This is a genomic window from Brucella haematophila, from assembly GCF_005938105.1.
GTDB lineage: Bacteria > Pseudomonadota > Alphaproteobacteria > Rhizobiales > Rhizobiaceae > Brucella > Brucella haematophila.
This window is the reverse complement of sequence record NZ_VCPE01000009.1, coordinates 1-115343: the sequence shown is the minus strand read 5'-3', so window position 1 is coordinate 115343 and position 115343 is coordinate 1. Positions and strand designations below refer to the sequence as shown.

Here is a 115343-nt window from a genome sequence, read left to right as displayed (position 1 = left end):
TCAGCATCGCATCGCGGGACAGACGCGCGAACAGGCGCTCATTACCGGTGGCGTGAAACACACCATCATCCGCCCGTCCATAGACAGCCTTGTTGGCATTCCCGTGGTTGAAGCGGGCGAGCGACACATGGGCAGCGGCATCGCTACCGTCTTTCTTATCAACCAGCAATTCCAGATTGTCGCCGGGCAGCAATTCAGTACGGGCCAGTGCTTCTTCAAGCCTTTGACTGTCTTCAGCCGCAATACCGGCTGCTTGCAGAAGCGCTTCTATGCGTTCGCGTGATTGCGGCGCGACGATAATTTCGTGCACATCTGCCTTTTCATGAGCGGCGGGCTTGGCAAGGCTGACATTGACCGGAACGCCTCGCTCCAGCTCGGAAAGCGACTGCGCGGGTTCGCCCACAGCAGTAGATTTCGCCGCCAGTGTCGTCCCATCCATCGCATCGTCGATGGCAGGTCGTCTGGTATCGCGGCCTTTCACGTCCAGCACCACATGCTGGTAGGTGTAAAGGCGTGGATCACCATCCTCGACGCCTTCTGCGATATCGATGCGGCGCGACACACGATGGCTCATATCGTTGTTCACAGCAGGTACAAGCCGCGCATCTTTGGCGGCGGCATGTTGCTGACGGACCAATGCTGTCGGACTGGCAAAAGCCGGTTGCGCGGCATGGCCGTGGCGCACAAGCCCGCCGGTCACCAGCAACAATCCGCCACCAGCAATGACGGTGGCAGAAGCCAGCGCCAGACAGAACCGCAGATGCGTACGCAAGGAAAAACGAACCCAGCGCACCGGCCCAAGGCTACGGTGCGAGAGTGGTTCCGTCTTCAAATTTGCGCCGGCGGATGCGAAACTTGACCCAGATGGGGCCGTTGCCACAACCGCACGCTTGCGATGGGAGTATCCTGCCCTGGGGGCCATTCCGACAATTCTCTAGGTTCTTCATAAATATTGGCGGAAGTGATGCTGACACAGCGGCTAAAATAAGACCTCCGGCGGGTTATCCACCGGAGGTGAATCACAAATTATTTACGATTTACCTATCAGGCACGTGCCCGATTGCGACGATGCTGCGAAAATGTCGACCAGCTATAGAGCGCGAGCCCTGCCCAAATCAGCACGAAAGCGGCAAGCTGTACGGTCGAAAACGGCTCGTTGAAGATGAAAATCGCAAAGAAAAACAACATGGTGGGCGTCATATACTGCATCAGCCCGAGCGTTGTGTAGCGCAGCAGCTTAGCGCCGCCCGCGTAGAGGATCAGCGGGATGGCGGTGAACGGCCCGGCAAGCATCAGAAGCCAGATATTCGAAACCGGTCCGGCAAAGAAATGACCCTGCCCTTGCGAACTCAGGAAGGCCAGATAAGCGAGCGCCGGAACGCACAGGATCAGCACTTCAAGCGTGAAGCCCTGCAAAGGCGGCATCGGCAGTGACTTGCGGAAGAACCCGTAGAGACCGAAGGATACCGGCAGAGCCAGCGACACCCATGGCAATCCACCGGCATTGAAGGTGAGCAGCAGGACGGCAGCCGCCGCAAAGCCGACGGCAACATACTGGACCTTGCTCAGCCGTTCGCCGAGGAACAGGCCGCCGAGCACCACATTGAACAGCGGATTGATATAATAGCCGAGTGCCGCGCCCATGACCTGATCATGCGCGACTGCCCAGACATAGATTGTCCAGTTGATCGTGATCAGCGCAGCAGTCAAACCCGCCATCGCAAGCATGCGCGGTTGACGGACAGCATTCAAAATATCCTTGAACTGCCCCAGCGCCACCAGCAGCAGCAGGGCCACCGGCACCGACCAGATGACGCGGTGAGACACGACTTCCATGGCTGGAATATGGGCTACTGCTTTCAGATAAAACGGCAAAGCGCCCCAAAGCGCATAAGCGCCGAACGCCATGAGAAAACCTTTGGCCCCATCCGAAAGACGGGCATCGGACAAGGTCTGGTCGGTCATTGTCTCTCTCCGCTCGAAAATACAGCAGCTTTTGAGTAAATCGCATAGCAAATGGCTTGATCAGCCACTGCTATGCGCCTCTCAACTCATAAAATCCATTCAATTAAAATGATTGAAGCATCAATTCTGGTGAATAATGAGCACTATTCCGCAGCGGCAAGCCCCGCCATGGAGCGGTTTTTCATGAGCTTGAAATTCACGGAATCCATCAAAGCCTGAAACGATGCATCAATGATATTGTCCGAAACCCCGACCGTGCGCCAGCGGGCACCGGTCACATCGCCGGATTCGATCAGCACGCGGGTGATGGCCGCCGTACCGCCATTGAGGATACGCACCTTGAAGTCCACCAGTTCAAGGTCTTCGATTTCCGCCTGAAAGCGCCCGAGATCCTTGCGCAGTGCAATATCAAGCGCGTTGACAGGGCCGTGGCCTTCGGCGACGGACATGCGCACTTCGCCATCGACTTCCACCTTGACCACCGCTTCCGACACCGTCTTCAGCATGCCGTTGGCATCGAACCGGCGTTCAACGAGACACCGGAACGAGTCGACCTTGAAGAATTCCGGCTGCGGATTGAGCATGTTGCGCGCCAGAAGCTCGAAACTCGCATCCGCGCCCTCATAGGCATAGCCCTCGGCTTCCCGCTCCTTCACCAGCGTAATCAACGTATCGAGGCGTACATCATCCTTGGCGACACGAATGCCGCGGCGCTCCAGCTCGGCGATGAAATTCGACTTGCCGCCCTGATCCGAAACCATGACGCGACGGCTGTTGCCAACCGTTTCCGGCGGCACATGTTCATAGGTCTGCGGTTCCTTGAGCAAGGCCGAAGCGTGAATGCCCGCTTTCGTGGCAAAAGCCGATGTACCGGTATAAGGTGCCTGCTCGGTCGGCGGACGGTTCAAAATGTCGTCGAAGGCGCGTGAGATGCGGGTGATTGCCTTCAGCGAGGCTGGCTTGATGCCCAGTTCGAAACGCTCGGACCAATAGGGCTTGAGCAGCAGCGTCGGGATCAGCGAAACCAGATTGGCATTGCCGCAGCGTTCGCCAATGCCGTTCAGTGTGCCCTGCACATGTCGCACACCGGCATCGATGGCGGCGAGTGAAACCGCAACAGCCTGTTCGGTATCGTTATGGGCGTGGATGCCGAGGCTCTCGCCGGGCACCAACGCCTTCACCGCATTGACGATTTCCGCAATTTCATGCGGCTGCGTGCCGCCATTGGTGTCGCACAGCACGACCCAGCGTGCGCCCGCGGTGTAAGCCGCCTTGGCGCATTCCAGTGCATAATCGGGATTTGCCTTGTAGCCGTCGAAGAAATGTTCGCAATCGACCAGCGCTTCACGACCGGCCATGCGCGCAGCCGTCACCGACGCGGTGATCGATTCCAGATTTTCCTCATTGGTGCAGCCAAGGGCCAGACGCACATGATAATCCCAGCTTTTGGCCACGAAACAGACGGCATCGGCTGAAGCCTGCAACAGGCTCGACAGGCCCGGATCGTTCGACGCGGAAATACCGGCGCGTTTCGTCATGCCGAAGGCGGTGAACTTGGACCGCGACGTCTGACGGCGCTTGAAGAAAGTCGTATCGGTCGGATTTGCGCCTGGATAACCACCTTCGACATAATCGACGCCCAATTCTTCAAGCAGCGCGACAATCGACTTCTTGTCTTCGACAGAAAAATCAATGCCGGGGGTTTGTTGTCCGTCCCGCAAGGTCGTGTCGTAGATGTAGATGCGTTCGCGTGCCATAAGTGCCTGCCTGTCGGTGGGTCTGCTGTTGGTCCAACGTTACCGTTGCGGCCAATTATCTGTGTCGTAGTCTGGATGCTGATAGGAAATCATCGTTCTGACGAATTCGATGCTCTCCGGATCGCGTTCGGTTGCATAGCCGGGAAGATCTGCAAGTCCGCTCACATAGGGAAGCTGCTTCTCGATCCCCCATTGAACCGTCGGCTCCACTTCCTCCGGCGCGTCGAACGCACCGATGGCGAGCGCAACGCCATCGGGCGCTTCATAGGTCAGCGGGGTTCCGCATTCCGGGCAGAACCCGCGCTGGACATGGTTGGAGGAGCGAAATCGCTTCGGCTCGCCACGCGTCCATTCCAGTTTCGCCTCGTCGACGGAAACCAGCGGCGCATAGAAATTGCCGAAGGCCTTCTGGCACATGCGACAATGACAGATGGAAGCCGAGCCCAACGCACCGTCAATGCGGAAGCGCACCGCGCCGCATTGGCAGCCACCGGTATAAATCGGCTTGTTATCGAGCGTCATGCCGTCCTCCCTTATCAACGACCGCTGCTTAAATCGTCGTCAGCCTACCACATCCCACGTCGTCATGCGCTCGCCGGTGGCAGGATCCTTGCCGTCCTTGAGCTGCACGCCTTCCGCAAGAAGCGCATCACGGATGCGATCGGCTTCCGCAAAGTTCTTCTCCTTGATGAAGCGCAGGCGTTCCGCAATACGGGCCTCGATGGCATCCGTATCGACATTCGCCTTGGCAAAGACCGGCACATCCTCAGCCGTCACGAAGTAAGGATCGAGCAGGCCCATCAGCGCCATGCCCTCGCCCAGCGTCGCAATATCCTTGTTCTTGAAAGCCTTGCGCAACGCGGTAATCGCAACCCAGCTGTTCAGATCGTCGGACAGGGCTTCCGTCACTTCACCGATTGCCGACAGCTTTTCCGGCACGACGAACTTGGCGTCGCGCAGCAGACCATACCAGCGGCGCAGTTCGTCAGACGATTCCGCCAGACGTTGTGCCGTCCAGTTGATCGGCTCGCGATAATGGGTTTGCAGCATCGACAGACGCGCAGCCAGACCGACCCAGCGGTCACGGGCTGCGTTGTCGTCCCATTCACCCAACTGCGGCAGGCCCTCATTCAGCACGTCACGAATGGTGATGAAATTGCCGAGCGATTTCGACATTTTCTGCCCTTCGACTTGCAGGAAGCCGTTATGCATCCAGATATTGGCCATCCGCTCGGTGCCGAATGCGCAGCAGGACTGCGCGATTTCGTTCTCGTGGTGCGGGAAGACCAGATCGATACCGCCGCCGTGAATATCGAAGCGGTTCTTTTCCGGATCATCGCATTTCAGTCCGCCACCAAACGGCTCCAGAAGCTTGGCCATAGACATGGCCGAGCATTCGATGTGCCAGCCCGGACGGCCAAGCGTCTCGATGCCTGACGGCGACGGCCAGCCCGGCTCACCTTCCTTCGAAGGCTTCCACAGCACGAAATCCATCTCGTCGCGCTTGTAGGAGGCAACGTCGACACGCGCACCCGCCAGCATTTCATCGAGCGAACGGCGCGCCAGCGCGCCATAGCGCGGGCCGCCAAATGTCTTGACGCGTTCGTTCATAGCCGAGGGCGAAAACAGCACATGATCTTCGGCAACATAGGCAACGCCGATGGCGACCAGACGGTCGATCATCGCACGCATTTCGTCCAAATGCTCGGTCGCACGCGGCTGAAAGCTCGGCGCCAGATTGCCCAGCGCCGTCACATCGGCCTGAAACTGCGCGTTGGTGCTTTCCGTCACGCGGCGGATGGCCTCATTGAAGGCCAGATCCGGATAATCGCGCACGGCGCGCGCATTGATCTTGTCGTCAACGTCGGTGATGTTGCGCGCATAGGTGACGTGGTCGGCACCGTAAACCTGGCGCAAAAGCCGGAACAGAATGTCGAAAACTATGACCGGGCGTGCATTGCCGATATGGGCAAAATCATAGACGGTGGGTCCGCAGACATACATGCGCACATTGTCGGCATCGATGGGGGAAAAATCCTCCTTCGTGCGGGTCAGCGTATTGTAAAGACGCAATTGCGGCGCATCAGCCATTGTAACCATTCCCCAAAATAACATTCCAGAAAGACGGCGAAATCCAAGTGAATTCAATGCACGACGGATCGCAGCCATCTGGCCGGGGCGTTATCATCCTGTTTTATGGAAGGGAGACGAAAACGGCCGGGCCAGCAGGCTGCTAGCCAATAATGATCGCACAAATACAAATGTTCGTGGTCGGCGTTTTCATGGTTGCACTTATCCCTATCCCGTGAACCACAGTCAAGCGCTTTTGCTTGTTACCGATTATTTTGCCGGGAGGGCGCACAACTCCGCCGAGCGCCATTTTGTGGGTCTTGAGCGCGAACCGGAAGTTTGGTCATATCATGATGGTAGTGAGGTTTAGCTTCACCACAAGCAACCAGCGGAGCGGACCCTATGAAATGCCTGCGCATCTATGCCTCTGCGGATGGAGAATCGCATTTCGATGAAATCGAATTGCCGACGACGAAAAGGGCGGTGCATCCCGACGCCGTGCCATTCGACGTAACGGCCAGCTATCCAGCATCACGCGTCCGCCTCACCCATATCCCGGCAGGAATGCGGCCCGTGGCGTGGCATACCGTGCCTGAGCCAGTATTGACCGTCAGGCTGGACGGTTCGGTGGAATATGAAACGAGCGATGGAGAAATCCGCCGTGTTCCGGCTGGCAGCTTTGTGCTGGTTGCGGATACGCACGGCAAAGGTCACCTGTCGCGTCACTCCCCCGAAGCGCAAACCGTCATCTGGATTTCCCTGCCGAACGGCTTCGAACTGCCGTCTACCTAGGTCTCACTTCATAGCATCTGCCGAAATGTTGCATTTCTGCAACCCGGACAATCCTTGACGGGCATTAACCGGAATACCGCAAAACCGGCCCCAAACAGCCTTCATTCGGTCTCAATCCATCACAAAATAGTGAGTATGGATTGCTTAGGCGTAACCGCAGATCGGTTGGTTTCGAAAGCATTCGAAACTGGACGCTTCGGGGAAAGGAAGTAAAAATGTCTAAGAGTGAACTGCAACCACGTCAGGACCGTCTGGTCGACAAATATCGTGAAATTGGCCCCGCAGCGCTCGTCGCCGCCTTGATGACGGCCGCAAAGCGCAGCAGCGCAGGCCGCAACGACAATCGTCGTCATTCGATTCTGGCCGCCAAAAAATTCGCCAAGTAAGCGGCATCAACCGGTATAAATCGCGCATGCGGTCAGAACATTGAAAGCTGACCGCCAGAACTGTCATCCGGTTCGGTTTTACCCTTGCGCTTTTGTGGCGTTTTCTGCGTTTCGGTCGTTTCTTCGACGCGCAATTGCAGGTCTGGCGTTGCGTTACTCACCTTGTTGACCTTGTCCGAGACGGGTATCGCCTCAAAAAAATCCTCCTGCACTGGCCGCATGATATCGGCCACTTCGCGCGGCAAGTAACGCTTGCAGTTCAGCCAGCGCGCAAAGTCCTTCGGCTGTACCACCACCGGCATACGCTCGTGGATAGGACGCAGCAGCGCATTGGCGCTTGTCGTCAATATGCCGCCCGTATCGATCTGCGATCCGTCAGAACTGCTCCAGGTTTCAATCAGTGCGCCAAAGGCCACCACACCGCCATTGCGCGGGCGCACCCAATAGGCTTGCGCCTTGTTCTTCCCCTCGCGACGCCATTCGTAAAAACCGGAAGCCGGAACAAGCGCGCGTCGATGGTTCAGCGCAGCGCGAAACGAGTTCTTTTCGGCAGCTGTTTCCGAGCGGATGTTGAACATCATGGGCCAGTCATTCGGGTCTTTCACCCAGGATGGCACGAAACCCCAGCGCACCAGTGTACCTACCCGATCCGGGCGGTTACTGCCTACAGGCGGTGTTTCGCCCGCCACAATGGTGAGGATCGGCTGGGTCGGGGCAATGTTATAGCGAGGAGGAAAGTCCTCCGTAATCATGGCAGCCAGAAAGGTCTCGAGTTCTTCCCGGCTTGCCGTCAATGAAAAGCGTCCGCACATGGCGGCCATGTTCAGGTTTTTGTGCGGGCGGTCAAGACCGGTTTGCGATTGCCAAATCGCTGCAAGCCGATCATAGCTATTCCATGCCTACGATCCCCGTCATTCCCGTTCCGCTTCATGTTCACGGCGTTTCGCTGATCTGCCGCCGCGAAAGCCGCTTTCTGCTGGTTGAGCGCGGCAAGGAGCCATGGAAAGGCTGGCTGGCGTTTCCAGGCGGGGGCATCGAAGCAGGTGAAACGCCGGAACAGGCTGCCATTCGCGAGCTGAAGGAAGAAACCGCGCTGGACGTCAGCGCCCTCTCCCATGTCATCACCGTGGATTTGGCGCTGGAAGGCAAGGCTTATGAAAAGAGCTATTTCCTCTCCGTCTTTCGCGCGCTGAATATTTCAGGCTGCGAGCAGCCCGGCGATGACGCTGCGGCGATCCACTGGCTGACGATTGAGGAAATGGTGCAAGCGCGTGTGACGGACAGCACGCTCGACGTGGCCCGCTCTGTCGCGCAACGTGAAGATGGCTTGGGATATTAAACCTATTGGCGATTAAACCTATTTGACAATCTGCCTTGAAGCAGCCCCTATTTCACGCAACAAGTGCATTTCATGTGAGAGGGTTTCCGATTGAAAGGCATGAAACTGTTCCGGTTCGCATTGTTCATGTGGGCAGGCGCAGCCAATCCGGCTTTTGCGCAGGATGCGCCTTATGAGGGCAAGATGTTGCGGCTTGCCGAGGTTCTCGGGTCGCTGCACTATCTGCGCAATCTATGCGGAGAAGCAGGCAGCGAATGGCGCGACCGCATGGATGCGATTATCGCCGCCGAGAAGCCATCGGAAGGCGAAAGGGTGAGGATCGTTTCGAGCTTCAACCACGGATATCGTGTCTTCAGCGACAATTATACCCGCTGCACTCCTTCCGCCCTTGCGGCGATAGACCGCTACATGAAGGAAGGTGAAGGCTTGTCGAACGAGATCATCTCGCGCTATGGAAATTAACCAATCATTCACTCTTGTGCGGATTGCGGACAATAGTCTCGTTCAAATCCGTTATAATCTGTTAACACTGTCTTAAGAAGGCAGGCAGGCCGCAAATGGATCGAGCTCCCGGAACACGGTGAGACATCCGCAAAACGGCAGAAAGGCGAAAGCCAGGATGAAGTCTATGGAACATGCACCGACCGATCTGGACGAGATGATCGCACGCGAGAAGAAACTCGTGGCAATCGAATATCAGAACGAGGCCTGGGCGGACGGTATTTCCGAAGGCATCGAGCCTGAAATTCTCGCAGAAGCCGCGTTCACAACTGCGCTGACGGAACTTATCCGTGAGGCAGGCGACGATTGCGCGCTCGAACTGCTCGAAAAGATGCGCGAGCAGATCGAAGCTGGCGCCTTCCTTCCTGCACGTATTCTGCAATAGCCGAACCATAACGTCGCCGGTCGCGGGGCAAGAACCGGCCGTTCCCACCAGTCGTCCTCCGACAACACCGATGCATCCTGCAATCTGGAATTCCGTCCGACCGCTCGCGCTCGTCGCGGGCATGATGCTCGCCTCGCTGCCCGCCTTTGCGGCAGCGGACCAATTGGCGCTTGTGGATCGCTCCGAATTCCTGACCTTGCCGGCCTATCGCACCGCACCGCATGAACACCCGGTGTCGTCGCCTATCCCGCTTCCCAATGCGTTGCCGCATCGGGTGCCATCTGCAACGCCGCAAAATCCGCCGACCGGCACGCCTGCGCCCGCTTCCAAGCCGATGCCGGAGGTGCTGCGCGATTTCGACAAGCTGCCGCAGCCTGTCCGGCAAATGCGCGAGAAAATGCTCGCTGCTGCACAATCCGGCGACATTGAGCAATTGCGCCCGCTTTTGGGCGAAGCCGACAACAGCACGCAGCTTTCGCTCGAAGACCATGAAGAAGATGTCATCGAGTTTCTGAAATCGCTCGCTGGCGATGTGGAAGGCCGCGAAATCCTCGCCATCATCGCCGACCTGCTCGGTACAGGCTATGTGCATATGAATGCCGGAACAGATGACGAGGTCTATGTCTGGCCCTACTTCTACGCCATGCCGCTCGACAGGCTGACGCCATCGCAGACCGTTGAACTGTTCCAGATCGTCACCGCCAGCGACTTTGAGGATATGAAAAAGGCAGGCGGTTATATTTTCTACAGCATCGGCATTGCACCCGATGGCAGCTGGCGTTTTTTCACCGCCGGAGAGTAATCACCCAACGGCCCCACGCGCGTGGCTTGGCGGCTGATCATAGATGCGCTGCCAGGCACGGCGAAACTGCCGCGCCGAGGCGAAGCCCGATCTTTCGGCCACATTCTCGATATCGAGACCCGAATTAAGCAGCATTTCGCGAGCCAGACCGACTTTCAGCCGGTTGACATAATCGGTCACGCTCATGCCTGCATGTTCATTGAACAAGCGCGAGAGATTGCGCGGGCTTGCCCCGCTGACATCGGCCAGCTTTTCGACAGGCCACGCTCCGGCGGGGTCTGCCGCAATGGCATCCTGCGCGCGATGCACGACGGGGTTCATATGATTGCGCCCTTCCAGCCAGGGCGAAAGCTGCGGATCACCGCCGCTGCGCCTCAGATAAACAACCAGATAGCGCGCCACCGACAAGGCGACCGCGTGACCGATAATATCGGCCACGATTTGCAGCATCAGGTCTATCCCGGCGGTAATACCCGCACTGGTCAGCCGTTCGCCATCTTCGACGAAAAGCCGGTTTTGCAGCACTTTTGCGGTGGGAGCAGACTTTTCCAGTTCTGCGATGGCCAGATGATGCGTCGTGCACACATAGCCGTCGAGCAGTCCCGCTCGCGCCGCCAGCAAGGCGCCGGAGCAGATCGTGACCAGCCGGACACCGGGGCAGACGACGCGCTTCAGCCAGTTGATAATCTCATGCTCAAAGACGGCGTCTTCATCCCGGCTGGCGACCGGCCCGCCAAGCGGCACATCCGTGGAACCGGAGACAATCACCAGCGATCCCTGCGGCACCGCGTCCGGCAATGGCTCAACACCCGTCACCGCCAGACCGATGGAACTGTGAACCGTGCCAAGCGGCCCAACATAATGCACCGCAAACTCGACCTTGTCCTGATCGAGATTTGCCTTGCGCAACACTTCAAGCGGCCCCGCCACGTCCAGCAACAGCAGACGTGGCGGAACGATGACATAGACGGGAATGATTTGCTTGCCGTCTGTCGGTTGGGTCATGCGGCCTTCCGTTCTGCTTGGCCCGCCAGTGCTTCTTCCACCGTGGCGATACGGGCAAAACGATTGGCCAGCACAAGTTCCGTGCGCGCCCGAATTTCTGCAGCGCTCCATTCGCGACCCGTCGCGTCTGTCATCGGGAAGGTCAGGGTCGCCTCGCCGACGAAATCAACCGCATAGCCGAGATCCGACGCCTGACGTGTGGTGGTTTCGCAGCACTGTTCCGTGCGAATGCCGGAGACAATCACATGGCGAATACCGTTTGCCACCAGCCAGACATCGAGACCGGTGCCGACCAGCGCGCTGTGACGGCGCTTGCGAAATACGGCGTCTGGCGTGAAGGAAAGCGGTGCGAGCGTGCGGACATAGCCTGACGCTTCAGCGAAGTTGCCGCTATCCGCCGTATGGAAAATCTGCACAACCGGAATGCCCGCCTGCTTTGCGCCATCAATCAGCTTTTGCTGGCGTTCGACATACGCGGCCACATCCGCCTCGCGATAGTAAGGCTGGTGCCGGAATGATTCCTGCGCATCGACGACAAGCAGAACGGTATCTTGAGCGGACATTTTTGTTCTCCTACAGTGTGAATATAGGAGAGAATTTACGCCTTACAAACCGGATCGAAAGGTAGATGCCGGACAAAGATAGGACAGATCACGCCATTCGCAGGAATGGCGTGAAAAACCTTTATCCGCGCGGCAGAGCCTCGATGAATTCGACCGGCTCACCCTGATGCGGGTTCACGATTTCGGCGTCCCACATCACCTTGATACCGCGAACGATCGTCCCGATCGGCCAGCCGGTGACAGTCTTGCCATGGTAAGGTGTCCAGCCGGCCTTCGAGCCAGCCTGTTCATGCGTGATGGTTTCGCGGCGCTTCATGTCCACAATGGTCAGATCGGCATCGTAGCCGACAGCGATGCGCCCCTTGCGCGACATGCCGAAAATGCGGTTCGGACCGTGGCTCGACAGATCGACGAAACGCTCCAGCGACAGTTTACCTGCATTCACATGGTCGAGCATGATCGGTACCAGTGTCTGCACGCCAGTCATACCGGATGGCGAAGCCGGGTAAGGCTTCTGCTTTTCTTCCAACGTATGTGGCGCATGATCGGAGCCGAGCACATCGACGATGCCCTGATCGATACCCTTCCAGACACCGTCGCGGTGGCGCTTGTCACGCACTGGCGGGTTCATCTGGATGAGATTGCCCAGCGTCTTGTAGTCGTCGGCGGAAAGCGTCAGGTGATGCGGCGTCGCTTCGCAGGTCGCAACGTCCTTGTGCGCTTGCAGAAAGTCGATTTCTTCAGCCGTAGAGATGTGCAGCACATGAATGCGCGCGCCGGTTTCATGTGCAATGCGCACCAGACGTTCCGTACATTGCAGTGCGGCAACCTCGTCGCGCCAGACCGGGTGGCTGGACGGATCGCCCTGCACGCGCAAACCTTCACGCTGCTTGAGGCGGAATTCGTCTTCCGAATGGAAGGCAGCGCGGCGGCGCGTGTTCTTCAGAATGGAGCGAACGCCATCATCATCTTCAACCAGCAGATCACCGGTCGAGGAGCCCATGAACACCTTGATACCAGCGGCGCCCGGAAGGCGTTCCAACTCGCCAACGTCTTTCGCATTGTCACGCGTGCCGCCGACCCAGAAGGCGAAATCGCAATGCATGCGATGACGACCGCGACGGATCTTGTCTTCCAGCGTTTCGACAGTCGTCGTCAGCGGCTTGGTGTTCGGCATTTCGAAGACTGACGTCACGCCGCCCAGCACGGCAGCGCGGGAACCTGTTTCCAGATCTTCCTTATGCTCAAGGCCCGGTTCGCGGAAATGAACCTGACTGTCCACAACGCCCGGCAGGATATGCAGGCCGGTGCAGTCGATCACTTCGCCCGCCGAAGCCTGCCCCAGAGAGCCGATAGCAGCGATGCGCCCGTTGCGGATACCGATATCGCGCTGCCCGGTGCCGTCATGATTGACGATGGTTGCGCCTTTCAGAATCGTGTCGAACGTCTCGGCCATTATGGTCTCCTTGGATTGGGATGGGACTTGCGAGCCTTTCCAATGGGGATTACGTAACGAAGGCGCGAAACGCAAGGAAGAAGCGATGACAACGGCAGCCGAAACGGTAAATCTTTCCAACAGAGCACTGGTCCACATCACTGGCGAAGACGCGGAAAAGTTTTTGCAGGCGGTGATCACGACCAATCTCGACAAGCTCGGCGCAGATGAAGCCAAGCCGGGTGCGCTGCTGACGCCTCAGGGAAAAATCCTGTTCGACTTCCTTGTTTCGCGTATCGAAAACGGCCTGCGCTTCGACATGCCCGCAAGCATTGCAGCTGATTTTTGCAAACGCATCACGCTTTACCGGCTGCGCGCCAAAGCGGAAATTACACAATTGCCGGAATCACTTGTCAGCGTTTCCTGGCAAACTGATTCCGCTCCTTCACAAGATGATTCAACAAAGCTCGATTCCCGTTTTCCAGCTGAGTTGAACGTGATCCGCACCTATGGTCAGGCCGGTGAAAATGCCGATGCATCGGCTTGGACGAAGCTGCGTGCCGAATATGGCATCGCGGAAGGCGAAGCCGATTTTGCCTATAGCGATGTGTTTCCGCATGACGTCAATTTCGACCAGATCGGCGGCGTCACCTTCCCGAAGGGTTGCTTCATCGGGCAGGAAGTCGTCTCCCGCATGCAGCATCGCGGCACGCCGCGACGCCGTGTTCTGGTCGCCAGAGCGGAAGGCAATCTGCCGACGCTCGGCACACCCATCACGGCAGACGGACGCGAGGTCGGCAATCTTGGCAGTTCTGCGAACGGCATCGGTATCGCGCTTGTACGCATCGACCGCGTCAAGGATGCGATGGATGCAGGTACGCCCCTTCTCGCTGGCGAAACACCGCTTGAGCTGAGCCTCCCGCCGCATGTCCGGTTTGGTTTCCCTGAAGCCGAAGCAGGCAACGCCTGATGGCGGCTGCGGATAAATCATCCGGCAAGGCTCGTGCCTGGCAACGCATGTTGTCGGGTCGCAGGCTGGACCTGCTCGACCCCTCGCCGCTTGATGTGGAGATTGAGGATATCGCGCATGGCCTTGCCCGCGTGGCGCGTTGGAACGGCCAGACCATTGGCGAGCATGCTTTTTCCGTTGCCCAGCATTCGCTGCTGGTGGAAGAGATTTTCAACCGCCTTCAGCCGGATGCAAGCGCCGAATGGCAAATCCTGACGTTGCTGCATGACGCGCCTGAATATGTGATCGGCGACATGATCTCGCCGTTCAAGGCTGTGATGGGCGGCAATTACAAGCTGATCGAAACACGGCTGCAAACCGCTATTCACCACCGCTTTTCCCTACCGGCAACATTGTCGGCAAAGCTCAAACCACTCGTAAAACGCGCTGACCAGATCGCGGCCTATTTTGAGGCCACGCGGCTGGCCGGTTTCAGCGAAGGCGAAGCCATCAAATATTTTGGCCGTCCGCGCGATTTCGATCCCGCCGAACTGGATTTGACCCCGCGCCCGACGCAAAGCGTACAAAGTGACTTTCTGGCGCGCTTTGCTTTGCTGGAAGAAAAACGCAAGAGCGCCTCGTGACACTGATCGTCGTCAGCCCCCTCTCCCAGCTGGCTGCACAGTTTGAGCGCCACAGGCCAAGCCATGTGGTGACACTGACCAGCGGTGAAGTTCCCGCCCTGCCTGACAGCTGCACCACGCAGCGTCTGGTGCAGACATTCAACGACATCGTCGAACCGCGTGAAGGCATGGTCGCGCCCGATGCAGACCACGTGCGAGCCTTGCTCGATTTTGTGCGCGGCTGGCAACAGGACGCACCACTGCTCATCCATTGCTATGCGGGCATTTCCCGTTCAACCGCAGCCGCCTATATCGCGGCCATAGCGCTCAATCCGCAAAGCGACGAAGCAGGGCTGGCAAACGAATTGCGGAAGCGGTCGCCTTCCGCCACGCCGAATATCCGCCTGATCGAGATTGCAGATGAGATTCTGGGACGTAATGGCCGGATGGCTGCTGCGATCAAATTGATCGGTCGTGGTGCAGAAGCGTTTGAAGGCGAGGTTTTCAGCCTGCCTGTCCGCGTTTGAGCGCGTTCAAAAAGCCGCCACGAGAATCGGGCGGCGTCTGCGCGCGTGGTTCCCAGACATGGCGCAGGAAGAAATAGCCCGTCATCTTGAACGCATGGTCGATGTCCTCATAAGACGACGCACGCACGGCCGTGTCGTTGACGAAAGCAGGCAAGGCCAGAAGCTTGTCGGCCCATGGTGCGCCTGCCTCACGGCAGACGGCCCGCCCGGATTTTGGCGAAACATAGATCAGCTCTTCGCGGCGGCCTGTCGCGGCACATTCCTTGAGATCGAGACCGAAGCCCAGCTCTTCCAGCATCATGACTTCGAACCGCAGCAGCAATTCGCCGGATGCGAGCGGATCGTCAAAATGTTCTATGATAAGCCGCAGCGTTTCATAAAGGCCGCGATGCGCATCGCGTTCCGGCAATAGCCGCAAATGCGAGGCCGCAAGCTGGATACCGTAAAGCGCGACCGGCGTTTCAATGAGCCGTGCTGCGGCAAAGCCCAGCGGCTCGATGGTGAAACTGCCCATATGCTCGTCCAGCCGCGCCCACCAGCCGATATCGACATGGTTGCCGGGCTGGAGCAACGGCTGCATGCGGCGGGATCGCCCGCCGCGCACCATACCCAGATGTCGGCCATGTTCACGGGTCATCACTTCGACAATGGCGCTGGTTTCACCATGACGACGTGTGCCGAGAATTATGCCTTCATCATGCCATTCCATAGACGTCAGTTTTGACTGCTAGGTGGGAAAATCAAGTCCCATTTCGCGATAGCGCTCGGGATCGTTGCCCCAGTTTTCGCGCACTTTCACGAACAGGAACAGATGAACCGTCTGTTCAAGAATTTCCGAGATTTCCTTGCGCGCCGACTGGCCGATAGCCTTCACCGTCTCGCCCTTGTGGCCGAGAACGATCTTCTTCTGGCTTTCGCGCTCGACATAGATGACCTGTTCTATGCGAACCGAACCGTCCTTGCGCTCTTCCCAACGTTCCGTTTCCACCGTCGATGCGTAAGGCAGCTCTTCATGCAGGCGCAGATAAAGCTTCTCGCGGGTGATTTCGGCTGCGAGCTGGCGCATCGGCATGTCGGAAATCTGGTCTTCCGGATAATACCACGGACCGTTCGGCACGTTTTCAGCCAGATACTTCGCCAGATCCTTGCAGCCCGAACCGTTGAGCGCCGAGATCATGAATGTCTGGTCGAAGGTCACGAGTTCATTGGCCTTCTGGGCCAGTGTCAGCAGCACCGGCGGATCGACGCGGTCGACCTTGTTCAGCACCAGCACCTTCTTCTGACGCACATTCTTCATGCTTTCCAGCAGCGCTTCGGCGTTCTCGTTGAGACCGCCCTGCGCATCCAGCAGAACCAGAATGATATCCGCATCCTTAGCGCCGCCCCAGGCCGTGGTGACCATGGCGCGGTCGAGCCTGCGCTTCGGGCGGAAAATACCGGGGGTGTCGATCAGAACGATCTGCGCCGGACCCTCGATGAAAATGCCGCGCACGAGCGCGCGCGTCGTCTGCACCTTGTGCGTGACAATCGATACTTTCGTGCCCACGAGCTGGTTAACCAGTGTGGATTTCCCCGCATTTGGCGCGCCGATCAACGCAACGAAGCCCGAGCGGGTCTGCCCGGTTTCCGTTTCGCTTTCTGTCGGTGTCGTCCGATTATTCATTGTCCATCCTTCCAGACGATATTTTGTATAGAGCGTGGTCCCCTTGGCACGCCCATTCCCCCCGGTGCGACAGCGTCGTCATTACAACGAAATTTGTCGCAATTGATCGATTATAACCGATCTCGATTGAAAAAACGTGAGTTCTTGCGTCATACAGTTTCGTCGCGCTTCCACACGCCTTCGCGGTAGAGCATGGCTTCTGCGGCGCTCTGTTCGGCGATGCGCTTTGAGCGTCCTTCGCCATTTTCCGGCGCGAAACCCTGTACCTGAACTTCGACCACGAAGAGCGGGTCATGGTCCGGGCCGCTGCGGCTTAACACGGAATAGGACGGGTGCACATTGCCCTGCTGATGTGCCCATTCCTGCAGCTCTGTCTTGGCATCGCGGCGTCCTGCGCCGGTTTCAAGCGACCTTTTCTTCCAGTAACGCTTGATGAACGAGCGGGCCGCTTCAAGGCCACCGTCGAGATAGATCGTGGCGATCAACGCTTCCACGACATCGGCGCGCACATTCATGAGGCGCTTGTCGTTCAGCGATTTGATGTCGGAGCCGGTATGAATGAAGTTGGCGAGACCGATTTCGTCGGCAATGGCCGCGCAGGTTTCGGCATTGACCAGCGCATTAAGACGCACCGACAATTCGCCTTCGGAAGCCTCGGGAAATGCTTCAAACAGCATTTCTGCGACAGCGAGACCAAGCACACGGTCGCCGAGAAACTCCAGCCGCTCATAATTCGCCCGCGAAGGGGCCTGCACACTTGAATGCGTGAGCGCACGTTCCAGCCGTTTCAAATTCAGAAAACGGTGTCCGGTGCGCTCCTCGAGAATTGATGCTGCCTGGCCTGCGGATACCATCTCAGTTTCCGGTGACGGCAGTGTGCGGCGCAGCATTCACAGAAGTGAACAGACGGCTGAAACGCACATCGGTCGGCCATTTCCAGATTTCGAGCGGGCTGGCTTTGTCCGCAATCGAGAAGAAAATGATGTTGGCACGACCGACAAGATTTTCGAAAGGCACATAGCCAACGCCAAAACGGCTATCGAGCGAGTTGTCGCGATTGTCGCCCATCATGAAGTAATGACCGGCGGGCACTTCGAAGACGCGGGTATCATCGCCGATGGAATTGGGCGCCAGATCAAGCGTGTCATAGGTCACGCCATCCGGCAACGTCTCGCGATAAACCTCGACCGGACGGTTTTCTTCCGTCACATCGGGATTGTCGATGGTGCCGATGCGATCGCGCTTGACCGCCTGATCGTTGATATAGAGCACGCCGCCGCGCATCTGTACACGGTCGCCCGGCAGGCCGATCACCCGCTTGATGTAATCAACGGACGTGTCGCTCGGCAGCTTGAAAACCACCACATCGCCGCGCTTCGGTTCCGCGCTCCAGATACGGCCCGAAAACAGGTCGAGACCGAAAGGCAGCGAAAAACGCGAATAGCCATAGGCATATTTCGACACGAACAGATAATCGCCTTCCAGCAAGGTCGGGCGCATCGAGCCCGAAGGAATGCTGAATGGCTGGAAAAGAATGGTGCGAATGACCAGCGCCAGCAGCAGCGCCTGCACGATAACGCTGATGGTTTCGCCTAGGCCGCCGGACTTCTTGGTTTCACTCTTGCTGGACACGCTCATTGTCTCTCCGCTTGCGATAACGCGATCATTTGCTTTCACGCATTATCCGACGCAAAACCGCTTCGCACTTTTGCTGGAAATGCTCTATTAACGGCTTGGATTGCGTGAGGCAATCCGCGCACTGCTTTCTCGCACGATTATGAGCAGGTGTTTACCTGTCACAACCCCAACTACTTCTGTCAGGACCGATCAATTTTACCTGATCCCGCTCAGGAGCCTATTTCGGCCCGCTTGAATCTGGCAGCGCCTCGATGATTACGAAGGCCTGCGCGAGAGGAAAATCATCGGTAATTGTCAGATGTATGGCAGCGCGTGTTCCCGGCGGCAGAAGTCTCTGCAACTGTTTGGCCGCACCATCTGTCAGGTGCATGGTGGGCTTGCCGGAAGGCGCATTGACCACGCCCATATCGCGCCAGAACACGCCGCGCGCAATGCCGGTGCCGAGCGCCTTGGCGCAGGCTTCCTTGGCAGCAAAGCGCTTGGCATAGGACGCCGCGCGCTGCTGGCGTCCGTCCGATTTCTTCTGTTCGATCTCGGTAAAGACCCGATTGCGGAAACGGTCGCCGTGCCGCTCCAGAGCTTTTTCGATACGCCGGATATCGATAAGGTCACTGCCTATGCCGACGATCATATTTGCTGAAGCCCCCGTTCGCCATGCAGCTTGTGCTTTTCAGCCAGTCGCTCCAGACGGCGACGGCGAAACACCGACACGGCATAGCGCGTCACGAAATAGACCAGCACCGCACAGGCCGCGCCCAGAATGGTCGAACCAAACAGCATCGGCTTCAGGAGTGGCGTCCAGATCTCGTCGAAATGCATTGTTTCGAGAGCACGGCCAAGATGCACGGGGGGCGCCGAGTCCACGCTGCCATTCATGATGAAGCGACCCAACTCGAAGGTACTTCCCCAAATGAAAGGCAAAGTGAGCGGGTTGGCCAGCGTGGTGCCGATTGCTGCCGCCGCAATATTGCCGGCCAGAAAATAGGCCAGCACAATCGCGATGATCAGATGAAAGCCGAAGAACGGCGTGAATGCCGAGAAAACGCCAACGGCCAGCCCCGCTGCCACCGCATGCGGCGACGCGGTAATACGCAGAATCCGCTTACCCCCGTATTTGAACGAACGGGAAAAAGAACGGCGCGGCCAGACCATAAGTCTCAGGCGCTCCCGTCGGGTCAGTGGATGTCGGCGTTGGAATAACATGGGCCCTTAATACTGCTCTCCACGGCTGGAAACAATTGCTATTATTAGATCATCCTACCGATCATGCATCGCGGTATTCCGTTGGCGCGAGGTCCGGTCTTGGCTGATAATGACGAGGCGATACGCCCAGCATGCGGCGAAACATTGTCGTAAAGGCTGAAACGCTGTCATAACCGAGATCGAGCGCCACACTGGTCACGGCTTCCCCCTCGGAAAGCCTGGGAACGGCAGCGAAAAGACAGGCCTGTTGCCGCCATACCGAAAGGCTCACCCCCGTCTCGCGCTGGAAATGCCTCGTGAATGAGCGCCTGCTCATGGCGAGCTTGTCCGCCCAATCATCGATGGTGACGCGCGAGGACGGATTTTTCACGAAATCGCGGCAGAGTTTTTGCAGGCGCGGATCGTTCGGAATGGGCAGCCCAAGCGACCTTTGCGGCAGGGTGTGCAGATCTCGCAGGATCAACTCGATAACCAGCGCATCGCGGCTGCCCGCCTCCGGTATGCTGTCGACCGTCGTCGCATCAATGATGAGGCAGCGCATCAGATCGGTCAGCCCCACCACATGCAGATGGTCGGGCACGCCCGAAACGGCATCTGTGCTGATATAGATCGAGCGCATATAGACATCACCCACGATCTCGACCGAATGCTCGATACCAGCCGGTATCCACATGGCGTGATCACCCGGGATCATCCAGCGCCCGGCATTCGTCGTGACCAGAACCACACCTTGCGAAGCACACAAGAGCTGCGCGCGCGAATGGCTGTGACGGGGCACGAAATAGCCATCCGGATACTTCGTCGGAAGCGCCACAACCGGTCCGGTCATGGTCTCCAGCATCGCCACGCGGTCTTCGTGGAAGCGTTGCAGTTCCTCGCTTTCGGGTAAGAAAAGACGTGATGGCGATGGCGGTTTCATCTCAAACTCGATCTCAATCGGCTCAGCTTGGCCCACTCAAACAAGTAATGGACCAAATCACGAAAGCGGGCGACGCGCAATACGCTTATGAGGAGAGAACCGGAGAGTACGCTCGACGAAATCTCCGTTTCAAAACATCCAAACGCTATCTTTTCTTTCCGACAACCGAGAAGATTGTAGCGGCAGACCGAGACTTCTTTGTATGCGTTTCAATCTGCTTAAATCAGATCGGCGCTCTGGACGTTTATTTTAACGCACATCCTATCCGAAAACCGTTTCACTTTTCGGGATGTGCTCAAGGAGTAGCATTATGAGCATGAGTGCTGCGCAGCAGCCGTCCAACAGCGGTGCGGACAATACGGTCCTCACCATCATATTGGCCACAAGCATGGGCCATTTCCTGAACGACATGATGCAGTCGCTCCTTCCGGCCATCTATCCGATGCTGAAGGAGAATTACAGCCTGTCGTTCTGGCAGATTGGTCTTCTCACCTTCACTTTCCAGATGACGGCATCCATCTTGCAGCCGCTCGTCGGTATTTATACCGACCGCAAGCCGATGCCCTATTCGCTGTCCTTCGGCATGGGCTGCACCCTTGTCGGACTTATATTGCTGGCCACGGCGCATCATTATTCGGTGCTGCTGATGGGCGCGGCCTGCGTCGGCTTTGGTTCGTCCGTCTTCCACCCGGAAGCGTCACGCGTTGCGCGACTGGCATCGGGCGGCAAGCACGGCTTCGCGCAATCGCTGTTTCAGGTCGGTGGCAATTTCGGTTCGTCCATCGGACCGCTGCTTGCAGCTTTCGTTGTGCTGCCATTCGGCCAGATCAGCGTTTCATGGTTCTCGGTCGCCGCTTTGGCTGGCATGTTGCTGCTCTGGTATGTTGGCAACTGGTACAATCGCTACCGGCTGGCCAATGCTCGTAGGGCGCAGCCTGACAAGACGCTGCCGCTGCCACGTAACCGGGTGATTGCCACCGTGGCTGTGCTCGCGCTGCTGATCTTCACCAAATACATCTACATGGCCAGCCTGACGAGCTACTACACCTTCTACACAATCCATCATTTTGGCGTGTCGGTGCAGACCTCGCAGATCCTGCTGTTCCTCTTCCTCGGTGCTGTTGCTGCGGGAACGATCTTTGGTGGCCCGATCGGTGATCGCATCGGAACGCGCAAGGTGATCTGGGTATCGATCCTCGGCGTACTGCCATTCACTCTGGCTTTGCCCTATGCAAATCTTGAGATGACGGCTGTGCTGACGGTAATCATCGGCTTCATCCTGGCCTCGGCCTTCCCTGCCATCGTGGTGTTTGCACAGGAATTACTTCCGGGACGCGTGGGCATGGTGTCCGGCCTGTTCTTCGGCTTTGCCTTTGGCATGGCTGGTATTGCAGCCGCAGTTCTCGGCATCGTCGCTGACCGCAAGGGCATCGAGTTCGTCTACACGATCTGCTCGTATCTGCCATTGCTCGGCCTTTTGACCGTCTTCCTGCCAAAGCTGGAAAAGAACCGCAAAGCAAAGGCCTGAATCTGAAAAGGTTCCCCCGAAAGGGGGAGCGCCGCACGTCCCCCAACGGCGGCGCTCCCATGCCACTGACCTTCTTGACGGCCCGGTACAGCGGCATTTCTGAAACGGTTCTTCTGGAACCGCCCGATCAGGCTATTTGTTTTGCGCATTATCCTACGCAAAACCGCTACGCACTTTTGCTGGAAGTGCTCTAGGCGCAGGATCACACGGCGAAGCTGAAGCCCTGCACCGTTTCCCTGCGGAATTCATCAAAGGCAGCCGCCACGAGGCGTATCAGCGGCTTTCCGTCTTCGGTAGCGCGGATGACGCTCCCCTTCACATCGACCAGACCATCGGCCACCAGCGGGCGCAGCAGGGCGAGTTCGTCGGAGAACTCCATACCCGGCGCTGCTTCGTCCAGATCAACCTGAAAATTGCACATCAGATCGGTAATGATTGCCGAACGCAGGCGGTCGCTTTCGCGCATCGTATAGCCGCGCATCGTGGCAAGTTCGCCCGCATCGACCTTCTTGCGATACTGCCCGATATCCGGAATATTCTGCGCATAACCGCCCGGAAATTGTGAAATGGATGACGGGCCAAAGCCGATCAGCGTCTGGCTTCTATCGGTCGTGTAACCCTGAAAATTGCGGTGTAGCAGACCCTTACGGGCAGCAACGGCCAGCGTGTCCTGCGGCAGAGCGTAGTGATCGATACCCACCGGCTCGTAACCGAGACCGGAAAAACATTCGGCGACAACACGCGACTGCGCAAAGCGTTCTTCCGCATCGGGCAGCAGGCTGGCATCAATCAGACGCTGATTGGCGCGTCGCTGCGGCAGATGTGCATAACCATAGCAGGCAACACGGTCCGGACGGAGCGAGGCGACTGTTGCGCAGGTGCGGCGCAAACTATCCACCGTCTGCATCGGCAAACCGTAGATGAGATCGAAATTGATCTTTTCGATCCCTTCGCCACGCAGAAGCCATGTGGCTTCCGACACGGTTTCCATCATCTGCACGCGGCCAATGGCCTTCTGCACGCGAATATCGATATCCTGAATGCCAAGGCTGGCCCGGTTGACACCCATGAAAGCCAGCGTGCGGACAAGTTCCGGCGTGACCGTGCGCGGATCAAGCTCAATGGCATGTTCCATCGTCGGCGAGAACTCGAACACCGAGCGCAAGGCGGTGATGATTTCAAAGAATTGAGAAGAACTCAGAATGGATGGCGTTCCGCCACCCCAGTGCAGATGGGTGACGCGCGGGCGGCTGGTCAGCACATGACCCACCGTCTCGATTTCATTCAAAAGCGGATGATAGAAGCTCTCGACGACATCGTCGCGAATGGCAACCTTGGCGTGGCAGCCGCAATAATAGCAAAGCTGCTTGCAGTAAGGCACGTGGATATAAAGTGATATGCCCTCGCCCGGACCGATCTGACGCAGCCAGCGTTGCGTGGTATCAGGCTCGAAGGGAACGAAATCGGCTGCCGTCGGAAAGGACGTGTAGCGCGGAACGGCCAGTGCTGCGTAACGCTTTATCGTTTCTTCATGCATGGCGCATCCACCTCGCGCGGCGCGCGGACTGGCGAAGCTCTGCCAGAGCGAATGGAGAAGCTGATGCCGGAACCCGAATTGCAGCCTGCGGCACTGGACGGCATGAGGCGGCAAGGCACCCCGCATGAATGACAGCCAACGTTGCAGTGACCAGACACAAGAGCACCCGTCTTTCTCCCCATTCACCGCGCGACCGTCCCTTTGTAGCCGCATCAATCTTTACGGTAAAAATTACAGGGCAAAGCGGCACGCCGCATTGATTTGAATCAACGGGCGACGATGAATGGGCAGAGGATTGGGAGTGAGAGCGTTTCCAGCAGCAATACGTAGTCTACGCGGGGAAATCAGTCCGCTCGACTGATTTCTGCTCCCGCTTCGATGTGTAGGATAATGTGGAAAAACAAATAGATAGAGTGGTTCCGCGATTCCGTTTAACCGAAACCGCTCCAGCTTAAAATGCGTCCAGATCCATGCCCGCAACAGCTGCGAGCGAACGGCGCGACATGATTTCGACCGTGTTGGCGTCGATGAGCTGGATCAGTCCCTGGCTCTTGAGCTTGGTGAAGCTGCGGCTTACCGTTTCAATGGTGAGACCGAGATAATCCGCAATATCCGTGCGGTTCATCGAAAGATGCACGGGATTGGCAGTTTCGCCGCGCTTTTCAGCGCGTGCTGAGAGAACCAGCAGAAAGCTCGCAAGCTTCTCCACCGGCGCAAGGCGACCGAGAACAAGCTGGTTGTCACGTGCTGTGCGCAGTGCGGCGCGGGTCATCTGGTGCAGCCTTTCCTTGAGCTTTGGAAAGCGCTCCATCAGATTGTCCATTTCCTTCGTGGAAAAGGCGCAGAGCACCGAAGGCACGACCGCTTCCGCTGACTGCGAATACACATCGTCATCGGCAAGGCCGAGATAATCTCCTGGGAACAGGAAGCCCGCGATCTGGCGTCGTCCGTCCGGCAGAGAGGTATAGATGCGCAACATGCCGGAGGTCAGGCTGTAGACCCGGGCCTTGGGCTCACCCTCCTCCACGAGCATCTCGTTCGCATCCAGCTTTCTGGACGTCATGATCGCTTCCAGCGCGCCGAGATCACCGTCGTCAAGCGCAGCGCAAACCGCCATACGACGCACATCGCAGTCGACACAAATGCCGCACGGCGCGCGAAATGGTGATTTCGGATCGAAAACTACAGACGTTACAGCCACGATGGATTTTCCTGTCGGCGAGAACTGAACGAATTCTCTCGTTAACAGCGGAGATTACGTAAACCTAAGGTCATTCGTAAAGAGAAATTTCGCCGCAGAGCTGTAATAGCTCTGCGGCATCAACTTTTACATTATATCCCGCCAGAAAGTCTTTTAAGATACGCAGATGCTAATGCACTTTCTGGCAACAACGAATGGTCAGATGTTGCGGCTGCCCGGTTTGATCGCCGGGATGGCGGCCAGTTCCGGCGGCAAATTGTCAGCCGGATAAGCAGGCACTTCATATTCCGCAAGCGCGATCAGCTTCGTGCCGACATCCGCCTTGCCAGCAGAGCGATCAACGATACAGGCCGCAGCCACAACTTCGATGCCGAGTTCCTTCATGCATTCGATGGTTTCGCGGATCGACAGGCCGGTCGTGACAATGTCTTCCACGATGACGACACGCGCGCCCTTGGGCACATCGAAGCGACGCAGGCGAAACACGCCATTTTCGCGCTCGACCCAGACCGAAGGTACGCCAAGGTGACGCGACGTTTCGTAAGACGGGATCAGACCGCCGATGGCCGGACCGACGACATAGTCGATGGGGCCAAGATTTGCCGCCTTGATCTTCTCAGCCAGTGGCTTGCAGAGCTTTTCCGTCTTGTCGGCATGCATGAACACGCGCGCCTTTTGCAGAAAAATGGGGCTGCGAAGGCCGGAAGTGAGAATGAAATGGCCTTCGAGGATCGCTCCCGCTTCGCGGAAGACGGCAAGCACGCCTTCGGTGTTCATCTTGGTCCTATCCGTTCACGCGCTTTGCGCCGCTGACGCTCGCGCTTTCTTTCAATTGGGAAATGATGCGGTTGAGGTGCTTCAGATCCCACACTTCAACGTCGATGATCATTTCGGTAAAGTCCGGCGCTGTGCGCACCATCGAGAGATTGTGAATATTGGCGTCATTGGCCGCAACAATCTGGGCAATCTCCGCCAGCGAACCGGGGGAATTGATCGCAGAAACGCTCACACGGGCCGGGAAACGCTCATGCATCGTTTCATCGATATCCCAGCGCACATCGATCCAGCGTTCCGGCTGATCGTCATAGGCGGTCAGCGCCGGTGACTGGATCGGATAGATGGTGATACCGGCGCCCGGCTGGAGAATGCCCACGATGCGGTCGCCCGGAACAGCGCCTTCCGGCGCAAACCGTACCGGCAGATCGGAATTGGTACCGCGGATCGGCAAGGCGCGCTTGCCCGGCTTCGGCGCAGTTTCCTGATCCTTGTCCTTGCCGCCTTCCGGACCCTCGCTGCCTTCAGGCACCTTGAAGATCATGCCAGCGGCGTTCTGGATGTTGAACCAGCCCTTTTCGCCGGTCTTGGCGGGGCTGTTCTGCGAAGTGACGCGGGTATCCTGATAGTCGGGATAAACGGCTTTCACGACATCGGTGGACGGCAGTTCGCCGCGCCCAACCGCGGCCAGCACATCCTCTACATCCTTGCGCGCCAGTCGCGGCAGGCCGGGTTTAAGAATATCCTTGCTGAACGGCTTTCCGGCGCGTTCGAAGGCGCGTTCCAGAATGCGCATGCCAAGGCCGGAATATTGCTTGCGCACGGCGGAGCGCGTCGCGCGACGGATGGCGGCACGCGCCTTACCGGTTGCGACCAGAGATTCCCATGCTGCCGGCGGCACCTGCGCCTTGGAGCGGATGATATCCACCTCGTCGCCGTTCTTCAGCTCGGTCATCAGCGGCATGATGCGGCCATTGACCTTTGCGCCGACACAGCTGTCGCCAATATCGGTGTGAACTGCATAGGCGAAATCGATCGGCGTCGCACCGCGCGGCAGTGCAATCAGGCGGCCTTTCGGCGTAAAACAGAAGACCTGATCCTGAAACAGCTCCAGCTTGGTGTGTTCCAGAAACTCTTCCGGATTGTCACCTTCGGAAAGCTGTTCGATGGTCTGGCGCAGCCAGGCATATGCATTGGTTTCGGTCGAAATGGCATGCGGATTGTTACCGCTGCCGCGATCCTTGTAGATCGAATGCGCAGCCACACCGAATTCGGCGATTTCATCCATCGCACGGGTGCGGATCTGCAGTTCGATACGCTGACGCGACGGCCCGATGATGGTCGTGTGTACCGAGCGATAATCGTTCTGCTTCGGCGTCGAGATATAATCCTTGAAACGCCCCGGCACCATCGACCATGTCGTATGGATCAACCCCAGCGCCCGGTAGCAGTCCTGCACCGTATCGACCATGACGCGGAAGCCAAAAATGTCGGAGAGCTGCTCAAAGGACAGGCCCTTGGTTTCCATCTTGCGGAACACCGACCAGGCCTTCTTCTGGCGGCTTTTGACGCTGGCCTTGATGCCGTTCTTCTCGAATATCTCGGATAGATCCTTTTCGATCTTCTGCAGAAGACCACGGTTCTTTTCCAGAAGTTCGGCCAGACGGTCCGTGACCGCACGCCATGCATCGGGATTGATATAACGGAAAGCCAGCTCTTCCAGCTCTTCGCGCATGTCCTGCATACCCATGCGGCCAGCAAGCGGCGCATAGATATCCATGGTCTCTTCGGCAATGCGCAGGCGCTTGTCCTCGCGCATCACGCCGAGCGTGCGCATATTGTGCAGACGGTCGGCGAGCTTCACCAGCAGCACGCGCACATCTTCGGAAATGGCGAGAAGCAGTTTGCGCAGATTTTCCGCCTGCACCGCCTTCTTGGAAACCAGATCGAGCTTTTTGAGCTTGGTCAGACCTTCGACGAGCTTGCCGATTTCCGGCCCGAACAACTGGTCGATCTCCTGACGGGTCGCGGTCGTGTCTTCGATAGTATCGTGCAGAAGCGCGATGGCAATCGTCGCCTCATCGAGATGCATATCGGTGAGGATGGCCGCGACTTCGAGAGGATGGGAGAAATAAGGGTCGCCGGAAGCACGTTTCTGGCTGCCATGTTTCTGCATGGCATAGACATATGCCTTGTTGAGAAGCGCCTCGTTTACATCCGGCTTGTATCGCTGCACACGCTCCACAAGCTCATACTGGCGCATCATCTACAACAACTCCTCAAACCAATGTTGGGCGATCAGCGGCGATACCGCAACACCTAAACACCCCTATCGAGCACAACTTCGCAAATTATCGAGTGTTTTGCGAGCTTTAGCACCGATTATCTGCCAACAGGATTAATTTCAGACAGAAATTCACTTCCTGCAAGCCGCCGCAGCGATCATTTTATGTTCACGCGCGTAAAAATACGCGCCGCAGCCAGATGAGCCGCAGCGCGTATAAAATGGATAACCCGAACGAAACTTAGAAGTCGTCGTTCTTTTCCGGGGCAACCAGACCTTCGATACCGGCCAGAAGCTCTTCTTCCGACATGCGGTCGAAAGACACAACATCTTCCTCGGCAGCTTCGGCAATGCCTTCAACCAGCTCGTCGGACGACGAGGTGATCTGGGCCGGAGCAGCAGCTTCCGGTTCGTCCACTTCCACATGCTTCTGCAGCGAGTGGATCAGATCTTCCTTCAGATCGTCCGGCGAAAGCGTTTCATCGGCGATTTCGCGCAATGCAACGACCGGGTTCTTATCATTGTCGCGGTCGACAGTGATCGAAGCGCCCTGGGAAATCTGGCGGGCGCGATGACCGGCGAGCAGAACCAGCTCGAATCGGTTCTCGACTTTGTCTACGCAGTCCTCAACGGTGACGCGGGCCATACGCGGTCCCTTTCATTTTCGAACTTTAACGGATTTTTTCTGCACATAACGCCTGTTGGGCGAAATTACAAGCTAAAGCGGGATTATAGGCGTCAAATAGCCCTTATCCGCTCTTATGTCCTCGATTTTAAACGATATACCGCATATTATCTCATTGCGGTTCAGAATGGAACAATATTAACTAGACCAAAACTCGTTCACATATCTGAATTGCTACACAAGGTAAATTAGCTCACTAAAATAACAACCTATGGTTGCTTGTTTTTCTATAATATGTCCTTAGAAACGCTATAAACGCTATTGGTAGAAATATTTCGCCAGCCGTCGTTTGTGAAACAAATCTGAATACGCGGCCGACGGTCCACACTCCCGTTAGGCTGTAGAGTGGATATATTGCACGATGTTCGATTCTCGTGAAAAAATTGCGCTTTTTATTGATGGCGCCAATTTATATGCAGCATCCAAGACCCTGGGCTTTGACATCGATTACCGCAAGCTTCTGAAGGCATTTCAGAAGCGCGGTTATCTGCTGCGCGCATATTACTATACTGCGCTTGTTGAAGATCAGGAATATTCGTCGATCCGTCCACTGATCGACTGGCTGGATTACAACGGCTACAAGGTAGTCACCAAGGCCGCCAAGGAATTCACCGATTCGACCGGTCGCCGCAAGGTGAAGGGCAATATGGACATCGAACTCACCGTCGATGCCATGCAGCTGACCGACACGGTTGACCATTTCGTCATCTTCTCCGGCGACGGCGATTTCCGTTCGCTCGCAGAAGCCCTGCAGCGCAAGGGCCGCAAGGTTTCCGTCGTTTCGACACTGACCACCCAGCCCGCGATGATTTCCGATGAACTGCGCCGTCAGGCCGATCATTTCATCGATCTCGTTTCGCTGAAGGCTGAGATCGGTCGCGACCCCTCTGAGCGCGCACCGCGCCGCCAGGACGACGATCTCGACGAAGGCTATTGATATCAGTCAGGGCTCGGAACCGAGCCCTTTTCGAACTGCGCAACATTTGCGGTTCGGTTGTTAAGAATATCCACTCTTCCGCATGAATCAAAAGAGCGCCTCACGGCGCTCTTTTTCGTTGGAATAAGGTCAGCCCCGGTCGCGAAGCAAGCGGGCCTTCTCGCGACCCCAGTCGCGTTTCTTTTCAGTCTCGCGCTTGTCGTGGTTCTTCTTGCCGCGTGCCACGGCCAGTTCCAGCTTCGCGCGTCCACGATCATTAAAGTATAGTTTCAGCGGAACGACAGTCATACCGTCGCGCGAGACCGAGTTGAACAGACGCGACGCTTCGCGGCGGTTGACCAGAAGCTTGCGCAAACGGCGCGGCTCGTGGTTGAACCGATTGCCCTGCGTATATTCCGGAATATAGGAATTGATCAGCCAGAATTCGCCGTTCTCGAAGCTGGCATAGCTTTCGGCGATGTTCGACTGATTGGCGCGCAGAGACTTCACCTCGGTGCCAGTCAAAACCAGACCAGCCTCAAGCGTGTCCAAAATCTCGAAATTGAAGCGCGCCTTGCGGTTTTCCGCGATGATCTTGCGCGCAGGGGAATTCTTCGGCTTGTTCATAACTGCACTATATAATGCGTTGCATTTAAAATGAAAACGCTCCCGCGACGGCGGGAGCGTAAAAATCACCAGCTTGCCATGTCTTCAACTATCAGCGCGACAATTACCGGATCAGTTGATGAGGCCTGCATGCTTCATGGCCTGATCAATCTTTTCAGCGGTCGAAGCTTCGACCTGCACCATTGGCGAGCGCAAGCTGTTTTCAACGCGTCCAAGGCGCGACAGCGCATATTTCGGGCCAGACGGATTTGGCTCGATGAACAGCGCCTTATGCAACGGCATCAGGCGATCCTGCAATTCCAGAGCCTTGGCGAAATCGCCAGCCTGGCAGGCTTCCTGAAACTCGGCGCACAGGCGCGGCGCGATGTTCGACGTCACTGAAATGCACCCTACCCCGCCATGCGCATTGAAGCCGAGCGCCGTCGCATCTTCGCCCGAAAGCTGGATGAAATCCTTGCCACAGGTGCCGCGCTGCTCGGAAACACGCTCGATCTTGCCAGTCGCATCCTTCACACCGATGATGTTCTTGTGATCGCGCACGAGAGCACCCATCGTTTCAGGCGTCATGTCGATGACCGAACGGCCCGGAATGTTGTAAATGATGAGCGGGATCGAGATCGAGCGGGCAACTCGCGAGAAATGCTCGTAGAGGCCACGCTGGTTCGGCTTATTATAATAAGGCGTAACCACCAGCACGGCATCCGCGCCAGCCTTTTCCGCATGTTGGGCGAGTTCAATCGCTTCGACCGTATTGTTCGAGCCTGCGCCGGCGATGACGGGCACGCGACCGGCGGCGACTTCGATGCAAACCTCGATGACGCGCTTGTGCTCATCATGGGAAAGCGTCGGCGTTTCGCCGGTGGTGCCAACGGGCACGAGACCTTTGGTGCCTTCTTTTATCTGCCAGTCAACAAATGCACGAAAAGCTTTCTCATCGAACGCTCCTTCACGATCGAATGGCGTGACAAGCGCGGTAATTGAGCCCTTCAGCATCAGTAACTCCTGAAAAAGATAGACAGAACCTCAAACCTCAAGGGGCACTCGACCTGCGTTGCGGTTTGCGGAGGCGTTGAACAATAGTCTTGCAGCAAGAATGGAGCAAGCACATTGCAAGCGGAAAACAGGGGTAATACGGCAGATTTGCGACGAAAATCCCGGCTTTATTTTAGCATCTACCTCGCTGGTCCCGACAGTTGCCCGGGATGGGTATGTCCAACAGCCGTTTCGGCATCTGCGGGGCTATATTATAAAGCTTTTGTTAATCATAGTTTCATTCCTGAGACTTATCATGGAAGACAAAATGTGGGAGCGAAAATGAAGGCTAACAAAAGCCGGATTTTGCTAACATATTTTACAGCAACCAGTGTCCCGGATGGCCGGATTTTTGTTTCAGAGTGTGGATGTCTAAAGAAGTCGTAGCGATCAGTATCAGACGAAAGGCCCTGCTTGCAGGATGCCTTATTGCGGTTGCCGTGCAGCCGTCGGCTTCGTTTGCGCAATCGTCACTGCCGACCGAAGTGCCGACACCGCTTGCGCGACCCTTTGCGCCTGCCGCAGCGCAGTCTCCCGCTTCGCCGATGAATCTGGTGACGCCGACGCCGCGTCCCACGCCGCCCGATCCGGTTATCACCTCATCATTCAGCCGTGTTGAAAACCCGGCTGCCATTGGCGGCACGCTGAAAAGCGGCCTCGATGCGCTTTATTCCAACAATGTGACAAGTGCGGTTGCCTTTCGTAACGGCATGCCGCGAGGTTCGCTTGACCGGCAGATTCTGACCTGGGCGATTGCGACCTCGGGTATTGACGGCGTTTCAAGCGGCGAAATTGCTGCTGCAACCGCCGAACTGCCCGGCTGGCCCGGCATTTCCACGCTTCAGCGCAATTCGGAACGGGCTCTGTTCAAGGAAAACCCGCCTGCTGGAACGGTCATGGCGGCTTTTGGCAGCCGTCGCCCGGTAACCACCGAAGGCATGATTGTGCTGGCCCGCGCCTATGTCAGCATTGGTAATCCCGCAAAAGCGCGTGAACTCCTGTCGCCCTGGTGGGCAACGCAGCGTCTCTCGCCGGATGACGAGCAGAAAGTGCTGAAGGAATTCAACGGTGTCCTGACGCGGGAAGACCACCAGCGACGTTTTCTGCGCGCGATCTATAATGACCGCTCACAGTCAGCCAAACTGCTTGCCGGTCCCGCACAGGCCCAGTCGCTTTACAATGCCTTTGCAGCCGTCGCCCAGAAGTCGCCCAATGCAGCCGCGACGATTGCTGCGGTCGATCGTTCCTGGCAGTCCAACGCGGCCTATCAGTTTCTGCGGATTCGCTATCTCCGTCGCGCTGAGCGCTATGATGACGCCACCGATCTGATGTTGAAGGCACCGCGTCAGGCCGCCATGCTGGTCGATCCCGACGCCTGGTGGACCGAACGGCGGATTCTGTCACGCGAGCTGCTCGACCTCGGCAAGCCACAGCTTGCCTATAAGGTGGTCGCGGCCCATGCCGCCGAATCGCCAACCGTTGCAGCTGAAGCGGAATTTCACGCCGGTTGGTATGCATTGCGCGCGCTCAAGCAGCCAAAGACGGCGGCACCGCATTTCGCCAGAATTGCTGAAATTTCTGCCCGGCCGATTTCCGCATCGCGCGCCTATTATTGGCTTGGACGCGCTGCGGATGCGGGAAGCGGCGGCAATGCGCGCGATTATTATCGCCGCTCTGCCCATTTCGGCACGACCTTCTATGGCCAGCTCTCGGCAGCCAAGCTGGATGAGAAAGCCCCGGAACTGATCTATCCGCGACCAAGTGATACGGATCGCACCCGCTTTGCCAACCGGAACGCAGTGCAGGCGATCAAACGTCTGGAACAGATCGGTTATGCCACCAAGGCGACATCCATCTATACCCAGCTTTCGCAGGAACTCGACAGCGTCGGCGAACTCGCCTTGCTGGCCGTCATGGCTGAGCGTAATGAGAACCACTATCTGGCGCTGCGGGTCGGCAAAACTGCGGCGATGCGCGGGCTCGATGTGGGTGCGCTGTCGCATCCGCTCGGCGCCATTCCGGCCAGTGCCAATATCAGCGGGTCGGGTAAAGCCCTCGCCTATGCGATTGCGCGTCAGGAAAGCGAATTCAATGTCGGTGCCGTTTCCAAGGCTGGCGCACGCGGTCTGTTGCAGCTGATGCCAGCGACCGCCAAAAGCGTTGCGACACGCAACGGTATGGCTTTCTCCGCGCCGCGACTGACGAGCGACGCAGGCTATAATGCCACGCTCGGCGCGCATTTCCTTGGCGAACAGCTTGACCGTTTCAACGGTTCCTATGTGCTGACCTTTGCCGGATATAATGCCGGGCCGCGCCGTGCTTCGGAATGGGTCGAGAAATATGGCGATCCGCGCGGTCAGTCGATCGAAGAGATCGTCGACTGGATCGAGCGCATTCCCTATTCGGAAACGCGCAATTATGTGCAGCGCGTGATGGAAAATTACGAGGTCTATAAAGCGCGTTTGACCGGCTCAGCCGATATTGAAACCGATCTGGTTTACGGGCGCCGATAGACAGCTTCAAATTCTGCGGGATGCGCTACAAAACATCATCCCATAACTCCATCAAGCGTCAGTTTTCTTGGCAGGCTTGGCCTTCGGCTTCGCAGGAGCCTTCTTGGCTCTGGCCGGGCGTTTGGCTGCTGGCTTGCTTGTGGCTTCGGCAAGCTTCGCCGCCTGACCGATCCAGCTTTCGCGTGCGATTCGGCGCGGGAAGCCGATGTGACGTTCGATCCACGCCGATTCTTCGTCCGACCAGCCTGCGATCTGGTCATAATGATAAACGCCAAGCTTGTTCAGCATCGCCTGAATGGCTTTGCCGATACCGCTGATCACAGTCAGATCATCCGCCTTGCCGTCACGGGGCGCATCGACAAGTTCGGGACGGCCCGGATCTTCCGGCTTGCTCTGTTCTTCCGGCTGGGGAGCCGGAACCGGCAGTGGTCCGCCAACGACTTCCGCGTCCGGCACAGGTGCCTTCTTCGGCGCACTGACTTTTTGTGGCTTCTTGTCCTTCGGGAGCGACGCTGTTTCTACCGGAGCAGCGACGGGCTGAACAGGTTCAGGCTTCTCGTCCACGGCAGGAGGCGTCGAAAGCGCGGCCGCGACGATTATACGTTCATCGTCGGTCATGACCTTGCCTTTGCCCCGGAACAATTTGCCCAGAACACATCCGACGATAAACGCCACCGCAACAAGGATCGCCAGTTGAATGATCAGCAACGGCATATCGGTTTCCCTCGCACTCTATACTACACGCGCCATAACCTGTTGATTGAGCGCATCTTATCCTTTGCAGGCCGAGCCAGTTCGGCAGCTGCCTTATTTACGACCGCCCAGCCATCCGATGACGATCCCGATCAATACCGCCGCGAGAAGAACGGGCCAGAATGTTTCAGCAAGATAAAGCATTAAAACCTGCACTGGGTTTCATGGGTCAGTTCCCATTCATCAGTCATAATAAGAAAGCAAAATTTGAAACAGCGAAACTGTCAACTTCGAACAGGAAAGTCATCCGAACCCCTGCCCTAGCGTAAGCTTAATTCCACAGAATCACGGCTGGGCCACATCAGATGCTGCCAGTTTCAAATCGAATGGCAGCGGCTTGGCCAATATATCGGTCATTGCCTGATATTGCTCGGCGCTTGCCGCCTTCCCTTTGATCGAAAGCGACCCGTCGGTAATCGTTACCTCGCCATCCACAAGCGTTTTGGTCAAAGTGAGAGCGAACAGAACACTGTCGGAAAATTGTGGCCAGCTTCCGCGCGCCAAGGCCATTTCGTCATCAAGCGACAAGCCGGGTGCGACACCTTCTGCGGCTTCCATGATCTGGTCACGAAGCGCATTTTCGGGAATGGAGCCTGAAAAGACCAGGCCGTCATTGCTCTTTTCAATCTTGAAAACATAAGGCGACGTGGCAGGCAGAACAGATGTGAGGTCTGTGATGTCGTTGATTCCCCACACAGCACGCAAAGCCGTGCGTGCCGCTTCCTGCTCTGCGGGATCAGGCGCAATGCCCTTCACTGTAATGTCGCGGCCTTCAATATCGAAGCCAGTCCAGACATAGGGCGCAAGAGCTTCAGACGTACGCGTTGAAATATCGGTCTGAACCCGATCCACCCCGAACCACAGCGCCAGTGCCGTCAGTGTTGCGGTCCACGTTACACCCGGCCAGAACCAGCTTTTCATGTCGCCTCACCTTCCGTGTCTGTGATCCGCTTCTTCGAAGCAGCGCATTTCGATAGCTCGTTCGTACAAAGACAGGACATTTCACAAATGCAAGAGCCGTTCGAATCAGAGAACAACAAAAAACCCGGCAGCTGAGCTGCCGGGTTTCCTGTATCAAATCCGGAAAGGATTAGAACGAACGCTGGAAGCGGATCGTTGCGCCGAAGGCGTCCTTGTCGGAGATCGTGCGGAGCGAGCTTACGCCAGCTTCGTGATCGCGCCATTCGTTGCTGAAACGGGTCCAGTTAACTTCCGGCGTGATGGTGAAGCCAGGAACCAGCTCGTATGCAACGTTAGCTGCAACTGCGGTCTTGCCCCAATCGTCATGTGCGCCCTGAAGGTTGAAGACAGCCTTGTCGGTTGCCTTGAACTTCAGACCACCCCAGACAGCCCAATCGCCGCCCCACTGGCCGTACATCTGGTCCGGAGAAGCTTCCGAAGAGTATGCACCCTGCAACCAGAGCGAGAAACGGTCGGTGATGTTGACGTCGCCGCGAACCTTGGCAGCCCATTCTTCGATAACCGAGTCGTAAGCTACGACGCCAGCGATCGAACCCCAGCCGCCAGCATACTTCAGGCCGCCAACAACGTGCGGCATGTAGCCGTCGATTGCGTAGTCAGAAGTACCGGTGTAGCCGCCGTCGTTGTCGCCACCCTGTTCAAGAGCGATTACAGCCGAGAAGCCGTTGCCGCCAGTGAAGGTGTACGAGATCTTACCCGTGCGGTATGCGCCAGCCGAGACCACGTCATCGTTGATGATGTCGCCGAGGTAACCGGTGAAGGTGTGGAATTCCGACTCATCGATACCGACCTTGAGGCCGCCGAGTTCGATATAGGCGAACTGCATCGTAACGTCAGAACCGGTCGTGCCGTAGACGCCGTCATCACGCGAGTTAGCCGCAGCATAGTTGAAGCGGGTTTCGGTGAAGGTCTTCAGCGTGCCGTATTCGGTTTCCGAAGCGGTCGAGGTGCGAAGTGCGAAACGAGCGCCCTTGTCCCAGCCCTTACGGTCCTGGCCGGAATAGACGTTGTCGCCGCCCTTTACGTCGTAACGGACGTAGCCATGGATGCGCAGGCAGGTTTCGGTGCCCGGGATGTAGAAGTAGCCAGCGCCGTATGCGTCGCAAACGCGAACATATTCAACGGCTTCGGGCTCTGGCGCGACGATTGCGTCGGCAGCCTGAGCGCCGGAAGCTGCAACCAGAGCTGCAGCGGAGCCGAGAAGAAGGCTCTTGATGTTCATTTCTGACCTCCAGTCAAAGTTAAAAACGGGTCTGGGCATTTTGATTTGGCTGAAGGACAACCTGTCCCCATCCCCTTGTGAAAAAGTCGCCCCGAAGCGCTCCTTCTTCTGGATGTGAAGATACTCGCCCGCTCTTTCGTTTCAACACCGAATACGGCTTACCTGCCTTAGCAAGGCCTCTATGCAGAATGGTTGTTGCAGAAAAGACACGAAATTGTCAGCTTTGAGTGGGGTTCTTTAGTCTTTATTAACATTAGTAAATTGAAATTAATCGATCTTAACGATTGAAAACGTGTGTTTTTTCAGTTTGGACGCTTAACCCGGCTCGAGATTCCCTTGTTTACGGCCTGGGGATTGGAAAGTGTCCGCCAGATGGCAAGGAACGAGCGATTCTTCTTTAAAGAGTCCGAATCTCTTTCATTTCTAATGGCATTATTATGCGACAGGGCAATGAAGGACTCGCCGTTGAAATGCCGCAAATCGGGCCTGCACCATGATTGCCTTATATATAAAGGGTGTAATTCTCAGGAAATTTTACCAGCTACTGCGTAAATCGCTTGAAATGCCGCCACGTACCGGCTATCTCGCCCTTACCGGAGAGGTGGCCGAGCGGTCGAAGGCGCTCCCCTGCTAAGGGAGTAGACCTCATAAGGGTCTCGTGGGTTCGAATCCCATCCTCTCCGCCACTGCGCTGCCAGCGCGCACCAATCCCCTTACCAAGATTATCGCCGATATTGCCGCATGACGCCGATTCTCGCGCTGTCTGTCGACTGCGTGTCGATCTTTTTTTTTGACAAGCTGAATCGTCAAATTCCATAAGTGTTTGATTTAAAATATCTTTCTGACCTGACGTCGATTCTTGACTGGAGGTCAGAAATGAACATCAAGAGCCTTCTTCTCGGCTCCGCTGCAGCTCTGGTTGCAGCTTCCGGCGCTCAGGCTGCCGACGCAATCGTCGCGCCAGAGCCCGAAGCCGTTGAATATGTTCGCGTTTGCGACGCATACGGCGCTGGCTACTTCTACATCCCGGGCACCGAAACCTGCCTGCGCATCCATGGCTACGTCCGTTACGACGTAAAGGGCGGCGATGACGTCTACACCGGTTTCGACCGTAAGGGCTGGGACAAGGGCGCTCGTTTCGCGCTTCGCACCTCGACCGCTTCGGAAACCGAATACGGCACGCTGAAGACCTACACCGAAACCCGCTTCAACTACGGCGCAGCTAACTCGCGTCATGATGGCGACTACGGCTTCACCGGTTCTGACGTTGCTCTGCAGTTCGCCTATATCGAACTCGGCGGCCTCAAGGTCGGTATCGATGAGTCGGAATTCCAGACCTTCACCGGTTACCTCGGCGATGTCATCAACGATGACGTGGTCGCAGTTGGCGGCTACCGCACCGGCAAGATCTCGTACACCTTCACTGGCGGCAACGGCTTCTCGGCTGTAGTTGCTCTTGAACAGGGTGACGACGGCTTCACCATCGACGGCTACATGCCGCACGTTGTTGGCGGCCTGAAGTATGCTGGCGGCTGGGGTTCGATCGCTGGCGTCGTGGCTTACGACTCGGTTATCGAAGAATGGGCTGCCAAGGTTCGTGGCGACATCAACATCACCGACCGCTTCTCGGTTTGGTTGCAGGGTGGCTACGCTTCGGAAGGCTCCCCGGACCAGATGTACGGCATGTGGGGCGGCGATTGGGCTGTCTGGGGTGGCGCGAAGTTCAAGGCAACCGACAAGGCTGTCATCAACATTCAGGGCGCACACGACGACTGGGGCAAGACCGCAGTTACGGCTAACGTCGCTTACGAGCTGGTTCCTGGCTTCACCATCACGCCAGAAGTTTCGTACACCCGCTTCGGTGGCGAATGGCGCGACTACGCTGGCGACAAGGATGCCCTCGGCGGCATGGTTCGCTTCCAGCGTTCGTTCTAATCAGACCAACGTCTGAATCAAAGACGCCAGCGGGAAACCGCTGGCGTCTGCAATCATAGAATCAGTGTTCACAGAGCTGTGAAGTCACCCGCTTCAAAATGGGGATTTTGAACGGGCGGCGACAAGGGGAGTTATCGAGAAACTGGAAATTGGGGACAAACGGGGGGCCTGAAACAAGGATCGCACCATGTCTCTGCATAAAGTTAGCCTACTTATCTTGTGCTTCTTTAATTATTCCATTAGTTGTGCAACCCGCAGAATGCCGGGGGGCACAAAATGATAACTATTGGGGAAACGGTAGTTGGTACTGGTGACAAATATGCGCCGATCATCGACTACAATCTGAATTACGCATCCGACAGAAGCCAAAACCACAGGCTCGTAGAGAAATTCTCTATCGCTGAGCTGACGGGAAAATATATAAATATTCTGTGGGATGACGGCTCGCACAAATATAATGTTAGGTCGTTTCTCGGCGAGATCGACGAAATTTTGAAGGGCGAACGCTTTTCAGGTTTCGATCAGGAAATGCTTGATTCCCTTATTGGCACGCTTCGTGAGCGCGGCAACAGCAATGCAACCATCAACAGAAAGATGGCTGCGCTGAGCAAGCTGCTGCGAAAGGCGCATAAAATGGGGGATATCTACAGTCTGCCGGAGTTTGTCCGACAGAAAGAACGGGTGGGCCGCATCCGCTTTCTCGAATATGAGGAAGAAAAGCGTCTGTTCGCGGCGATCAAATCGCGCTGCGAAGACAGCTTCCGGCTTGCAGTGTTCCTTGTCGATTCAGGCTGCCGTCTTGGTGAGGCCATTGGACTGACGTGGAATGATCTGCAGGACCATCGCGTCACCTTCTGGCTCACCAAATCCAACAGAAGCCGAACAGTCCCCCTCACCCGCCGCGCGGGAAAGGCGACGAAGATTCCGCATGAGCGGCTCAAAGGGCCATTTGCGATGCTCAATCAAGTCCGGTTTCGCCAGATCTGGAATGACGCCAAGATGGAAGTCGGTCTGGGCACCGACGATCAGGTCGTACCGCATATTCTGCGTCACACCTGTGCTTCCCGCCTTGTTCGCGGCGGTATCGATATTCGCCGTGTGCAGATGTGGCTTGGCCACCAGACACTGCAAATGACCATGCGATACGCGCATCTGGCTACCCATGATCTCGATTCATGCGTGAAAGTGCTGGAAATCCACTAGAGGGTTTCCAGCAGCAGTACAGCGCGCCACCGCAGCGACAACAATTCGCTGTGCTGTGCAGCCCTGCTTGTATGGTTCAGAGAAGATGAAATTCAGTGTTTTAATTACTATTGCGCCTGACGAATTGGCGCGCTTAGCCTTGTTCGATTGCCCTTAAACGGCACTACCGTCTCAGGTTGATAGCGGCATTTCCTCGCTTGATTCCAGCACCATGCCGCAAGCGAACTTCAAGCCCATAGCACCTGGTATTTCCATTGCTGCATCGCAGGCTGGAAAGGTTGACGCATGTGCCGTCATGGAATGGCTCCCCTCCAATCATTCAAGATTCTGAGTTTCCTGCCGTTTCCACGCAGTGCCTCGCGCATATTGATCGCTTGACACGGGAGAGCGGCTAACACGGCAAGTGCGGTCTGTCACGCCTGCACTGGCCAAACTATCAAACGTGTTCAGGCAAAGCGCCGGACTTACCGACCCAATCCTGATTATGGTTTCGAATCAACAATATCGACACTTGATCGGAACGCCTTCAACTGCAATGAAACAGACGAATTCGACCGCGGCAGATGTTCAGCACGACCAATATTCAACGCATTCGTTGGTCAGCTTGTTGATAGACGATTGGGGGCGGTGAAGCGCCATCTCCCGAACAGCCCACGGGCACAGTTCCCACCGTTCGATTGGCCATAGCCAGCAAACAAACTGCCGCATATCCCGCTCGCGCTTTTCTCACCATTCTGGTGGAACCGACGGGCACGACTTGCTATGCCTTTCAATCGGGAGGACGAACGGCCACGTGGTAACTGCTGCGGACCATTTCGCCCAACCAAGCCGCCTTCATTGCCTGACTGAAAGCTGACTGGATATCGCCATGGGATCACCCCGCCTCACGCCTCTTGTCGAAAAGCTGCCTTCAACCGTGCCGTTTATCGGCCCAGAAACGCTGGAATTGCAGCGAGGCAAGCCTTTCAAAGCCCGCATCGGCGCGAATGAGAGCAGCTTTGGCCCGGCACCATCGGTGATTGAGGCAATGCAGCGCGAAGCCGCAGAGGTCTGGAAATATGGCGACCCCGAGAACTACGAACTGCGCCACGCCATCGCCGCACATCATGGTGTGAAAGCGGAAAACATCATGCCCGGCGCGGGTGTTGATGCTCTGCTTGGGCTGGTCGTTCGGCAGTATGTTCGCGAAGGCGATAAGGTCATCAACTCGCTTGGCGGTTACCCGACCTTCAATTACCACGTTGCAGGTTACGGCGGCGCATTGGTCACCGTCCCTTATCGCACTGATAAATCCGATCTGGACGGTCTGCTCGCCGCTGCAAAGCGCGAGAACGCCGCCATCGTCTATGTCGCCAACCCCGACAACCCAATGGGGACCTGGCATGAAGGGGATGATATTCAGTCCTTCATCGAGGGCATTCCTGAAACGACGATGCTCATTCTAGACGAAGCCTATTGCGAGACAGGACCTGATTCGGCATTCCCGTCTTTTGAAACAGATCGCCCTAATATCCTCCGCATGCGCACCTTCTCAAAAGCCTATGGGTTGGCTGGCATTCGCTGTGGTTATGTTGTCGGTTGCGCCGAAGCGATCCGCTCCTTCGACAAGATTCGTGACCATTTTGCCGTGAACCGCGTTGCTCAGGCGGCAGCGATCGCAGCGCTTAAAGATCAGGCCTATCTTAAGGATGTCGTCGGAAAGATCCATGCCGGTCGCGACCGCATCGCTGCTATTGCGGCAGCCAACGGTTTGAGCGCTATTCCGTCGGCAACCAATTTCGTGGCTATCGATTGCGGACGCGACGCGGCATTCGCCACGGCGATAATGAATGGACTGATCGCGCGCGATGTTTTCGTGCGCAAGCCGGGCGCGCCGGTTCTTGACCGCTGCATTCGCGTGAGTGTCGGGGTTGAAGAGCAGCTCGACGTTTTCGAAGCCGCCCTGCCCGGCGCATTGGAAGACGCCCGTCAGTCCATCAAAAACACCGAAACTGTTTGAATAGTGAGCCATCATGCCCAGCTTATCGAATGGCAGACCCTATAATGTTCTTTTCAGCACGCTTGGCGGATTGTGCGGCGCGCTCGCAATCGCAGCCTATGCCGGGGCAGCCCATGGCGGCGAAAATCATCTCGGCAGCATAGCACCTTTGCTGCTGGGCCATGCACCGGCCTTGCTTGTACTGGCTCTGTTTGCACCCGCCAGCCGTGCAGCCACTATCGGCGGTGCGCTTCTGGTCGTCGGCCTGGCGCTCTTCTGCGGCGATCTTTTCATGCGCGATATCACCGGCAACCGACTCTTCCCGCTTGCTGCACCAACCGGCGGAAGCCTGATGATCCTCGGCTGGCTGAGTGTCGCACTGACCGGATGGTTCTCGAAGCAAAAATAAAGGGGCCTCGCGGCCCCTCTTTTTCTCAGCGAGATCGATCGATCAGGAATTGCCCTTAAGGCGTGCATTGCAAAGGCTGTAATAGCCGCCGCCCTTCTGCACCCACTTCAGGCCGCCAAGTGCATTGGCATCCTTCAACGCATGATACTGCTCAAGGCAGGTGTGCATGCGTGCCTTGCCAGCCGATTCGCTTGAATATTTCGCGGAAACGGCAGTTGGGAACTTCATGCCTTTCGGAGCAGCAGCGGTTGGTGCTGCAGGTTCCGAATTGCCATCGGTGCTCAGTGCAACCGGATCGGCACCCGCACCGCACTCGGCCTTACGGAAATCATTCCACTTCACGCCATTATCCGTGCCTGCATCCTTTGCAGCCTGATATTTGGTGCTGCACTGCTTCATCGTCAGGCCCTTGGCGCTGTCATCAGCCGCAGGAGCTGCCGTCTTTGCAGTTTTGGCTGCTGGCGCTGCCGCGGCAGGCGCGGCCGGAGCAGCAGCCGGTGCGGCTGCGGCATCGTCACCGCACTGGGCTTTGCGGAAGTCGTTCCACTTCAGATTGCCGAGCGTTCCGGCGTCTTTGGCGGCCTGATACTTGGTGCTACATTCCTTCATCGTCAGCGCACTTGCGGGCGATGAAAAAGTGAAAGCCGCTGCACCCATGATAATGGCGGTGCCTGCCAAAGCTGTGATGGTTCGAATGGACATTGCGTCACTCCCTATCGAATACGGCCCTTGGATCGTAAGGCACCGGATTGATGCTTCACGACCAATCTCATTTGCATATGTCGGAAATTTCATCTTTCTCCGCATATGCCGGAATTAAGAAGAAATCAGGCTCAACCTGTTGCTCCCGTTCATTCCTTTTCCGCGCCAACATTGCTCCTGGCGAAATTGACTGTCAATCGTTTGCTTAATATTACAGGTGCGGGCAATACAAATTTTCTAACGGTCATTTTCGGCCCGTTATGGTTACCCCCTTCATAGTAACGACATAGTAACGTCATCAAATTGACCGTTTTGTATTTAAGCGGAAACTGCATTAAGGACGATGTGGGATGATACAGCGGATCATGATCATCGGCGGTGCCGGTTCGGGAAAATCGACGCTGGCACGAGAGCTGGGCCAGATGCTGGGCCTGCCCGTCATTCACATCGACACCATCTACTGGCAGCCCGGATGGGTCATGCGTTCACTTGATGAAATTGCCCGTCTGACAAAGGAAGCAGCGGATGGCGATTGCTGGGTCTTCGAAGGCAATCACAGCCATACCATGCCCTATCGTGCTTCACGCGCAGACATGCTCATCTTCCTCGACATTTCGACCGGACGACGTCTTGTGCGGGTAGTCCGCCGCATCCTGAAATATCATGGCCGCACGCGACCGGATATGGGCGATGGCTGCCCGGAGCGTTTCGACTGGGATTTCATCAAATGGGTGGTCGATTATCGCAAAAATGGGCGGATTCGCGCACTCAAATTCGTGGAACAGGCCCCAAATCACCTGATAAAGCGTGTTTTACGCAGCCCCCGTGAAGTAGACACATTTCTCGGCGGCATTCGTCACGAAACAAAACAAAAGCAAAGCACCCCGAAATTGTAGGGAGCCGATAAAGACCAGCTTAAAATAGCAATTTTGCAAATGATGCCAACGCGCTTTCACGCTGCTATATTGTTGATGTCTCCCAAGACTTGACGCTCGTGTGCGATCATCGAAGCAACGACACCTCCGCACAGCGCAAAGATCAGTTGAAATAAGCGCCGGATTCAAATCCGGCTTTTGACTTTTTTGAGCCGGCCGCCCGGCTCTCGCTGTTGGAGTCTAAACGTGGCCGATATCGCAGATAGCGCCGCTCCGCTTGCTGGCGCGCCCAGTGTCGCAAGCCTCGACCGTCATCGCTTGTACGAAGACGCCATGGCCATGCTGATTGGCACGTCTTTCATCGCGCTTGGCATCAATCTTTATAGCCATGCAACTTTGATGACCGGCAGCACGGCTGGCATCGCCCTTCTCATTCAATATGCGACAGGGACGAATTTCGGGCTGCTTTATTTCCTGATCAACCTGCCCTTCTACTATTTCGCCGTACGGCGCATGGGATGGGCATTCACGATCCGCACTTTCGTGGCGGTCGGCATGTTGTCAGGTTTCGCATGGCTGATACCGCAAAGCATCGACTTCAGTACCGTCAATCCGCTGTTTGCCGCGCTGATGGGCGGCACTTTGATGGGAATGGGTGTGCTGTCGCTTTTCCGGCACCGCTCCGGCGTCGGCGGCGTCAATATTCTGGCGCTCTATCTTCAGGATGCATACGGAATTCGAGCGGGTTGGTTCCAGCTCGGCCTTGATCTGGTGATCATGCTGGCGTCGCTCTTTTTCATTCCATGGCAGAATATGACGCTTTCGCTGCTCGGCGCCGTGGCGATGAATCTGATCGTTGCAATCAATCACAAGCCGGGCCGCTATCTCGGCATGAGCTGACGCACAAAAGCCGCCTTTGAGGGCGGCTTTTTGTTTCGGTCATGCGTTTCGCAGTTTCAGTGCGTGGTCATCCATTCGCGGGCATCGCGAAGGGCTGCGGCCAGTTCAGTCTTGCTCATGGTGGCGGCAACCTGATTGCGCATCCGGGCGGCCCTTTCATTGCCGCGAATGGCGGCGATGTTGAGCCACTTATGGGCTGCGATCACATCGATCTCGCAATCGCGACCAATCGCATATTTCATGCCCATTTCCAGAAGAATGCGGTCCTGCGATGCGATCTTTTGCTGCTGCGTAAAGCTCTGAAACTGTGCCATTTTTCTTTGTCCCTGTTAAATCCCGAGAACCGTACGGTCTTTCTTTCGTGGCGATTATTATCGCCTTGAAACTGCCGTCTCTGTCGTTCCGTTCATGATGTAGAGAATAGGCATCAGGGCTGAAATGCGCGTTAAACCAGATGCTTAACGTCTGACCAACAAAATCCCAACAAGGTGTAAACTTGGGATTTTGTTAAACATCCAAGTCTCGCGGATTGCTGGATTTTCCCGAAAAGTCGATTCAAATCCGTTCGATGCATGGAAACCGGATGATAACCATAGGACAATCGGGGTCGGCAGGATTGGTGCATTGCGGCGTTTACAAACAGCAAGAAATCCCCTCGCCCGACACCCTCACGAGTGCGAAAATTCCGCTTCCGCTCTCGCGAAATCTCGTTTACGTTTACGTTTGCGTAAATCGTGACGATATGGGGAGAACACTGTCGTCATGGTGAGTGGCGCGATCTGGGGGGCCGGTGATCAAACGGCAATCCCGGTTACGGCGACCACGGCAAATGAATGAAGCGGCTTGCGCCACCGCCCGATGGAGGGACTGGCGCGCATCGGGAGGAATGAATGATCCGCACTCTTATTCTTGGAATGACACTTGCAGCCAGCGTTGCCGCGCCCGCTCTTGCTGACGAAGCAATCGTGGGCAGCTGGAAACGTCCGAACGGCACGATCATCAGCTATGCGTCCTGCGGCGGCAACAAGTTCTGCGGCACGGTCATGACCGGCGAATATAAGGGCAAGTCCATCGGTACCATGTCTGGCACGGATGGCAGCTACAAGGGCGAAGTGAACAAGCTTGACGAAGGCAAGACCTATACGGGCAAGGCATCCGTCAAGGGCAACACGCTCTCCTTGTCGGGCTGTGTGCTCGGCGGCCTGATTTGCAAGAGCGAAAGCCTGACGCGCCAGTAATCGCCGACAACAATTTTCAAACGAAAAGGGCGGCCTGAACAGCCGCCCTTTTCTTTTATCTCCTGCCTAGCGCGCCTTCTGACCGAAGAGAATTTTCTGCGCTTCCTTGTCGTTGGCCAGATTGGATTTTTCCCGCTCTTCCTTGCCGACAACCAGACCGCGCGCGACGGCAGGACGCGCATTCATGGTGTCGTGCCAGCGCTTCAGATTCGGGAATTCGTCAAGATTCTGCTCGTAGTTTTTGAAAGCATTCACCCAGCCGATGCTGGCCATGTCGGCGATGGAATATTCGCCTGCAATATAATCCTTGCCTTCGAGCTGACGATTGAGCACGCCATAGAGACGATTGACCTCGTTGGTATAACGGTCGATGCCATACTGCACCTTTTCCGGCGCATAGAGACGGAAGTGCCCTGCCTGACCGGACATCGGACCCAGCCCGCCCATCTGCCACATCAGCCATTCGTCAACAGCCACGCGCTTGCGCTCGTCCGTCGGGTAGAACTTGCCGAATTTGCGTCCGAGATATTGGAGAATGGCGCCGGATTCGAAAACCGAGATCGGCTCGCCGCCCGGACCTTCGGGATCGATGATCGCCGGCATGCGATTGTTCGGGGCAATCTTCAGGAAGTCCGGTTTGAACTGGTCGCCCTTGCCGATATTGACGTATTTGACCTCATAGGGAACGCCAAGTTCCTCCAGCATGATGCTGATTTTGACGCCGTTCGGCGTTGGCCAATAATACAGCTCGATGGGCTTTGTCTGTTCAACCATGGCTTTCTCCAACTCGTTCGAGAGTGTGCGGCGGATTTGGGCGGGATCCTTCCCGCATTCCAATGATGGGAAACATAAGACCCATTTCGACAGGCACAAGGCCAATGCGGCGCATTTAACGGAACATCAATATTTTTGAACCGCGCATGAACGGCAGCCTCAGATGTGGTTCAGGCGCACTCGCTAAACTGGGCAACAACAAGGACGGATTTCAACCTTTTGGGGGCTTTCATGTTGCTGAGACGCTTGACGATTGTATGGCTACTGATCGCCGGGCTGGCGATTGTCGCTGGTGTATTCGCCGACAGGAAACACGACACCTATCGTGACCAGACGGTGTTTGGTCCGCTGGCTTCCGCCCAGGTCAAGCCGGGGGCACGTCCATGATCGCCAACATCCGCTCGACTGCGGGCATCGCCCTGCGGGTATTCCTCTTCACAGCAATTTTTACCGGCCCGGCCGCCACCTTCGCCTATACGCAAATCGGCCAGCACAGCAAGATGAGCGGCATTGGCCTTGTGCTTTATGTCAGCCTGCAACGAACCGCATAACTGCGTCATTCCATCGTCGTGAACTCTGCTATACTGAGCCATGACACAGCGAATCGAACAGCCATTTCTCAACGAAATCAAAACACCAGCGCCAATCGAGCCAGAGGTGTTTACCGATGCGAGTGCGGCGGTTGCCGCCCTGCAAAAGCTTTATGATCGCAATACGGGTTTTCTGCGCGATGCTTTCGAGAAGGTCGCGCGCGGCGAAATTCCGGCACAGCGCTATCGCGCCTTCTACCCCGAGATTTGCCTTTCCACATCGAGTTTCGCGCATGTGGATTCGCGTCTGGCCTATGGCCATGTTTCAACGCCGGGCGACTATTCCGCGACCATTACCCGTCCCGATCTGTTCGATCATTATCTGAATGAACAGATCCGCCTGCTGATGCGCAATCACGGCGTGACGGTGACGGTGCGTGAGTCTTCCACGCCGATCCCGATCCATTTCGCGTTCATGGAAGGCACCTATGTGGAGGCCTCCGTCGCCAGCGCCTTCCAGCATCCGCTGCGCGATCTTTTCGACGTGCCGGATCTGGCTGCGACAGACGACAAAATCGTCAATGCCGATTTTGAACCAGCACCCGGCGAACCGATGCCGCTAGCGCCTTTCACGGCCCAGCGCATCGACTATTCGCTGCACCGGTTGGCGCATTATACGGCAACGAGCCCGGCCCATTTCCAGAACTTCGTGCTCTTCACCAATTATCAGTTCTACATGGACGAGTTCTGCGCCTATGCCCGCGATCTGATGGCGCAGGGCGGCGGCGGTTACGAACAATTCGTGGAACCGGGCAATCTGATTACCCGTGCAGGCGAAACCGCGCCGAGCGAGGGCACCCCTTTGGCGCGCCTGCCGCAGATGCCTGCCTATCATTTGCAGCGCTCCGACCATTCCGGCATCACCATGGTCAATATTGGCGTCGGGCCTTCCAACGCCAAGACAATCACCGACCATATCGCCGTGCTGCGTCCGCATGCATGGCTGATGCTCGGCCATTGCGCTGGCCTGCGCAACAGCCAGCAGCTCGGCGATTATGTGCTGGCCCACGCTTATATGCGTGAGGACCACGTGCTGGACGACGACCTGCCGGTCTGGGTTCCCCTGCCCGCGCTGGCGGAAATTCAGGTCGCACTGGAAGAAGCGGTCGAAGAAATCACCGGCCTCGAAGGCTACGACCTCAAGCGCATCATGCGCACCGGTACCGTTGCCACCATCGACAATCGCAACTGGGAGCTGCGCGACCAGCGCGGCCCTGTGCAGCGCCTTTCGCAGGCGCGCGCGGTTGCACTCGACATGGAATCGGCCACCATCGCCGCCAACGGCTTCCGTTTCCGCGTGCCCTACGGCACCTTGCTCTGCGTATCGGACAAGCCGCTGCACGGCGAACTGAAGCTGCCGGGCATGGCCACCGAATTCTACAAGCGGCAGGTGGCGCAGCATCTGCGGATCGGCATTCGTGCGGTGGAAAAAATCGCTGCCATGCCGGACGAAAGGCTGCATTCACGCAAGCTCAGAAGCTTCTACGAAACGGCGTTCCAGTAGATCGAAGGCAATAGGGCAGTAAGGCAGTAGGGCAATATGTTGGTTGGCGACAACTAGCGCCCTTAACATACTGCCTTATTGCCCTACTGCCTTACTGCCTTCCTTCCATCATCGCGCCGTAATCCATCCCTAAAGGCATCTCATGTCGAAAAGCCGTGAGAACATCCCCTTCCTGTTGCTGCTTGCCGCTGTGGCGGTGTCCATCCCGCTTGTGCTGGGATTTCTCGGCGCGGTTCATCCCGCGCTTGATACATTTTCGCATTTCCGCGCGCATCTTGCCGTCCTGATGATCGTGCTGGCCCTGCCGCTGCTCTTCACCAAGATGCGGCGCGAAGGCGCGATGCTGCTCCTGTTCGCTATCATGGCGCTCAGCACCACGCTCGGTATGGCGCGTGATTTTCTCAGCGGTTCGGCAGGCGCGACCACAGCCGAAACTACGGGGCCGCGCTACAGCCTTGTTCAGATCAATCTGCGCGAGGACAATCCGGAGCCAAAGCGCATCTTGCAGATGATCGCCCGCGAAAAGCCGGATATCATCGCCTATCAGGAAGCCAGCGAGCAGTGGACAAAGTGGCTGGATATTCTTCAGGCCACCTATCCCTATCGTCTCAGCTGCCGTGAAGATTCGCGAACCTGGGGCGTCGGCATTCTGTCCCGCCGCCCCTTTGTTGAAGGCGGTCAGCCCGTATGCATCGGTGACGGATTGCTCGCCATCGCTCCCGTTGATCTCGGCGGCACGCACATCAATGTCGCTTCTCTGCATTTTTCATGGCCATGGCCGCGCTGGCAGCCCTATCAGCTTGGCTATATCGAACCGGGCCTGAACCAATTAGCAGGGCCAACGATCATCGCAGGTGATCTGAACGCCGTGCCGTGGAGCAATGCCGTTCGCCGGGTCGAGGCCGCATCCAAAACCACGCATATGACCGGCATTGGCGGAACATGGTTCCCGTCCTTCCTGCCGGTGTCACTGGCGCCTTATCTCGGCCTGCCTATCGATCAGATTTTCACCAGCGCGGATGTTGTTTCGCCCAAGGTTTCAGCCCGCGAAGACGCCGGTTCGGATCACCTGCCGGTGCGGCTGGACTTCTCCGTTCCAGCCCCGGTGCGCCCGGACGAAGACGAACCGGAAACGCAGTCCGTTATGCTTCAATAACGAGCAGTTCACGGCCCGGACCTTGACTAAAATGCGGAATTCAAGTGGATGCTGCTGCTGAACTTTACGGGCGACGGCAGCACCACCCACAGCAAGGAGCTTTCCGCATGCAGATGTATCAGGTCGATGCATTCACTGATCAAGTCTTCGCAGGAAACCCAGCTGCTGTCCTCATCCTTGAAGACTGGCTGCCGGATGGGCAAATGCTGGCAATTGCGCAGGAGAATAATCTCGCCGAAACCGCCTTTGTCAAAGCCCGCCCCGATGGCGCATGGGATTTGCGCTGGTTCGCCCCGGCGCTTGAGGTTGATTTCTGTGGTCACGCCACCCTCGCAACAGCGCATGTCCTGTTCACCACGGGAAAGGCCGATACATCGCTGGTCTTTCACACGCGGGTTGGTGAACTGAGCGTATCGCGAGAGACGAACGGATACAGTCTCGACATTCCCCGTCTGTCGCCAGAACCTATCGATGCGCTGCCACACGAAATTGCGGATATTTTCGTTGAACCGCCGGTTCGCATCTTTCGCAATTTTGAGAATTTCTTTGCCGATCTGGGCAGCGCCGATGCCGTGCGCAAATTCGTTCCAGACCTGGCGGCAATCGCCCTTCTCGGCTCCGTCGGTCTTGTCGTGACAGGTCAGGATGAGGCAGATGCAAAAGCGCACTTTGTGTCGCGCTATTTTGTTCCGGGGGCGGGAATTCCGGAAGATCCGGTGACAGGTTCCATCCATGCCACGCTTGTGCCCTACTGGGCTTCGCGATTGCAGCGCGACACGCTGACAGCCTATCAGGCGTCGGCACGTGGAGGATGGCTCGACTGCGAATTGGTCGGGGACCGCGTTATTCTGCGCGGCAACGCCGTGACATTCATGGAAGCCACGATCTTCCTGCCGGAAGCTACCTAGCAGTTGCTCGACTGCTAGGTAGCATATCTGGCAGAAACAGACGCCTCATGTGGACATTTACATGTTCACGTAGACTGGTCCTTCGCCGACATTCTTACAGCGGCGGACGAGACGGACACGGTCTCGAATGTGAACCATTACATGTTCACATAGACCGGTCCTTCGCCGCCTTGTGGCGGCACCCAGTTGATGTTCTGGTTCGGGTCCTTGATGTCGCACGTCTTGCAATGCACGCAGTTCTGCGCGTTGATGACGAAACGAACATCCTTGGCGCTTGGATCAGCAGCCGAGTTGCCGTCCTTGTCCACCCATTCATAGACGCCTGCCGGGCAATAGCGCGTCGACGGGCCAGCGAAGACATCGTGTTCCGACGACGTCTGCAACTGCATGTCGCGGACTTGCAGATGGATCGGTTCATTCTCGTCATGATTGGTGTTCGATAGAAACACCGACGACAGACGATCAAAGGTCAGAACACCATCCGGCTTCGGATAGTCGATCTTTTTGTGCTTTGCCGCCGGTTCGAGCGACTGCGCGTCGTTCTTGCCGTGCTTGAGCGTACCGAAGAACGAGAAGCCGAACAGCTGGTTGGTCCACATATCGAGGCCGCCCAGAGCGACGCCGATCACCGTGCCGAACTTCGACCACAGCGGCTTGACGTTGCGAACCTTCTTCAGGTCTTTGCCGATCAGGCTTGAACGCCAGCTGTTCTCAATCTCGACCGGCTCGTCATTGGCGCGACCGGCAGCAATGGCTTCCGCCAGCTTGTCAGCGGCGAGAATGCCGGACAGAACCGCATTGTGGCTGCCCTTGATACGCGGCACGTTCACAAAACCAGCCGAGCAACCGATCAGCGCACCGCCCGGGAAGGACAGTTTCGGCACCGACTGGAAGCCGCCTTCGGTAATGGCGCGTGCGCCATAGGACAGACGCTTACCACCTTCGAAGACATCCTTGATGGCCGGATGCGTCTTGAAACGCTGGAATTCTTCAAACGGCGACAGATACGGGTTCTTATAGTTGAGATGCAGCACGAAGCCGACCGCAACCATATTGTCTTCGAGATGATAGAGGAACGAACCGCCGCCGGTCTTCATGTCGAGCGGCCAGCCAAACGAGTGCTGTACCAGACCCGGCTTGTGCTTGGACGGATCGACCTGCCACAATTCCTTGAGGCCGATGCCGAACTTGCCCGGCTCGCGGCCTTCATCCAGCTTGAACTTCGAGATCAATTGCTTGGCCAGCGAACCGCGTGCGCCTTCGCCGATCAGCGTATACTTGCCGAGCAGCGCCATGCCCCGCGTATAGTTCGGCCCATGCGTGCCGTCGCGCTCAACGCCCATGTCGCCTGTGGCCACACCGATGACAGCGCCTTCGTCATTGTAGAGAACTTCGGTCGCAGCAAAGCCCGGATAGATTTCGACGCCAAGCTCTTCGGCCTTCGTGCCAAGCCAACGACAGACATTGCCGAGCGACACGATGTAATTACCGTGATTGTTCATCAAAGGCGGCATGGCGAAGTTCGGCAAACGCACTGAACCCGCAGGCCCCAGCAACAGGAAATGATCGTCCGTCACCGGCGTCTTGAAAGGATGCCCCTCATCGTCGCGCCAGTCCGGCAAAAGCTGGTCGATACCCACCGGATCGACAACAGCGCCAGACAGGATATGCGCACCAACTTCCCCGCCTTTTTCAAGGACCACGACTGAAAGCTCTGGATTGACCTGCTTCAGGCGGATCGCCGCGGCAAGACCCGCGGGGCCCGCGCCGACGATCACAACGTCAAATTCCATGCTCTCGCGTTCGGGAAGCTCCTGGTTCGCATGTTCTGGGGCTTCGGACATTCATCCCTCCGTTCGGTATGACATCACCGTTTCACTACGATAGTGTGGATGATGCATCCAATTGTTTTTACGCATAATCCCATTGCGAATACCCATCAACCGGCTGTTTGGCCAGCGCTGGGCAGCATGCAATAGGATTTGCCTGTTCCCGTCATTCGCCTTTATCCTCTTACAGAGTTAGCAACTGTCGCAAATGCGTCGAATTGTCCAAAATCGGCGTCTGAGTGCGTTTAATGATATTTACTTTGACGTAAACGTCAATTTCAATTGTTTGAAAATGGCGTGTCGGGATTTTTTGTCGCGACCTGTGGAGATTGGCAAGATTTCTTGCGCCCAGTGTAAGCTTCTGGTGGTTAGTCCGTGGTTTGATCGTGAAAAGCGCGACGCGCTCTTGCATTCACCGCCAAAATTCGCCACCTCATCTGTTGAGGTACAAAGATGACTGATGGCCGCGAGACACTGGATATGGAAGGCCTGCTTCGCTTCTATGCGGAAGCGGGCGTCGACATGCCGCTCTCCGACACGCCTATCGACCGCTTTGCCGAACCGCAGCGTGCACCTGCCGCACCGCGACAGGACATGCAGGCAGCCGAGCGCCCTCGCCCACAGCAGCAGCAAAATCAGCCAAGCCGTGCGCAAAACTGGCAGCAACCCTCAGCCGCCGCAACACCTTCGCCCGAAAGCAGACCTGTCCAGGCCGCAGCCGACGTGCCCGATACGGCCCAGATTGCTCTGGCCCGTGAGGCAGCAGCACAAGCTGCAACACTGGATGAACTGCGCGAGAAGCTTGCGGCCTTTGACGGCTGCAATCTGAAATTCACCGCGAAGAATCTGTGCTTTGCCGATGGTGACCCCTCATCCGATATCATGTTCATTGGTGAAGCGCCGGGACGGGATGAGGATATGGAAGGACTGCCTTTTGTCGGCAAATCCGGCCAGCTCCTGAACCGCATGATCGAATCCATCGGCCTCAGGCGTGAGAGCGTCTATATCGCCAACACGATCCCCTGGCGTCCGCCGGGCAATCGCACACCAACCCCATTGGAAACTGAGCTTTGCCGCCCGTTCATCGAGCGGCAGATCGAGCTTGCCGCGCCGAAAATACTGGTCGCGCTCGGCGGCCCCGCAGGCAAGGCGCTGACAGGGGCAACCGAAGGCATATTGCGGCTTCGGGGCAACTGGAAAATTCATCGCACGCCGTCCGGAATGGAAATTCCGGTTCTGCCGACATTGCATCCGGCCTATCTTCTGCGCACACCGGCACAGAAGCGTTTTGCCTGGCGTGACTTTCTGTCCGTAAAGTTGAAATTAGACGAAATACGCAATTGATATTCCGGCCTTTCGGTGGCATCGGCTCGTTCATCAGAACAATGCTTGTCACCAACATGCCGCAAACTTGTTCTATTTCGCCGCTTGCCAAAGCGCCAGACGGCGACAAGTAGTTTTAGAGCCTGAATCAAAAAGTGGCTTGTGTGTGCGAAAATGGTGATTTTCGAGTACCGGAGTGGAGCGTACTAAAGGTACGTGAGCACCGGAATGTAGAAAATCGACATTTGCAGCCACACAGGACGACTTTTGGAACAGGCTCTTAGATTCCGAATTCATCTCATTGGAGTACCTCATGGCTGGCCAGCTGCTGCCCATCGCCGCCCTGCTTGCAAGCACGTTCCTGATGCTGCTCGCCGGTGGCCTCGCGGGTATTCTCCTGCCATTGCGCGGCGGAATGGAGGGCTGGTCCACCACAACCATCGGCTGGATGGGCACGAGCTATTCGCTGGCATTCACCATCGGCTGTATCGTGGTGCCACATCTGGTGCGGCGTGTCGGCCATGTGCGCGTGTTTTCCGCTCTGCTGACCCTGCTGTCGATGGCGCTGTTGTTTCATGCGCTCGTGGTCAGCCCGGTGGCCTGGATGATCTTTCGCGGCGTCGCGGGCTTTTCGCTCGCGGGCGCTTACATGATCATCGAAAGCTGGCTGAACGAGCGCGTGACCAATGAATCGCGCGGGCGCATTTTCTCGATCTATATGATCATCACCATGCTCGGCCTGATGTGCGGACAGTATATTCTGCCCTTCGGCGATGCGATGACCCAGACGCTGTTTATCATCTGCGCGATCATCTATGCCAGCGCCCTGCTGCCGACCGCCCTGTCCAGCGCCCAGTCTCCAAACCCGCTGACGCAGGTTTCGCTGGATCTCAAGGGCCTCTACCGCCGCTCGCCCGCCGCAGCCGTTGGCTCGCTGATCGCCGGTATCGTTGCTGGTACATGGAACTTTCTTGCCGCCATCTATGGCGAAATGAATGGGCTTTCAACCCTCGGCATCGCGACCATGCTGGCCTCCGCCATGATCGGCGGCGCAATCTTCCAGTATCCGCTTGGCCGCGCATCCGACTTCGTGGACCGGCGCTATGTCATGGTGCTGGCAGGCCTCATCGGCTTTGCCCTGTCACTGGTCATGGTGCTGTTTCACCCGAGCACACCCTATGCGATTTACGCAATGATGTTCCTGTTCGGCTCGGTAATCTATCCGATCTATAGCCTCAACGTCGCCCACGCCAACGACTATGCCGATGCCAGCGAATTCGTCAAAATCTCCGGCGGGCTGCTGATCATCTATGGCGCGGGCAGCGTGGTGGGACCAGCACTTTCCGGTCCGCTGATGGATGCCATCGGCCCTTCCGGCTTCTTCGTGACCATGGCCATCGCCTTTGGCGTTTACGGCCTGCATGCCTTCTGGCGCATTCGCAGGCTGCAACGTCCAGCAATCAGCGAACAGAAGACCGAATACAAGTTCCACACGCCGGACGGTCAGTCCACGCCGGAGACCATGCAGCTTGATCCACGCTCGGAAGGACCGCAGGAAACGACGGGCTAGCTATTTTTTTACGCATTATCCGACGCAAAACCGCTTCGCACTTTTGCTGGAAATGCTCTAATTACTGGCCTTGCGGCGCGTTGACCTTGTGCGGTTCGAGCGCAAGCTTGTGTTCGCGATAGATGATGAAGCCACCAGCCGCCATGACGATGACGCTGCCGACGAGCATTTCCAGCGTCGGCACATCGCCAAACAGCAGAAAGCCGATCAACAGGCCTAGCAGCATTGACGTATATTCAAATGGCGCAATGGTAGACATCGGCGCATGACGGTAGCACTCGGTCAGCAGAATCTGGGCGATGCCACCCGCAAATCCGGCACCGATGAGCAGCGCCAATTGCGTCCAGCTGGGCATGACCCAGCCAAAAGGCAGGCTGACCAGCGCAATGACGCTGGCCGATAGCGAGAAATAAATCACGATGGTTGCCGTGCGCTCGGTCTGCACAAGCCGCCGCACCAGAAGCATTGCGATAGCCGACATAAAGGCTGCCCCCAGCGCAGACAGCGCACCGATAGCCTCATTCTGCCCGACATTGCCTTCGGAAAACAGCGTCAGGCGCGGCCAGATAATGACCAGCACACCGAAGAGCCCGACCAGAACCGCGCTCCAGCGATAAAACCGCACCACTTCGTGCAGAATGACAGCACCGAGAATCACAGTGATCAGCGGCGAAGCATAATTGATGGCGATCGCTTCCGGCAGCGGCAGTTTCATCAGCGCAAAGAAGCTCATCGTCATGGCGCAGACGCCAACCAGTCCACGCCAGAAATGGCTGAAACCGTGTTGCGTCAGAAACGCGCCCGAGAGTTGCCCACGCCATTGCAAATAGAGCAGAACAGCGATGACTGCGAAAAAGGATCGGAAGAAAATAAGCTGCCCAAGCGGCACGCCATCGGCAGCTTTGAGCATCGTGGACATGCCGACAAAGACGGCAACGGAAGCAATCTTGAGACCGATACCAAGCATCGGATTTGAATCTAGCCCTGCCGCCTCAACAGCTGCGCTCGCACGAGCGTTCACGATGCAATTCCCCACATATACCGCGTAAAACTTGCGGCCAAATAGTATGACCACAGTGTTTTCTTATGCCTGTTTGCCACGAACTGCCAGCCATAGCGTTGTGTCCGGCAAATTTATTTGCCGGCGCTCATTTCTTGTCGTTTGGGCAAAAGCCGGTTACGAATCCAGCACAAGATTTCACAGAAAGAGTTCCGCGATGCGTACAGAAACCGGCCAGACATTTCGTCTCGAAGATTACCGCCCGACACCTTACGCGATACCGGAAACAAAGCTCGACTTCACGCTCGAGCCGGAGAAAACCATTGTCCGTGCCGAGCTGACAATCGAGCGCCGTCCGGGCACTGCGCCCGGCACGCCACTGGTCCTCGACGGCGATGAACTCAAGCTCGTCAGCATCGCCATCAATGGCACCCCGCTTGCCGATAATAGTTATGTCGCAACGCCCGATCTCCTGACCATCAGCGATTTGCCGGAAGGCGAGCGCTTTACGCTGGAAATTGTCACCGCCGTCAATCCGACGACTAACCGGCAGCTTTCAGGGCTTTATCGCTCCAGCAGCGTCTATTGCACGCAATGCGAGGCAGAAGGCTTCCGTCGCATCACCTATTATTATGACCGCCCTGACGTGCTTTCCGTCTATACGGTGCGTGTCGAAGCCGACCGTGATGCCGCGCCGGTCCTGCTTTCCAATGGCAATCCGGTGGAAAACGGCTCGACTGAAAACAATGCTGATCGGCATTTTGCGGTGTGGCACGATCCGCATCCGAAGCCGTCCTATCTCTTCGCGCTTGTTGCCGGTTCGCTCGGCGTTGTGAAGGATCATTTCACCACGGCGTCCGGTCGCCCGGTCGATCTCGCCATCTATGTCGAACATGGCAAGGAGCAGCGCGCGCTTTACGCCATGGATGCGCTGAAGCGCTCTATGCGTTGGGATGAGGAGAAGTTCGGGCGCGAATATGATCTCGATGTCTTCAACATCGTCGCCGTGTCGGATTTCAACATGGGCGCGATGGAGAACAAGGGCCTCAATGTCTTCAACGACAAATATGTGCTGGCCGATCCGGAAACCGCGACCGATGTGGACTATGCCGGCATCGAGGCTGTCATTGCGCACGAATATTTCCACAACTGGACCGGCAACCGCATCACCTGCCGCGACTGGTTTCAGCTTTGCCTCAAGGAAGGTCTGACCGTCTATCGCGATCATGAATTCTCCGCCGATCAGCGCTCGCGTCCGGTAAAGCGCATCGCCGAAGTGAAGATCCTGAAGGCGCAACAGTTCCCGGAAGATGGCGGCCCCCTCGCCCATCCGGTGCGTCCGCGTGAATATCGCGAGATCAACAATTTCTACACGGCGACGGTCTATGAAAAAGGCTCGGAAGTCGTTCGGATGATCCGCACGATCATCGGGCCGGACCTGTTCCGCAAGGGCATGGACCTCTATTTCGAGCGTCATGACGGCGATGCTGCCACGATCGAAGATTTCATCAAGGTTTTTGCCGATGTTTCGGGGCAGGATTTTGCCCAGTTCGCACTCTGGTACGATCAGGCAGGCACACCGCGGGTGGATGCGGATTTCGACTACAATGCGACTGCTGAAACCTTCACCATCCGTCTGCGTCAGGCGCTGGCGCCAACACCCGGCCAGTCGGTGAAAAAGCCGATGCATATTCCAATCGCATTCGGCCTTATCGGCCCGGACGGTAAGGATATGAAGCCGACTTCCGTTGAAGGCGGCGATGTGCATGACAATGTCATTCACTTGCACCACTCATCGGAGACGATTGTCTTCCACGGCATCAAGGCGCGTCCGGTTCCTTCGCTGCTGCGCGGCTTTTCCGCTCCGATCAATCTCACTTCGCCGCTTTCCGAAGAGGACCTCACATTCCTCGCATTGAATGACAGCGATCCGGTTGCGCGCTGGCAGGCCATGAACAGCATTCTCACCCGCACCCTGCTCGAGGGCGCCAAGCGCGTTCGTGGCGGCCATAAGCCGGAGTTGAATGCCAAGGTGGTCGAGCTGGTCGGTCGCGTCGCATCCGACGAGACACTTGATCCGGCGTTCCGCGCGCTCTGCCTGACGTTGCCAAGCGAAAGCGACGTGGCGCGTGAAATGGGCGATAATGTCGATCCCGACGCTATCCTTGCAAGCCGCGATCACCTGATCGCCGCTATCGCATCGACCTATGCGGCTGATTTCGCCCGGCTATATGACACTCTCAAACAGACGGGCGCTTTTACCCCCGACGCGGAAGCGGCAGGCAAGCGCACCTTGCGCAATGCGCTGCTGGATTATCTGAGCCGCCACGAAGGCAACCAGCGTCGTGCCGCCCTGCAATATGCGGGAGCCGACAACATGACCGACCGCTTTGCGGCGCTGACGGTTCTCGTTCACCGCTTCGGCGACACGGATGAAGCGCGGGAAGCTCTGTCCAGCTTCGAACAGCGTTTCGGCGGCGACGGACTTGTCATGGACAAGTGGTTCAATGTTCAGGCGACCCGCCCCGGCGAACACGCACTGAAAACCGTGCGCCAGCTTGCCGTCCACCGCCTGTTCTCGCTCGACAATCCAAACCGCGTGCGCTCGCTGATCGGCTCCTTTTCGGCTTCGAACCCGACTGGCTTCAACCGCAAGGACGGCGCGGCCTATGTGTTCTTCGCCGAGACGATCCTCGCTATCGATCCCGAAAACCCGCAGCTCTCTGCGCGGCTTTTGACCTCGATGCGGTCCTGGCGGTCACTGGAAGAAACGCGGCGCGAACATGCCCGTGCGGCTCTCGCCCGTATATCGGGCATGCCCAAACTTTCAACCGACCTGCGCGACATCGTGGATCGCACTCTCGCCTGATTCGCGGGCGACAATCGAAGCAATCTGATTCGCCCCTGCCAGCCGCCTTTCTGCGGCTGGCAGGGTGAACAGCTATGCGTTTTCGTCCTGCTCTGGCACGCTGCGAAAGCGACCAAGTTTTCATGAGTCTTTTCATGGATTTAAGCGCATCGGCTGAGGAACTGATTCCGGATAAAGGCTTGAGATTCATAAGAAAATCGACGTCATCAGACGGTCTTTTTTACGTCTCGTTAACGAAATCGCTGGACAGCGCGAATCACTTTTGATTCATTGAATGCATTCGGAGGTGGCGTATTCCGAATCACTTCACTCGCAGGCATTTCACGAGGGACCATCAGATGGCGAGCACCGACGCGTATGGCGCGCCGGCGGGGACGCATTGCGAATCCGGTCGGAAGAGAAGGAAAGGCAAGGTCTCGGGCCATGTCCGTCTTCTCGCGGGTCCGGCCTATGGCAAATTTATCTCGATGGAACCCATTTTGCGCCGCCTCGTTCCCGCGCTGATCATCATTTTCCTTGTCATTCTCGGCGTTGCCCGCGTGTTTTCCATGCTGGCCTGGCATGACGACATTGAACAGCAGCACAAGGCTTCGCTGTCGGCAGCAACCGCCAATCTGGCGCAGATGATCGAGCGCGTGGCGAATGGCACCAGCGCAGGCGCGCAGGTTTCCGCCAAGGACTTGCAGGACACCATTGCCGAGTTTCGCTCACGCGGCCTCTCGTCGTCCGGCATGACAGTTGCCATCGTTGACGGCCAGTCGTCGGTGGTCGCAGCTTCCGGCCCGCTCTCCGATTTGCCCGGCAAGCCGATTGATACAATCCTGTCGGAAGCGCAGCCGCTGTTCCTCTTTGCCGAACGCGCAGGCGTGCTGAAAATTCTCTTGCAAGGCGAAGCCGCCTATGGCGCTTTGTCCAAGCCGCTGACAGCGCCTTATTCCATCATCGCGACGGAAGCGGAGAACACGATCTTTGCCGAGTGGCGTCGCGCCGTCTCGCTGAATGTCACACTCTTTGCGGGCACCACCGGTGTCATGTTCGCCATTCTTTACGCCTATTTCAGTCAGGCGGCGCGGGCCCGCGAAGCTGACGATCTTTCCAATCAGATCCAGCTCCGGATTGATCTCGCCATGGCGCGCGGGCGCTGCGGCCTCTGGGACTGGGACATGGCGCGCGGACGCATCTACTGGTCGCGCTCCATGTATGAAATGCTGGGCTATGAAGCGCAGGACGCAGTGCTGCCGTTCAGCGATGTCGCGGCAATCATCAATCCTGAAGATGGCGATCTTTATTCTCTCGCCGAACAGGCGGCGGCTGGTGACTTCTCTCACGTGGACCGCGTGTTCCGCATGCGTCATGCGGATGGATCGTGGGTCTGGATGCGTGTGCGTGCCGATATTGCGGCTGAAGGCGACTTGCATCTGGTCGGCATCGCCTTCGACGTCAGCGAGCAGCACCGCTTTGCGCAAGCGACGGCAGAAGCCGATATGCGCATCCGTGAAGCCATTGAGAACATCTCGGAAGCCTTCATTCTGTGGGATTCCAACAACCGTCTGGTGATGGCGAATTCCAAGTTCAGCGAATATGCGGGCCTGCCGGTCTGGACGCTGAAGCCGGGCGTGCCACGCAATGAAGTCGACGCCCACACGCGTCCCTTCACCTTCGAGCGCCGCATGGCCAACGAACACAATCGCGCAGGCGGTCAGACTTTCGAACGCCAGCTCAGCGACGGTCGCTGGCTACAGGTCAACGAACGCCGCACGCAGGACGGCGGTCTCGTCTCTATCGGCACCGACATTACCCAGCTCAAGCTGCATCAGGAACGTCTGGTGGATAGCGAACGCCGCCTGATGGCGACCATTCACGATCTGTCGATTGCCCGTAAGGGTGAGCGCGACCGTGTGCGCGAACTGTCCGAGCTGGCCCGTAAATACGGACAGGAAAAGGAACGCGCCGAAGCGGCCAACCGCGCCAAGTCGGAATTCCTCGCCAATATGTCCCATGAGCTGCGCACACCACTCAACGCGATCATCGGCTTTTCGGAAATGATCCAGGCGGGCACTTTCGGGCCGCTCGGTTCCGACCGCTATGAGGAATATATCAACGACATTCACACCAGCGGTAACTTCCTGCTGAACGTCATCAACGACATTCTCGACATGTCGAAGATCGAAGCTGGTCATTTCTCGCTCGACCGCGAGCAGATCGATCTTTGCCCGCTCATCAATGAGACGGTGCGCATGATTTCACTGCAAGCCGATGAGAAGAACATCACGGTTGAGACCCGGATCGAAGACGCCATGCAGCTCTATGCCGACCGCCGCGCAGTCAAGCAGGTGCTGATCAATCTCCTGTCCAACGCGGTCAAGTTCACTTCCCATAACGGACATATCACAGTGCGCGCCCGCAAGACCGGATCAGCCCTGTTCATGACCATTCAGGACACCGGCGTCGGCATTCCAAAATCGGCATTGAAAAAGATCGGCCAGCCGTTTGAACAGGTCGAAAACCAGTTCACCAAAACCCATAGCGGGTCGGGCCTCGGTCTCGCCATCACCCGCTCGCTGGCGGAACTGCATGGCGGCTGGCTGCGCATTCGCTCGACCGAAGGCGTCGGCACGGTGGTTGCGGTCAGCATACCCGACCGCAAGCCGGTGCAGATCAGCGGGCACAGCGCCGCAATTCACGCAGCGTAAATTTAGACGCTGACCAGTTTCTCAAAGCTTGCGCGGACGTCCTTCGCCAGTTCGGTCAGATGATGTTCGACGCGCTTGATATCCGGCATATCGGCGGCGCGGCAGAGAAGATCGATCATACCCGGAATGAACTCGTCTCGCGGCGCATCGCTTCCAAGGCATAAGCGAATAGTCTGGCTCAAATTCGTGTAAAGCCGATGCGCTTCGACCAGACTATCGGCAAGGGCAGGTTCGGCATAGGCCGGATCCAGCGAGCCAAGAACCTCTTCCGTTCCAAGCGGGCGTGGCTTCTTGGTAACTTTCCCAACCAGAACCGCGAATTGCGCGATGAATTCCAGATCGACAATGCCGCCGGGCTTCAGCTTGAAATCCCAGTCATCACGCGGCGGCTTTTCCTGATAGATCAGGTCGCGCATTTCGCGCACGTCCTTGGCGATCTTCTTCACGTCACGCGGTGCTGACAGCACCTCGTCGATCTCCGCCGTGATATGCGTAATAAAGCTCTCGTCGCCATGGATCGGGCGTGCCCGCGTAAGCGCCATATGCTCCCAGGTCCAAGCCTCGGTCCGCTGATACTTGCCGAAGGATTCGATATGGGTTGCGACAGGCCCCTTGTTTCCCGAGGGGCGCAGACGCATGTCGACTTCATAAAGCACACCTTCCGCCGTCGGCGCGGACAGCGCGGCGATCAGGCGTTGTGTGAGGCGAATATAATATTGCGACGGAGCAAGCGGCTTTTCACCGTCTGATTCATCGGCATCCGTGTCGTGATCATAAAGCAGGATCAGATCGACATCAGAACCGGCGGTCAGTTCACGACTGCCGAGCTTGCCCATGGCCAACAGCGCCGATTTAGCGCCTTTGACTTTGCCGTGGCGACGCTGCAATTCGGCTTCCACGGCCTCAAACGCCTTGCCGATCATCAGCTCAGCCAGATCGGAAAAAGCGCGCCCGGCGCGGACGCCGTCAATCGCGCTTGTCAGCAGGCGAATGCCGATGAGGAAACGATGCTCTGCCGCAAAGATGCGCAGCCGATCCAGCACTTCCTCGTAGTCGGTCGCGGCTCCGAGAAACACGCGCAGCCGTTCTTCCAGATAGGAGCGGGTCGGCATCTCTGAAAAGATTGCAGGGTCAAGCAGACCATCGAAAACATGCGGATTGCGCGTGATGATTTCGGCCAGCCGTGGCGCAGCGCTCATGATCATCACAAGCAGATTGAGCAGGCGCGGATTGGATTGAAGCAGGCTGAAAAGCTGGATGCCCGCAGGCAAGCCTTGCAGAAAACTGTCGAACCGCAACAGCGACTCGTCGGCGCGCTTGGTCTCGGCAAAGGCGTTGAGGAGCGCAGGTGTCAGTTCGGTCAAGCGCTCGCGCGCTTCCGCCGACTGGGTGGCGCGATAGCGCCCAAAATGCCAGGTGCGGATGACACGGCAGATGTCGCTTGGGCGCTCATAGCCCATGGCGGCGAGCGTCTCCAGCGTACCCGGATCATCCACATCGCCGGTAAAGACGAGATTGCCCGTCGAGGTGCCGAGTTCCGGCGCCTGCTCGAACAGAGCCGCATAGTGCTTTTCAACAATCTTGAGCGCGTCGAGGAAAACCTCAGAGAACTGCGCCGGATCGGCATAGCCCATCATATGGGCGACACGGGCAAAGCCTTCATCGTCTTCAGGAAGAATATGGGTCTGTTCGTCGGCAATCATCTGGATGCGGTGTTCTACATCGCGCAGGAAGTAATATTCCTTGGCCAGCGCATCGCGTGCTTTTTCCGTGATCCAGCCGCGCTCCGCCAACTGGCCCAGCATCGGCACGGTCTGATTGCCGCGCAGTTCCGGAAAGCGTCCGCCAGCGATCAGCTGCTGCGTCTGGACGAAGAACTCGATCTCGCGGATACCGCCGCGACCGAGCTTCACATTGTGCCCGCGAACGGCAATGTCGCCATGGCCCTTATGGGCGTGGATTTGGCGCTTGATCGAATGAACATCGGCAATCGCCGCATAATCGAGATATTTGCGCCAGACATAAGGGGAAAGCTCGGCCAGCACCTGACGACCGGACGCACGATCACCGGCGACGGGTCGCGCCTTGATCATGGCGGCGCGCTCCCAGTTCTGGCCGCGCCCTTCGTAATAATGCAGCGCGGCGCCAACAGGAATCGCAAGCGGTGTCGACCCCGGATCAGGACGCAAGCGAAGATCGACGCGGAAGACATAACCGTCCGCCGTGCGATCCTGAAGGATACGAACAAGACGCCGCGTCAGGCGCGAAAACGTGTCAACGCACTCATACGGATCGCCGATGGCCGGTTTGGTTTCGTCGATGAAGACGATCAGGTCGATATCGGAGGAATAGTTCAGTTCGCGTGCGCCGAACTTGCCCATGCCCAGCACGATCCAGCCGGAATCTTTGTCGGGCTTGTTGCGGTCGGGCAGATTGATTTTTCCCGCAGCATCCGCATCGCGCAGCAAAAAGCGGACGGCAGCGCCGGTGCAGGCTTCAGCCAGATCGGTCAGCCAGCCGGTGGTGGCTTCCGTATTGAAAATTTGGGCCAGATCGCAAAGCGCGATCAGCACATGCGCTTCGCGTTTGAAGCGGCGCAGATCGGTCATCAACGAAGCTTCGCTCGCGCCCTCCTCCATACCGCAGAGCGAAACCGTTGCGAGAATATCGTGCAACGCGGTTTCAGGCGAAGCAGAAACAATGCGGCTCAGAATAGAGGGGTGCCGGGTCAGCGCTTCACGAATGAACGGCGACAGATCAAGCACAGCCGACAGGAAAGCCGAAGCCTTCTTCTTTTCCAGCAGAGCGGCGACATCTGGCAGCTCGTCCTCACGGGACCGTTCTATCAGGTCATCAAGAAAGGATCGCGCCCGATCAGGATCGAGCGGCGTCAGCGCACAAAGGTCTCTCTCGAAAAACAGTTCCTTTGTATCGTCAGCCGCCATGATCCCCTCTTACATTTTGCTATTTCACCTCGCCATGCGGCAACGGAAACTCCAGAACGGCACGCAGTCCCGGTTCGTTGCTTTCAAGACGAAGCGCGCCACCGTGCAACTTCATGACCGCCTTGGCAAGACTCAAACCGAGGCCGGAACCCGGCTGTGTGCGGCTTTCCTCAAGACGCACGAAACGTTCGGTTGCCTGTTCACGCTTTTCCTCCGGAATGCCCGGCCCGTTATCGGCAACGATGATCCGTACCCAGTTGGCGTCGCGCTCCATGGCGAGCGACACATTGGCCTCACGCTCCTCGCCACCGGCATATTTGATCGCATTGTCGACGAGATTGGAAACCGTCTGACCAACCAGTTCGCGGTTGATATGCAGCACCACCTCGTCCAAGACACCAAGCGTCAGCTTTACATTCGCATCTTCGGCAACCGGTTCATACATTTCCGCCACATCCCGCACGATGGGCGCGACGGGCAAATCTTCGAGGTTTTCCGCCGAATAACCGGCTTCCAGACGGGAGATCATCAGAATCGCATTAAAAGTGCGGATCAGTTGATCCGACTCGCTGATAATATCTTCGAGCGCCTCGCGATATTCCGGCCCGGCCTTCTTGCCAGCCAAAGCTTCTTCGGCACGGTTGCGCAGACGCGTGAGCGGCGTCTTGAGGTCATGGGCAATATTGTCGGAAACCTGTTTCAGCCCTTCGTTCAGCTCCAATATGCGCCCGAGCATCACGTTCAGATTACCTGATAGACGGTCGAATTCATCGCCGGAACCGTTCACCGGCAGACGCCCGGTCAGGTCGCCATCCATGATGCGCTGCGAAGCCTTGGACACGTCATCGATGCGCTTCAAGGCGCGGCGTCCGACAAAGAGCCAGATCAGCAGCGCACCGGCACCCATGATGCCAAGCGCCAGCATCAACGAGCTGCGGATGATATCGCGGAACCGCTCCGGCTCACCAAGGTCACGCCCGACCAGCAGACGCATGCCATTCGGCAGAGCAATCACCACGGCGACAGCGCGGTGGTCGCTTTCCGTCCCCTGCTCACCATAACGCTTATAGACGAAGGCACGCTCTACAATGCCGTCCGTGTCCAGCACGCCGGGCTCTACGCTTTCGACATTGCCTGCCAGAATGCGCCCCGATGGATCGGCAACCAGATAGAGATAAGCGCCCGGCTGGCGCGAACGATAGTCAATGCTGCGCACAAGCTGCGGAATGCCGCCGCGCGCATAGCTTTTGCCAATGCTCGCCACTTCTTCACCCAGCGCCTGTTGCGTCTGTGCAGTGAGAATCGAAGCGGACAGATTGGTCATATAGAAGACCAAAGCGACAGCGCCGACGACAAAGAGAAGCAGATAAAGAGCCGACAGACGCACCGCCGTGGTGCGCATAAGCGCAGAAAACCGGCCCATCAGTCCACCTTGGCAGCGGTCTGTTTGGTACGCCCGGCCTTCAGCATGTAGCCGGCGCCGCGCACCGTATGCAGCAGCGGGCCGTCAAAACCTTTTTCGATCTTGGAGCGCAAGCGCGAAATATGCACGTCGATCACATTGGTCTGGGGGTCGAAGTGATAATCCCAGACATTTTCAAGCAGCATCGTGCGGGTCACAACCTGACCGGCATGACGCATGAGATATTCAAGCAGGCGGAATTCACGCGGTTGCAGCGTGATGTCAACATCCTGACGGCGCGCCGTATGCGCAAGCCGATCAAGTTCGAGATCGCCAACGCGATAGATGGTGTCGGCCTCACGTGGGCTGGAACGGCGCTGCAACACTTCCACGCGCGCCAGAAGCTCCGAAAACGCATAAGGCTTGGTCAGATAGTCGTCGCCACCGGCACGCAGACCCGTCACGCGATCATCCACTTCGCCGAGCGCCGATAGAATCAGCACCGGCGTTTCCATGCCCTTGGCACGCAGGCCAGCCACAACGGAAAGCCCGTCGCGCTTCGGCAGCATGCGATCCACGACCAGCACGTCGTAAGTGCCGTTTTCCGCCAGCGCATAGCCGGTCTCGCCGTCACCGGCGATATCTGCCGAATGTCCGGCTTCGCTGAAAGCTTTCTCCAGATAACGAGCAGCTTCGCGGTCATCTTCAATTACGAGAATTTTCATGGCGTCACTTATAAATTACATTCGGAGATAAAGCACATCCCGAAAAGTGTAAGACGGCTTTCGGATAAGATGTGCGCAAACAAAAACTTAGAGCGCAGATCTGATACAATCAGATCGAAACGCGCTCTAAGATGATGCCAGGCAGTTACCCGCCTGGCATCTGATTCTTTCAAAGGTTATCGCGGATGCCGGTCATCAACCCTGATCGATCGGCAGGGCCACGAAACGGCTCTGATCGTTGCTCTGCAGTTGCAGCAGCACAGCCTTGCGACCCGACTTGGAGGCTTCGCTAATGGCGTTGTTGATGTCCTTGGCAGTCTTCACAACCTGATTGTTGACGCTGACGATGACATCGCCGGAGCGCACACCGCGATCAGCGGCATCGCTATCAGGATCAACGTCAGTGACCACAACACCGGTTCCATCTTCCGAAGGCGTGACGGTCAGGCCGTAGCTGTCGAGCGTTTCGCTCTGCTGGCCACTCTTGCCTTCATCAGTCGCGCCACCGGCCTGCTTGAGATCCTGCGGCATGGCTTCGATGGTGATGCTGATCTCTTCAGCCTTGTTCTTGCGCCAGACGCTGAGTGCAGCCTTTTCGCCCGGATTGATACCGGCAACCTTACGGGCCAGATCACGTGGATCCTGAACCGGCTCACCATTCACGGCGGTGATCACGTCACCGGACTGAATGCCAGCCTTGGCTGCAGGACCATCCTTCTGCGGCGAAGCGACGATTGCACCCTTTTCTTCGGCCAGACCCAGCGAAGCGGCGATATCCTTCGTCACCGGCTGTATCTGTACACCGATCCAGCCGCGTTCAACCGAGCCCTTCTTGATGAGCTGATCAACAACCTGCTTCGCGGTGCCCGACGGGATTGCGAAGGCGATACCGACGCTGCCGCCCGAAGGCGAGAAGATAGCGGTGTTGATACCAACGACCTGACCGGACAGGTTGAAAGCGGGACCACCCGAATTGCCCTTGTTGACGGCCGCATCGATCTGGATGAAGTCGTCGTAAGGACCGGCGCCGATGTCACGGCCACGGGCCGAAACGATACCCGAAGTCACCGTGCCGCCGAGACCGAACGGATTGCCGACTGCAACAACCCAGTCGCCAACGCGAACCTGATTGTCATCGCCGAAGGCGACATAGGTGAACTTGCGCTTGGCATCATCGACCTTCAGAACGGCGAGGTCGGTGCGCGGATCGGTACCGATCAGCTTGGCGTCGAGTTCGGTGCCGTCATCCATCACGACGCTATAGGCGTCACCATCGGAAACGACGTGGTTGTTGGTGACGACATAACCGTCTTCAGAGATGAAGAAGCCGGAGCCCTGTGCATAGGGGCGTTCATGACCCGGACGGCCAGGACGCTTGCCGGGACCGCGATCAGGACGTGCACCCGGACGCGCATCGCCGCGTGGCGGTTCCATGCCGAAATCACGGAAGAAGCGCTTCAACGGATGGTCGTCGGGAAGCTGGTCGAAACCGCGCGATCCGAAATTCTGGCCACCGCCGCCATTGTCTGCTTCCTGCACATTCTTCTTCACGGTCACGCTGACGACAGCCGGACGTACCTTTGCCACCAGATCGGCGAAGCCGACGGTCTGCTGCGGCGGCGTCACCTGAACGGCTTCTGCACGGGCATCATTGAGTGCGCCGAGCGGGCCAGTCGCAACGAACGCGCCAGCAAGGGCAGCGCAAACTGCGACAGCTGCAACGCTCTTGCGATAATGGGAAGTGCTAGCTCTGGACATCTATTTCTCCTTACGAGCGGTAATCCGGCCTTCGCTCTCGTCTTGGGAAACGAGGCCCTGTAATTCCTTTATAGAGCGTAAGATAGTTAGAGCTACCTTACCGCTCAATTTCCGCAAGATGAAAGTTTCGTAAGGTTCACCGCGAGCGAGGAAGAAAATCGCTCGTAAATATAGATAACTATTTATTATTCAGAAGACGGGCGAGCTCGGCTTTTTCGCTTTCAGAAAGCGGCTGCGCTGCTTCGCCGAGCCTGCGTCGCCCGCGAAACGCGAAGACAAGCGCAACCGCACCGATGACAAGCACGATAACCGGGAAACCCCAGAGCAATATAGTACGAGCCGACAGGCGTGGCTTCAACAGCACGAACTCACCATAACGGGCGACGACAAAATCCAGTACCTGAGCGTCCGTATCGCCTGTTTTCAAACGATCTCGGACAAGAAGACGCAGGTCGCGGGCAAGCTCCGCATTCGAATCATCGATGGATTCGTTCTGGCAGACCATGCAGCGCAACTCACCGGAAATGGTGCGGGCGCGCTTTTCAAGCGCCGGATCGGGCAGAACCTCATCGGGATTGACGGCAAAGGCTGCCGTGCCCTGAAATACCAGAGCAATAGCGAGGGCACACATGGCGAAGAGTTTGCGCATCTTCATGCTGCGGCCTCCGCTTCCTGCGGCGCGGCCTTGCGCTTGGACGCAGGTGCGCCGACACGCAAACGGCGGTCGGCGAGCGAAAACAGGCCGCCCAGCATCATGACCAATGCGCCATACCAGATCAGCGTCACCTGCGGCTTCCACCAGATACGGACAACCACCGAACCGTCACCCGGCTCGTCGCCAAGCGCCACATAGACCTGACTGAACCAGAGCGTGCGAATGCCCGATTCTGTCGTCGGCATCTGGCGCGCCGGGAAAAAGCGCTTGGATGGCTCTATCCGGCCAAGATCGCGCGCACTGGAATCGAGCAGCGTGAACGTGCCGCGATTCTCCGTGAAGTTCGGACCGGTCAAAGGCCGAAGCCCTTCGAACCGCAATGTGTAATCCTGAACCTTCACCGTGTCGCCTGCACGCATGATGAGCACATTTTCGGTGCCGAAGGTCGTCACGCTGACAATGCCGAGCAGTGTCACGCCAAGGCCAATATGCGCCAGAGCCGTTCCGAACACCGAGCGCGGCAGGCCCTTGAAACGGGCCCGTGCTTTCGTTGCCGAAACCTTGCCGATACCGGCCTTCTGCACCAGATCGGTGAGGCTACCGAAAATCAGCCAGGCAGCCAGACCGACGCCGCAAGCAGCCAGTAACGATTTTGCCGAAGTGGTCCACAGCACGATACCGGCGGCCACCAGCGCCAGAGCGAAAGCTGTCATCAAACGCTGGGAAACGCCGTAAAGATCGCCGCGTTTCCATGCGAGAAGCGGACCGAACGGCACCGCACACAAAAGCGGGATCATCAGCGGACCGAATGTCATGTTGAAGAATGGTGCGCCGACGGAAATCTTTTCGCCGGTCATGACTTCGAGCAGCAGCGGATAAAGCGTGCCAATCAGAACCGTCGCGGCGGCAGTGGTCAGGAACAGGTTGTTGAAGACCAGCGCCCCTTCCCGCGAGATCGGATGGAAAATGCCGCCTGCCGTCAGGCTTTGCACGCGAAGCGCGAAGAGCGACAGAGAACCACCGATGAAAATGGCGAGAATAGCGAGAATGAACAGCCCGCGACCGGGATCGGTCGCAAAACTGTGTACCGAGGTCAGTACGCCGGAGCGCACGAGGAAAGTTCCGAGCAGCGACAGCGAAAAAGTCAGGATCGCCAGCAGGACTGTCCAGATTTTGAGCGCCGAGCGCTTTTCCATGACCAGTGCGGAATGCAGCAAGGCAGTGCCAACCAGCCAGGGCATGAAGGATGCGTTTTCGACCGGGTCCCAGAACCACCAGCCGCCCCAGCCAAGCTCGTAATAGGCCCAGTAGGAACCCATCGCGATACCGCCGGTGAGGAACATCCATGCCACCAGCGTCCACGGGCGCACCCAGCGCGCCCAGGCCGCATCAAGACGCCCTTCCAGAAGTGCCGCAACCGCAAAGGAGAAGCAGACCGAAAAGCCGACATAGCCGAGATAAAGCAGCGGCGGATGAATGGCGAGGCCGATATCCTGCAAGATCGGATTGAGATCGCCGCCTTCCATCGGAGCCGGAAGGATGCGCGTAAACGGGTTCGACGTGAAGATGATGAAGGCCAGAAAGGCCACGCCGATCCAGCCCTGAACGGCCAGAACATTGGCGCGCAAAGTTTCAGGCAGATTGCCGGAAAATGCTGCGACCAGCGCGCTGAAAAGCGTCAGGATGAACACCCACAACAGCATGGAGCCTTCGTGGTTTCCCCAAACGCCGGTGATCTTGTAGAGGAGCGGCTTTTGCGAATGCGAGTTTTCGACGACATTCAGCACAGAGAAATCCGACACGACATAAGCGTGAACCAGAACCGCTGAAGACAGGCAGACAAGCGCGAAGACTGCAATCGCCGTTGGCACCGCCACCGACATGAGATGCGTGTCGCGTCGGCGGGCACCGATAACCGGCACGACCGACTGAACAATCGACAGAGCCAGCGCCAGCACCAGCGCGAAATGGCCGATCTCGACACTCATAGGCAGTCTCCCGATTTGTCCAGCCACACACGCATGGTTATTTCCCCTCCCAGACGCCTTTGGCTTTCAGGCTGTCGGCAAGGTCTTTTGGAACATAATTTTCGTCGTGCTTGGCAAGCACGTTGTCGGCGCGGAACACGCCGTCCTGTCCGAAACGCCCTTCGGCCACCACGCCCTGCCCTTCACGGAAAAGGTCTGGCGGAATGCCCTCGAACACGACTTTCACGGTCTTGATCGTATCAGTGACCGTAAAGCGCAGCTCGCTGCCCTCGCGGCTGACCGAGCCTTCCTCGACCAGACCGCCAAGGCGGAAGCGCGAGCCCGAGGTCAATTCCTGTTCCGTCAGGTCGGCGGGCGTGCGGAAGAACCGGATGTCCTGATTGAAGGCCATCAGCATCAGCCCCACCGCCACGGCCAGAACCGCCAGCGCGCCGCCGATCAGCATCAGGCGCTTGCGTTTTCTCTGGCCAATTGTCCGGGCAAGGCTGCTGGCCGGCTTCGGCTTACGTGTGTTTTCTTCTGCGGTCGCGCTCATTTTTGTGCCTCTAGGCCCAAGCCGGATGCGAAGCTGCGAAGCTCGGCCCGCTGCTCATCCGCAAGGGCAGTCATGCCCCGGTTCAGGGCATCAAGCGCCGCATCGCGGCGATGCAGGATCATATAGGAGCGCACGAGACGCTTCCAGTCTTCGACATCCCCGCTATTCTGGCGAAGACTTTCATCCAGACGTTGAACCATGCCCTCAATCATCGCCTGACGATCTTCCGTCGATAGGGACGAAGCCGCCTCGATATCATCAGATGACGGGCCTTTTTGCTGGGTCGGCTGATTGTCCGAAGGATTGCTCAACCGCGCAATGGCCTGCTCGACCTGACCGCGCCAGGGAGCATCGGCTGGGGCCTTGTCCAGAAGCGTCTTGAGACGGGCAATCGCTGCATCCGGGCGACCATCCTGCATCTCGCCTTGCGCAAGATAGAATTGCGGACGCGGATCGTTCGGATCAAGTTCAACTGCCTTGTTCAGGAACGACTCTGCCTCGGCAGTGATCGTGCCGCCCGAAACGGCGGCAAGCCCTTCCGCCAGACCCAACAAGCGCGGGAAATTTTCACCGTCAATGCGGATGGAAGAACGATAGGCATTTACCGCATCGGCCGGGCGACCAAGACGCATGTAGATCGGCGCAAGCACATCCCAGCCGCGCGCATCATCGGGATTTTTCGCCAGATGCGCTTCCGCCCGCGCCACGAGTTCATCGACAGAGCCGCGATCAGGATTGTCGGAGAGACGCCCGGCAAGCGGCATGGACGGCACGTCCGGCTTGCCGAAAAGCGGATAGACGCCCCATGCGATCAGCGGCACGGCCAGCACGGCGACCAGTGCCAGCACACGGCCAGATCCCGTAGATTGTGCTGCTGCGTTTGCGGCGTCCTGACTCTCTTTTTCGGCACTCAGAATACGGCGGGAAATTTCAATCCGCGCCTGTTCGGCGCTCTGCGCATCAATCATGCCACGGGCGGCATCTGCTTCGACTTCGCGCAGCTGATCACGATAAACCTCGAGATCATTCTTTTCGGCAGGCAAAAAAGCCTGCTTGCGCCGCGTGAGAGGCAACAAGACAGCCAAAGTGGCTGCTAACGTCAGTAATGCTGCAATCAACCAAAATCCCATGGCTACGACTTAAGCGTAGGCATGGGAAAAACCAACCAATACCTGTCACAACTGGCCGCCTAGGGCAATTCGCCGCAAAGGCGCGCTCGCGGTTCCAATGGCCTGTTTGCGACAGATCAGGTCAGCGGCGTCCAGCTGCCGTCCGTATTGCGGCAGGCGGTACCACGCACGGTTTGCTGCGAACCGCCAATATCGAAAGTATGCGAATATTGGCGGCAGTTCTGTGAGCCGACCTGATAAGGCTGGGCAGCAGTCACATCACCGGAATTCGATCCGGCGCTCCAGGAAACGGCTTTGCCCGCCGGAGAATATTCGAGCGCGCGATACTCGGCTTCCAGCGCCTTTCTCCGATCGGTCGGGCTGAGCTGGTTTGCCGTATTGCCAAGCAAGCCGTTGCCCAGTGACGAGAGCAGGCTCGATTCCAGTTTGGCTGATGATGACGATCCGCCAAGCGACGTCAGCCCTCTGCCACCGCCCGATGTTCCGCATGCCGACAAGACCATCGACAGAGCGACCAAGGCTGGGACGACCAGAGCCGGAGAAGAAAACCTGAATTTCATCATCATAACAAACCGGCCCTCATGAACCAATGAGCTTGCATATGATCGCATCATGCGATCCTTAAATGTCAGCGTCTTAGAGCATTCTCAGCAAAAGTGCGAAAGCGTTTTGCATGCGTAAATGCTAAAAAGCAAAGACATCGCTTTAGCTTAAATCGCAACCTTAATCTTCCGCAAGCGGCAACACGGTACGAACGCGCAAGCCTCCCATCGGACTTTTGTCCAGATGCAGCTGCCCACCATATTCGCGAACCGTATCCTGCACGATGGCAAGGCCCAGACCAGTGCCCGGCTTGGTTTCGTCCACACGGCTGCCGCGTTTCAACGCCGCTTCAATCTTGTCAGCCGCAAGCCCCGGCCCATCATCCTCGATTACGATTTCGAATAGCCTTTGCCCATCCAGGGCGGCCCCCACGGTGATGCTCACACGACGGCTCGCCCATTTCCCTGCATTTTCGAGAAGGTTGCCAATGATTTCCTCGAGGTCTTCCTTTTCGCCAGCGAAGATCGCGTGCGGGAGATCATTGCGCAAGCTGACATGGAGCGCAGGGTTGAGCTTGGCGGTTACCCGGTGCATGCGCTCCATCACCGGCGCGACAGACGTGCGGAAAACCACGCTGTCCCGCTGCGCGGCAATGCGCGCGCGTTGCAGATAGTGCTGGATCTGCACCTGCATCGCCTCGCTCTGCTCCTGCACGACGCGCCCCTGATCGCCGCCAATGGCACGGCCTTCATTGACCAGCACAGAGAGCGGTGTCTTCAGCGAATGGGCGAGATTGCCAACCTGCGTTCGGGAACGCTCGACGATTCGGCGATTGTTTTCGATCAGCGCATTCATTTCGCGGGCAAGCGGCGCGATTTCCATCGGCAGCGAGGCATCGAGCTTCGATGAGCGTCCCTCGCGAATATCGGCAAGCGCTTGACGCACTTTATCCAGCGGGCGCAAGCCGAACAGGATGATTGCCGCATTGATCAGGATGCTGCCGATGCCGAACACGGCAAGATAGGCGGCAAGCTTTGTCCTGAAATCGGAAATCTCATTCATGACTTCGCTGAGATTGCCCATCACGCGGAAGCGGGCCACGCGGCCAGAATTATCCAGCACGACTTCCGTTTCGACGATGAAAAGCTCTTCGCCGTTAAGCCCCGGCAAGGAATAGCTGCGCATGAAGGAACTGTCGAAAGGCGCCTGTGTTATCGGCATTTCCGGGACGATGCGTCCAATCAGCGATGGCGATTCCAGCTTGCCGCTCATATTGGGTGCGATCGGGTCCACCGACCAGTACCAGCCGGAAAGCGGGCTGGAATAGCGTAACTCGCCCAGCTCCGGTCGTCCCTGAAGCACGCCTTCCGCCGAAACGCTGACAGCGCCGACGAGGCTGAACAGATGCGCGGTGAGAAGCCGTTCGAAATTGCTGCGCGCGGCATCACTATAAAGCGAGCCGATGAGGGTAGCGACCACCACCAGCGCCGCAATCACCCACAGCGTCGACAATGTGACAACGCGAACGGCGAGAGAGCGGAGCGATGGGATGACGCGAAAACGCTTCAGTTGTCGTTCCCCTTTGGATCAGTTCCGGCATCGGAGCGCATACGATAGCCCATGCCACGCACGGTCTCGATGAGATCGACGCCCATCTTCTTGCGGAGGCGCCCGACGAAAACTTCAATCGTATTGGAATCGCGATCGAAATCCTGATCGTAGAGATGCTCCACCAGTTCCGTGCGGGAAACCACTTCATCCATATGATGCATGAGGTAGGACAGAAGCCGATATTCATGCGACGTCAGCTTCAGCGACACGCCATCGATACTGGCCTTGGAGGTCTTGGTGTCGAGATGCAGCGGGCCGCAGACCATCTCCGACGAGGCATGTCCGGCAGCACGGCGGATGAGCGCACGAAGCCGGGCCAGAACTTCCTCAATATGAAAAGGCTTGGCGACATAATCGTCCGCACCGGCATCGATACCGGCAACCTTGTCGCTCCAGCGATCACGGGCGGTCAACATGAGGACGGGCATGGCGCGCCCGTTGCGACGCCAGCGTTCCACAACGCTGATGCCGTCGATACGCGGCAGGCCTATATCGAGAATCACCGCATCATACGGTTCCGTATCACCCAGAAAGTGGCCTTCTTCACCATCATAGGCGCTATCGACCACGTAACCTGCGGCAACCATCGCATCGGAAAGTTGCCGGTTCAGGTCCTTGTCGTCCTCAACAATCAGGATACGCAAGCGGGCTGTCTCCCTTCAACGGATCATATGCAACGGAAAAGCTGGCCTGCCTGTGACAATGCAAACCAGACATACCGGGCAAACCGGCTTCAAAACCCATACCGGGAATTTTATCGATTGGGCACAGCCACTTCGACGCGGCGCGGACGTTCGCCGTCGCGGCCCGGAACGAGCACGACGACAACACAGACCGGCGCGCCGTTCTGAGTAGAAGGCGTGGCCTTGGCAAGTTGCCCGCCTTGTTTGGCGGCAACCTGTTCGCCCACGGCGGCACAGTCACCGGCAGCGGCGATCAGAAGATTGGAGGTCTGCGGCGCAGCAATCGGCATGGCGCCAGCATCGACAATGCCGCCGATGGGCAACAAGCCAAAACTCACCGCGAGAAGCGCGAAAACTTTGAGTGCAGAGTTCTTTTTCATCATGCCGCCTTGTATAGCGCACGACAGCTGAACGATGCATGAACAGGCTGTTCTCGCTATAGACCTTAAAGGATAATTTCCCTTTGCTATCACGCTTTGTGAAATTATGAAATGCGCGAAGTTGCCCTGATGCGACCGAATATCGTAACAATTCCAGCAATTGCAGCGGCTAGTTGCAGTAAAACATCCGTTAGCGCAACTTGATCGATAGCGCTGTCTGCGACCCCGAAAGCCCCCGCCAGCCCTAGAATAATCGAGGCTAGCCCCGCCCAAACGGTGCGGGAAAGATACCAGGCTTTGTCGTCTGTCATGTCGTTTCTCCAGGAAATTATAGGCCAGCCGCCAGATTGAGTACAGCCATATCACCCGCACCGATTTTCGTACTGACCATCGCAACGCGCAGATCAAACGCACCGACACCCACGTCAGCGGTGCGAATCGCTTTGGCATAAGTCCACGAGGGCGAAGTGGCCTGTTCGCGCCGTACGACAGCACCATTTTGCCAGACCTCGACCGTATAAAGCTCGCGCTCCTCGCCCAGCGGAATGTCTTCACCCAGCCAGCTGTCAGCGTCGATCCGCCCGCGCCGGGTCCAGATAAAAGCGAGATCGCCATTGGCCGCACGGTCAACTTTCAGATGAACCGGGCTCAACGGCGTCAGCCCACGCAGACCGCCGCTCTGTTGAACCGTGTCGAAATAGGCATCGGAGAAGGTTTTACCCGTAGTTCCGACGCGCCAGTTGAGTTGAAGCCCCAGCTCGGATGCCGAGAGGCCCACCCCGCTCACCGCCAAATCCAGCAAGATGAATGGCGTTTCAACCGGCTTGTCGACAAGCGCCGCTGCTTCCGTGCCAAGTTGCCCGCGCAACAGTCGTGACAAACGCCAGCGATTGGTGCCGACTTCCTCCGCATCGAGAAACTGGAATATTTCCCAGTCGCCATTGGACGCCTGCAACAGCCCGGTATTGGCCCCGTTCAGAATCTGGGCCAGCGGACGCGATTGCAGTTCACCGGCATAGAGCGTGACCTCGACGGAGTGCCCCTCCTGTAAACGCCCGCTTGGACCACCGGCAAGCGGCTCGGCAAGTTCGCCCATCACTGCCCGTTCCGTAATCCTCGCCCGCTCGGCAAAACCCTCGTCGGTCGGTGAGGCATAGACCGCCACACCGCGCCATGGCTTGGCATGGGCTGCAATGCGAAACTGCCCTGCGGGTTCTTCCGCCCCCGGCCAGAGCGGCAGGTCGACGAGATGAAAAGCCGGTTTCATGTCGATGGCCGGTCCGCCGGGCACTGCCTGCGGCGTCTCGCCCCGATCCGCAAAGACGATATTCGGGGCAAGCGCCGTCGTTTTGACTGTGCGAACCGAACCGTCATCAAGGCCGGTTATGACATAGTCACGCCCGCCGCCCAGCATATCGACGCGCAGCCGGTCTCCAACATGAAGCGACGCCGCCGACCATGGCAGTGAGAAGGACGCTGTTCGCCGTTCGGCATAGCGGCGCGCCATCCAGGTTTCAGCCAGTGCCGCCGCTTGCCCCTGCTCCATTGCTCCTGACAGGCTGATGCTCTCGCTGCCTTGCCCCTCGTCCCGACGCACCGCCGCACCGACCACCTGAAAGTCCCGCAGCGGATCGCTACAGTAAAACTCCACCGTCGCGGGCAATGTGCCAAGGTCTTCCAGTTCGGCCGTAAACGCTTCGCCTTCATCGGGCTGTACCAGCATGTCGTTGATCGAAATGGCTGACGATGCCCGCGCTATGCTCCTGAACACGAACTGACCCGCCTGCTCGAAGCCATGCACGCCGAAGACGTTCAGAAGCGGCTCCAGCACACCCCGTGCTGTCGATGATTCCGAAATGGTGAAACCAGCGAGATAGCCATGCGCGCTAGAACAATCGGCCTGCGGCAGACCGAAATCGGTAAGAATCGCCGCAATCAACTCGTCCAGCGCGACACCGCTCAGACGCCCGTTCAGCCAATGGCCGAGACGCCAGTTGGCGGTATCGCCCCAGGTACTGCTGGCGAGCGGGAATTCCGGAAAAGGTCGCGTGTCCCACGCCCAGAGATAGATGCGGTCCATATCCAGCATCGGTCCGCCATAGACGGGCGACACAGCATTGGCCGTTGGCCAGTGTTGGTAATGGGCGCGCAGAAACCGCTCCATGGCGGCATCGGAGCGTGATCCATTCGAGAAATAGGGCGTGGCATTTTCCGACGACTTCGGATCTGGAAAGACATTCGGCTGGTTCGGCCCCTTGTCCACCGCCGGACACCCAAGCTCCGTAAACCAGATCGGCTTCGACTGCGGTATCCAGCCGGTCGGGCTTGTCGCTTCAACCCCGTCAATTCGGTTGAAATGCGGATTGCTCCACCAGGCGCGAATATCCTTGTAGCGATAGACCCAGGGCTTTCCTGCCAGCCCATCGGTGATCGGCGTGCGCTGTCGCGCACTGCGATTGCTGTAGCTGGCATAATACCAGTCATAGCCCTCGCCAGCCTCGATTTGGCTGGTCAGCCCGGCGAAATCATACGGCCCGTCGAAACCGTCCGGATTGCCACCGTCGAGATCGCCATCGCGCCAATCGGCAAGCGGCATGTAATTATCGATGCCAATGGCGTTGATGGCCGGGTGCGACCAGAGCGGATCGAGATTGAAGAACAGATCGCCGGTCCCGTCCTGCGCCTGATAGCCGAAATATTCCGTCCAGTCCGCGCCATAGGTGATGTGGCAGGCGCTGCCCAGAAGCTCACGCATTTCTGCCGCAAGCGAACAAAGGCTCGTCACGAATGGAAAGCTTGTCCGCCCGTCACGAATGCTGGTGAGGCCGCGCAATTCCGAACCGATCAGGAATGTATCGACACCGCCCGCCTGCATCGCCAGATCAGCACAATGACGCAGGAACCGTCGATAACCCCATTCGCCTTCGACGAACGCTGTCACCTGATTTGCCGCCTCTGGCGTCTTGTCCGGTGTACCGACGAAACCGATTGCGGGGTGACAGGTTATGCGTCCGCGCCACGGATAGACCGGCTGCCCGACCCCGTCATAGGGCGAAGGCAGCGTATTGCCTGCCGGAACATCCATCATGATGAACGGATAGAGCGTCACGCTTAGGCCCCGTGCCTTGGCATCGAGAATCGCCGCGACGACGCTTTCGTCGGATGGCGTGCCACCATAGGCCGAGCCGCTGCCATTAGTAGAGATCAGATGCGCGGCTGATCGCGCAACATTTTCCACCTTCCAGACGTGGCTCGGCTTGCGCACCGAAAGTTCAGTCACGCCGGGTCGAATATGGCAGAAGCCCGCCCTGAGATCGTCGCCAAACCATGGCACCACAATTGCGACATGGCGCAGGCCGGGACAAAGCGCCTGCAATTCATCAAGCGCCGCTGTCCAGTCGCTGCGGGCGCGCACCGCATTGCGGTTCAATGATCGCGTGGTTCCCGGTGTCGGTTCGTCGGTAACAGGATCGGGCATCAGTCCGAATTCCGTCGAACCGGGAATGAGCGCCACCGCACGCAGGTCTCGCGCGACCTTGCCGACCGGGCGCACCACTTCGAACTCGAATTGCGGCAGCCGGTTGCCATAAGTGTCGAGCGGGATGCGCTCGAACACCACATAGGCCGTACCGCGATAGGCAGGCGCATTGCCGGTGCCCTGCTTGGCCTCGATCAGCGGATCGGGCTGCTGCGTTGCATCACCGCGATAGACACGCATTTCAATTTCGGTGAGATCAAGTTCCTGTCCATCGGCCCAGACCCGACGAATGAACGCGATCTCACCTTCGGCCACCGCATAAGCGGCATTGCCGAAATAGCTGTAACTCGTAACCTTCGCCCCGCCCTTGCCGCCCTGCCGTTCCGTGGTAGCACTTTCCTCGAAACGGGTCGCCCAGATCAACGTGCCGGAAACGCGCGCCGTGCCGTAGATGAAAGGCAGGCTGGCACCTTCTTCTGCTGTCACGACACGACCGCTGGAAAGTCTTGCGCCTTCGCTGTGGCGGGTGGAATTGATCAGCGCCGTGTCGATGCTATAGCCGGCCATGGCACCAAGGCCCGCGCCAAGCGCCGCGCCAACCGGGCCGAATATGCCGCCGATGGCAGCACCTGCGGCTTGCAGAACGATTGTCGCCATGGGTCAGTCTGTCCTTTCGGGGAAAATGAAAATGCCAGCCACGCGCCTGCGCCATTGCGGCACCAGCGCTGAGGCCAGAACGCCATGCCCCTCATAGGCATGGATGAAGCGGTTCTCGCGGCTCATAATGCCAAGATGTTTCGCCGCCACATCGACCCGCCAGCGGAAGACGATCAGGTCGCCCGGCAGCGGCTCACCGGTCTCGCGCCGGGCCATGTGCCGGGACGCGGCGTCGAGCAGCCGGTCTGTGGCTGTCACCTCGCCCCAGTCGGGCGCATAGGCGCCAGCATCTTCCGGCTCGCGGCCATACAGCGCCCGCCAGATGCCGCGCACCAGACCAAGACAGTCGCAGCTCACGCCAAGCGTCGATGCACCGTGTCGGTAGGGTGTGCCGAGCCAGCGTTCGGCCTCGATGAGAATCCGTTCGGCCATCGTCATTGGACCAACGCGCTCCCGTCATATTCCTGATCACCGCTGACATAAGTGTAAGCGGCATCATTGCCCGGCAGATGCGGGAAGCCACGAAAATTGACACCATTGGCAAACTTTGCCTTGCAGGTGGCAAAGCTCTTGTCGCAACCCGCGACCACGCGAAAATTGTCGCCTGCCGCAATAGGCGAAACCGGCGGTTCGCTGAGGCGCAATGTGGTGCCGCTGTGATCCAGCACACGTATTTTCGCGCCGACATTGCTACCGCTTGTCCAGGTGAGATAACCGTTCGCAAACCAGCCCGATGCAAAGGCGGTAAGTTCCGTCGCCGTCAGTTCCGTGCTGCCCGCCGTGACGACAACGCCGCCCGCAAAATAAAGCGGGTCGTCAAGGTTCACCCCGCAGCGCCCATCCCCCAGACTTGCATCGCAAAGGCGCATGATCCGCCTGCCGCGCACCGCGTCGAACAGGGCGGCAACGCCTTTCAGCTCCATGACGAAGCTTGTGCCCGAACGGCTGATCTTTGCTGCCGTCCAGCGGCGCAACAGCATGAACTGATCGGGCGCTGACCAGTTCACCAGATAGACCTCTATGGCCGCCCCGTCATAGCGTCCGTTTTCAATATCCGCGTCACTGATTTTGGCGGATGACAGCGCGCCTTCAACCTCACCGCCTGCGATGGAAAGGCCGAGCGTGGTCGAGGCTTCGGAACTGTTCATTCCGGTCTGCGGTTCACAGGCAACGCCATTGATCGAGAGCGTGCGGTCATGATCGGTGAAACCCTGAACCAAGCCGTCCTGACGGCGGATAATCCAGGCGAAGCAATGGGTTGTCACCTCGCCCTGCAAATGTGATTCAAGCGCTGCCGGAACCGGGATCATGACTTCACCTCGATGATCGGAATGGACGGGATTTCGCCAGCGCGAAACGAAGCTATGCTGGCTGTCAGGCGGTCGGTGTCGAAGCGCACGGCCACATCAAACAGAAAGCCAGCCGTCACCACCGCACTGACACCCGGCACATAGCTCGGTGAAAATGTGATCTGCCCCGTTGCAAGATCGACCGTGAAGGCCTCGCCTTCCTGCATATGCACGCCATTGACCCCGACCGTCACCGAACCGGCGACTGGGCGCGTCACAGGCCGGTCATAGGTCTCGTAGCTTTTGATCAGCTGGAAGCCCGTCGTCGCGCCGTCGCCGACGCCCAATTTCTGATCGAGATAGGTCGGCGGAATATTGCCCGGCGCTGACGAATAGTCTAAAGGATCGCGGAACCGGAAAGCATAAAGCGACCCGCGCCGCGCCTCGAAAAAGGCGAGCACGGTTTTCAGATCGTCCAGCGAACGCAGACCCGTGCCGACATCGAAATGGCGGCGTGAATGCGCCCAGCGCGCATTGCGCTTTTCCAGACCCGAGGTGAGCGCGACAATCTCGTTGCGCCATTCCGGCCCGCCCGTTGCCCCGAAGGAAACGCCGAGCGGAAAGCGCACATCATGGAAGGCGTCCGTCATACTCACAATCTCCTTGCGCCACGACGCACCGCACCCGCCAGCATGGTCGAAACCTGCGCTTCGGATTTCCTGAACGACGATGCATCCGGCGATGTCATGTTGAACACGACCTGCACCGGACTGCCGCCGCCGCCCGTGGCCACGCCAAGGCGGCCATCAGCCCCCCGTGCCAGCGGCAGGATCGCTTCCGCACCGGCTTCACCCGTCAGGCCAAGCGAGCCGGACCCCATGCCGAAATAGGTCGGGCTGGACACGACCCCGCCCTTGGCAAAAGGCATGATCGAACTGATGCCGCTCGTCAGCCCGCCAATTGCCGATGAGGCGAGGCTTTGCAGCGGCTGCAAACCTGCCGACAAGGCCGAACCGGCCAGACTGCCCGCGAGGCTGCGCAACACATCCTCCAGCCCCTGGCCGGAGGTGATCGCTCCTTTCAGCGCCGAAGTCAGGCTTCGGCCAAAGCTCGACGAGCGCTTTTCAAGATCAGTCAAGGCGCGGTCGAACGCGCTTGTATCCGCATCGACAGATACGGTTACGGTTTCGTCAGTCATGAGATTACCTGTTGAGATTACCCGTCCGGGAAAGTGCGCATCAGCGCATCAAGCGCATGGCGCGTGGGCGCATCGCGTTGTGGCGCAATGGGTCCGAGAGCTGCCGCCAGTTCACGCGGGGTCATGGACCAGAAAGCCTGTGAGGAAAGCCGCAGCAAACCGAAACCCGCCCGCATGACCTCATCCCATGGAAAAGGTTTTGGCGAAGATTCCGATTCAACTGCGGCTCTCAAGGGTTTGACGAAGAATCGCTTTCCAGCTTTTCAGATGTGCCAAAAGTGGCGGTCAAAAGCGACGCGACGACGCTAGCGAAACCGGCTGCACCGCCTTCGGCGCGCATATCAGCGACATCTTCCTCGCTTACGACATGGCCACCACCACGCAGGCCCGCGCAAAGAATACGCAACATATCGCGGGCCGACAGCCGCCCTGTCGAAAACCGCGCGATCAATTCGGAAAGATTATCCGCTTCGAAAGCTGTTTCCAGCTCGGCAAGCGCGCCCAAAGTGAGACAGAGAATCCAGTCACGACCATTGAGCTTTGCGGCGACTTCGCCGCGATGGCGGTTGGCCATCATAGGGCGGCACCGAAGGCCATATAGCCCGCCGATTCCAGTGCAATCTCGAAGGTCATTTCGGCGTCGTGATCGCCGCCATATTCAAGCGCCGTGATTTGAAACGGCCCACTGACGGAGCCGAAGTCCGGCAGCACAATTTGCCAGTCGCGTATCTCGCCGTCGAAGAACAGGTCACGCACCAACGCATCCGATCCGGCATCCTTGAAAATACCCGATCCGCTGACCGAAACGCGCTGTACACCACTGCCCGCCAGAAGCTGACGCCAGCGCCCGGTGGAATCTGCGTCGGTCACATCGACGGTTTCCGCATTGAAGGCAATCCGCTTGGTGCGCAGACCCGCGCATGTTTCAAAGCTGCCATCGCTGCGCACTGTCTTGAGCAAGATATCCTTGCCTCTTTGAGCCGCCATTCATTTCTCCTGGATGAGAGCACATCCCGAAAAGTGTGAAACGGTTTTCGGAAAAGATGTGCGTTAAAACAGATGGATAGAGCGCCGATCTGATAAAATCAGATCGAAACGCGCTCTATAATCAAAGGCTCGGTCACCGCGCGATAGCGCATCGTACCGAGATAGCTGCCAAGACCGTCCGTGTTACGAGCGATCACTTCGGTCAGCATGAGATTGACGAGATGATGCCCGTCCACCGTAACCGGCGGTCCCTCGTCGAGGCGGCTTGCGATCCTGGCAGCGATGTCCAGAACGCGCTTACGCCCGCTTTCCTTCGCCCATATCTGTATGTTGACGAAATGCTCGTCGCCCTTTTCGCTGGCGGTGCTCCAGTCGCGGCTGGATGTCTCGCCAAGCGTGACATAGGGAAAGGGTGTTTTCGGTGGCACATGATCATAGATCCGCTCGCCGCCGAGTGTTTCTTTCAATCCGTCGTCATCTTTCAGGGCGTCAAAGAGCGCCCTCTGTAATGCTGCCGCTCCAAGTTCCATCCGGGCCCCCGCTGGAAGTTACCGTTCCGGTATTTGAGATCGTCTCCGCGCCAGCGCTGCGCGCTTGCGCCTGTCTGTCAAAAATCAGATCATCGCTGACCGCCAAAGCCTTCCAGCGCAGCGCCCGCACCAGACCGTCTGCCGTCAGTTTCATGGCAATATTCATCGTCCCTCCTCGACCGCCAGGCAGACGAGATAGCGCCCGGTCTCGTCCGGATCGTGCACCGCACTGAGCCGGAACAGACGTGCACCCTTGCGCAGCCGCATGGCGGTTGAAATATCGTCGCGAAACCGCAGCAGGATGCGGTGCGTCACCTGTGGCTGCGGTCGTGTGCCGAAATCGCGCTGCGCCACGGAAACGGGTTCAATCCGTCCCCAGACCGTCGCGATTTCCACCCATGTTTCAGCATAACCGCCCATCCCGTCGGCCACCGGCTGCAACATTTCCAGAGCCAGCTCGGCAGTGAGCTGGCCCGGATCGATGAAGAGCACATTGTTCATAGAGAAATCCGTCGCCAGCCATCGACCATCTGGTTGACCATCGGCGGAAAAGACACCGCCGCAGAACCAGCATCGACGCCTGCGCGCGATTCATAGAGATGGGCGACGAGGCTCAATATGGCCTGCTTCAGCATCTCGGGCACCAGATCGGCGGTAGCGCCGAAGCCCGCCACGAAATCCACCTCGATACCATTGAAGGTTGGGGCGTCAGGATAAGGCGCCATGTAGAGGCGCTGCGGACGACGCCCAAGCTGCAGCTCGAACTCCTCCGGCGCAAAGCTGATCGCCGTGCCATCGGCACGATAGGCGACCACTTCAGTCACGGCTGAAACCGGATACTTGAACAGGGCCAGACGGCCCGAGCGGGGCCAGCGATCCACGCGCAGCCGCCACATCTGGTCAATCAGCGCGAGGCCGGTTTCAGCTTCCACCAATTCCCGCGCCGTCTTGATCAGCCGCTCCAGAATGGTGTCTTCGCTTTGTGTCGAGATACGCAAAAATGTGCGTGCGTCTTCGATCGTCACCGGCTCGACTGCCGGCGGCGTGACAAGAAACATTGTCATGGAATTTCCCCTAAACGATAACTTTCAAATCAGTCAGTTACACATAACGCCCTCTACAAGTTTCACCTCTCGCGAGCGCAAAACCACCTGCCAAAACCGGCAGTGGGGCTTCAAAAGACCTGCAAAAAATACCAGCCGGTCTAAGACTTAAGCTGCGAATGTCAGCAGCTTGATCGCGTCGAAATCCTGGACACCACCGCCGACTCGCTTGGTGGTGTAGAACAGGACATAGGGTTTTGCGGAATATGGATCGCGCAACACGCGCGCACCGATTCGGTCGACAACCAGATAGCCGCGTCCAAAATCGCCAAATGCGATAGCCGGAACATCGGCTGCAATGTCCGGCATATGCTCGGCCTCGACCAGTCCGAAGCCCATCAGCGATGCCTTGTCGCCAATGGCGGATGGCGGCTGCCAGAGATAGTTGCCGTCCTTGTCCTTCAGCTTGCGCAACACGCTCTGCGTCTTGCGGTTCATGACGAAATTGGCGTTCTGACGATAGCCCGCCTTCAGCGCATAAATCAGCTCTATCAGCTTGTCCGAAGGATCGGTCGCCGGAAGAGCACCATCAACGCCGGTGGCAATATGGCCAAGCTTGCCCCACTCCCAGGCGCTTTCCGCCACACTGTCGTAGTTCAGGAAGCCGCGTGGCTTGTTGACCCCGTCGCCATTGACGAAGGCGGCGCCTTCCTGCTCGGCGAAGGCGGTTTCCACCTCCTCGGCAATCCACTGTTCGACATTGATCGCCGCATCGTCGAGGAGTGCACCCGTTGCCGCCGGCATGGCGTAGATTTCCATGGTCGGGAACTGCAATTCGGCGAGTTTAGCCGATGCGGTCTGCGGACGGGCGTCCGTTTCGCCAACCCAACCCGTTGCCGGACCGGTGATAGAGAACGGCTTTTTCAGAATAGCGCCGGAGACCTGACGCACGCCGGAAATGCCGCGGATCGGCGACAGTACGGCCAGCCTGCGACCGATTTCGGTTTCAAGCTCGGCAGGCACCAGATAGCCGCCATCCGGACCCGAAGCATAGGAATGCGCCTTCTGCTCGATGCCGCGCAACGTCTGCTCGTCACCGCGACGCACATAACCGTCAAAGGCCTGCTTGTGTTCGACATTGCCAACAACAGAAGCCCCGCCCAGTTGCGGACGCGACTGCCGCGACACGTAACTGTCGAGTGCGTGCTTCTGCTCATCGAGCGCACGATTGATGCGCTCGACCTTTTCGGTCAGAAGCACGTCCACGCCCGCATGTTTCTCAACCTTCTTGAGCCGCTCGTCATTGGCATCGCGGAAGGCCGAAAACGCCGTCATGAATTCTTCGAAAGCCTCGCCGACATCGCCATTCTGAAGCGGGTTCGAGACAAGCGACTTCGTTTCCACGCTCTTGGTTTCAAGCGGGATGCTATGGTTATTTTCCATGGAGTTCCTGTTTAATTGGAGATTGTTTTGGCGGCATCGCGCATACGCTGCGCAAGACCGGCTTCCTCATGCCGGATGGCGTCCCGCCCTATCCGGTTGTCGCCGAGCGCCGCATAGCCCTTGGCTATGACGGTTCGTGCGCTCGCACGGCTCAGCCCCGCATCCCGCGTGAGCCAGCGTTCGAATTCCCTGATGCTGGGCAAATCCGATTTGACCTGACCGATGCGCGCCTGCGGCAACATCGGAAAGGTTACCACCGAGATTTCCCAGAGATCGGCTTCCAGAATATGGCGTAAACCGGTGCGCGCATCCTTGCGCGCCTTCACCGTGCGAAAGCCGATGGACAGTCCGTCAATCCCGCCGGAGCGCAGCAGATCGAGTGCCTCGCGGGCCCGCGCCACGCCCTTGGCAAGCCTGCCTTCGACATAGAGCCCACGCGCGTCTTCCCGTATCTGCGTCCAGACACCGATTGGCTCCGCCGCATCATGCTGCCACAACATGCGAATGCCCGAGGTGCCGCGTTCGCGCAGAGCACGGCTGAAAGCGCCGCGCTCAATCACGTCGCTGCCCAGATCAGCCAGTCCGAAAATGCTGGCATAGCCGGAAAAGCTGCCGTCGATCTCGACATCTTCCAGCGCCAGCGAAGCACGCTTGGTTTCAAGCTTCAGATCAGGCTTCGCCATCGGTGCTCCTTTCGGCAGGAAGAATGCCCGGCAGGGCGGCATGTTTGAGCCTTTCGCTGAAACGCTTGAACACGCCCAGCGCCGACCATGCCGCAAGGCTGGCTGATGCCGACCCCATCAGCATCAGTTCAGCCCGCCCGAGTGCGGCGTCGAGCGCCAGCGCTTCCGCAATCTTGACGCCCGCCGCACCGCCAAAAACCATGCCGCAGATAATGCCGACAGCGAAGCGGACCGCCGCCTCGCGCCTGCCATGCGGCAGCATATAGGCAAGCGACACCGCCGAACCTGCAACAGCACCCGCCACCTTGGCGAACCACAACCACGCGGCGTCGGATGCAAAAACCGTGTCGTTCAGATTGCTCATAACGACCTCCTGCTTTTTGTTTGAGGCTGATAGCCGACGGCTTCGCGCTTCTCGTCGTCGTTGAGAAAAGGCGCGTCGGACACGCGCCGCCACAGCGCTTCACGCTCGGCGGAAAGCCCTTCAATGCGGTCGGCATCGTAGTCGAGGCGTAAATTCTCTCCGAAAAGTGGTCCCAGCCAATGGCTGAACGCCTTGGCCATGCGCCCCATCAAAGGCAGCACGGTCAGCCGGTAGAACGCCCGGTTGGCCTCGGCATAATTGGCATAGGTATTGTCGCCGGGAATGCCGAGCAGCATGGGCGGCACACCGAAAGCCAGCGCAATGTCGCGGGCAGCGCCATTCTTGGCTTCGATGAAGTCCATATCCTGCGGGCTGTAGCCCATCGCCTTCCAGTCGAGCCCGCCTTCCAGAAGCAGCGGACGCCCGGCGCCCGACGCGCCTGTATAGCCCTCTTCCAGTTCGGCCTTCAGCCGTTCGAACTGTTCCTCGGTCAGATTGCCGCCGTCCTTCGGCGCATAAACCAGCGCGCCGGACGGGCGCGCCGAATTGTCGAGCAAGGCCTTGTTCCATGCGCCCGCAGCATTATGCGTATCGAGCGCCATCAAAGCGGCCTCAAGCGGCGCGAAACCATAGATATCATCGAGCGGATGAAAAAGTTTCAGGTGCAAGCCCGCAGCCGTTTCAGCTCCAAGCGCAATGCGCCGTATCGTCGAGCCGGAACGATAGACCAGCGCCTGCGGCCAGCCATTGGCATCCGTTTCGACGCTGACCCGCTCCGGTTTCAGCAGATGCAGTTCCATCCGCCCGCTCGGCAGATCAACCCGCTCCACATAGGCATTGCCGGAAATCAGCAAATGGCCATAGAGCCTTTCCAGAAAGCTTGCCCCGTCCATGCCCGACTGCGGTGATGCGATCAGCTCCAAAAGCGGATGCGTGTCATGCTCCATGACGCCTTCATAAAGCAGCCATGGAACGCTGCTGGCCGCATCGGCAATCAGGCGCACACAGCGATGCGCGACCGGATTGCGCATGAAGCCCTCGCGCGCCAGCGTACTGTAATCCCGCGCAATCCACGACGCATTGCGCTCAACATGCAGCGCGACAAAACCGTTTGCCATTTTCCGCTCGCGTCCCGTGTTCACGGGTGCAGGCAGTCGCGACGCAGTTTCGCGCCCCGGCCTTTTCCAAGCCCAGTTCCAAGCCATAAAGCGGCCTCTCCAATTTTTCTAAAATTTAGCCAAACCGCCGGATGCGGGGCTTCAAATCCGTGCCCAGCATCAACTCGCCCAAGGCCCAGACCATCGCGTCGAGACGATCGGGCGACCGACCACTGGAAAGCCCTTCCGGCGCGAAATCGCACATCTCGTCTTCCAGCGCCTGAAACCGACCGGCATGCCGCACCCGCCCCTGCTCGTACAGGGCTGCGACAGGTTCGGCCCGCAACCATTTGCCCCGTGTTGCGTGGCGCTTCAGCACCGGCACGGAAGGATCTTCCGCCGCCAGCACCGCAGCCACCATCTCGCCGCCCTGATTAACCTCGGCGACAATCGTGTCGGCCTCCAGACGGTGATAAAGCGCGATGGCCTTGCGTGCCCATTGATGCGGTTTGGCCATGGACATGCTGTCATCGACGAGCACATGGCCGATCCCCTCCGCATCGATACCTGCCGCGACAATGCCGCATGCATCGGACGCCTTGCCCGACGAGGCCGGTGGATCGACCGCGACAACAATGCGGACCATTGGCGGTGCGCGTTCCTCGAAACCGCGCTCGATCAGATCGCGTGACCACAGCGCACCGGGGCGCTCCTCGATCAGTTCGCCGTCAAGTTCCTGTCGCCCAAGGCGCGTGCCCGCATAGCGACGGTTGATGGTCGCGATGAAACCATCGGCCAGATTGGCGGCGTTTTCATCGGTGCGCATATGCGTCATCGAAACACCGTCATCCGCCATCAGCGTTTTCAGCAGAGGCACCGCGCGCGGTGTCGTCGTGACTACCTGCCGTGGCGACGTCCCCAGACGCAGGCCGAATTGCAGCATGTCCCAGGTTTCCTGCGGATGCTTCCATTTCGCCAGCTCGTCACACCATGCGGCGGCAAATTGCGGCCCGCGCAAGCTGTCCGGATCTTCCGAAGAGAACAGCGTCGCCGTCGCGCCATTGTCCCAGATCAGGCGGCGGCGTGTCGCCTCGTAGCGCGGGCGGCTGAGCCGCGACACCGACAAAATCCCCGATGGCCCATCGACCATAACCTCCCGCGCATCGTTGAATGTTTCACCAACCAGCGCGATATGACCGCATGGCTTCTGGCCAAAAGGCGGCAGGCCAAGCGCCATGCCGGAAACCCATTCCGCGCCCGCCCGCGTCTTGCCGGAACCACGCCCGCCAAGAATGAGCCAGACCCGCCAGTCATCGGCAGGCGGTAATTGCGCGTCACGCGCCCGGAGAAGCCACTCCTCCACCGCCGCCATCACCTGCATTCGCGTCAAGCCCGCGCCCCAGGATTTCCCTTGCGCGCCTTTTTGCAAGTTCCTCAATTCTCCTGTCTATTCGAACCAAAGCCTGCCTCGCCTCGTTGACGCTGACCGTGGAATTTTCCTCCGAACGTATCGGGACGGCTGCTTCGGCAGAGAGTTCACCCACTGTCTTCACGGCCCTCGCCAGCGCCATCAAGGCTTCAGCCTTGCTTTTGTCCGGCAGTTCTTCCGCATCGAGCAACCGCTTCAATTCTGTCTGCAAACGTTCCAGCGCCGGATCGGCATTTGCCTGTGGTTTGAGCGCCGCGCCGGATGCCCCGACCAGCTGCAACCGGCGCAACCGCACCAGATAATTATCCAGCGAATAACCCAGCACCTCGGCCATTTCGGCAGTGTCGATGCCGTGGGTCGTCTGCAAACCATACGCAAGCCGGATACGCGCCTCGCTGCGCGCCTGTCTTGTTGTGATGTCCAACTGCGGCACCTGCGCTTGGAGCGCGTTGCGATCTGATTGGATCAGATCGGCGCTCCAATCCTTTGTTTTATCGCGCATCTATTCCTAAAACAGCTTCACACTTTTCGGGATGCGCTCAATAAAAAACCCCGGAAGCGCGAACGCCTGCGGGGTTATGAACATGTTTGGCTCGACAAGTTATTCCCGCAATCAGTGACTGCGGCTACACTTCTTCGACCGTAGCTAATGACTACCAAAGCACCGTTACGCAGTCAATGACTTTTTTCCTATTAAGCGAATATTTTCCTATTTTGTGTTATTGCGGCTCATTCCATTATTTTAGCTGATACTTAAGCAATCAGCGTACCCAGAGCGGGTGCGGCACCCTCAAGGCACCCACGGTCAATATAAAATAGATGGCAACTTTATGTTTCTGCTGGCCTTTCACGATTGCCATTAAATTTTTGCTCATCTGTCGGTTGGCAACCAAACGTCAACTTCCACCCACTAGGCTCGTGGCCTATTAGTTTGCTATAATATAAGAGCAAGTTCATTGTATTTCCCGATCCTCTAGTGCCGAAGTCAGAGTTTATGCGTCATACGGCAGACAAAGATCCCGGAAAGAAGCAGCGGAAACCCTTCCGGGTTTCACGCCTGATTGGACTCGACGCCTGGATTGATTCAGGCTTGTACAATCTGCATTTCCGTCTGGGCGAATGGTGGGAAAACATCACCATCTTTTCGCGCCGCTTTCGCGTGCGTGGCTTCCGGCGCTTTGTCGTAGAAGTTCTGGACGAAGGTTTCACGCTCGGCGTTGCGGGTTCCGTGGTGCTCCTCATGCTGGCGCTTCCCGCTTTTGAGGAAACCAAGAAAGACTGGCGCGCGCAGGACGATTACGCCGTCACTTTCCTCGACCGCTACGGCAATGAAATTGGCCAGCGCGGCATTTTGCACCGTCAGGCCGTTCCCATCGACGAATTGCCGGATCATGTCATCAAGGCGGTTCTGGGCACCGAAGACCGCCGCTTCTTCGACCATTACGGCATCGATTTCTGGGGCCTGAGCCGCGCGCTCAGCCAGAATATGCGCGCCAATGGCGTTGTGCAGGGCGGCTCGACCATCACCCAGCAGCTTGCAAAGAACCTGTTTCTTTCCAACGAACGAACGCTCGAACGCAAGATCAAGGAAGCCTTTCTGGCCCTGTGGCTGGAAAGCAATCTGAGCAAGAAGGAAATCCTGCAGCTCTATCTCGACCGCGCCTATATGGGCGGCGGCACATTCGGCATTGCAGCCGCGTCCGAATTCTATTTCGGCAAGAACATCAAGGATGTCTCGCTCGCCGAAGCCGCCATGCTGGCAGGCCTGTTCAAGGCGCCTGCCAAATTCGCGCCGCATGTCAATCTGCCTGCCGCGCGTGCCCGGGCCAATGTCGTCTTGTCCAATATGGTTGAAAGCGGTTTCCTGAGCGAAGGTCAGGTCGCCGTTGCGCGCCGCCATCCGGCAAGCGTTATCGACCGCGCCAAGAATGAAAGCCCCGATTATTTCCTCGACTGGGCCTTCGACGAGGTCAAGCGGGTTGCGGGGCACATGCCGCAGCACACGCTGATCGTTCGCACCACACTGGATAGCAATATCCAGCGGGCGGCGGAGGAATCGCTCGAATATCACCTGCGCCAGTTCGGCAAGGAATATAATGTTGCGGAAGCCGCAACAGTCGTTCTCGCCAATGACGGCTCGGTGCGGGCGCTTGTCGGCGGGCGCGATTATGGCGAAAGCCAGTTCAACCGTGCCACCCGGGCTTTGCGTCAGGCGGGGTCGTCCTTCAAGCCCTATGTCTATGCAGCCGCGATGGAAAAGGGCCTGACGCCCAACACCATCGTTTCCGATGCGCCGGTCAGCTGGGGCAACTGGTCACCGCGCAACTATGGCCGCAGTTTTGCGGGCCGGGTCGATCTGACGACGGCGCTCGTGCGTTCGCTGAACAGCGTGCCTGTGCGTCTTGCGAAAGACTATCTGACTACCGCGCCGGTCGTGGCGCTGACCAAGGCGATGGGTGTGGAATCGCCGATTTCATCGCACAAGACGATGGTGCTCGGCACATCCGAAATGACGGTGATGGATCAGGCCACCGGTTTCAATGTCTTTCCAAATGCAGGCATGGCAGGCAATCGCCATGCCTTCACGCAGATCGTTTCTTCAGACGGTCGCGTGTTGTGGGATTTCACCCGTGACGCACCCAAACCGCACCGCGCTTTGTCGGAAAAAGCCGCCTTTGAAATGAATTCGATGCTGGTTCAGGTGCCGGAACGCGGCACGGGCCGTCGCGCCGCACTGCCCATGACGCGTGTTGGTGGCAAGACCGGAACGACGCAGAACTATCGCGATGCATGGTTTGTCGGCTTCACCGGCAATTTCACGGCGGCGGTCTGGTTCGGCAACGATAATTTCACGCCGATGAAGGAAATGACCGGCGGTATTCTGCCTGCGATGGCTTGGCAGCGCATGATGTCCTATGCGCATCAAAACGTCGAACTGAAGCCGATCCCCGGCGTGACGCCACCCTTCCCCGCGCCACCGAAAAACCCGGCGCCACAGGTGGCCAATGCCAAGCCGGAAGAAACCATGGCCGCGCCGCCACGGGTTCTTTCACCAATGGCAACAAAGGTTCTCAAGGAGTTGCATGAGCGTTTCATGGCCGCACCGCCTCTGCCAAAGATTGCCGAGCGGACCAAGATTTCGGTACTTTGAGGATATAAGCGCGCAACCCATGCTTAAAAACATTCTCAAAGCTGCTTTTGTACTGGCGCTTGCGCTCGGCGGGGGCATTTTCAGCGTCCATTTCATCCTCGACCGTTTCAACGGTTTCGGAGAATTGCAGGTCGGCGCATGGACGGCATTCCCCGACGATGGAACTGCCGATGCCGATCCCTATTCCCGCGCTCGCGCCGCCCGCAAGGCCTATCTGGCGCTTGGCACAGCCGAAGGCCTGCCTTTCTATGCGCGCCGCGACAGCAGCGGGCGCGACTTGCGGCGCGGCTGCACCTATCGCCTGACGGGAGCCACGCCGCCAGCCCGGTTCTGGACTGTCTATCCGGCGACACCTAACCTCAACCCGATCAAGCCGCGTGATGGCCTGCAGGCAGCGCTTCATTCACAGGAAGCCCTATATGATAGCGACGGCAGCGTTTCCATCACCATCGGTCCCGATGCCCGCACAGGCAACTGGCTGCCGGTGGAGGGCCAAGGCGGGCTGGTTCTCGTCATGACACTCTATGACACGCCCGCCGCAAGCTCGTCCGGCCTGTCCGATCTCGTCATGCCTGCCCTTGTTCGCACAGGGGACGACTGCCATGGATGACAATCATGGGTAGTTTCCTCCGCCTCATCCTGCTTGGTCTCGTCGGCGCGGCCATCGTCCACATCTGCGTGCTGTTCCTCGTTCCGGTTTACTCGGATACGAATGCCTGGGCGCGCATCGAAAATGCGACGACACCCTATCGCTTTTTCGCGCTTGATGAAAAGAAAGGCCCGGTCAGCGATCGGGACCCGTTGGTCAAGGAAGCCACCTGCCGCTTCGATCTCGCCGACGGTCCGGTTCATATGACCACCACCGGCATTGTACCCTACTGGTCCTTGTCGATTTATGCGCCGAATGGCGACAATCTCTACAGCATCAACGATAACGTCTCCAATGAGCGCAAGCTTGATCTCATCATCGCTGACCCTGTCGGCATGGCGAGCCTCAAGGCGGACGGTTCGCAGATCGATGCGCAGTCTCTGGCGGTCGAGCAGAATATTGGCGAGGGTGCCGCTGTTCTGCGTGTCTTCATGCCGGATGCGACCTGGAAGGCAGAAGTGCAACGCTTCTTCGACGATGCCCAGTGCACGCCCTTCGAGGGCAACTGAACACGCCTCCGGCGATCCCAAATCTTCTACGGCACGGTTAATGAGTTGCTAAGGCTTCGTGCCTATTATCCGGTGTGCTGGCCATTGCGGGGACCTTTGATGGCAGCGAGTGTATGCCTACCGGAGTATTCTGCGTGACAAATGATCAGTTCCGCGCCCTGGAGGAAATTTCAGGCAACCGGAGCCCGTCGAATTCAAAAGCGGGGAGCAAGGCGGACGACCTTTTGGCGGCCGCTATTTCTGCGTTTGCCGGTATCACGCGCCCCGGTCGTCAGGACATGCAGCAGCTCGAAGATCTGGTGATGCCGCTACTGCAATGCGCGACCACGCGCGGCAAACGTCACGCGGCCAATGCCCTCGCCCAGCTGGAAGAAGCGCCGCGCCGCGTCGTGCTGGCACTTGCCGCCGAGCCGGTGGAAATCTCCGCCCCCATTCTCTTGCGCTCGCCGTTGCTGCGTCCGGGCGACCTGATCGATCTCATCGGCCAACATGGGCTTGCCCATGCCCGCGCCATTGCCCGTCGCCAGTCCGGCGATATTCTGCTGCAAGGTGTGCTGCGCAGCTTTGCCGATCCGGTGATCGACCGCACACTGACGCTGCAAGACAACCTCGCGAACATCGAAGCCGAGCCGCTTGAAAAGCCGCAAATACCCGATCTGTCGGCAGCCAAAGCGCCTTTGATGAGCGGCGGCAGTTCGGAACGTCTGGCGCGTGCGCTGCAACAGCCATTCTTCAATGCGGGAACGCTGCTCGGTTCCGACCGGCTGATCGAAACCTCGCTTTTGATCGACAGCCAGTTTTTCCGCAACGCGCTTGCCGATGCGCTTGATCTGTCGTTTGAGCGCGCCGATGCCGTTATCGGAAAATGGCCGGAATCACACCTGCCTATCGCGCTGAAGGCGCTTGGCCTTCCAGCCGCCGAATGCTTTCTGGTGATGACCGCCGTTCTTGGCACCATTGACACAGACCGCGACGGCCTGCGCGAGTTTGTGCATATCTACCGGTCCATCGATCGGGAAAAAGCCATGGCGCTCGTGCGCCGCTGGAAAGCCGAAGACATGTCGGCCATGCTGCGCAGCAAACTGCGCGAAATGGCCGATGATGACGAACCGCTGGCGGATGCCGCCAATAGCGATGCACCGGCTGCGGATAACAGGATCGTCAAGTAAAGTTAGAAAGTCTCGCCGTCCTGCGCGATGGCGAAGAACAGAGACGCATCAGCCACATCTTCCAGTTCGACCAGCCACAGGTCAGGATCAAAGCGGATTTCCCGCTGCATCCTGTCACCAGCTGTCATGTCATCGGCATCGTGCAGAATGCGCAAGAACTTGCGCTCGCCATCATTGTCTTCCTCATAGGACGTCTGCGGCGCAGGCGAATAGAGATCGCACGTGCCGAAACGCGAGCTGACCTTGATGAAGATCGCGCCCGCTTCCGTCGATCCGCGGCGGGCAAGATAGGCAAAGCCGCCCTCACCCTGCACCCGGCGGATCAATGCTGAAACCCAGAAATCCGATGTCAGTCGCATGGTCGCGTAAATACTTTTTTCTTACGCATTATCCGACGCAAAACCGCTTCGCACTTTTGCTGGAAATGCTTCTAGCTGATGAGCCCGATTTCACGCATCTTGGCGATGAGCGTGGAATCGATTTCGCCGGTCTGACGCATGCCGAACAGTTTCTGGAACTCACGAATCGCGGATTCCGTCGCCTTGCCCGGCTGACCATTGACCGGCACCATATCATTGCCGAAAGCCTTCAACCCGGCCTGCACGCGGATGATATCCTGCGATGAGACTTTTTCTGCCGGGCCTGCCGGTGCGCCAGCCGGTTCCTTCTTCTGAACCGGCTTTTGATAGGCGGCAAGATCAGGCTTCGTCTTTGCAGGCGTCTCGTTTTTCAACACAGCCGGTTGCGCAGATAATTGCGGACGCGGCGTCGGCACAGCCACCACTTCGATAGCCTTGGCGACATCATCCTGTTGCGCAGGCGCCGGGCTTTCGACCTGTGCTGGAACACTGGCCTGCTGCACGCCGAGCTTCTGCTGCAAAGCGCGCCAGCGATCCACAGCCTCGCGGGTCTGCGGGCCGGTAAAGCCATCGACAGGACCTTTATAGACGCCCAGCATGGAAAGACGCTGCTGCAGGCGGGCGATCTCCAGATCGGCATTCGGCGCAAGTGCGGGCAGCATGTCGTCTGTTGCAGTGACATGCATGCGATCTGCCGACAGGTCGGCATCGTTCACGCCTTGCGCGGTCGTATTGCCGGCAGGCTGCGGTTCGACCGTTGCCGTTTCGACGGGCTTTGCTTCCGGCTGACTGGCGGCAGCGCTGCCGGGCAGAACCGCGCGCGGCGTCGGCTTGAAAACGAAATCAGGTCTTGTGCGGAAGAAAACGGCATTGTGCGCCTCTGGCTGATACCAGAGCGCATTTGCGGAAACGAAACTCATCACCACGAGAAAAGCCGTCGCCCCACCAGTCAGAACCGGATTGCGCACGACAAAGTCACCGGCAACGATGGCCAGTGCCGAGGCCGAGTTGAAGAAGAATTTAAGGAGCCGCGCCCCCAGACTACGCTGTTTTGCGGGTCTGCGTGTGGATCTGCTCTGCGACCCGCTCTGGGTTCTGCTCCCGGTCTTCGTCGTTCTGCCAGTCATTGCGCCTTTCTCCCTGGTGACGGTGCATATCGATCACCGTGCCAAGTTCCTGTTGTTCGTCATCTCCCGCGAGATATTGCGGCCCTGCCACCGGAAGGCGGATCGTGACGACCGTGCCTTCGCCGGGACAGCTCTTGAGGTTCATCGATCCCTGATGCAATTCCACAAGGCCCTTGACCACGGATAGTCCAAGGCCGCTTCCTTCCTGCGCGCGCGTATAACTGTTGTCGGCGCGCACAAAAGGCATGCCGATGCGCTGCAAGTCTTCCGGCTCGATGCCGATGCCGGTGTCCGAAACGCTAATTTCCAGCATGGCGCGACCGTCAGCCACCACCCGCGCTGCGTCGATGGTGACGCAACCGCCGGTCTCGGTGAACTTCACGGCATTGGCTGCCAGATTGAGAAGAATCTGCTGCACTGCGCGGCGGTCAGCCGTCAGTTCGCCAACGCCAGCGCCAACGCGGTGGCAGAAGGCAACGCCCTTCTTTTCCGCCTGCGGCAGCAGCACGGAGGTGCACATTTCTACCGCGTCGCGGAAGACAAAGCTCTGCGGCGCAATACCGTAAGTGCCGGTCTCCAGACGCGAACTGTCGAGAACCGCATTTACCAGTTCCAGCAGATAATGCCCCGACTGATGGATCAGACCGGCATATTCACGATGCTTTTCATTGGCGAGCTGACCACCCACCCCATGCGAAAGCATGTCGGAGAAACCGATAATGGAATTGAGCGGTGTGCGCAGTTCATGGCTGACCGAAGCAAGCAGACGGCCCTTGCCCACGCGCTCCGATTCCAGTTCGGCCTTCAAGGTTGCGATTTCATCCAGAAGCTTCTGTTCGCCTTCCAGTGACCGACCCACCAGCGTGATTACGCCAGCGGCAGTCAGGCCTTCCAGACGATAGGCGCGGAAAACCGGGTTGCCAGCTTCGATGGAGCGCAAACGGATATCGACACAACGAGACGCAATGCCCGAACGCAGATCAGCCAGAAGCGAAAGATAGTGCACGCGGTCGGCCACATGGACGCGATCGACCAGCGCGGTCGCCTCCAGCATTTTTGGCTGCATGCCAAGAAGCTTTGCAGTCTTGTTGCCCACAGATGCGATGACGCCTTCTGCATCGAGCACGAACTGCACGTCGCCTTCGGCAACAGCGACTTGGCGTACTACCGCTTCGCTATGCTGCGGCTTCACGGCCAGACCGACGCTGCGTGCAACAAGGCTTGCGGCATAAAGAACCAGCACTGTGACGGATGCCAGCGAACCACCGGCAATCACACCGCCGCTCGTCATCGCAAAAGCGCTGACAATGGCAAGGGCCGCAGCGGCACCAGCGATTGCGGCGGCTGGCTTGCGGCTGACAAGCCAGATTTCCAGCGGCAAGGCAGCCGCCATCAGCCACAAGGCGGCATCGCTGCTGGAGACCATGCCAATCGTGGCAAGTCCAGCGCCATAGGCGGCGAAATTCAATGTTCCGAGGATGGCAGCGCTCAATCCCATCAGTGAGAGAGCGCAGAAAATCATCGCCACACCGGCAAAGCTGGCAGCGAGAATGGCAAATTCGGTCGGGCCAGACGCAAGGCCGGAAGCCAGCACGGCAGCGATAAGCAGCACCGGCACGGCAATGACCGAGCCGACAACGCGCATGGCCGTCGCATCGGGCTTGATCACCCAGCGGCGGCAGAAACGTTCGTAAAAACGGCCGAGCGTCTGCACGCCAGTGCGAACGGTCTTAGCTGCTTTCAAAAGAATGGCGTTCAACGTGCCCTACTCACTCAAACTCATACACATACTCATCGGCCCGGAACATCCGAGAGGAACATTCCCGACGATGTTCAGATTGCAGGTGAGGCTTTAAGGAAACGATAAAACGATGCCCTTGAATGCAGATAAGCATCATCAGGGCCGTGCTTTTCGACCTATGGTAAACAGAGGGTAGCGATTGCTTGTACGAAAGCGCGAAGATGGCACAATCTTCCGCCTCTCGTCCCGCAGATCACAGAATTGCGAATCGCGCGGTTACGGAATCTTTTCGATTTCATCGGACATTGGCGACATTGTTCGATTAATTAAAGGCGCGCCACAGCAACAAGGCCATGATCCGTTTCCTCATCAAATCCGTATTCTGGCTATCGCTGGCATTCATTGTGATGCCGCGCTTTTTCCCAGCGGAACAGGAAAATAACAGCGCCGACAAGCCTGCCGCAGTGTCCCAGACACGTGGCGAGGCGCAAGGCGCTGCGAATGGTGAGCGGAGCACCGTGGATCAGCTTTTGGCCAATGGCAAAACGGCCATTGAGATCGGCAAGCTTTGCGTGGACAATCCAAGTTTCTGCGAGAATGGCACATCGCTGATTTCCAGTGCTGGCAGCGGTTTGCTCAAGGGCAGCGGCCAGATGCTCGATTATCTGAGCCAGCGTTTCGGCAACAAAAAGGAAACGCCTGTTGATGCACAGCCCAAAGCCGAAGTTGAAAAGCCCGAAATGACGGTCTCCGAAATTCTGTCCGGGCAGAGCGCCCCTCAACCCGCCGGTTTGAGCAACATCCCGATCCCGACCTCGCGTGCGGCAGCCTTGCGGGCGCTGGATCGCCGGACCACAGGCGCGATCCCTGCAAAACAGTGATCTTTCCCGTGACCTTGCCGCCATTCATGACTATATAAGCGGCACAACACCGCAAAGACGGCATTTCAGGCGAGTATCATGACGACCACAATCGATAGCATCATGTCCGACTTCGAATTTCTCGACGACTGGGAAGATCGCTATCGCTATGTCATCGATCTCGGCAAGGAATTGTCACCCTATCCCGACGATGCCCGCGATGCGGAACATAAGGTTCAGGGCTGCGTCAGTCAGGTGTGGCTCAAGACGATGCCGCAGACCGGCACGGACCCGGTGATCGAATTTCTGGGTGATTCCGATGCCCATATCGTGCGCGGTCTCGTTGCAATCGTCCTCGCGCTCTATTCCGGCAAACGCGCTTCGGAAATCCTCGCCATTGAACCGGAAAGTGTGTTGAAGACGCTCGGCCTCGACGAACATCTCACGCCGCAGCGTTCAAACGGCCTGCGTGCCATGGTCGCCCGCATCCGCCGCGAAGCGGAAGCGGCGAAACTCTCAGCTTAACAAAGCTTCCACCGACAGAGCGAGTGCGAGCAGATGCTTGTCGGTGCCGCCGCGTGCGGTCAGCATCAGGCCTGTTGGCAGCTTCATGCCCGGCATCGGCAGCGTGATGCTGCACAGGTCGAACTGGTTGCCGACCTGTGTATCGCGCAGCGTCAATCCTTCCACACGGTCATATTCATCTTCGTCGTGGCTGACCGAAGCAATCGTCGGCGCAACGATCGGCGTGGCAGGCGTGGCGAATGCATCGAAGCCGCGCAACCGCTCATCCATCTCGCGGATCAGCTGATTTCGGGTTGCCACCATGGCTTGATAGGTCTCGTCCGGCACTTGCAGGCGCACCGATAGCGGACGCTTCACGCGCAGATCGACATTGGCGTCGGGGTCGCGCAGCCATGTGTCGGCATGGATGCGGCTTGCCTCAATGCCGACAATCGATCCGGACGTGCTTGCCTCACGCCAGCGCTGGATCAGATCATCCAGCATGATATCGACAAGCGTCACGCCTGCCTTTTCAAGCGTTGCCAGCGACGCTTGAAAATGCGCAGCCACATCCGGTTCCATCGCGTCCAGAAGATAGCCCCTCGGCACGGCGATCCGCAGATTGGACAGCGGCACCGCATCCGGCAGGACCGGTGCTTCGCCCGCCATTACGGCATCGGTCAAAATGGCATCTGCAACCGTCCTGGTGAGCGGCCCAATGGAATCGAGCGACGGCGCCAGTGGAAATGCACCATCCAGCGGAATGCGCCGCGCCGTCGGCTTGAAACCGACAATGCCGTTCAATGCGGCTGGAATGCGCACCGAACCGCCCGTATCCGACCCGATGGCGATTTCGCTGGTGCCTTCAGCCGCCGAAACCGCCGCGCCGGACGACGAACCGCCCGGAATGCGCGTCGGATCGACGGCATTGCCCGGCTCGCCATAATGCGGATTGAGACCAACCGGCGTGAACGCAAATTCGGTCATATGCGTTTTGCCGTCGATCACCGCGCCCGCATCGCGCAGGCGTTGCACGATCGTCGCATCCCTGACCGCAGGCGCGGCGGTGCGCCGAACCACCGACCCGGACAGCGTCGGCTCGCCTGCAACGTCGAAGAGATCCTTGATGGAAACAATGCGGCCATCCAGCGGACCAAGGGCCTGCCCCGTCCGAAGGCGCGCATCGGCAGCATCTGCTTCCGCCCGCGCCCGCTCCGCATAAATCTTGCTGAAAACATGCTCACGATCGCTGCGGGCTTCAAGCCGCGCCAGCACAGTTTCCAGCCGATCCCGGACATTCGACGACATGCAAATTCTCCCCAATTTTTCCACCAGATCGCACCGGCTTTGCCCTTGCGATAAGGTGGCATCCAGTCACTGTCAATCGGAGCTATCCGGCCCCGCCTGAAATGATCGTGCGGCAAAACAGTCGCGGATTACGGGCATGGCCTCTTGCGCCGTTAGCGTGGCTGGCCCACCGGACGGATAGGCCAGCACCAGACGCTGGCGCAGCGTTTCATCTTCGATGGGCAGGCACACGACTTTTCGCCCGTCATGGCTGAAATCATGGCCGGGCCGCGTGAAAAGCAGCGACACGCCGAGGCCATTCGCCACCATACCGCGCACCATCTCCACGGATGTGGTTCGCAGCGCGATATTTGGCGACAGACCCTGCTGCCAGAACGGCACCAGCAGAAATTCGCGGCTGAGCGGCAGATCGACAAGGATGAACGGATAGCGCGCAAGTTCGGCCAGGGTCACGCTCTTCTTTGCAGCCAGCGGACTGTCCGGCGGCACCACCGCATGCGGCGCATAAGACAGCATGGTTTCCCATGCGACCGTCTCCGTCAGACCCACATCATAGGTGATGCCGAGATCGACGATGCCTTTATCCAGCGCCCGCGCCATGCCCTCAAGATCGAACTCGCGCAGCTTTACGCGCATATCGGGAAACACCTGTTTCAAATGGCCCAATATCCCCGGAATACAAACCGGCCCCAGCGTGCTGAAATAGCCAAGCGTCAGCCGCGCCGCGCCCTCGCCCTTACCCGATACGGCGAAGTCTTCAGCGCCAGCCAGAAGGAGCCGCGCCTCTTGCAGCTTGCGGCTGCCGAAAGGCGTCAGTTCCAGTCCCTTGGCCTGCCGCCGCTCGAAAAGCGGTTGTCCCAGATCGTGTTCCAGATCGCGGATTGCCGCCGATATGGAGGGCTGAGAAACATTGAGCTTTTCGGCAGCACCCGTCGCGCTGCCAGCCTCGGCGGAAGTGACGAAATAGTGGAGTTGGCGAAACGATATCATTAAAGGATTTTCCTATAATGACTGCTCGATTTCAATTCTTTTTCCGATACTGAACTGCGTTTAGCCTCCCCTCAAATTAAACAATAAGGGGATAAGAACATGTTCAACGAAAGGGCTCCGTGCCTCGACGGAATTCGCGTTCTGGACTTCACGCGCGTTCTGGCCGGGCCGTTCTGCACTGCCTTGCTTGGCGACCTTGGTGCGGAAGTCATCAAGATCGAAAGCCCGGAAGGCGACGACTATCGCCATATCACGCCCGGCACAGCCGATGGCGGCGGGCTGTTCCTGCTGATGAACCGCAACAAGAAAAGCATCTCCATTGATCTGCGCAAGGAACGCGGGCGGCACATCGTTCGCGAGCTGGCAAGGAATGCCGATATCATCGTGGAAAATTTCCGCCCCGGCGTGATGGACCGGCTGGGGCTCGGGTATGCCGAGCTTGCCAAAGACAATCCGCGACTGATCCATGTCGCGATTTCCGGCTTCGGCCAGCAAAGCCCGATGGGCAATCTGCCTGCATATGATCTCGTCGTGCAGGCTGTGACCGGTTTCATGGATATTTCCGGTGAACCGGATGGACCGCCGATGATGACCGGCGAATCCGTTGCTGACCTGACAGCCGGGCTTTTTGCGTCCTGGTCGGCGCTGGCCGCACTTCTTGCCCGCGAACGCACCGGCAAGGGCCAGTTTGTCGATGTGGCCATGTATGATTGCCTGTTCAATCTTCTGCCTGCGGCACTGACCCAGCAGCTTTATGGCAGTAAGTCGCCGAAGCGGGTAGGAAACCGCCATCCGCTGAGCGCGCCTTTCGGCGTCTTTGCGGCAGCGGACGGATATCTGACGATTGCCGTTTTGAGTGCGAAACAGTTTGCCGGTCTGGCGGAGGCTCTCGGCCAACCGCTGCTTGCGACCGACGACCGTTTTTCCACGGCGACCGCGCGCAACGACAACCACGCCGAACTGAAGACCATCATCGAGACGTGGAGCACGGCCCTGCATGTCGAACAGGTGATCGACGCCTTGCAGGCTCATGACGTGCCATGCTCGCCGGTGCTTTCCGTTTCCGATGCGACCGGCAGCGAACAGGTGCGTGCACGTGGGCTGTTGCCGGAAGTCACCTCTCCGAACGGCCCGGTTCGCGTTCTGCGCCAGCCGGCCAAGTTCTCCGGCATGGATTGCCCCGCCCCGACACCGCCGCCCGCGCTGGGAGCGCATGCTGCTGAAATATTGCATGAAAAACTGGAACTCTCTGCCGCGGATATCGAAAGCCTTGTGCGCGACGGCGTGTTGCACGGCCTGACACTGCAACCGCAGCCGCTTTTGAAGGAAACCAACCATGACGCATGATTGCCTGCTGACCGACGAACAACGGATGATCCGCGACAGTGCGCGCAGCTACGCCCGTGAAAAACTGGCCCCGACCGCAGCCATGCGCGACCGTGAGCACCACTATTTCCCGCGCACCGAGATGCAGGAACTGGGGGCGTTGGGCTTTCTCGGCATGCTTGTTGCCGAGGAATGGGGCGGCGTTGCAACCGACCATCTGAGCTATGTGCTGGCGCTGGAAGAAGTCGCCGCCGCTGATGGCAGTATCGGCGCGATGATGGCGCTGCACAACGGTCTCATTTCGACACCCTTGCGCGTGCATGGGAGCGACCGGCAGAAGGAACTTTATCTTCGTCCGCTGGCGGAAGGCCGGTTTAACGGTGCTTTCGGCCTGACCGAGCCGGAAGCCGGATCCAATGCCTTTGCGATCCGCACCAAGGCTGTCAGGGTCGATGGTGGCTTTCGTCTCACCGGCGCAAAACAGTTCATGTCGAATGGCAAATCTGCCGATATCGCCATTATTTTTGCGGCAACCGAGAGCGACGATCCCCGCCGCCGCATCACCGCATTTCTGGTCTCCCCGACAGCACCGGGCTATGTCTGCGTGCGCATCGAAGACAAGCTCGGCCTCGCCGCGTCGGAAACCTGCCAGGTGCAGCTCGACGATGTGTTTGTCGCCGATGATCATGTGCTGGGCGAAGTCGGCGGCGGCTATGCTCTGGCGATGAGCACGCTGGAACTCGGTCGCCTTGGCATTGCGGCACAATCGCTTGGGCTGGCGCAGGCGGCCTTCGACCACGCTCATGCCTATGCGCTGGAGCGGCAGACTTTCGGCAAACCCATCATCGAGCATCAGGCCGTTGGCTTCCGGCTGGCGGAAATGCAGACACAGATTGAGGTAGCGCGCAACTATCTGCACTATGTCGCCCGGCTGCGCGATGCAGGCCAGCCTTGCAAGACAGAAGCCGCAATGGCGAAACTCTTCGCCTCCGAGATTGCCGAAAAAGTCGCCTCGGAAGCGATTCAGGTTCATGGCGGCTATGGTTATCTCAAGGATTTCGCCGTCGAACGCATCTATCGCGATGCCCGCATCTGCCGCATTTACGAGGGAACCAGCGATATTCAGAAGCTGATTATCGCAGGTTCCCTCGCAAAGAAAGGCAAGGCGGTTTGATCGATCCGCGTGCGGCCTCAGCGCATTTGAGGCCGCGCTGCCGGGCGGTAACCATCCACCCCCCAATGCAGCACCACGCCCCGGCGGCGGTCGCTTTCGCGCGGCGGATTATAATGCCGGTGCAGCATGGCAAGGGCCGTCTTCAGCACGACCTTGCCAGAGCGCACCGGCCATTGCCGCTCGCGCTCCACGCGCTCCAGCCCTTTCAGGAAACAGCAGACATCAACCAGCACACCGTTCAATTCCGGCCCGACTGCTTCCAGCGCCCGCTCAACCCGCATCCGGCTGGCAAGCGCAATATCGGTCAATTCCGCCATGCCGCCTGCCCCGCCGCGTCCACCGCCACCAACGCCGATATCCCAGCGCGATGTGATCGACGGCATCAGCGAACCCCGTGTAAAATCAGCCCGCAAGCGTTCCCCGGCATGAAACTCATCCTCCGAAATGAAAGCGTTCCCATCCGCGCCCTTGCGCCGATAGAGCATAGCCAGCGGCGATTCCGCCAGATTGACCTCAACCGTCTCGCCGGGAGCCATTTCGACGGAAGCGGTAATACGCGCCGGTTCGTGCGACGCCTTTCTGATGGATTTCGCGCTCCCGCGCCCCTTGCCGGAAAGTGCCAGCTTCTGACCGTCAATCTGCAACAGTCCCTTGCCGCACATGGCTGTTATTTCGCTCCGCGCGACAGCAATCGACCCCTGCTCGCCAACGAGCAGCATATGCGTGTCACGAACCGAGTCTTGCATCTCGCAGGCCCCTGTCTTCAGGAAGCGCAGCACTCTCATTTCCGAGGCCGAAAACTGTGTGGTCATGCCGCCATCCTCCAGGTTGAAAAAGCCGAATTCACAATGCGTTCAAAGGCAGTCACGATGGCGTCAAAATCGACATCGTCACGCATATCCTCCACGAGATGGCAGGCATGCATGACCGTCGTGCGATCCCGCGCGAAACCCAGCGCCACCTCCCGCATCGCCAGACCAAACGATGTATGCGCCACATACATTCCGATCTGCCGGATACGTGCCACATTGCGCCGGCAGCGCGTTGGCGCACGCAACTCCTTGCCATCCACACCGAACGACGCCACCAGAAGGTCGATCAGCGTCTCGCACAATTGCACACTGTACTCCTCCCGCTTGCGATCCGTCGTTCCTTCAACCGGGTCGAGAAGAAGGGGCCTCCCGTGCCGGGCCGCGATCAACCGCAATGCTTCAAAAGCATCTGCCCGTGTATGAATGACATCCGATAGTTCCAAAGACATTCATCTTCCCTCATCTGAATAGGAATATCTTCTTATAATGAGGAAATTGCAAGGGAGGATAAGTTTGCGGGATAGACTTTGGGATGACCAAAGCGGCGCTGCTAAAGAACGCTTTTCACTATTCAGACTCTGGAGACAGGACAGCCAGCCCGCTACTATCCCCTATGTGTTTGCTTTCGATAGAGAATTCCCCTAACCGTAAACCTGTTCACCAAGGCAAATGATACGCGGAATGCCTGCATGCCCGTCAAACATAGTTCTCAGGTTGTAGGAATATTATCCACATCATTCGGAATTCGCCCATCCTGTTTGCACCAACAAACAAGGATGAGCCTTATGAAAACAGCGCTGGAACAGGCCCGCAAAACCTTTCTCGCCAAACGGGAGCGAGACCGGATGAGCGCCATGCAGCGCGTGGCCCTGCAAATCATGGCGGGAATCGATATTGACCGAATGATGCATGCATCAGAGCCGGAAAAACAGCACGCTGCACGTCGCCTCACGCGACTGATCGAACGTGAGCGCCTCAAGGGTACCAATGGCCACTGGAGCTACGATCTCAATCGCCATATCGCCTTGAAACAGGCACTCGACAGGCTTGAAGGCAAAGACCAGCGCAGCGCTTGCGACGCGGCGCGTGGGACACGAAAAAGTGACCGTCAAAGAAGACGCATGCATACAACAGCGTCAAACGGTAATCACAAGCAAAGGATCGAGATTGGATAAGATAAATCGTGCGACAGAAAACTCATCAAAGCAGGATCAGAAATCAGTCCGGTGGACTGACTTCCCGGTGGCGGCGTTCCACACTTTTCGGGATGTGCTCCGGAAACGCAAAGAGCGTGCCCTGTCCTGCCGGTAGCAGATCGGGGCACGCTCTGATTTTTCAGTCCGGCACATCGTTATACGAGAACCGTTTCACAGTTCTCGCGATGCGCCGTGAGGATCGCTGATTAAGCGCCCTTCGGCTTGCGGCCGAGGCCCATCTTCTTTGCCAGACGCGAACGAGCGGCGGCATAGTTCGGAGCAACCATCGGATAGTTAGGATCGAGATCCCACTTTTCGCGGTACTGTTCCGGGGTCATGTTGTAATGGGTCATCAGGTGACGCTTGAGCGACTTGAACTTCTTGCCGTCTTCGAGGCAGATGATGTAGTCGTCATGAACCGACTTCTTCGGATTGACGGCTGGCTTCGGCTTCTCAACGACAACCGGCGCTTCTTCGCGTTCAACGTGACGCTTGAAGGCGGCATGAACATCGGCGATCAACAGCGGCAACTCGCCCGCACGAATCGAATTATTGCCAACATAAGCAGCGACAACATCCGCGGTCAGGCTCAGAAGCAGTTCTGCGCTTTCGTCGTGCGTATCCAGATTTTCCATCGGTTTTCCTTTTATTACTTCTTATCGTTTTGTTTTTCCGCAACTTTCGGCATCGATGACACATCTGAAGTCGTGATTGCGTATCTCAGAACTCTGCCTAGCTCATTTATGACCGCACTTAACAACTGCTATCGTCTTTTGCAATAGAATTGTTGCGCGAAACTACATTAATAATAGCCTATTATTCTTCACGCCACAAATAAAAAGAGTGAAAACAAAGCCTTTCCATGGAAGTCCGCCCTCGGCAATTTCATTGGTTCAATCATGACGCGCATCGTTTATTACCGATAAAGCAACCGTATATAGTCTTTCGGTACGGCACGCATAATTTGTATGACCAAATTCAACAACCGCTTTTTGCTTGTTGCTATGTTCTGACGAGTCGAAACAAACACATTTCACCAATTGCAGCACTGCCTCTGAAATCGGGCGTGAAAAAGGCATAAGTTAAATATATTTCATTGAAATCAACTCGCTTTCGGCTGTGCTCGAAACTATATATGCATCAATATCCGCCTTAAAAAGGGTCATTAAAGCGACCCGCAACAATTTGAAACAATGTTCGTTGGATTTTTGAATGCCTGAGAACTCTTCCCTGCCACAGCCTCCGCACGCCCCGAAACATCCGCATAAGGATACCCGTCACGGCATTACCCGCACAGACGACTACGCCTGGCTTCGTGCAGACAACTGGCAGGAAGTATTCAAGGACCCGTCGGTTCTGGCGCCGGAAATCCGCACGCATCTCGATGCAGAGAACGCCTATCAGACAAGCCTGATGCAGAACACCGAAGCGCTCCAGAAAGAGCTTTTCGCGGAAATGCGCGGGCGTATCAAGGAGGATGATTCCTCCGTCCCCTCAAAAGATGGGCCTTACGCCTATGGCGTCTCCTACCGCACCGGCGGCGAGCAGCCCTATTTCATCCGCACGCCGCGCGACGGCGGTACCGAGACGATCCTGCTCGACGGCGACAAGGAAGGCGAAGGCAAGGCCTATTTCCGGCTTGCTTCGGCGGACCACGCCCCCAATCACAATCTGTTGATCTGGGGATATGACGACAAGGGATCGGAATTCTACAAGCTGAAGGTTCGTGATCTCACGACCATGGCCGAGCTTTCGGATATTATCACCGATACCAATGGCGGCGGCACGTGGGATGCGGCAAGCGCTGGCTTTTTCTATACACGCCTCGATGAAAACCATCGCCCGTCGAAGGTCTTTTATCACCGCATCGGCAGCGACCAGTCCGAGGACCAGCTGATCTTTGAAGAACAGGATCCTGGCTTCTTCCTCGGCGTCGGCGGCTCCGCGCTGGACGACTATATCTTCATCGATATTCACGACCACGAAACATCGGAATGCTGGCTGCTGCCCGCCAATGATCCGGCGGCCAAGCCGCAACTCGTTATGGCCCGCAAAACAGGCACGGAATACGATATCGCGCCGGGCGGCGACGAATTCTTCATTCTGACCAATGCCGATGGCGCCAAGGATTTCAAGATCTGCAAAGCACCAGCCGCCGCGCCTCAGCCGGAAAACTGGGTGGAAGTGGTGGCGGAAAAGCCGGGCCGACTGATCCTGTCCCATTCCGCCTACAAGCATCACCTCGTCTGGATCGAGCGCGATAACGGCCTGCCGCGGATCGTCATCCGGGATCGCAAGACCGGTGAAGAACACGCCATTGCCTTCGATGAGGAAGCCTATTCGCTTGGCCTGCATGGCAGCGCCGAATATGACACCGACGTCATCCGCTTCTCTTACTCGTCCATGACGACGCCGGAACAGCTTTTCGACTACAATATGCGGACCCGCGAGCGGACGCTTTTGAAGACGCAGGAAGTGCCATCGGGCCATGTCATTGACGATTATGTGACGCGCCGTATCCTCGCGCCCGCAGCCGACGGCGAACTGGTGCCGGTCTCGATCCTCTATCACAAGGATACAAAGCTGGACGGCTCGGCCCCGTGCCTGCTCTACGGCTATGGTTCCTATGGCATCACCATTCCGGCAAGCTTCAGCACATCGCGCCTGTCGCTGGTGGATCGCGGTTTCGTCTACGCGATCGCGCATATTCGCGGCGGCAAGGACAAGGGCTTCGCCTGGTATGAAAACGGCAAGCGCGACAAGAAGACGAACACCTTCACCGACTTCATCGCAGCCGCGAAGCATCTGGTCGGTGAAGGCTTCACCAGCCATGACCGCATCGTCGCCCATGGCGGCTCGGCAGGCGGCATGCTGATGGGTGCGATTGCCAATCTCGCGCCGGAAGCCTTCGGTGGGATCATCGCGGAAGTGCCGTTTGTCGATGTGCTAAACACCATGCTCGACGATACGCTGCCGCTCACCCCGCCGGAGTGGCCGGAATGGGGCAACCCGATTGCCTCGGAAGCGGATTACCGCACCATCGCCGCCTATTCGCCTTACGACAATGTGAAAGCGCAAGCCTATCCGGCCATTCTGGCTGTCGCAGGCCTCACCGATCCCCGTGTCACCTATTGGGAACCAGCGAAATGGGTTGCCAAGCTGCGCGAGTTGAAAACGGATGACCATCCGGTGCTGTTCCGCATCAATATGGATGCGGGCCATGCGGGTGCTTCGGGCCGTTTCTCGCGGCTGGAAGAAGTCGCCTATACGCAGGCTTTTGCACTGAAAGTCGTTGGCAAGGTTTCAGGCTTCGAAAGCTGAAGCGCATATCACGCTCCAGCGGGTTTACCTCGCTGGAGCAAGTTAAAATAAGCTACACGTTCGGCCTTCAAGGCCCTATACTATTGCTGACTTATACTATTGCATATTGAATATCGTCACGGAGATTGGACCATGAAAACCGGATGCGTGACCTTTCTGGCAAGCCTGGCACTGGCGCTTCCAGCCCTTGTGCCCGCCACCACGGGCGCGAATGCGCAAGTGCGGAAAGATGTAAGCGAATATGCGGGGCGGCGTTGCAGCGCGCCACCGAAGGGCAGCGGCATTATTCTCGGTCAGTTCAGCGGTGTGGACGATTCTCCCATGGTCAGCATGGACGGCATCGTTCCAGTCGATCGCATGCGCTGCTTCACAAACATATCCGAGTGCAAGGGCTGGCTCTATACGATGCAGAGCAAATATACCAATGCCGGTCCGGCAACGGTTGCGCGCTGCATCAAGCGATAAATCCCGCCCAAAAAACTGCAATTTTTGGCAGCACCATAAAATGGCAATATGATTGTCGGAGGATAAACGCGGGCCGCGTAACGGGAAAGAGCGGAACACTATCGGGGGGCTGAAATCGATTTGGGAGGATCGAATATGCAGCAGGCGAGCTATGTTCATGGCGCGAGTGACCGGTTTCTGATCGGCGATACGATTGGCAATCATCTCGACCGCATCGCAGAACAGCACCCTGACCGGCCAGCTGTGGTCGTGCGCCACCAGAATATCCGCCTGACCTATGCAGAACTGAACGCCCGCGTTGACGCCCTTGCGGCAGGTCTTCTCGCCATCGGCCTGCGTCCCGGCGAGCGGGTTGGCATCTGGTCGCCGAACAATCTCGAATGGATACTGACGCAATTTGCCACGGCCAAAGCGGGCCTGATCCTCGTCAATATCAATCCCGCCTACCGGGCGCATGAACTGGAATATGTGCTTGCCAAGGTCGAATGCTCGGCGCTCATCCTCGCGCCATCGCTCAAGACCAGCAATTATCTCGATATATTGCGCTCTATCGTGCCAGAACTGGATAGCGCCCGACCCGGCCATCTTGTGTCGCAGCGCCTGCCAGCCTTGCGCTGCGTGATCCGCCTTGGCGACGAACAGACCGATGGCATGATGAACTTCGACGCGGTTGCCGCTGCGGGCGATGAGGCGGCGCGTGACGAACTGCAACAGCTCTCGGAAGATCTGCAATTCGACGACCCGATCAATATCCAGTTTACCAGCGGCACCACGGGCAGCCCCAAGGGCGCCACCCTCTCCCACCACAATATTCTGAATAACGGCTTCTTCGTTGGCGAAGCCATGCGCCTGACCGAACAGGATCGGCTGTGCATTCCGGTGCCGTTCTATCATTGCTTCGGCATGGTGCTTGGCAATCTTGCCTGCATGACCCATGCCGCCTGCATGGTGATCCCGAATGAAAGTTTCGATCCGCTCCTGACCTTACAGACTGTGCAGGATGAACAATGCACGGGCCTGCATGGCGTGCCGACCATGTTCATCGCCATACTGGAGCACCCGGAATTCGCAAAGTTCGATCTTCAGAGCCTGCGCACCGGTATTATGGCCGGATCGCCCTGCCCGGTCGAAGTCATGCGCCGGGTGATCAGCGAAATGCACCAGAGCGAAATCACCATCGCTTATGGCATGACGGAAACGAGCCCCGTCAGTTTCCAGAGTTCTACCAACGACCCGCTGGAACGGCGTGTTTCAACTGTTGGCCGCATTCACCCGCATCTCGAAGTCAAGATTGTCGATGCAGATGGCCGGATCGTGCCACGTGGCGAAAAGGGCGAGCTGTTGACGCGGGGCTACAGTGTCATGCGCGGCTACTGGAACGATCCGCAAAGCTCGGCAGGCGCTGTCGATGACGCAGGCTGGATGCATACCGGTGATCTCGCCACCATCGATGCGGAAGGCTATTGCAACATAGTCGGGCGCATCAAGGATCTGATTATTCGCGGCGGCGAGAATATCTACCCGCGCGAGATTGAAGAGTTCCTGTTCACCCATCCAGCCATCAGTGATGTGCAGATTTTCGGCATCCCTGACCGCCGGTTTGGCGAAGTCATCTGCGCCTGGATCAAGCTCAGTCAGGACGGACGTCTGAATGAAGCGGAACTGGTCAGCTTCTGCCAGCAGCGGATCGCCCATTACAAAATCCCGGCGCATATCCGCTTTGTCGATCAATTCCCCATGACAGTTACCGGAAAAATCCAGAAATTCGTCATGCGGCAGACCATGATCGAAGAACTGGAGCTGGAAGAAATAAAGACCGCATAGAGCGCATCCCGAAAAGTGTGAAACGTCTCCGCAGGAAAATCAGTCCACTGGACTGATTTCTGATCCTGCTTCGATCAGAAAAGATGCGCGTTAAAACAAAGAATTAGAGCGCCGATCTGATTCAATCAGATCGAAACGCGCTCTAAACCCAGCTATTGAGCTTTATAGCCATTCGCATGTGGGGGAATGCTTTTCAGATAGGCTGCGATAGCATTGCGGTCTGCTTCGGTCAGATGCGCCATATTGGACACTACATCGGTCATTGATCCGCCAAGCGAATCGAAGTCCGGTGTGAAGCCGCTTTGCAGCGCATAGGCGATGTCTTTTTCGCTCCAGTCGCCGATGCCGCCTTCGCCCGTCGTGATATTCGGGACGACGCTCTTTTTGCCATCGCTGCCCGTCTCCGCCGACAATGCGCCCGCCAGCCATTGGTCGGTTTGCAACCCGCCAATGATATTGCGCGGCGTATGGCACTCGCTGCAATGACCGAGCGCTTCGGTCAGATATTGTCCGCGCTTCACGAGATCCGATGCGTCGGCAATGGCAACTGCCGGGGCATCCGACAGGTAAAGATGCTTCCATAAGCCGAGACTGCGGCGGATATTAAACGGAAAGCCGAGTTTATGGGGTGCTGCGACATTGTCCGATGCGGGCAGTGTTTTCATATAGGCATAGAGATCAGCTACATCCTGCGGCTTCATTCGGGCGTAGGAGGTGTAAGGAAAGGACGGGTAGAGGTGCTCGCCCTGCTTGCCCACGCCTTTCAGCATCGCATTGGCAAAATCCTGAATGGTCCAGGTGCCGATCCCCTGCTCGGAGGGCGAGATATTCGGCACGACGAAGGTGCCAAAATCCGAGACCAGTTCGTAGCCGCCGGCAAGCACCTTGCGCGCATCGCCCGCAGCGCCGGGTGCGGCGTGGCAGGATGCGCAACCACCCGCCCAGAAAACCTGCTCGCCTTTGACAGCATCGCCGGGCTTCATTGAAGTCAGAACCGCGCTGTCCACCTTTTGCGGCGTGGTCAGAATCCAGAAGGCGGCAGCGCCGATGACAAGCACAGCGCCCGCGGCATATGCCAGTTTGCGGACCATCCTACCCATTCCATTGCGGCAGCCTCACCCATCAGGCGAAACTGCCGATTTTATCGAAGCCTATCAGTTTTTCTTGACGCGGAAGGCCTGATGGCAGGAACCGCAATTGGCGGCAACCTGCTGGAATGCCGTTTTGAGCGTATCGACATCCTGCGGCTTGGCCGCTACAGCAGCGGCTGCATCGTCGCGGAATTTTTCGACATGCTTGACGAAATCGTCCTTGTTTTCCCAGATTTTCGGCGATGCTTCCGTATCACCCTTATCCGAACCAGCAGGAAACAGCGTATCGACATCGAGCTTCTTGGCGTCGGCGTCGATCTTTTCAAGCGCAGCCAGAACAGCAGCAGCTTCGAACGGCTTTTCGCCTTTGACCACCGGCGCGATTGCGCCCACCGAACGACCCAGATCTTTCATGATAGCCTGACGATCAGCAATCGCGTCGGCCTGAGCCAGTCCCATATTGGCGACGAGAACTGCCGCAGAACCAACCGTAAGAAAAAACAAACGCATGTAGTCCTCCGCATTTAAGTGAACAAAACTCATCCCTTGGCCAAATATCCGATACAATTCCTGCCATTGCAATGATCGGATCGAACATATCGCCCTTGCGGAAAGTAAAACGTGTTCTTTACGGAGATTTATACATTTACATCACGATAACGTGAAAAACATGAGTTAATTACTATTCTTCAAGACACTCCGCCGAAACGGAGTGTCCATCTATACTTTTATGCCAAGATGCCCCCGCACCTCAGCGTCAATTATTTATTTTCAGAGACTGGCTGTGGCGCTGATTGCCCAATCCGGCAAAGCCACACCCAAGTTGCATAATCCTCGCAATCCTTCAGACAGCTTCCACCACCATCGGACATCCCCATCATGACGCAGGCGTAAGAAGGGCTCGCTGCAAGCGAAGCAATAATGCATGCAAATGCCAAAACCTTATTCAAAATAAAGAACTCCCAATGTTTATTTACAAATAAATTTTTCCATATATCTAATATTTTTTATATAATAATTAGGTCTAACCAATATATTACTCATAACTATTTCAAAATCTGAAAAAGTCATGACCTCCACCAGAGGTGGAGGTTTGGGACGCTACGCTTGAACCACTAGAAGTGGTTTTGTTATGTGTTAGTAAGAGCCCTTAAAAAGGTCGGCATGGTCGGAAGCCTTGTCG

Annotated in this window: 112 protein-coding genes, 1 tRNA gene and 1 pseudogene (1 of these 114 running past the window's edge); 41 read left to right on the top strand and 73 right to left on the bottom strand. The window is 57.7% G+C overall.

The features are described from left to right. The 5 genes from FGI60_RS14435 to cysS all read right to left on the bottom strand — a co-directional run. Window positions 1-922, bottom strand: the 5' portion of a protein-coding gene (locus FGI60_RS14435) for a M23 family metallopeptidase (RefSeq protein ID WP_138785804.1). 902 nt of this gene lie to the left of the window's left edge; only the first 922 of its 1824 coding nucleotides appear in the window; it begins with the start codon at window positions 920-922; its stop codon lies beyond the left edge, outside the window. A 122-nt stretch (window positions 923-1044) separates the two neighbouring features. After that, window positions 1045-1965 carry an EamA family transporter RarD gene (gene rarD / locus FGI60_RS14430; RefSeq protein ID WP_138785803.1) on the bottom strand — a complete coding sequence of 307 codons (921 nt, stop codon included), beginning with the start codon at window positions 1963-1965 and terminating at the stop codon, window positions 1045-1047. Window positions 1966-2108: 143 nt separating this feature from the next. Beyond that, window positions 2109-3722: a citramalate synthase gene (gene cimA, locus FGI60_RS14425; RefSeq protein ID WP_138785802.1), complete on the bottom strand. Its 1614-nt coding sequence runs from the start codon at window positions 3720-3722 to the stop codon at window positions 2109-2111. Window positions 3723-3761: 39 nt separating this feature from the next. Then, complete coding sequence (locus FGI60_RS14420) at window positions 3762-4244, bottom strand: GFA family protein (RefSeq protein WP_138785801.1); 483 nt, start codon at window positions 4242-4244, stop codon at window positions 3762-3764. A 39-nt stretch (window positions 4245-4283) separates the two neighbouring features. Further along, the gene (gene cysS / locus FGI60_RS14415; RefSeq protein ID WP_138785800.1) at window positions 4284-5813 is read right to left on the bottom strand and encodes a cysteine--tRNA ligase; all 1530 of its coding nucleotides are present in this window, start codon (window positions 5811-5813) and stop codon (window positions 4284-4286) included. Window positions 5814-6194: 381 nt separating this feature from the next. On the opposite strand from cysS, the gene FGI60_RS14410 reads away from it, so the two are divergent. Both FGI60_RS14410 and FGI60_RS14405 read left to right on the top strand, forming a co-directional pair. Continuing rightward, window positions 6195-6584, top strand: coding sequence for a cupin domain-containing protein (locus FGI60_RS14410; protein ID WP_138785799.1), 390 nt, complete (start codon window positions 6195-6197; stop codon window positions 6582-6584). A 215-nt stretch (window positions 6585-6799) separates the two neighbouring features. Beyond that, window positions 6800-6970 (top strand): hydrolase, encoded by a 171-nt coding sequence (locus tag FGI60_RS14405; protein WP_113533980.1) that lies wholly within the window; start codon window positions 6800-6802, stop codon window positions 6968-6970. 32 nt (window positions 6971-7002) lie between these two features. On the opposite strand, the gene FGI60_RS14400 is transcribed toward FGI60_RS14405, so the two are convergent. Further along, complete coding sequence (locus tag FGI60_RS14400) at window positions 7003-7782, bottom strand: SOS response-associated peptidase (protein ID WP_138785918.1); 780 nt, start codon at window positions 7780-7782, stop codon at window positions 7003-7005. Window positions 7783-7865: 83 nt separating this feature from the next. Between FGI60_RS14400 and FGI60_RS14395 the strand changes: the two genes are divergently transcribed. The 4 genes from FGI60_RS14395 to FGI60_RS14380 all read left to right on the top strand — a co-directional run bounded on the left by FGI60_RS14395 (window position 7866) and on the right by FGI60_RS14380 (window position 9997). Beyond that, window positions 7866-8309: an NUDIX hydrolase gene (locus tag FGI60_RS14395; protein ID WP_138785798.1), complete on the top strand. Its 444-nt coding sequence runs from the start codon at window positions 7866-7868 to the stop codon at window positions 8307-8309. 99 nt (window positions 8310-8408) lie between these two features. Beyond that, a complete protein-coding gene (locus FGI60_RS14390) occupies window positions 8409-8771 on the top strand; it encodes a TIGR02301 family protein (protein ID WP_318282849.1) in 363 nt (120 codons plus the stop codon). 166 nt (window positions 8772-8937) lie between these two features. Then, the gene (locus FGI60_RS14385) at window positions 8938-9195 is read left to right on the top strand and encodes a hypothetical protein (RefSeq protein ID WP_171058775.1); all 258 of its coding nucleotides are present in this window, start codon (window positions 8938-8940) and stop codon (window positions 9193-9195) included. 7 nt (window positions 9196-9202) lie between these two features. Beyond that, on the top strand, window positions 9203-9997 hold the full coding sequence (locus FGI60_RS14380; RefSeq protein WP_374843624.1) for a hypothetical protein: 795 nt from the start codon (window positions 9203-9205) through the stop codon (window positions 9995-9997). Here the strand turns inward: FGI60_RS14380 and FGI60_RS14375 are convergent, their stop codons facing one another. From FGI60_RS14375 to FGI60_RS14365, 3 genes are all read right to left on the bottom strand, one after another. Beyond that, window positions 9998-11002: a GlxA family transcriptional regulator gene (locus FGI60_RS14375; RefSeq protein WP_138785796.1), complete on the bottom strand. Its 1005-nt coding sequence runs from the start codon at window positions 11000-11002 to the stop codon at window positions 9998-10000. Next, entirely contained in the window at window positions 10999-11565 is a 567-nt protein-coding gene (locus tag FGI60_RS14370; protein WP_138785795.1) for an isochorismatase family protein, read from the bottom strand. The genes FGI60_RS14375 and FGI60_RS14370 overlap by 4 nt, the downstream gene beginning before the upstream one ends. Before the next feature lie 121 nt (window positions 11566-11686). Beyond that, on the bottom strand, window positions 11687-13021 hold the full coding sequence (locus FGI60_RS14365) for a dihydroorotase (RefSeq protein WP_235889820.1): 1335 nt from the start codon (window positions 13019-13021) through the stop codon (window positions 11687-11689). Here FGI60_RS14365 and ygfZ point away from each other — a divergent pair. The 3 genes from ygfZ to FGI60_RS14350 are packed head-to-tail and all read left to right on the top strand — an operon-like array spanning window position 13020 to window position 15099. Then, window positions 13020-13970: a CAF17-like 4Fe-4S cluster assembly/insertion protein YgfZ gene (ygfZ, locus tag FGI60_RS14360; RefSeq protein WP_374843626.1), complete on the top strand. Its 951-nt coding sequence runs from the start codon at window positions 13020-13022 to the stop codon at window positions 13968-13970. The genes FGI60_RS14365 and ygfZ overlap by 2 nt on opposite strands. Then, the gene (locus FGI60_RS14355; RefSeq protein ID WP_138785792.1) at window positions 13970-14593 is read left to right on the top strand and encodes a YfbR-like 5'-deoxynucleotidase; all 624 of its coding nucleotides are present in this window, start codon (window positions 13970-13972) and stop codon (window positions 14591-14593) included. Before ygfZ ends, FGI60_RS14355 begins: the two co-directional genes overlap by 1 nt. Continuing rightward, window positions 14590-15099, top strand: coding sequence for a tyrosine phosphatase family protein (locus FGI60_RS14350; protein WP_138785791.1), 510 nt, complete (start codon window positions 14590-14592; stop codon window positions 15097-15099). The genes FGI60_RS14355 and FGI60_RS14350 overlap by 4 nt, the downstream gene beginning before the upstream one ends. Here the strand turns inward: FGI60_RS14350 and recO are convergent. The 7 genes from recO to FGI60_RS14315 form a co-directional block, all read right to left on the bottom strand. Beyond that, window positions 15077-15808, bottom strand: coding sequence for a DNA repair protein RecO (gene recO, locus FGI60_RS14345; RefSeq protein ID WP_078340715.1), 732 nt, complete (start codon window positions 15806-15808; stop codon window positions 15077-15079). The two genes, FGI60_RS14350 and recO, sit on opposite strands and share 23 nt — an antisense overlap. An 18-nt stretch (window positions 15809-15826) precedes the next feature. Then, a complete protein-coding gene (gene era / locus FGI60_RS14340; RefSeq protein ID WP_138785790.1) occupies window positions 15827-16762 on the bottom strand; it encodes a GTPase Era in 936 nt (311 codons plus the stop codon). A 149-nt stretch (window positions 16763-16911) separates the two neighbouring features. After that, a complete protein-coding gene (gene rnc, locus FGI60_RS14335) occupies window positions 16912-17616 on the bottom strand; it encodes a ribonuclease III (RefSeq protein WP_078340713.1) in 705 nt (234 codons plus the stop codon). Window position 17617: 1 nt separating this feature from the next. Beyond that, complete coding sequence (gene lepB / locus FGI60_RS14330; protein WP_138785789.1) at window positions 17618-18400, bottom strand: signal peptidase I; 783 nt, start codon at window positions 18398-18400, stop codon at window positions 17618-17620. Window positions 18401-18617: 217 nt separating this feature from the next. Continuing rightward, complete coding sequence (gene acpS / locus FGI60_RS14325; RefSeq protein ID WP_078340711.1) at window positions 18618-19031, bottom strand: holo-ACP synthase; 414 nt, start codon at window positions 19029-19031, stop codon at window positions 18618-18620. Continuing rightward, on the bottom strand, window positions 19028-19603 hold the full coding sequence (bspA, locus tag FGI60_RS14320; RefSeq protein ID WP_138785788.1) for a type IV secretion system effector BspA: 576 nt from the start codon (window positions 19601-19603) through the stop codon (window positions 19028-19030). The genes acpS and bspA overlap by 4 nt, the downstream gene beginning before the upstream one ends. Before the next feature lie 61 nt (window positions 19604-19664). Further along, window positions 19665-20522, bottom strand: a complete 858-nt coding sequence (locus FGI60_RS14315; RefSeq protein WP_138785787.1) for an AraC family transcriptional regulator — start codon at window positions 20520-20522, stop codon at window positions 19665-19667. 310 nt (window positions 20523-20832) lie between these two features. Between FGI60_RS14315 and FGI60_RS14310 the strand changes: the two genes are divergently transcribed. Then, window positions 20833-22050 carry an MFS transporter gene (locus FGI60_RS14310; RefSeq protein WP_138785786.1) on the top strand — a complete coding sequence of 406 codons (1218 nt, stop codon included), beginning with the start codon at window positions 20833-20835 and terminating at the stop codon, window positions 22048-22050. 202 nt (window positions 22051-22252) lie between these two features. Here the strand turns inward: FGI60_RS14310 and hemN are convergent, their stop codons facing one another. The 5 genes from hemN to rpoZ all read right to left on the bottom strand — a co-directional run bounded on the left by hemN (window position 22253) and on the right by rpoZ (window position 28492). Continuing rightward, window positions 22253-23587 (bottom strand): oxygen-independent coproporphyrinogen III oxidase, encoded by a 1335-nt coding sequence (gene hemN / locus FGI60_RS14305; protein ID WP_138785785.1) that lies wholly within the window; start codon window positions 23585-23587, stop codon window positions 22253-22255. A 451-nt stretch (window positions 23588-24038) separates the two neighbouring features. After that, window positions 24039-24704, bottom strand: a complete 666-nt coding sequence (locus FGI60_RS14300) for a cyclic nucleotide-binding domain-containing protein (RefSeq protein ID WP_235889826.1) — start codon at window positions 24702-24704, stop codon at window positions 24039-24041. 282 nt (window positions 24705-24986) lie between these two features. Next, a complete protein-coding gene (gene pyrE, locus FGI60_RS14295; protein WP_138785783.1) occupies window positions 24987-25565 on the bottom strand; it encodes an orotate phosphoribosyltransferase in 579 nt (192 codons plus the stop codon). Window positions 25566-25572: 7 nt separating this feature from the next. Then, the gene (locus FGI60_RS14290; protein ID WP_138785782.1) at window positions 25573-27828 is read right to left on the bottom strand and encodes a RelA/SpoT family protein; all 2256 of its coding nucleotides are present in this window, start codon (window positions 27826-27828) and stop codon (window positions 25573-25575) included. Window positions 27829-28087: 259 nt separating this feature from the next. Then, entirely contained in the window at window positions 28088-28492 is a 405-nt protein-coding gene (rpoZ, locus tag FGI60_RS14285) for a DNA-directed RNA polymerase subunit omega (protein WP_078340702.1), read from the bottom strand. Window positions 28493-28892: 400 nt separating this feature from the next. On the opposite strand from rpoZ, the gene FGI60_RS14280 reads away from it, so the two are divergent. Continuing rightward, entirely contained in the window at window positions 28893-29468 is a 576-nt protein-coding gene (locus FGI60_RS14280) for a LabA-like NYN domain-containing protein (protein WP_113533992.1), read from the top strand. 129 nt (window positions 29469-29597) lie between these two features. Here FGI60_RS14280 and smpB read toward each other — a convergent pair whose 3' ends face one another. Both smpB and dapA read right to left on the bottom strand, forming a co-directional pair. Next, window positions 29598-30074 (bottom strand): SsrA-binding protein SmpB, encoded by a 477-nt coding sequence (gene smpB, locus FGI60_RS14275; protein ID WP_113533993.1) that lies wholly within the window; start codon window positions 30072-30074, stop codon window positions 29598-29600. Window positions 30075-30185: 111 nt separating this feature from the next. After that, window positions 30186-31067 (bottom strand): 4-hydroxy-tetrahydrodipicolinate synthase, encoded by an 882-nt coding sequence (dapA, locus tag FGI60_RS14270; protein ID WP_138785781.1) that lies wholly within the window; start codon window positions 31065-31067, stop codon window positions 30186-30188. Window positions 31068-31474: 407 nt separating this feature from the next. Here dapA and FGI60_RS14265 point away from each other — a divergent pair, with 407 nt between their 5' ends. After that, window positions 31475-33619, top strand: a complete 2145-nt coding sequence (locus FGI60_RS14265) for a lytic transglycosylase domain-containing protein (protein ID WP_138785780.1) — start codon at window positions 31475-31477, stop codon at window positions 33617-33619. A gap of 51 nt (window positions 33620-33670) precedes the next feature. Here the strand turns inward: FGI60_RS14265 and FGI60_RS14260 are convergent, their stop codons facing one another. The 3 genes from FGI60_RS14260 to FGI60_RS14250 form a co-directional block, all read right to left on the bottom strand. Then, complete coding sequence (locus tag FGI60_RS14260; protein WP_138785779.1) at window positions 33671-34333, bottom strand: 50S ribosomal protein L21; 663 nt, start codon at window positions 34331-34333, stop codon at window positions 33671-33673. Window positions 34334-34657: 324 nt separating this feature from the next. Further along, window positions 34658-35293, bottom strand: coding sequence for a hypothetical protein (locus tag FGI60_RS14255; protein WP_138785778.1), 636 nt, complete (start codon window positions 35291-35293; stop codon window positions 34658-34660). Window positions 35294-35462: 169 nt separating this feature from the next. Beyond that, window positions 35463-36575: a porin gene (locus FGI60_RS14250; RefSeq protein WP_138785777.1), complete on the bottom strand. Its 1113-nt coding sequence runs from the start codon at window positions 36573-36575 to the stop codon at window positions 35463-35465. A gap of 595 nt (window positions 36576-37170) precedes the next feature. On the opposite strand from FGI60_RS14250, the gene FGI60_RS14245 reads away from it, so the two are divergent. From FGI60_RS14245 to FGI60_RS14235, 3 genes are all read left to right on the top strand, one after another. Continuing rightward, window positions 37171-37261: transfer RNA gene (locus FGI60_RS14245), tRNA-Ser, on the top strand. A gap of 190 nt (window positions 37262-37451) precedes the next feature. Then, complete coding sequence (locus tag FGI60_RS14240) at window positions 37452-38510, top strand: porin (RefSeq protein ID WP_138785776.1); 1059 nt, start codon at window positions 37452-37454, stop codon at window positions 38508-38510. A 276-nt stretch (window positions 38511-38786) separates the two neighbouring features. Beyond that, window positions 38787-39713, top strand: a complete 927-nt coding sequence (locus FGI60_RS14235; RefSeq protein ID WP_113534000.1) for a tyrosine-type recombinase/integrase — start codon at window positions 38787-38789, stop codon at window positions 39711-39713. Between the two features lie 171 nt (window positions 39714-39884). Here FGI60_RS14235 and FGI60_RS26675 read toward each other — a convergent pair whose 3' ends face one another. Next, window positions 39885-40010: a hypothetical protein gene (locus FGI60_RS26675; protein WP_268898836.1), complete on the bottom strand. Its 126-nt coding sequence runs from the start codon at window positions 40008-40010 to the stop codon at window positions 39885-39887. 571 nt (window positions 40011-40581) lie between these two features. On the opposite strand from FGI60_RS26675, the gene FGI60_RS14230 reads away from it, so the two are divergent. After that, window positions 40582-41712, top strand: coding sequence for a pyridoxal phosphate-dependent aminotransferase (locus FGI60_RS14230; protein ID WP_138785775.1), 1131 nt, complete (start codon window positions 40582-40584; stop codon window positions 41710-41712). A 13-nt stretch (window positions 41713-41725) separates the two neighbouring features. Beyond that, window positions 41726-42100 (top strand): DUF423 domain-containing protein, encoded by a 375-nt coding sequence (locus FGI60_RS14225; RefSeq protein WP_138785774.1) that lies wholly within the window; start codon window positions 41726-41728, stop codon window positions 42098-42100. 42 nt (window positions 42101-42142) lie between these two features. Here the strand turns inward: FGI60_RS14225 and FGI60_RS14220 are convergent, their stop codons facing one another. Further along, the gene (locus FGI60_RS14220; protein ID WP_113534003.1) at window positions 42143-42802 is read right to left on the bottom strand and encodes an antifreeze protein; all 660 of its coding nucleotides are present in this window, start codon (window positions 42800-42802) and stop codon (window positions 42143-42145) included. Window positions 42803-43152: 350 nt separating this feature from the next. On the opposite strand from FGI60_RS14220, the gene FGI60_RS14215 reads away from it, so the two are divergent. Continuing rightward, window positions 43153-43698, top strand: coding sequence for a P-loop NTPase family protein (locus tag FGI60_RS14215; RefSeq protein ID WP_138785773.1), 546 nt, complete (start codon window positions 43153-43155; stop codon window positions 43696-43698). A gap of 225 nt (window positions 43699-43923) precedes the next feature. After that, window positions 43924-44577 carry a YitT family protein gene (locus FGI60_RS14210; RefSeq protein ID WP_138785772.1) on the top strand — a complete coding sequence of 218 codons (654 nt, stop codon included), beginning with the start codon at window positions 43924-43926 and terminating at the stop codon, window positions 44575-44577. Window positions 44578-44633: 56 nt separating this feature from the next. On the opposite strand, the gene FGI60_RS14205 is transcribed toward FGI60_RS14210, so the two are convergent. Then, the gene (locus tag FGI60_RS14205) at window positions 44634-44891 is read right to left on the bottom strand and encodes a sel1 repeat family protein (RefSeq protein ID WP_138785771.1); all 258 of its coding nucleotides are present in this window, start codon (window positions 44889-44891) and stop codon (window positions 44634-44636) included. A gap of 576 nt (window positions 44892-45467) precedes the next feature. Here FGI60_RS14205 and FGI60_RS14200 point away from each other — a divergent pair. Continuing rightward, a complete protein-coding gene (locus FGI60_RS14200) occupies window positions 45468-45815 on the top strand; it encodes a DUF2147 domain-containing protein (protein ID WP_138785770.1) in 348 nt (115 codons plus the stop codon). Between the two features lie 66 nt (window positions 45816-45881). Here FGI60_RS14200 and FGI60_RS14195 read toward each other — a convergent pair whose 3' ends face one another. Beyond that, window positions 45882-46589, bottom strand: coding sequence for a glutathione S-transferase N-terminal domain-containing protein (locus FGI60_RS14195; RefSeq protein WP_138785769.1), 708 nt, complete (start codon window positions 46587-46589; stop codon window positions 45882-45884). Between the two features lie 231 nt (window positions 46590-46820). Here FGI60_RS14195 and FGI60_RS26280 point away from each other — a divergent pair, with 231 nt between their 5' ends. The 5 genes from FGI60_RS26280 (at window position 46821) to FGI60_RS14180 (ending at window position 50747) form a co-directional block, all read left to right on the top strand. Further along, on the top strand, window positions 46821-46976 hold the full coding sequence (locus FGI60_RS26280; RefSeq protein ID WP_171058773.1) for a hypothetical protein: 156 nt from the start codon (window positions 46821-46823) through the stop codon (window positions 46974-46976). After that, window positions 46973-47140 (top strand): hypothetical protein, encoded by a 168-nt coding sequence (locus tag FGI60_RS26275; protein WP_171058772.1) that lies wholly within the window; start codon window positions 46973-46975, stop codon window positions 47138-47140. The genes FGI60_RS26280 and FGI60_RS26275 overlap by 4 nt, the downstream gene beginning before the upstream one ends. Window positions 47141-47180: 40 nt before the next feature. Beyond that, window positions 47181-48683, top strand: a complete 1503-nt coding sequence (locus tag FGI60_RS14190) for an AMP nucleosidase (protein ID WP_138785768.1) — start codon at window positions 47181-47183, stop codon at window positions 48681-48683. A 142-nt stretch (window positions 48684-48825) separates the two neighbouring features. After that, window positions 48826-49839: an endonuclease/exonuclease/phosphatase family protein gene (locus tag FGI60_RS14185; RefSeq protein WP_138785767.1), complete on the top strand. Its 1014-nt coding sequence runs from the start codon at window positions 48826-48828 to the stop codon at window positions 49837-49839. A 107-nt stretch (window positions 49840-49946) separates the two neighbouring features. Further along, complete coding sequence (locus FGI60_RS14180) at window positions 49947-50747, top strand: PhzF family phenazine biosynthesis protein (RefSeq protein WP_138785766.1); 801 nt, start codon at window positions 49947-49949, stop codon at window positions 50745-50747. 137 nt (window positions 50748-50884) lie between these two features. Here FGI60_RS14180 and FGI60_RS14175 read toward each other — a convergent pair whose 3' ends face one another. Further along, the gene (locus FGI60_RS14175; RefSeq protein WP_138785765.1) at window positions 50885-52591 is read right to left on the bottom strand and encodes an electron transfer flavoprotein-ubiquinone oxidoreductase; all 1707 of its coding nucleotides are present in this window, start codon (window positions 52589-52591) and stop codon (window positions 50885-50887) included. A gap of 438 nt (window positions 52592-53029) precedes the next feature. On the opposite strand from FGI60_RS14175, the gene FGI60_RS14170 reads away from it, so the two are divergent. Beyond that, entirely contained in the window at window positions 53030-53920 is an 891-nt protein-coding gene (locus FGI60_RS14170; RefSeq protein ID WP_138785764.1) for a uracil-DNA glycosylase, read from the top strand. 292 nt (window positions 53921-54212) lie between these two features. Further along, a complete protein-coding gene (locus tag FGI60_RS14165; protein WP_138785763.1) occupies window positions 54213-55469 on the top strand; it encodes an MFS transporter in 1257 nt (418 codons plus the stop codon). Between the two features lie 61 nt (window positions 55470-55530). Here FGI60_RS14165 and FGI60_RS14160 read toward each other — a convergent pair whose 3' ends face one another. Beyond that, window positions 55531-56436, bottom strand: a complete 906-nt coding sequence (locus FGI60_RS14160; RefSeq protein WP_374843843.1) for a DMT family transporter — start codon at window positions 56434-56436, stop codon at window positions 55531-55533. Between the two features lie 250 nt (window positions 56437-56686). Here FGI60_RS14160 and pepN point away from each other — a divergent pair, with 250 nt between their 5' ends. Further along, complete coding sequence (pepN, locus tag FGI60_RS14155; protein WP_138785761.1) at window positions 56687-59338, top strand: aminopeptidase N; 2652 nt, start codon at window positions 56687-56689, stop codon at window positions 59336-59338. A 338-nt stretch (window positions 59339-59676) separates the two neighbouring features. Further along, window positions 59677-62031 carry a PAS domain-containing sensor histidine kinase gene (locus tag FGI60_RS14150; RefSeq protein WP_138785760.1) on the top strand — a complete coding sequence of 785 codons (2355 nt, stop codon included), beginning with the start codon at window positions 59677-59679 and terminating at the stop codon, window positions 62029-62031. A 2-nt stretch (window positions 62032-62033) separates the two neighbouring features. Here the strand turns inward: FGI60_RS14150 and FGI60_RS14145 are convergent, their stop codons facing one another. The 31 genes from FGI60_RS14145 to FGI60_RS13995 form a co-directional block, all read right to left on the bottom strand. Continuing rightward, window positions 62034-64976 (bottom strand): bifunctional [glutamine synthetase] adenylyltransferase/[glutamine synthetase]-adenylyl-L-tyrosine phosphorylase, encoded by a 2943-nt coding sequence (locus FGI60_RS14145; RefSeq protein WP_138785759.1) that lies wholly within the window; start codon window positions 64974-64976, stop codon window positions 62034-62036. 19 nt (window positions 64977-64995) lie between these two features. Next, window positions 64996-66402: a sensor histidine kinase gene (locus FGI60_RS14140; protein WP_171058781.1), complete on the bottom strand. Its 1407-nt coding sequence runs from the start codon at window positions 66400-66402 to the stop codon at window positions 64996-64998. Then, the gene (locus FGI60_RS14135; protein ID WP_138785757.1) at window positions 66399-67103 is read right to left on the bottom strand and encodes a response regulator transcription factor; all 705 of its coding nucleotides are present in this window, start codon (window positions 67101-67103) and stop codon (window positions 66399-66401) included. The genes FGI60_RS14140 and FGI60_RS14135 overlap by 4 nt, the downstream gene beginning before the upstream one ends. A gap of 195 nt (window positions 67104-67298) precedes the next feature. After that, window positions 67299-68861 (bottom strand): Do family serine endopeptidase, encoded by a 1563-nt coding sequence (locus tag FGI60_RS14130; protein WP_138785756.1) that lies wholly within the window; start codon window positions 68859-68861, stop codon window positions 67299-67301. A 178-nt stretch (window positions 68862-69039) separates the two neighbouring features. Beyond that, on the bottom strand, window positions 69040-69516 hold the full coding sequence (locus FGI60_RS14125; protein ID WP_138785755.1) for a cytochrome c-type biogenesis protein: 477 nt from the start codon (window positions 69514-69516) through the stop codon (window positions 69040-69042). Then, window positions 69513-71504: a heme lyase CcmF/NrfE family subunit gene (locus FGI60_RS14120; protein WP_138785754.1), complete on the bottom strand. Its 1992-nt coding sequence runs from the start codon at window positions 71502-71504 to the stop codon at window positions 69513-69515. Before FGI60_RS14120 ends, FGI60_RS14125 begins: the two co-directional genes overlap by 4 nt. A gap of 37 nt (window positions 71505-71541) precedes the next feature. After that, complete coding sequence (gene ccmE, locus FGI60_RS14115) at window positions 71542-72039, bottom strand: cytochrome c maturation protein CcmE (protein ID WP_138785753.1); 498 nt, start codon at window positions 72037-72039, stop codon at window positions 71542-71544. Then, entirely contained in the window at window positions 72036-73169 is a 1134-nt protein-coding gene (gene ccmI / locus FGI60_RS14110; protein ID WP_138785752.1) for a c-type cytochrome biogenesis protein CcmI, read from the bottom strand. The genes ccmE and ccmI overlap by 4 nt, the downstream gene beginning before the upstream one ends. Before the next feature lie 116 nt (window positions 73170-73285). After that, window positions 73286-73735, bottom strand: a complete 450-nt coding sequence (locus FGI60_RS14105) for a hypothetical protein (protein ID WP_138785751.1) — start codon at window positions 73733-73735, stop codon at window positions 73286-73288. A 157-nt stretch (window positions 73736-73892) separates the two neighbouring features. Continuing rightward, window positions 73893-75224, bottom strand: a complete 1332-nt coding sequence (locus FGI60_RS14100) for an ATP-binding protein (protein WP_235889818.1) — start codon at window positions 75222-75224, stop codon at window positions 73893-73895. 53 nt (window positions 75225-75277) lie between these two features. Next, entirely contained in the window at window positions 75278-75967 is a 690-nt protein-coding gene (locus tag FGI60_RS14095) for a response regulator transcription factor (protein WP_138785749.1), read from the bottom strand. Window positions 75968-76077: 110 nt separating this feature from the next. Beyond that, the gene (locus FGI60_RS14090; protein ID WP_078340170.1) at window positions 76078-76386 is read right to left on the bottom strand and encodes a hypothetical protein; all 309 of its coding nucleotides are present in this window, start codon (window positions 76384-76386) and stop codon (window positions 76078-76080) included. A gap of 104 nt (window positions 76387-76490) precedes the next feature. Next, window positions 76491-76697: a hypothetical protein gene (locus FGI60_RS14085; RefSeq protein ID WP_138785748.1), complete on the bottom strand. Its 207-nt coding sequence runs from the start codon at window positions 76695-76697 to the stop codon at window positions 76491-76493. 17 nt (window positions 76698-76714) lie between these two features. Continuing rightward, window positions 76715-80521 (bottom strand): baseplate multidomain protein megatron, encoded by a 3807-nt coding sequence (locus tag FGI60_RS14080; RefSeq protein ID WP_138785747.1) that lies wholly within the window; start codon window positions 80519-80521, stop codon window positions 76715-76717. 3 nt (window positions 80522-80524) lie between these two features. Continuing rightward, window positions 80525-80959 (bottom strand): NlpC/P60 family protein, encoded by a 435-nt coding sequence (locus tag FGI60_RS14075; protein ID WP_138785746.1) that lies wholly within the window; start codon window positions 80957-80959, stop codon window positions 80525-80527. Then, the gene (locus FGI60_RS14070) at window positions 80956-81831 is read right to left on the bottom strand and encodes a DUF2163 domain-containing protein (RefSeq protein WP_138785745.1); all 876 of its coding nucleotides are present in this window, start codon (window positions 81829-81831) and stop codon (window positions 80956-80958) included. Before FGI60_RS14070 ends, FGI60_RS14075 begins: the two co-directional genes overlap by 4 nt. Then, entirely contained in the window at window positions 81828-82460 is a 633-nt protein-coding gene (locus FGI60_RS14065) for a DUF2460 domain-containing protein (protein ID WP_138785744.1), read from the bottom strand. Before FGI60_RS14065 ends, FGI60_RS14070 begins: the two co-directional genes overlap by 4 nt. Before the next feature lie 2 nt (window positions 82461-82462). Further along, entirely contained in the window at window positions 82463-83008 is a 546-nt protein-coding gene (locus FGI60_RS14060) for a phage tail tape measure protein (RefSeq protein WP_138785743.1), read from the bottom strand. A 17-nt stretch (window positions 83009-83025) separates the two neighbouring features. Beyond that, on the bottom strand, window positions 83026-83241 hold the full coding sequence (locus FGI60_RS14055) for a rcc01693 family protein (RefSeq protein WP_138785742.1): 216 nt from the start codon (window positions 83239-83241) through the stop codon (window positions 83026-83028). Beyond that, the gene (locus FGI60_RS14050) at window positions 83238-83585 is read right to left on the bottom strand and encodes a gene transfer agent family protein (protein ID WP_235889816.1); all 348 of its coding nucleotides are present in this window, start codon (window positions 83583-83585) and stop codon (window positions 83238-83240) included. Before FGI60_RS14050 ends, FGI60_RS14055 begins: the two co-directional genes overlap by 4 nt. Then, window positions 83582-83995 carry a phage major tail protein, TP901-1 family gene (locus tag FGI60_RS14045; RefSeq protein ID WP_138785741.1) on the bottom strand — a complete coding sequence of 138 codons (414 nt, stop codon included), beginning with the start codon at window positions 83993-83995 and terminating at the stop codon, window positions 83582-83584. The genes FGI60_RS14050 and FGI60_RS14045 overlap by 4 nt, the downstream gene beginning before the upstream one ends. 98 nt (window positions 83996-84093) lie before the next feature. Beyond that, entirely contained in the window at window positions 84094-84525 is a 432-nt protein-coding gene (locus FGI60_RS14040) for a DUF3168 domain-containing protein (RefSeq protein ID WP_138785740.1), read from the bottom strand. Further along, window positions 84485-84691: a hypothetical protein gene (locus FGI60_RS14035; protein WP_138785739.1), complete on the bottom strand. Its 207-nt coding sequence runs from the start codon at window positions 84689-84691 to the stop codon at window positions 84485-84487. The genes FGI60_RS14040 and FGI60_RS14035 overlap by 41 nt, the downstream gene beginning before the upstream one ends. Beyond that, window positions 84688-85026, bottom strand: coding sequence for a phage head closure protein (locus tag FGI60_RS14030; protein ID WP_138785738.1), 339 nt, complete (start codon window positions 85024-85026; stop codon window positions 84688-84690). The genes FGI60_RS14035 and FGI60_RS14030 overlap by 4 nt, the downstream gene beginning before the upstream one ends. Beyond that, window positions 85023-85589, bottom strand: coding sequence for a head-tail connector protein (locus tag FGI60_RS14025; protein ID WP_138785737.1), 567 nt, complete (start codon window positions 85587-85589; stop codon window positions 85023-85025). Before FGI60_RS14025 ends, FGI60_RS14030 begins: the two co-directional genes overlap by 4 nt. 147 nt (window positions 85590-85736) lie before the next feature. Continuing rightward, on the bottom strand, window positions 85737-87011 hold the full coding sequence (locus tag FGI60_RS14020) for a phage major capsid protein (RefSeq protein WP_138785736.1): 1275 nt from the start codon (window positions 87009-87011) through the stop codon (window positions 85737-85739). Between the two features lie 11 nt (window positions 87012-87022). Then, entirely contained in the window at window positions 87023-87694 is a 672-nt protein-coding gene (locus FGI60_RS14015) for an HK97 family phage prohead protease (protein ID WP_138785735.1), read from the bottom strand. Continuing rightward, a complete protein-coding gene (locus FGI60_RS14010) occupies window positions 87681-88058 on the bottom strand; it encodes a DUF6107 family protein (protein ID WP_138785734.1) in 378 nt (125 codons plus the stop codon). The genes FGI60_RS14015 and FGI60_RS14010 overlap by 14 nt, the downstream gene beginning before the upstream one ends. Then, window positions 88055-89263 carry a phage portal protein gene (locus FGI60_RS14005; protein WP_138785733.1) on the bottom strand — a complete coding sequence of 403 codons (1209 nt, stop codon included), beginning with the start codon at window positions 89261-89263 and terminating at the stop codon, window positions 88055-88057. The genes FGI60_RS14010 and FGI60_RS14005 overlap by 4 nt, the downstream gene beginning before the upstream one ends. A 28-nt stretch (window positions 89264-89291) precedes the next feature. Continuing rightward, window positions 89292-90536 (bottom strand): DNA-packaging protein, encoded by a 1245-nt coding sequence (locus FGI60_RS14000; protein ID WP_445433040.1) that lies wholly within the window; start codon window positions 90534-90536, stop codon window positions 89292-89294. Next, the gene (locus tag FGI60_RS13995) at window positions 90490-91086 is read right to left on the bottom strand and encodes a hypothetical protein (RefSeq protein ID WP_235889815.1); all 597 of its coding nucleotides are present in this window, start codon (window positions 91084-91086) and stop codon (window positions 90490-90492) included. Before FGI60_RS13995 ends, FGI60_RS14000 begins: the two co-directional genes overlap by 47 nt. Before the next feature lie 492 nt (window positions 91087-91578). Between FGI60_RS13995 and FGI60_RS13990 the strand changes: the two genes are divergently transcribed. From FGI60_RS13990 to FGI60_RS13975, 4 genes are all read left to right on the top strand, one after another. Further along, window positions 91579-93735, top strand: a complete 2157-nt coding sequence (locus tag FGI60_RS13990) for a penicillin-binding protein 1A (protein WP_138785731.1) — start codon at window positions 91579-91581, stop codon at window positions 93733-93735. A 19-nt stretch (window positions 93736-93754) separates the two neighbouring features. After that, on the top strand, window positions 93755-94345 hold the full coding sequence (locus FGI60_RS13985) for a DUF1214 domain-containing protein (protein ID WP_138785730.1): 591 nt from the start codon (window positions 93755-93757) through the stop codon (window positions 94343-94345). Between the two features lie 5 nt (window positions 94346-94350). Beyond that, window positions 94351-94893 (top strand): DUF1254 domain-containing protein, encoded by a 543-nt coding sequence (locus FGI60_RS13980; RefSeq protein WP_138785729.1) that lies wholly within the window; start codon window positions 94351-94353, stop codon window positions 94891-94893. A gap of 134 nt (window positions 94894-95027) precedes the next feature. Beyond that, window positions 95028-96062 carry a DUF2336 domain-containing protein gene (locus tag FGI60_RS13975; protein ID WP_138785728.1) on the top strand — a complete coding sequence of 345 codons (1035 nt, stop codon included), beginning with the start codon at window positions 95028-95030 and terminating at the stop codon, window positions 96060-96062. Between the two features lie 2 nt (window positions 96063-96064). Here the strand turns inward: FGI60_RS13975 and FGI60_RS13970 are convergent, their stop codons facing one another. From FGI60_RS13970 to FGI60_RS13960, 3 genes are all read right to left on the bottom strand, one after another. After that, window positions 96065-96421 carry a DUF1491 family protein gene (locus FGI60_RS13970; RefSeq protein WP_138785727.1) on the bottom strand — a complete coding sequence of 119 codons (357 nt, stop codon included), beginning with the start codon at window positions 96419-96421 and terminating at the stop codon, window positions 96065-96067. Between the two features lie 71 nt (window positions 96422-96492). Then, window positions 96493-97548, bottom strand: a complete 1056-nt coding sequence (locus FGI60_RS13965; RefSeq protein ID WP_138785726.1) for a peptidoglycan-binding domain-containing protein — start codon at window positions 97546-97548, stop codon at window positions 96493-96495. Beyond that, window positions 97463-99307 (bottom strand): sensor histidine kinase, encoded by a 1845-nt coding sequence (locus FGI60_RS13960; RefSeq protein ID WP_138785725.1) that lies wholly within the window; start codon window positions 99305-99307, stop codon window positions 97463-97465. The genes FGI60_RS13965 and FGI60_RS13960 overlap by 86 nt, the downstream gene beginning before the upstream one ends. Window positions 99308-99642: 335 nt before the next feature. Between FGI60_RS13960 and FGI60_RS13955 the strand changes: the two genes are divergently transcribed. Together FGI60_RS13955 and FGI60_RS13950 are read left to right on the top strand one after the other, a co-directional pair. Beyond that, on the top strand, window positions 99643-100170 hold the full coding sequence (locus FGI60_RS13955; protein ID WP_138785724.1) for a hypothetical protein: 528 nt from the start codon (window positions 99643-99645) through the stop codon (window positions 100168-100170). A 78-nt stretch (window positions 100171-100248) separates the two neighbouring features. Beyond that, window positions 100249-100674, top strand: a complete 426-nt coding sequence (locus FGI60_RS13950; protein ID WP_138785723.1) for a SufE family protein — start codon at window positions 100249-100251, stop codon at window positions 100672-100674. On the opposite strand, the gene FGI60_RS13945 is transcribed toward FGI60_RS13950, so the two are convergent. Both FGI60_RS13945 and FGI60_RS13940 read right to left on the bottom strand, forming a co-directional pair. Then, complete coding sequence (locus tag FGI60_RS13945; protein WP_138785722.1) at window positions 100666-101961, bottom strand: amidase; 1296 nt, start codon at window positions 101959-101961, stop codon at window positions 100666-100668. The two genes, FGI60_RS13950 and FGI60_RS13945, sit on opposite strands and share 9 nt — an antisense overlap. A gap of 72 nt (window positions 101962-102033) precedes the next feature. Further along, a complete protein-coding gene (locus tag FGI60_RS13940; RefSeq protein WP_138785721.1) occupies window positions 102034-102951 on the bottom strand; it encodes a LysR family transcriptional regulator in 918 nt (305 codons plus the stop codon). A 99-nt stretch (window positions 102952-103050) separates the two neighbouring features. On the opposite strand from FGI60_RS13940, the gene FGI60_RS13935 reads away from it, so the two are divergent. After that, window positions 103051-104298, top strand: coding sequence for a CaiB/BaiF CoA transferase family protein (locus FGI60_RS13935; protein ID WP_138785720.1), 1248 nt, complete (start codon window positions 103051-103053; stop codon window positions 104296-104298). Continuing rightward, window positions 104288-105451, top strand: a complete 1164-nt coding sequence (locus FGI60_RS13930; RefSeq protein ID WP_138785719.1) for an acyl-CoA dehydrogenase family protein — start codon at window positions 104288-104290, stop codon at window positions 105449-105451. The genes FGI60_RS13935 and FGI60_RS13930 overlap by 11 nt, the downstream gene beginning before the upstream one ends. A 17-nt stretch (window positions 105452-105468) precedes the next feature. Here FGI60_RS13930 and FGI60_RS13925 read toward each other — a convergent pair whose 3' ends face one another. Continuing rightward, window positions 105469-106263, bottom strand: a complete 795-nt coding sequence (locus FGI60_RS13925; protein WP_138785718.1) for a DUF6456 domain-containing protein — start codon at window positions 106261-106263, stop codon at window positions 105469-105471. Then, window positions 106260-106706 (bottom strand): helix-turn-helix domain-containing protein, encoded by a 447-nt coding sequence (locus FGI60_RS13920; protein ID WP_138785915.1) that lies wholly within the window; start codon window positions 106704-106706, stop codon window positions 106260-106262. Before FGI60_RS13920 ends, FGI60_RS13925 begins: the two co-directional genes overlap by 4 nt. A gap of 342 nt (window positions 106707-107048) precedes the next feature. Between FGI60_RS13920 and FGI60_RS13915 the strand changes: the two are divergent. Next, window positions 107049-107330: pseudogene (locus tag FGI60_RS13915) on the top strand (cytoplasmic protein); the annotation flags it as partial. Window positions 107331-107665: 335 nt separating this feature from the next. On the opposite strand, the gene FGI60_RS13910 reads toward FGI60_RS13915, so the two are convergent. After that, complete coding sequence (locus FGI60_RS13910) at window positions 107666-108094, bottom strand: MucR family transcriptional regulator (RefSeq protein WP_109368585.1); 429 nt, start codon at window positions 108092-108094, stop codon at window positions 107666-107668. Between the two features lie 577 nt (window positions 108095-108671). Between FGI60_RS13910 and FGI60_RS13905 the strand changes: the two genes are divergently transcribed. The 3 genes from FGI60_RS13905 to FGI60_RS13895 all read left to right on the top strand — a co-directional run bounded on the left by FGI60_RS13905 (window position 108672) and on the right by FGI60_RS13895 (window position 113069). Next, window positions 108672-110780, top strand: a complete 2109-nt coding sequence (locus FGI60_RS13905) for a S9 family peptidase (protein ID WP_138785717.1) — start codon at window positions 108672-108674, stop codon at window positions 110778-110780. A 132-nt stretch (window positions 110781-110912) separates the two neighbouring features. Further along, window positions 110913-111245 (top strand): metallophosphoesterase, encoded by a 333-nt coding sequence (locus tag FGI60_RS13900; RefSeq protein WP_138785716.1) that lies wholly within the window; start codon window positions 110913-110915, stop codon window positions 111243-111245. Window positions 111246-111380: 135 nt separating this feature from the next. After that, window positions 111381-113069, top strand: coding sequence for an AMP-binding protein (locus FGI60_RS13895; protein ID WP_138785715.1), 1689 nt, complete (start codon window positions 111381-111383; stop codon window positions 113067-113069). 152 nt (window positions 113070-113221) lie between these two features. On the opposite strand, the gene FGI60_RS13890 is transcribed toward FGI60_RS13895, so the two are convergent. Continuing rightward, window positions 113222-114160 carry a cytochrome c gene (locus FGI60_RS13890; protein ID WP_138785714.1) on the bottom strand — a complete coding sequence of 313 codons (939 nt, stop codon included), beginning with the start codon at window positions 114158-114160 and terminating at the stop codon, window positions 113222-113224. Window positions 114161-114223: 63 nt separating this feature from the next. Continuing rightward, a complete protein-coding gene (locus tag FGI60_RS13885; RefSeq protein WP_138785713.1) occupies window positions 114224-114670 on the bottom strand; it encodes a c-type cytochrome in 447 nt (148 codons plus the stop codon). Window positions 114671-115343: the final 673 nt, after the last annotated feature.

Coding starts and splice junctions, on each gene's coding strand:
- rarD (WP_138785803.1), bottom strand. CDS start 1,965: ATGACCGACCAGACCTTGTCCGATGCCCGTCTTTCGGATGGGGCCAAA.
- cimA (WP_138785802.1), bottom strand. CDS start 3,722: ATGGCACGCGAACGCATCTACATCTACGACACGACCTTGCGGGACGGA.
- FGI60_RS14420 (WP_138785801.1), bottom strand. CDS start 4,244: ATGACGCTCGATAACAAGCCGATTTATACCGGTGGCTGCCAATGCGGC.
- cysS (WP_138785800.1), bottom strand. CDS start 5,813: ATGGCTGATGCGCCGCAATTGCGTCTTTACAATACGCTGACCCGCACG.
- FGI60_RS14410 (WP_138785799.1), top strand. CDS start 6,195: ATGAAATGCCTGCGCATCTATGCCTCTGCGGATGGAGAATCGCATTTC.
- FGI60_RS14405 (WP_113533980.1), top strand. CDS start 6,800: ATGTCTAAGAGTGAACTGCAACCACGTCAGGACCGTCTGGTCGACAAA.
- FGI60_RS14400 (WP_138785918.1), bottom strand. CDS start 7,782: ATGTGCGGACGCTTTTCATTGACGGCAAGCCGGGAAGAACTCGAGACC.
- FGI60_RS14395 (WP_138785798.1), top strand. CDS start 7,866: ATGCCTACGATCCCCGTCATTCCCGTTCCGCTTCATGTTCACGGCGTT.
- FGI60_RS14390 (WP_318282849.1), top strand. CDS start 8,409: ATGAAACTGTTCCGGTTCGCATTGTTCATGTGGGCAGGCGCAGCCAAT.
- FGI60_RS14385 (WP_171058775.1), top strand. CDS start 8,938: ATGGAACATGCACCGACCGATCTGGACGAGATGATCGCACGCGAGAAG.
- FGI60_RS14375 (WP_138785796.1), bottom strand. CDS start 11,002: ATGACCCAACCGACAGACGGCAAGCAAATCATTCCCGTCTATGTCATC.
- FGI60_RS14370 (WP_138785795.1), bottom strand. CDS start 11,565: ATGTCCGCTCAAGATACCGTTCTGCTTGTCGTCGATGCGCAGGAATCA.
- FGI60_RS14365 (WP_235889820.1), bottom strand. CDS start 13,021: ATGGCCGAGACGTTCGACACGATTCTGAAAGGCGCAACCATCGTCAAT.
- FGI60_RS14355 (WP_138785792.1), top strand. CDS start 13,970: ATGGCGGCTGCGGATAAATCATCCGGCAAGGCTCGTGCCTGGCAACGC.
- recO (WP_078340715.1), bottom strand. CDS start 15,808: ATGGAATGGCATGATGAAGGCATAATTCTCGGCACACGTCGTCATGGT.
- era (WP_138785790.1), bottom strand. CDS start 16,762: ATGAATAATCGGACGACACCGACAGAAAGCGAAACGGAAACCGGGCAG.
- rnc (WP_078340713.1), bottom strand. CDS start 17,616: ATGGTATCCGCAGGCCAGGCAGCATCAATTCTCGAGGAGCGCACCGGA.
- lepB (WP_138785789.1), bottom strand. CDS start 18,400: ATGAGCGTGTCCAGCAAGAGTGAAACCAAGAAGTCCGGCGGCCTAGGC.
- acpS (WP_078340711.1), bottom strand. CDS start 19,031: ATGATCGTCGGCATAGGCAGTGACCTTATCGATATCCGGCGTATCGAA.
- bspA (WP_138785788.1), bottom strand. CDS start 19,603: ATGTTATTCCAACGCCGACATCCACTGACCCGACGGGAGCGCCTGAGA.
- FGI60_RS14315 (WP_138785787.1), bottom strand. CDS start 20,522: ATGAAACCGCCATCGCCATCACGTCTTTTCTTACCCGAAAGCGAGGAA.
- FGI60_RS14310 (WP_138785786.1), top strand. CDS start 20,833: ATGAGCATGAGTGCTGCGCAGCAGCCGTCCAACAGCGGTGCGGACAAT.
- hemN (WP_138785785.1), bottom strand. CDS start 23,587: ATGCATGAAGAAACGATAAAGCGTTACGCAGCACTGGCCGTTCCGCGC.
- FGI60_RS14300 (WP_235889826.1), bottom strand. CDS start 24,704: ATGGCGGTTTGCGCTGCGCTTGACGACGGTGATCTCGGCGCGCTGGAA.
- pyrE (WP_138785783.1), bottom strand. CDS start 25,565: ATGAACACCGAAGGCGTGCTTGCCGTCTTCCGCGAAGCGGGAGCGATC.
- FGI60_RS14290 (WP_138785782.1), bottom strand. CDS start 27,828: ATGATGCGCCAGTATGAGCTTGTGGAGCGTGTGCAGCGATACAAGCCG.
- rpoZ (WP_078340702.1), bottom strand. CDS start 28,492: ATGGCCCGCGTCACCGTTGAGGACTGCGTAGACAAAGTCGAGAACCGA.
- FGI60_RS14280 (WP_113533992.1), top strand. CDS start 28,893: ATGTTCGATTCTCGTGAAAAAATTGCGCTTTTTATTGATGGCGCCAAT.
- smpB (WP_113533993.1), bottom strand. CDS start 30,074: ATGAACAAGCCGAAGAATTCCCCTGCGCGCAAGATCATCGCGGAAAAC.
- dapA (WP_138785781.1), bottom strand. CDS start 31,067: ATGCTGAAGGGCTCAATTACCGCGCTTGTCACGCCATTCGATCGTGAA.
- FGI60_RS14265 (WP_138785780.1), top strand. CDS start 31,475: ATGTCTAAAGAAGTCGTAGCGATCAGTATCAGACGAAAGGCCCTGCTT.
- FGI60_RS14260 (WP_138785779.1), bottom strand. CDS start 34,333: ATGCCGTTGCTGATCATTCAACTGGCGATCCTTGTTGCGGTGGCGTTT.
- FGI60_RS14255 (WP_138785778.1), bottom strand. CDS start 35,293: ATGAAAAGCTGGTTCTGGCCGGGTGTAACGTGGACCGCAACACTGACG.
- FGI60_RS14250 (WP_138785777.1), bottom strand. CDS start 36,575: ATGAACATCAAGAGCCTTCTTCTCGGCTCCGCTGCAGCTCTGGTTGCA.
- FGI60_RS14240 (WP_138785776.1), top strand. CDS start 37,452: ATGAACATCAAGAGCCTTCTTCTCGGCTCCGCTGCAGCTCTGGTTGCA.
- FGI60_RS14235 (WP_113534000.1), top strand. CDS start 38,787: ATGATAACTATTGGGGAAACGGTAGTTGGTACTGGTGACAAATATGCG.
- FGI60_RS26675 (WP_268898836.1), bottom strand. CDS start 40,010: ATGACGGCACATGCGTCAACCTTTCCAGCCTGCGATGCAGCAATGGAA.
- FGI60_RS14230 (WP_138785775.1), top strand. CDS start 40,582: ATGGGATCACCCCGCCTCACGCCTCTTGTCGAAAAGCTGCCTTCAACC.
- FGI60_RS14225 (WP_138785774.1), top strand. CDS start 41,726: ATGCCCAGCTTATCGAATGGCAGACCCTATAATGTTCTTTTCAGCACG.
- FGI60_RS14220 (WP_113534003.1), bottom strand. CDS start 42,802: ATGTCCATTCGAACCATCACAGCTTTGGCAGGCACCGCCATTATCATG.
- FGI60_RS14215 (WP_138785773.1), top strand. CDS start 43,153: ATGATACAGCGGATCATGATCATCGGCGGTGCCGGTTCGGGAAAATCG.
- FGI60_RS14205 (WP_138785771.1), bottom strand. CDS start 44,891: ATGGCACAGTTTCAGAGCTTTACGCAGCAGCAAAAGATCGCATCGCAG.
- FGI60_RS14200 (WP_138785770.1), top strand. CDS start 45,468: ATGATCCGCACTCTTATTCTTGGAATGACACTTGCAGCCAGCGTTGCC.
- FGI60_RS14195 (WP_138785769.1), bottom strand. CDS start 46,589: ATGGTTGAACAGACAAAGCCCATCGAGCTGTATTATTGGCCAACGCCG.
- FGI60_RS26280 (WP_171058773.1), top strand. CDS start 46,821: ATGTTGCTGAGACGCTTGACGATTGTATGGCTACTGATCGCCGGGCTG.
- FGI60_RS26275 (WP_171058772.1), top strand. CDS start 46,973: ATGATCGCCAACATCCGCTCGACTGCGGGCATCGCCCTGCGGGTATTC.
- FGI60_RS14190 (WP_138785768.1), top strand. CDS start 47,181: ATGACACAGCGAATCGAACAGCCATTTCTCAACGAAATCAAAACACCA.
- FGI60_RS14185 (WP_138785767.1), top strand. CDS start 48,826: ATGTCGAAAAGCCGTGAGAACATCCCCTTCCTGTTGCTGCTTGCCGCT.
- FGI60_RS14180 (WP_138785766.1), top strand. CDS start 49,947: ATGCAGATGTATCAGGTCGATGCATTCACTGATCAAGTCTTCGCAGGA.
- FGI60_RS14175 (WP_138785765.1), bottom strand. CDS start 52,591: ATGTCCGAAGCCCCAGAACATGCGAACCAGGAGCTTCCCGAACGCGAG.
- FGI60_RS14170 (WP_138785764.1), top strand. CDS start 53,030: ATGACTGATGGCCGCGAGACACTGGATATGGAAGGCCTGCTTCGCTTC.
- FGI60_RS14165 (WP_138785763.1), top strand. CDS start 54,213: ATGGCTGGCCAGCTGCTGCCCATCGCCGCCCTGCTTGCAAGCACGTTC.
- FGI60_RS14160 (WP_374843843.1), bottom strand. CDS start 56,436: ATGCTTGGTATCGGTCTCAAGATTGCTTCCGTTGCCGTCTTTGTCGGC.
- pepN (WP_138785761.1), top strand. CDS start 56,687: ATGCGTACAGAAACCGGCCAGACATTTCGTCTCGAAGATTACCGCCCG.
- FGI60_RS14150 (WP_138785760.1), top strand. CDS start 59,677: ATGGCGAGCACCGACGCGTATGGCGCGCCGGCGGGGACGCATTGCGAA.
- FGI60_RS14145 (WP_138785759.1), bottom strand. CDS start 64,976: ATGGCGGCTGACGATACAAAGGAACTGTTTTTCGAGAGAGACCTTTGT.
- FGI60_RS14135 (WP_138785757.1), bottom strand. CDS start 67,103: ATGAAAATTCTCGTAATTGAAGATGACCGCGAAGCTGCTCGTTATCTG.
- FGI60_RS14130 (WP_138785756.1), bottom strand. CDS start 68,861: ATGTCCAGAGCTAGCACTTCCCATTATCGCAAGAGCGTTGCAGCTGTC.
- FGI60_RS14125 (WP_138785755.1), bottom strand. CDS start 69,516: ATGAAGATGCGCAAACTCTTCGCCATGTGTGCCCTCGCTATTGCTCTG.
- FGI60_RS14120 (WP_138785754.1), bottom strand. CDS start 71,504: ATGAGTGTCGAGATCGGCCATTTCGCGCTGGTGCTGGCGCTGGCTCTG.
- ccmE (WP_138785753.1), bottom strand. CDS start 72,039: ATGAGCGCGACCGCAGAAGAAAACACACGTAAGCCGAAGCCGGCCAGC.
- ccmI (WP_138785752.1), bottom strand. CDS start 73,169: ATGGGATTTTGGTTGATTGCAGCATTACTGACGTTAGCAGCCACTTTG.
- FGI60_RS14105 (WP_138785751.1), bottom strand. CDS start 73,735: ATGATGATGAAATTCAGGTTTTCTTCTCCGGCTCTGGTCGTCCCAGCC.
- FGI60_RS14090 (WP_078340170.1), bottom strand. CDS start 76,386: ATGAAAAAGAACTCTGCACTCAAAGTTTTCGCGCTTCTCGCGGTGAGT.
- FGI60_RS14085 (WP_138785748.1), bottom strand. CDS start 76,697: ATGACAGACGACAAAGCCTGGTATCTTTCCCGCACCGTTTGGGCGGGG.
- FGI60_RS14080 (WP_138785747.1), bottom strand. CDS start 80,521: ATGGCGACAATCGTTCTGCAAGCCGCAGGTGCTGCCATCGGCGGCATA.
- FGI60_RS14075 (WP_138785746.1), bottom strand. CDS start 80,959: ATGACGATGGCCGAACGGATTCTCATCGAGGCCGAACGCTGGCTCGGC.
- FGI60_RS14070 (WP_138785745.1), bottom strand. CDS start 81,831: ATGATCCCGGTTCCGGCAGCGCTTGAATCACATTTGCAGGGCGAGGTG.
- FGI60_RS14065 (WP_138785744.1), bottom strand. CDS start 82,460: ATGACGGACGCCTTCCATGATGTGCGCTTTCCGCTCGGCGTTTCCTTC.
- FGI60_RS14060 (WP_138785743.1), bottom strand. CDS start 83,008: ATGACTGACGAAACCGTAACCGTATCTGTCGATGCGGATACAAGCGCG.
- FGI60_RS14050 (WP_235889816.1), bottom strand. CDS start 83,585: ATGATGGCCAACCGCCATCGCGGCGAAGTCGCCGCAAAGCTCAATGGT.
- FGI60_RS14045 (WP_138785741.1), bottom strand. CDS start 83,995: ATGGCGGCTCAAAGAGGCAAGGATATCTTGCTCAAGACAGTGCGCAGC.
- FGI60_RS14040 (WP_138785740.1), bottom strand. CDS start 84,525: ATGGAACTTGGAGCGGCAGCATTACAGAGGGCGCTCTTTGACGCCCTG.
- FGI60_RS14035 (WP_138785739.1), bottom strand. CDS start 84,691: ATGAATATTGCCATGAAACTGACGGCAGACGGTCTGGTGCGGGCGCTG.
- FGI60_RS14030 (WP_138785738.1), bottom strand. CDS start 85,026: ATGAACAATGTGCTCTTCATCGATCCGGGCCAGCTCACTGCCGAGCTG.
- FGI60_RS14025 (WP_138785737.1), bottom strand. CDS start 85,589: ATGACAATGTTTCTTGTCACGCCGCCGGCAGTCGAGCCGGTGACGATC.
- FGI60_RS14020 (WP_138785736.1), bottom strand. CDS start 87,011: ATGGAAAATAACCATAGCATCCCGCTTGAAACCAAGAGCGTGGAAACG.
- FGI60_RS14015 (WP_138785735.1), bottom strand. CDS start 87,694: ATGGCGAAGCCTGATCTGAAGCTTGAAACCAAGCGTGCTTCGCTGGCG.
- FGI60_RS14010 (WP_138785734.1), bottom strand. CDS start 88,058: ATGAGCAATCTGAACGACACGGTTTTTGCATCCGACGCCGCGTGGTTG.
- FGI60_RS14005 (WP_138785733.1), bottom strand. CDS start 89,263: ATGGCTTGGAACTGGGCTTGGAAAAGGCCGGGGCGCGAAACTGCGTCG.
- FGI60_RS14000 (WP_445433040.1), bottom strand. CDS start 90,536: ATGCAGGTGATGGCGGCGGTGGAGGAGTGGCTTCTCCGGGCGCGTGAC.
- FGI60_RS13995 (WP_235889815.1), bottom strand. CDS start 91,086: ATGCGCGATAAAACAAAGGATTGGAGCGCCGATCTGATCCAATCAGAT.
- FGI60_RS13990 (WP_138785731.1), top strand. CDS start 91,579: ATGCGTCATACGGCAGACAAAGATCCCGGAAAGAAGCAGCGGAAACCC.
- FGI60_RS13985 (WP_138785730.1), top strand. CDS start 93,755: ATGCTTAAAAACATTCTCAAAGCTGCTTTTGTACTGGCGCTTGCGCTC.
- FGI60_RS13980 (WP_138785729.1), top strand. CDS start 94,351: ATGGGTAGTTTCCTCCGCCTCATCCTGCTTGGTCTCGTCGGCGCGGCC.
- FGI60_RS13970 (WP_138785727.1), bottom strand. CDS start 96,421: ATGCGACTGACATCGGATTTCTGGGTTTCAGCATTGATCCGCCGGGTG.
- FGI60_RS13965 (WP_138785726.1), bottom strand. CDS start 97,548: ATGACTGGCAGAACGACGAAGACCGGGAGCAGAACCCAGAGCGGGTCG.
- FGI60_RS13955 (WP_138785724.1), top strand. CDS start 99,643: ATGATCCGTTTCCTCATCAAATCCGTATTCTGGCTATCGCTGGCATTC.
- FGI60_RS13950 (WP_138785723.1), top strand. CDS start 100,249: ATGACGACCACAATCGATAGCATCATGTCCGACTTCGAATTTCTCGAC.
- FGI60_RS13945 (WP_138785722.1), bottom strand. CDS start 101,961: ATGTCGTCGAATGTCCGGGATCGGCTGGAAACTGTGCTGGCGCGGCTT.
- FGI60_RS13940 (WP_138785721.1), bottom strand. CDS start 102,951: ATGATATCGTTTCGCCAACTCCACTATTTCGTCACTTCCGCCGAGGCT.
- FGI60_RS13935 (WP_138785720.1), top strand. CDS start 103,051: ATGTTCAACGAAAGGGCTCCGTGCCTCGACGGAATTCGCGTTCTGGAC.
- FGI60_RS13930 (WP_138785719.1), top strand. CDS start 104,288: ATGACGCATGATTGCCTGCTGACCGACGAACAACGGATGATCCGCGAC.
- FGI60_RS13925 (WP_138785718.1), bottom strand. CDS start 106,263: ATGACCACACAGTTTTCGGCCTCGGAAATGAGAGTGCTGCGCTTCCTG.
- FGI60_RS13910 (WP_109368585.1), bottom strand. CDS start 108,094: ATGGAAAATCTGGATACGCACGACGAAAGCGCAGAACTGCTTCTGAGC.
- FGI60_RS13905 (WP_138785717.1), top strand. CDS start 108,672: ATGCCTGAGAACTCTTCCCTGCCACAGCCTCCGCACGCCCCGAAACAT.
- FGI60_RS13900 (WP_138785716.1), top strand. CDS start 110,913: ATGAAAACCGGATGCGTGACCTTTCTGGCAAGCCTGGCACTGGCGCTT.
- FGI60_RS13895 (WP_138785715.1), top strand. CDS start 111,381: ATGCAGCAGGCGAGCTATGTTCATGGCGCGAGTGACCGGTTTCTGATC.
- FGI60_RS13890 (WP_138785714.1), bottom strand. CDS start 114,160: ATGGTCCGCAAACTGGCATATGCCGCGGGCGCTGTGCTTGTCATCGGC.
- FGI60_RS13885 (WP_138785713.1), bottom strand. CDS start 114,670: ATGCGTTTGTTTTTTCTTACGGTTGGTTCTGCGGCAGTTCTCGTCGCC.